The sequence below is a fragment of the Serratia sp. CY52157 genome, from assembly GCF_052168495.1.
Classification (GTDB): Bacteria; Pseudomonadota; Gammaproteobacteria; order Enterobacterales; family Enterobacteriaceae; genus Serratia; species Serratia ureilytica.
Genome location: NZ_JBJNMO010000003.1, coordinates 344156 through 459498, shown reverse-complemented (window position 1 = coordinate 459498; position 115343 = coordinate 344156). Strand labels below are relative to the sequence as shown.

Below are 115343 nucleotides of genomic sequence, written 5' to 3'. Positions count from 1 at the left end.
CCATGTCACCGTGGTAATCCAGGTGATCGCGGCTCAGGTTGGTGAAGACCGCGGCAGCGAACGGCAGCGCCGCCACCCGGTGTTGCACCAAACCGTGGGATGAGACTTCCATCGCGGCGAAGGTCGCGCCCTGTTCCGCCAAGTCGTTTAATACGTGTTGAACATCCACCGCAGAACCGGTGGTATTCTCGGTCGGGCAGACCTGGCCCAGCAGACCGTTGCCGACGGTGCCCATCACCGCGCTGGTTTCGCCCAGCAGTTGGCTCCACTGCGCCAACAACTGCGTGGTGGTGGTTTTGCCGTTGGTGCCGGTCACGCCGACCAGGCGCAGACGCTCGCCCGGCTGATGGTAAAAACGCCCGGCCAGCGCGGAAAGGCGCTGGTTCAGTTGACTCAGGTAGATCACCGGCACGCCGTGCATCTCAACGATGGCGCCGTCTTCGGCCTGACCGTCAGCTTCGGCGATCACGGCGGCGACGCCCTGCGCGATGGCCTGCGGAATATAGCGGCGTCCATCCGTTTGATGGCCGACCACGGCGACAAACAGATCCCCGGCAGCCGCCACACGGCTGTCTAATGTCATTTCCCGCAGCGCGCGCCCGGGCGCCGTCGGCACCCATGGGGCGAGTAAGTCGCGCAAATTACGATCTGCCACCTGAACCCTCTTTCTTGTTAATCACTAATTCGCTTTTGTCACCGGTGGGCAACGCGTCAGGCTCGACGTTCATGGTCCGCAATACGCCGCCCATGATGGCGCCGAACACCGGCGCGGAGATTGCGCCACCATAGTATTTCCCACCCTGCGGGTCGTTGATGACGACCACCAGGGCAAAACGGGGGTTACTTGCCGGCGCGACGCCGGCGGTATAAGCGATGTATCGGTTGACGTATTTGCCGTCCGGGCCCACTTTTTTCGCGGTACCGGTTTTGATGGCGATACGGTATCCCTTGATGGCGGCTTTCACGCCGCCGCCGCCCGGCAAGGCCACGCTTTCCATCATGTGCACCACGGTGCGCACCAGAGGTTCAGGGAAAACGCGTTCGCCGGCGACCGGAGGGTCAACCTTGGTGATCGACAATGGGCGATACACGCCCAGACTGCCGATCGTTGCATAGACTCGCGCCAACTGTAACGGAGTTACCATCAGCCCGTAGCCGAAAGAGAAGGTGGCCCTCTCTATGTCAGACCACCGTTGTTTTTTTGGGTATATGCCACTGCTTTCTCCGACCAGCCCCAAATTGGTCGCTTTTCCCAGCCCAAAACGAGAGTAAGTATCTACTAACGCTGAGGACGGCATCGCTAACGCCAGCTTTGAAACACCGACGTTACTCGACTTCTGCAAGATCCCGGTCAATGACAGCTCCGAGTACCGCGCCACGTCTTTGATCTCGTGGCCCTGAATGCGGTACGGGATGGTGTTCAGCACGCTGTTTTCTCTCACCACGCCGTTTTGCAGCGCGGTCATCACCACCATTGGCTTCACGGTTGAACCGGGTTCAAAAATATCGGTGATAGCGCGGTTACGCATGGTTTCTTTCGGCGTACCGGCCATGTTGTTCGGGTTGTAAGACGGGCTGTTGGCCATCGCCAGCACTTCGCCGGTGTTCACGTCGATCAGCACCGCAGTGCCCGATTCGGCCTTGTTGAACGCCACGGCGTTGTTCAGCTCGCGATACACCAGCGCCTGCAGGCGCTCATCGACGCTCAGCACCAGGTTATGCGCCGCCTGGCTATCGACGGAGGAGATATCTTCAATCACTCGGCCGAAGCGGTCCTTGCGCACCGTTCTCTCGCCCGGTTGCCCGGTCAGCCAGCGATCGAAGCTCTTCTCGACGCCTTCGATGCCTTGCCCGTCGATGTTGGTCACGCCGATGATGTGCGACGTCACCTGCCCCGCCGGGTAGTAACGGCGCGACTCCTGCCGCAGGTAGATCCCCGGCAGCTTGAGTTTGTGGATGTAGTCGCCGATCGCCGGGTTAACCTGGCGCGCCAGATAAACGAAGCGCCCTTTCGGGTTGGCGTTGATGCGGTTGGAAAGCTGGTCCAGCGGGATGTTGAGCGCATCGGAAAGCGCTTTCCAACGGCTGTCCAGCGTGATGCCGCCGCGTTCGTTCAGCTCTTTCGGATCGGCCCACACCGCATTCACCGGCACGCTGACCGCCAACGGACGGCCGGCGCGATCGCTGATCATGCCGCGCGCGGTCGGCACTTCCTGCACGCGCAGCGAACGCATGTCGCCTTCTTTCACCAGACGATCGGGGTTGATGACCTGCAGGTACGCGACGCGCAGCATCAGGCCAACCATCGCCAGCAAAATGCAGCCGCACAGCAACGCAAAACGCCAGCTGACAAAGCTGGCCTGATCTTCCTGGCGTCTCAACTTACCGGGGCGCGCTGCTTTCATGCGTTTCCTTTCTACTCCGTGTCATTATTCCGGTTAAACCATTCATTGTTTAACGATGATATTTTCCTGCGATGGATCAACGTGTTGCATCTGCAGTTTTTCTGTCGCGATACGTTCAACCCGGCTATGATCGCCGAGGGCGTTCTCTTCTAAAATCAGGTTGCGCCACTCGATATCCAGCGCATCGCGCTCCAGAACCAGCTGCTCGCGTTCGGCGGTCAGCAGGCGGGTGCGGTGCGCGGTGGTCACCACGAAAATCGCGGAGACCAGTGACGCAATCAGTAAAATCATGGGGATCTTGGCGTTGCGCAGCAGATCGCCGCCAATCACCCCGACCAGGCCGTGACGTTCGTTGCCAATCACGCGGGCATCCTCTCAGCAATGCGCAGCACCGAGCTGCGCGCACGCGGGTTGTCCGCCACTTCCGCTTCCGACGGCATCATTTTGCCCAGCGCTTTCAGCGTTCGCCCGCCCATGCCGCGCAGTTGCTCCTCGGTCAACGGAATGCCCGCCGGCACCTGGGCGCCGCGGCTGTGGTGTCGCATAAAGCGTTTGACGATGCGGTCTTCCAGCGAATGGAAGCTGATGATCGACAAACGGCCCTGCGGGGCCAGCACTTCCAGCGCGCCGTCGAGCGCACGCTCGATCTCTTCCAGCTCGCTGTTGATATAAATGCGGATCGCCTGGAAGCTGCGCGTCGCCGGATGCTTGTGCTTTTCACGGAACGGGCTGGCATCGGCGATCAGATCCGCCAGCTCTTTGGTGCGCGTCATCGGCTCCACGCGGTTTCTTTCGACGATGGCGCGCGCGATGCGCTTGGCGAAACGCTCTTCGCCGAAGGTTTTCAGCACCCAGGCGATGTCGTCCGCTTCGGCCTTCATCAGCCACTCTGCGGCAGACAGGCCGGTGGACGGATCCATGCGCATGTCCAGCGGGCCGTCGCGCATAAAGGAGAACCCGCGCTCCGCGTCGTCAAGCTGCGGCGAGGAAACGCCCAGATCGAGCAGAACGCCGTCGATCTTGCCCACCAGCTCGCGCTCCCGCACATAGTGCGACAACTCGGAAAATGGGCCGTGTACGATGGTAAAACGAGGATCTTCAATAGATTTGGCGGCTGCAATCGCCTGAGGGTCACGGTCAATTGCCAGCAACCGCCCTTCCGGCCCCAGTTGGGACAGAATCAGACGAGAATGGCCACCGCGACCAAAAGTACCGTCGATATATATGCCGTTGCTGCGGATATTGAGGCCGTTGACGGCTTCGTCCAGCAGGACGGTGGTGTGTTTATAGTTTTCCAACATGCTTATAGCGACAAGTCCTGTAGCCGCTCAGACAACGGTTCCTGAGTCGACTGTTCAGCGTCAATATCATCCTTGACTTGTTGATACCAGGTCTGTTCATCCCACAGTTCAAACTTGTTGAACTGACCGACCAGCATCACTTCTTTCGTGAGCCCGGCGTGTTGCCGCAGCGTACTGGCTAACAGCAAACGACCGGCACTATCCATCTGACACTCACTGGCATGTCCCAACAGCAGGCGCTGAACGCGGCGCTCGGCGGGATTCATGCTCGACAGACGTGATAATTTTTGTTCAATAATTTCCCATTCGGGCAAAGGATAAAGCAGCAGGCAGGGCTGATGGAGGTCAATGGTACAGACCATTTGGCCTTGCGATTCCTCGTTGAGCAATTCCCGATATCGGGTAGGTACGGCGAGCCGCCCTTTGCTGTCGAGGTTGACCATCGTCGCTCCACGGAACATTCCTGAGCTACCCCTTAGTGACCGTTTTCACCACTTTACCCCACAAATTCCCACACAATGGAGTTTACGGAGGGTATGAAAACCTTGTCAAGCCAGAGCGCCAGCGCTTTGGCAATATTTCTCTGGTCATTTTGGGAGCTGACTCGCGAAAGAAACTCTGATTATTCGACGATTAAAAATTAACACCATGATAAACGGAGAGAATTTTCTAAGCGGAAAGAATCTGATTAAAAACCTGACGAACTGGCGATTAATTAACTCATTACTTCCTTCTGCAAGCCATGTCTCATTTTTCAGCTCGGCAATCTCAGGGCTGTAACCGCTGCCGCCCCGCGCGCGCCAAGGCTCGGCGCCTGACGAGTCGACCGCAGAATAAGGCCATAACTCCTTGAGTTAATAACGCTCAATCGTTATTCACCGTGAAACTGCGCGCTATTTTACTTCAATTTGCACCGCCGTGATGAGAGCACGGCGAAAATAAATGGCTCGGATATTACGAGCAGAAGTAATTTCGATTTAAATCAATTTGGTAAGATTATTCCCAAAACACCTGTTTACAATTATGGTTTCATTTTCTTACACCTTTATTTCCACAATTTTTGCCGGAAAAATCCCCCTGCGGACACAAAAAATCGCAACAGCATGTTTTTAATAGGTTTATTTAAAAACACCGATTTTAATCTCTCCATCCCTTCCTGCTCCCCGGCCCTGCGGGACAAAAACCGAACAAATGTTAAAAATAAAAATATAAACCTAGTTAAAAAACACAAACCAGATCAGTAAACTATATAAAAAGCAAAAAACCAGAATTAACAACCACAAATTATAAAATTAACAGAACATTAACACAAAAGGAGAGGTACATGCTTTCGCCCGCCGCACACTGGCGCAGCGCCGCTGCCGATACGTTTGCACTGGTGGTGTACTGCTTTATCGCCGGTATGGCGATTGAAGTGTTGATCTCCGGCATGAGCTTCCAGCAATCCCTCTCTTCACGCCTGTTGTCGATCCCGGTCAACATTCTGATCGCCTGGCCTTATGGCCGCTATCGCGATCTGTTTATCCGCACGGCGCGCCGTTGCCCGCACGGCCAGTTCCTACTGCGCAATCTCGCCGATCTGCTGGCCTATGTCAGCTTCCAGTCGCCGGTTTATGCTGCAATTTTATGGAGCGTGGGCGCCGACGGCCAACAAATGCTGGCGGCGGTAACCAGCAATGCGCTGGTCTCCATGGCGATGGGCGTGGTGTATGGTTACTTCCTGGAATACTGCCGGCGGCTGTTTCGGGTGGCAGGTTACGTCTAAAGGAGCCCGCCAACGCGGGCCCCTGTCAGGCAAACTACTTGCGGCTCAGGCTGCCGCGGCGGAACAGATTGCGGCGAATGCGCGTCAGCCCCGGCTTGGGTTTACGCGGTTCGTCCAGGCTGGCCAGCACCAGTTCCAGCACGCGCTCGGCCACGTCGCGATGGCGCTGCGCTACCGCCAATACCGGGCACTCAAGGAAATCCAACAGTTCATGATCGCCGAAGGTGGCGATCGCCAGATCGGTCGGCAAGCGGCCGCGTTGCTTCAGCGTCACGTCCATCACGCCCTGCAATAAAGAGAACGACGTGGTAAACAGCGCCTGCGGCATCGGGTGCGTTTTCAACCATTCGGCAAACAGCGCGCCGGCGGCTTCGCGTTCGTAGCTGTTGGCGTACAGGTAATCGACGTGGCGGGGATCCTCTTGCCAGGCCTGGCGGAAGCCCTGCTCACGCAGGAAGCTGACCGAAAGCTCCGGCAAGGCGCCCAGGTACAGCACCGACTCCGCCGGGAAGGTGCGCAGCTCCTGCGCCAACGCAAAAGCGTCTTCCTGGTCGGCGCCCACAACGCTGATGAAATGCTCGCGATCCAGCGCGCGGTCCAGCGCGATGATCGGCAGCGGATCGTTGGCCCAGCGTTGATAGAAAGGATGCTCCGGCGGCAAGGCGGTGGAGACGATGATGGCGTCCACCTGACGCTGCAGCAGGTGCTCAATGCAGCGCATTTCGTTGTCCGGCTGATCTTCGGAACAGGCGATCAGCAATTGGTAACCCCGCTGGCGCGCCTGGCGCTCCAGGTAGTTGGCGATGCGGGTATAGCTGGTATTTTCCAGATCCGGGATCACCAGGCCGATAGAACGGGTGCGCCCGGCGCGCAGCCCCGCCGCGACGGCATTCGGGTGATAGTTATGCTCCCTGACCACGGCCATCACTTTCTCGACGGTTTTATCGCTGACACGATACTGCTTCGCCTTGCCGTTGATGACATAACTGGCCGTCGTGCGCGAAACGCCCGCGAGACGCGCGATTTCATCCAGTTTCACATTAACCCCTTAATGACGCTGAAAATAGAAGTGAAGGCTGTGCTCGGATTAACCATGGCATCCCGTGCGGTTATTCAATCCAGCCTCTGCGATCTAACAGCAGAAAACACTACCTAGCAACCGCTTTTGCCGAAAGGTGCCGGCAATCGGGCAAAAAAGGCCGAAAAACAAAGGGCGCAGCCACGCCGCGCCCCCAATTATTCGCCGCCAGACCGCGCTCAGCGCATGATTTTGTCGCCGCGCGACACGCCGACCACGCCGGAACGCGCCACTTCCACAATCTCCGCCACTTCACGCACCGCGCTCAGGAAGGCGTCCAGTTTGTCGCTGGTGCCGGCCAGCTGCACTGTATACAGCGTCGCCGTCACATCGACGATCTGGCCGCGGAAAATATCGGCGCAGCGTTTCACCTCTTCACGGCCGTAGCCGCTGGCCTGCAGCTTCACCAGCATGATCTCGCGTTCAACGTGAGCGCCCTGCACCAGCTCGCTGACGCGCAACACGTCCACCAGCTTGTGCAACTGCTTCTCAATCTGCTCCAGCACTTTCTCGTCGCCGACGGTCTGGATAGTCATGCGCGACAGCGTCGGATCGTCGGTCGGCGCCACCGTCAGGCTCTCGATATTGTAACCGCGCTGGGAGAACAACCCCACCACGCGCGACAGGGCGCCGGATTCGTTTTCCAGCAAGACAGATAAAATACGGCGCATGATCAGGTCCTCTCCGTTTTGCTAAGCCACATTTCGTCCATGCTTCCGCCGCGGATCTGCATCGGGTAGACATGTTCGGTTTCATCGACGGTCACGTCGACGAACACCAGCCGCTCTTTTTCCGCCAGCGCCTGCGCCAGCTTGCTTTCCAGCTCATCCGGCGTGCGGATGGCGATGCCGACATGGCCGTAAGCCTCGGCCAGCTTGACGAAGTCCGGCAGTGAATCCATGTAAGACTGCGAATGACGGCCGGAATAAATCATGTCCTGCCACTGCTTGACCATGCCCAAATAGCGGTTGTTGAGGTTCACCACCACCACCGGCAGGTTATATTGCAGCGCGGTGGACAGCTCCTGAATATTCATCTGAATGCTGCCGTCGCCGGTCACGCACACCACGGTTTCCTCCGGCAGCGCCAGCTTGACGCCCAATGCCGCCGGCAGGCCGAAGCCCATGGTGCCGAGGCCGCCGGAGTTGATCCAACGGCGCGGTTTGTCGAACGGATAATAGAGCGCGGCGAACATTTGGTGCTGGCCGACGTCCGAGGTCACATAGGCATCGCCTTTGGTCAGGCGATGCAGGGTTTCAATCACCGCCTGCGGCTTGATGGTGCCGCTGTTTTTGTCGTAGCCCAGGCAGTCGCGGGCGCGCCACTGCTCGATAGACTGCCACCAATCGCGCAGCGCATCGTGATCCTGCGCTTTCTCGTCCTGCGCCAGCAGCTCCAGCATCTGCACCAGCACCTGCCTGGCATCGCCGACGATCGGGATATCGGCGTCCACCGTTTTGGAGATCGAGGTCGGATCGATATCGATGTGCAGCACGGTGGCATCCGGACAGTATTTGGCCAGATTGTTGGTCGTACGATCGTCGAAACGCACGCCGACGGCGAAGATCACGTCGGCATGGTGCATGGTTTTATTGGCTTCATAGGTGCCGTGCATGCCGAGCATGCCAACGCTCTGGCGGTGGGTACCGGGGAAGGCCCCCAACCCCATCAGGCTGCTGGTCACCGGCAGGTTCAACTGCTCCGCCAACGCCAACAGTTCGGCTTCGCAGCCAGCGTTGATCGCGCCGCCGCCGACGTACATCACCGGCTTTTTGGCCGCCAGAATGGTTTGCAGCGCGCGTTTGATTTGCCCGCGGTGGCCCTGCACCGTCGGGTTGTAAGAACGCATGCTCACGTCCTGCGGATAGGCATAAGGCATCCGCACCGCCGGGCCGACGATGTCTTTCGGCAGATCGATCACCACCGGGCCGGGGCGGCCGCTGGAGGCCAGGTAAAAGGCCTTCTTCAACACTGCCGGGATGTCTTCGGTGCGTTTTACCAGGAAGCTGTGTTTCACCACCGGCCGAGAAATTCCCACCATATCGCACTCCTGGAAGGCGTCGTAGCCGATCAGCGAGCTGGGCACCTGCCCCGACAGGACGACCATCGGGATCGAGTCCATATAAGCAGTAGCGATACCGGTAATGGCGTTGGTGGCGCCGGGGCCGGAGGTCACCAGCACCACGCCCACTTCGCCGGTGGCGCGCGCGTAACCGTCGGCCATGTGCACCGCACCTTGCTCGTGGCGCACCAGAATATGATCGATCCCTCCGACCGTATGCAGGGCGTCGTAGATATCGAGCACCGCCCCGCCGGGGTAGCCGAATACATGTTTAACGCCCTGATCGATCAACGATCGGACGACCATCTCGGCTCCTGACAACATCTCCATGGGTTTGCCTCCAGGCTTGCTTATTCTTCTCTGGCGCCGGAACGTAGCGCCTGCTGCGGGGCAATGCCCCTAAATTTTTATGGGTTGTCGCTATCGAATTAACATAACGTCAGAATATGGGGCAGGCAAACGGCAAAATGGCTTAACGACGGCGGGGTTATTGCCAAGCGGCTGGAGATCGCGACTTTATAAAAACAATGCGCTAGCCCCAGGGGCGTCAGGCTAGGCATTGTTTCGAACAGAGGGGAAATTACAGAACTAAATCAGGCGAAGAATATGCCGTTTTTTTCGCCGAACGCGCGGTCCGGCGGCGGCCTCAGCCCTATTCCTGATACATGGAGTCGATTTCACGCTGATAGCGCTGCAGGATCACTTTGCGGCGCAGCTTCAGCGTTGGCGTCAGCTCCCCCAACTCCATGGAAAAGGCCGCCGGCAGCAGCGTGAACTTCTTCACCTGCTCGAAGCGCGCCAGCTCCTTTTGCATCTCGCGCAGACGCTTTTCGAACATCTCGAGGATTTCACCGTTGCGCAGCAGCTCCAGGCGATCCTGATACTTCAGGTTGACTGACTTCGCGTACTCTTCCAGCGACTCAAAGCACGGCACGATCAGCGCGGAAACGAACTTGCGCGCATCGGCGATGATCGCCACCTGCTCGATAAAGCGGTCCTGCGCCAGCGTGCCTTCCAGCATCTGCGGCGCGATGTATTTGCCGCCGGAGGTTTTCATCAAATCCTTAAGGCGCTCGGTGATGAACAGATTGCCCTCTTCATCGATCGCCCCGGCATCGCCGGTTTTCAGCCAGCCGTCTGTGGTAAAGGTCGCGGCGGTTTCCAACGGTTTGTTGAAATAGCCGCGCATCACGATCGGCCCGCGCACCTGGATTTCATTTTCTTCACCGATGCGCACCTCGACCTCCGGCAGCGGTTTGCCGATAGAGCCGAAGCGGAAATGCCCTTCTTCCCAGCAGGACACGGTCGCACAGGTTTCGGTCATGCCATAGCCGTACTTGATATTGACGCCCATCGCCTGGAAAAACAGGATCACATTGTCATCCAGCTTAGCGCCCGCCGCCGGCAGGAAGCGCACCCGGCCGCCGAGGATGCCGCGCAGCTTGCTCAATACCAGCTTGTCGGCCCAGCGATGAGAGAGTTCGAACAGTTTACCCAACGGTTTGCCGGCCCGCTCCTGAAGGAACTTGCGCTCCCCGCAGACGATCGCCCAGTGGAACAGCGCGCGGCGCAGCCAAGGCGCGCGCGCCACTTTTTCATGCACCGCGCTGAAAATCTTCTCGTAGAAACGCGGTACCGCGCACATCAGCGTCGGGCGAACCTGCCCCATCGCTTCCCGCACCCAGTCGGTGTTCGGCAGGAAGACGTTCTGCGCGCCGGAATGCATGACAAAGAAGCTCCAGGCACGCTCGAACACATGCGACAGCGGCAGGAAACTGAGCGACACATCCTCTTCGCCGACCGTCAGTCTCTCATCATGCAGGTAGAGCTGCGCCGCCAGGTTGCGGTAATCCAGCATCACCCCTTTGGGCTCGCCGGTGGTGCCCGAGGTATAGATCAGGGTGAAGAGGTCCTGCAGGTCGCACTCTTCAATGCGCTGCCGACGTTGAGCGATAAAAGCCGTCGGATCGGCGGCATGCTCGAAGGCGCTCAGGTGTCGCGCTATCTCGCAGCCGCGCAGGTCGGCATCTTGGTCAAACACGATAATATGGCGCAGCTGTGGGCAAACGCCGCGCAGCGCGATGGCCGCGTCCAACTGCGCCTGTTCGCCGACGAACAGTATGCGAATGTCGGCGTCGTTGATGACGAAGGCCGCCTGCGCCGGCGTATTGGTGGAATAGAGCGGCACGCTGACGCCGCGCAGGTGGAGAATCGCGAGATCGGCCAGCGACCAGGCCATGCCGTTATTGGCGAAAATGCCGATGCGCTCTTGCACTTCGGCCCCCAGGGCCAACAGCCCGGCGGCAATGCGATCGATGCGAACGGCGGCCTCTTCCCAGGTCAGTTGAAACTCGCCGTTGGGCGACCATTGGCGAAAAGCTGTGCGATCGGCTCGGTGGGTGATTTGATGCTGTATACGATGGATCAAATGGTATTGCAGCAGATTAGTGATCATAGTGCTCTAAGCCTGAAATGAATCATACAGTTAAGCCTGAACGACGCCTTACGGCCCTCATCTCAGCTTACACGTGTTTACTTTTTTCCGCGCAGTCTACCTACTCTCAGGCAGGGGGAAAAGCGATTTCAGCGTAGAAGTGTGAGCCAAAACTCAGGCCGGCTTTCGCGCTTTCATGGGTTGGACAGAACGGGAAGGAAAAGGTTTGCTGGCGGCAATAAAACGCGGCCCATCCGGGCCGCCGCATCGAGTTAGTTAAAAATACCAGTCGTAAAGTAAAAATCAGAATATTAATTTATATTAATTATTTTTGGTAAACGAACCAACTCACCCTGAAAATAAGTTATTTAATCGCCGCAAAACCAAGAAACATCTTAATAAAAACCCAGATAGTTCTTAGTTTTTATCATGAGAAAAAAACGCTCAGTTGAATATTATCTTTATATATCCCCATTTTTTATCGCTTTACTTTGGGTTACCCGCCTCAATCAGGACGGACTTCATCCACTGGTGCCCTTTATCCCGTTCGGAGGATTCATGCCAGGAAAGATAGCAGGTCGCTTTATTGTGATTGGCGCACAAAGGAACCGCCTTTATTTTCAACGCCTCCGTCTGTTGCCGCACCAACCAGGCGGGCGCAATCGCCACCATTTCCGTTTGCGACACCATATTCAACACGCTGTATAGATCCGTGCACTGTTGTGTCACGGCGCGCAGCATCGGCTCCTCTAAATAGAAAGGTTTACTGAACGATCCAAAACTTTCCAGGGAAACCGCCGCATGCTGTTCGGCCAACATGTGTTCCGGCGTCACCTCCTCCCCTATTCGCGGGTGCGCCTGCGCAACCGCCAGCACTAATTCGTCGTCGAACATCGCCAGGCTGCGAAACTCCGCCGACTCGAAACGGCTGTAGCCGATGACAAATTCGACGTCCTGATAACGCAATTGATGTTCAATATTATTGTTAATGTATGACTTTATTTGCAGGTTAAGCTGCGGCGCTATCTGTTTGACGTGATTGATTATCCCGGCGCCCAGACGCAAATCGAGCGGGCTGCACAGGGACAGGGAGAACGCTCGCGTGCTGGTCAGCGGCTCAAACTCAGATCCCGGCAACTCATTTTGCACCAGCTGCAGCGCTTGCCGCACCGGCCCGAACAGCTGCCTGGCCCGCATGGTGGGCTGGATCCCGCGCCCGCAGCGCACGAACAGCTCGTCGTTGAACATCACCTTCAGACGCGCTACCGCGTTGCTCACCGCCGGCTGCGACATCCCTAACGAATTAGCAGCTCGCGTAATATTTTGCATTTGCATCACGGCGTCAAACACCGTCAGCAAATTAAGATCGACGCTGCGCAAATGGATGTCCGCCGGCTCTTTGACCATGGCGATTTCTGAATCATATTCAGCCATATTTCACTCCACTAAATCCTGTGTAGATAATCTAATCCTTATGCTCGACAAACAATGAAACGCCGCATTGTCTTATCTTTGCACGACAAATCCTGCCATTACCGTCATCAGCCGATAAAAAACCTCGTGTTATCGACACGATTTAAGTCGTATATGGAATGCATATCAGTCACTTCTACCGTCAGCAGGAAGAATGCCACCTGGGTGGTACTAATAATTAGGTATTAACAATGATTAATACAATTAAACAACGTAACCCCACTGTATGAGACAAACTATAAAAACACATCATAAGCAATCAAACCATCTAAAAACATCAATCGCTTTGTGTAAAATCGCATTATTTTGTTATATTATGACTAAAACAATCAATTAATCATATGAATTCAATTTAAATCATTCGCATTAAAAATGTTATTTTGTTTCCTCCCGTGATTAATCCTCCTTATTTTTTCATCACAAATCTTAACCCAACAAAATCCAGAAGCAATTAGCGCAGTATATATTCGATTCGTTTATGCTAAGCAGCGCGCAAACTGCTCCCATTTTTTCTCTATAGCGCTGCATTTTTACCGAATGATCCTCTGTTTGGATGCATAGCCGGTGCATTGTCCCCGCATTCAATCAGGTGTTGACATCGCCAGGCCAATCACGTATCAAATTAGGCAGACACCCAATTTAAGAGAAGCTGAACCATTATGATCCGTACTCACCGTCTACTAGGCCTACTACTCAACGCATCTTGTTTGCGCGGTATGCCTGTGGACGAAGTTCGGAGCTGACTCAGCCGATCACCCATAAGAAACCCGCGCTACTGCGCGGGTTTTTTTTTGCCCGCTTAGCGTGAAATCAACACGATAAGGAATGCACCGATGAGCCAACAAGTCATTATTTTCGATACCACGCTGCGTGATGGCGAACAGGCATTGCAGGCCAGCCTGAGCGTAAAAGAGAAGATTCAGATTGCGCTGGCGCTGGAAAGAATGGGCGTTGACGTGATGGAAGTCGGCTTCCCGGTCTCTTCGCCGGGCGATTTCGAATCGGTGCAAACCATCGCTCGCCAGATCAAGAACAGTCGCGTCTGCGGCCTGGCCCGCTGCGTGGACAAAGACATCGACGTGGCCGCCGAAGCGTTGCGCGTCGCTGAAGCGTTCCGTATCCACGTGTTCCTGGCCACCTCCACCCTGCACATCGAATCGAAGCTGAAGCGCTCGTTCGACGAAGTGTTGGAGATGGCAGTACGCTCGGTCAAACGCGCCCGCAACTATACCGACGACGTGGAATTCTCCTGCGAAGACGCCGGCCGCACGCCGATCGACAATCTGTGCCGCGTGGTCGAAGCCGCCATCAACGCCGGCGCCACCACCATCAATATTCCGGACACCGTCGGCTACACCACGCCAAACCAGTTCGGCGGCATCATCACCACCTTGTATGACCGCGTGCCGAACATCGACAAAGCCATCATCTCCGTACACTGCCACGACGATTTGGGCATGGCAGTCGGCAACTCCATTGCCGCGGTCCAGGCCGGCGCCCGTCAGGTGGAAGGCACCCTGAACGGCATCGGTGAGCGCGCCGGCAACTGTTCGCTGGAAGAGGTGATCATGGCGATTAAGGTGCGCCAGGACATCATGAACGTGCACACCAACATCAATCATCAGGAAATCTTCCGCACCAGCCAGATCGTCAGCCAGCTGTGCAACATGCCGATCCCGGCCAACAAGGCGATCGTCGGCGCCAACGCCTTCGCCCACTCCTCCGGCATTCACCAGGACGGCGTGCTGAAGAACCGCGAAAACTACGAAATCATGACCCCGCAGTCGATCGGCCTGAAAGACGTGCAGTTGAACCTGACTTCCCGCTCCGGCCGCGCGGCGGTGAAACACCGCATGGAAGAGATGGGCTACCAGGAGCAGGACTACAACCTGGATACCCTGTACGCCGCCTTCCTGAAGCTGGCCGACAAAAAAGGCCAGGTGTTCGACTATGACCTGGAGGCGCTGGCCTTCATCAACAAACAACAGGAAGAACCGGAACACTTCAGCCTGGGTTACTTCAGCGTGCAGTCCGGCAGCAGCATCATGGCCACCGCCTCGGTGAAACTGATCTGCGGCGGCGAAGAGAAAGCCGAAGCCGCCACCGGCAACGGCCCGGTCGATGCGGTCTATCAGGCGATCAATCGCATCACCGATTACCCGATCGAACTGGTGAAGTACCAGTTGACCGCCAAAGGCCATGGGCGCGATGCGCTGGGCCAGGTGGATATCGTCGTCTCTTATAACGGCCGTCGTTTCCATGGCGTGGGTCTGGCGACCGACATCGTCGAATCCTCCGCCAAGGCGATGGTGCACGTGTTGAACAATATTTGGCGCTCACAGCAGGTAGAAAAAGAAAAACAGCGTCTGCAGCAAAACAAACATCAAAATAATCAGGAAACGGTGTGAACATGACGAAGACTTATCACATTGCCGTCTTGCCCGGAGACGGTATCGGCCCGGAAGTAATGGCTCAGGCGCGCAAAGTGTTGGACGCGGTGCGTCAACGCTTTGACATTCGCATCACCACCGCCGAGTACGACGTCGGCGGCATCGCCATCGATCGCCACGGCAGCCCGTTGCCGGCGGCGACCGTCGCCGGCTGCGAGCAGGCCGACGCCATCCTGTTCGGTTCGGTGGGCGGCCCGAAATGGGAACACCTGCCGCCGGCCGAGCAGCCGGAACGCGGCGCGCTGTTGCCACTGCGCAAGCACTTCAAACTGTTCAGCAACCTGCGCCCGGCCCGCCTGTATCAAGGGTTGGAGGCGTTCTGCCCGCTGCGCGCCGATATCGCCGCCCGCGGCTTCGACATTCTGTGCGTGCGCGAACTGACCGGCGGCATCTATTTCGGCCAGCCGAAGGGCCGCGAAGGCCAGGGCATGCAGGAGCGCGCCTTCGACACCGAGGTGTATCACCGTTTCGAGATTGAACGCATCGCGCGCATCGCCTTCGAATCCGCCAGCAAGCGCCGCCACAAGGTGACGTCGATCGACAAGGCCAACGTGCTGCAAAGCTCCATCTTGTGGCGTGAAGTGGTCAATCAGGTCGCCAAGGATTACCCGGAGGTGTCGCTGTCGCACATGTATATCGACAACGCCACCATGCAGCTGATCAAGGATCCGTCCCAGTTCGACGTGCTGCTGTGTTCCAACCTGTTCGGCGACATCCTGTCCGACGAGTGCGCGATGATTACCGGCTCGATGGGCATGCTGCCGTCCGCCAGCCTGAACGAGCAAGGCTTCGGCCTGTACGAACCTGCGGGCGGTTCCGCGCCGGATATCGCCGGCAAAGGCATCGCCAACCCGATTGCGCAGATCCTGTCCGCCACCCTGCTGCTGCGTTACAGCCTGGGCGCCGATGAAGCGGCCGACGCCGTGGAGCGCGCCATCAACCAGGCGTTGGAACAGGGCTACCGCACCGCCGATCTGGCCGGTGACGGCAAAGCCGTCAGCACCGATGAAATGGGCGACATCATCGCTCGCTTTGTAGCTCAGGGGGCATAACATGGCCAAGACCTTATACCAGAAATTGTATGACGCCCACGTGGTGCACGAAGCGCCGAACGAGACGCCGTTGCTGTATATCGACCGTCACCTGGTGCACGAAGTCACGTCGCCGCAGGCGTTCGACGGCCTGCGCGCCATGGGCCGGAAGGTGCGCCAGCCCGGCAAAACCTTCGCCACCATGGATCACAACGTGTCGACCCAGACCAAAGACATCAACGCCAGCGGCGAGATGGCTCGCATCCAGATGCAGGAGCTGATCAAGAACTGCGCGGAATTCGGCGTTTCGCTGTATGACCTGAACCACCCGTTCCAGGGCATCGTGCACGTGATCGGGCCGGAGCAAGGCATGACGCTGCCGGGCATGACCATCGTCTGCGGCGATTCACACACCGCGACCCACGGCGCCTTCGGCTCGCTGGCGTTCGGCATCGGCACCTCCGAAGTGGAGCACGTGCTGGCGACCCAGACCCTGAAGCAGGGCCGAGCCAAAACCATGAAGATTGAGGTCACCGGCGATGCCGCCGAGGGCATTACCGCCAAAGACATCGTGCTGGCGGTGATCGGCAAAACCGGCAGCGCCGGCGGCACCGGCCACGTGGTGGAGTTCTGCGGCAAGGCGATCGAGGCATTGAGCATGGAAGGCCGCATGACCCTGTGCAACATGGCGATCGAAATGGGCGCCAAAGCAGGGTTGGTCGCGCCGGACGACACTACCTTCGCCTACCTGAAGGGGCGTCAGTTCGCGCCGACCGGTGAAAACTGGGAGCAGGCGGTCGCTTACTGGCGCACGCTGAAGTCCGACGCTGACGCCCAGTTCGATACCGTGGTGACGCTGCACGCCGAAGAGATCGCGCCGCAGGTCACCTGGGGCACCAACCCTGGCCAGGTGATCGCCGTCAATCAGGCGATCCCGGCGCCGGAATCGTTTAACGATCCGGTTGAGCGCGCCTCCGCCGAGAAAGCGCTGGCCTACATGGATTTGAAGCCGGGCATCAAATTGACCGAAGTGCCGATCGACAAAGTGTTCATCGGTTCCTGCACCAACTCGCGCATCGAAGATCTGCGCGCGGCGGCGGCGATCGCCAAGGGGCGCAAGGTCGCCAACGGCGTGCAGGCCATCGTGGTGCCGGGCTCCGGCCCGGTGAAGGCCCAGGCGGAAGCCGAAGGGTTGGACAAAATCTTTATTGAAGCCGGTTTCGAATGGCGCTTGCCGGGTTGCTCGATGTGCCTGGCGATGAACAACGACCGTCTGAATCCGGGCGAGCGCTGCGCGTCCACCAGCAACCGTAACTTCGAAGGGCGCCAGGGCCGCGGTGGGCGCACCCACCTGGTCAGCCCGGCAATGGCCGCCGCGGCCGCCGTCGCCGGTCACTTCGCTGACATCCGTGATATTCACTAAGGGGCTAACGTGGCTAAATTTACTCAACATACCGGCTTAGTGGTGCCTTTGGATGCGGCCAACGTCGACACCGACGCCATTATTCCCAAACAGTTCTTACAGAAGGTGACCCGTACCGGTTTCGGCCAGCACCTGTTCAACGACTGGCGCTTCCTCGACGATGCCGGCCAGCAACCCAACCCGGAGTTCGTGCTGAACAAACCGCGCTATAAAGGCGCCAGCATCCTGTTGGCGCGGGAGAACTTCGGTTGCGGCTCCTCGCGCGAACACGCCCCTTGGGCGCTGACCGACTACGGTTTCAAAGTGGTGATCGCGCCGAGCTTCGCCGATATCTTCTACGGCAACTCGTTTAACAACCAGCTGTTGCCGGTCACGCTGAGCGAGCAGCAGGTGGATGAGCTGTTCAAACTGGTTGACGCCAATGAGGGTACGGAGTTCGTGGTGGATCTGGAGAACCAGACGGTCAACGCCGGTGGCAAAAGCTATCCGTTCGAAATAGACAGCTTCCGCCGCCACTGCATGATCAACGGGCTGGACAGCATCGGCCTGACGCTGCAGCATGAAGCGGACATCTCCCGCTACGAAGCGCAGCAGCCGGCGTTTCTGAATTAATCCCCTTCACCCGCCGCCCGGCGGGTGAATTTTTTCCTCACCAGTACCCCAGCAGCTTCCACCATGCGCCGCCGATCACTATCCAGATCAGCAAGTTAACCACGCTCATCACCCATCCCGCTTTCCACCACTCCCCCAACGTCACATAGCCGGAGCCAAAGATGATCGGCGCGGTGCCGGTCCCGTAATGCGTCAACGACATCATCAGCGAAGAAGAGAACGCCAGGATCAGGCCCAGCAGCGCCGGCGGCGCGCCGAGCGCGATGCCGGCAGCGAAGAAGGCGGCGAACATCGCCGTTACATGCGCGGTGGTGCTGGCGAAGAAATAGTGAGAATACAGATAAATGATGGTCAGCAAGATCGTGCCGCCCACCCAACTCATGCCCATATGGTCGATGCCGTTGCCGACGGTCTGCGACAGCCAGCCGATCAGCCCCAGCTTGCCGAGGAAACTGGCCATCATCACCAGCGCCGAGAACCACACGACGGTATCCCAGGCCCCTTTATGCTTCAGCACATCCTCCCAGCTCAACACCCCGGTAGCCAGCAGCACCGCCAGGCCGATCAGCGCCGCGGTGGTAGGATTGACCGCCAGCGCCGGGCCGAAAATCATCGCCGGAATGCCGGCCCACAGCACCAACAGCAGCGCGAACACCCCGAGAGTAATTTTCTCCGGCAGCGTCACCGGCCCCAGCGACTGCAGCTTTTCGCAGGCGAAACGCGGCGCGTCCGGGGTGCTTTTCACCTCCGGCGGGTACAGCAGATAAATGACCAGCGGCATCACGATCAGCGAACACAGCCCCGGCACCAGGGCAGCGATCGCCCACATCGACCAAGACAGTTCGAAGCTGCCGTGGGTGCCTTTGGCGATCAGGCTGACAATCAGCGGGTTAGGCGCCGTGGCGGTGATAAACATCGCCGAGGTGACCGGGTTAATGTTGTAGTTCACCAGCGACAGATAGCGGCCGATCTTGCCGGAGGTATTGAGCTCGGGTTTGGAACCAAAGCTGTCGGCGATCGATTTCATGATCGGGTGAATGATGCCGCCGCCGCGCGCAGTGTTGCTCGGCGTCACCGGCGCCAGGGTGGTTTCCGCCAACGTCAATGCGTAGGCGATGCCGAGCGTTTTTTTACCGAACAGCGAGATAAAGTAGTAGCCGATGCGCGCGCCCAGCCCGGTTTTGCTCAGGCTGAGGGAGATCATGATAGAAAAGCCGATCAGCCAGATCAGCTGGTTGGAAAAACCGCTGAGCGCGTCGTCCAGCGCGGCGCCCGGCTTGCCGGGATTGGTGACGCCGGTCACCGCCACCAGGGCGATGGCAATCACCGAGACTGCGCCGATCGGCATCGCCTTGCCGATGATGGCGATGATAGTGCCGATAAACAGCGCCAGCAGCTGCCAGGCGTTGGGCGCAACGCCCTCCGGCACGGGAATGAGGAACCAGATGATCAGCGTGGCGGCAAGGGCGCACAGGGAAGGAAGCGGTTTGAGCGGTGTGAGTTTATCCATAACGTTCCCACTGTTCTAAACAACAAGGCGGCATCTCAATAGCGAGACGGGCGTGGACGCAACGATCGCGCTCCATATGCCTTCAGCTTGGGCGTCCGCTTCAGCCTTCTCAATGACTTGCATCAAGAATGCCGTCGTTTGACCTCACACTTCACGCACTTTGGCGCTCATCCAGAGCGCCGCCAGCGCCAGCAGCGCCGCCATCCAATACACCGAGCCATGACCGAGGTTCTCCACCAGCGCGCCCTGCAGCACCCCGGCCAGGATCACCCCGGTCGAGATGCTGTTGGTGAACAGCGTGGTGGCGGCTCCCGGTCGGCCCGGCATCAAATCTTGAAAATAGAGCATGCCGATACCGGCGACGATGCCGATAAACACCGCGTTGAGCAGTTGCAACGCGATCAGGGTCGGCTTGGTCGCCAGCACCGTCAGCCCGAGGTAAAACAGCACGCCCGCCGCCACCGCCAGCAGCATCATGTTGCGCTTGCCGAAACGTTTGACGTAGTAACCGGCCAGCAGCATCGCCGGGATCTCCAGCCCGGCGGCGGTGCCCATCAGCACCCCGGCCAGCCCCTCAGGCAGGCCGAGATCGGCGGTAATATACAGCGGCATGTCGATGATATACATGGTGTTGCAGGTCCACATCAGCATCGAGGCGATAAACAGCAGACGCACGTCGCGATTGCGCCAGGCGCTGGCGGGCGCAATCGGCGCGGATGCGCCGTCCCGCAGCCCGTCGCCGTCCGCCGCGCGCGGCACCGAAGGCAGCATGAACCCGACCAGCAGCACGCAGATGGCGAAGGTGGCGGCGGCGATCAGGAACATCACGGTAAAGCCGTAATTCAGCGCCAGCGCAAACGACAGCGGCGGGCCTATCACCCACGCCAGCGAAAGCTGGGCGCGCATCACCGAACTGAACATCACCACTTCACGCGCCTCGCTGTCGGCGTATTCCCGCGCCAGCGCGAAGATCTGCGGCATGGCGGTGTTGGCAACGGCGGACATCAACACCCCGGCGGTGATCAGCGTCAGGTAGTCGCGGTTGAAAGCGAACAGCAGGCAGTTGCCGACCGCCATCAGGCAGCACAGCAGGATCAGCCTGCGCCGATCGCCGCGGGTGTCGGAACGTTTGGCCAGCAGGAAGCTGACGACGATGCCGGCCACCGCGTTGGCGGTGTAAAACAACCCGACCCACAGCGGCCGCACCTTAACTTCGGTGGTCAGAAACAGGCTGAGCGTCGGCGTCAGCAACGCGCCGGCGATGCCGGAGAGAAAAGCGATCAGCAGGAAGGCGGCAAAGATGGGGTTGATGCGCAGTGATAACCGTCTCAGGCGTTCCATATTCTCTTCCCTGATCCCAAAGCAGAAGCAAAAACCTTAGGTCACGGCGAGGAAAATGCAAGTCCATCGCCCTAACCGCAAATAAAAAAACCAGTGGGGCGACCCACTGGCTGGTGAAACAGCACCATTACTCAGAAACTTTTATGCCGCAGCGCCTTACAGGTGCTCGCGATACTGCTTGTCGCTCATCTCTTTGATATCCCATTGCGTCAGGTGCGCCAATATTGCCAGCCGCGCCTGCTCGGGCACCACGCTCAGCCAGTCGGCGTGCTGCCGACGCACCGCGCTGAAATAGCGCTGATAGAACGATTTGGATAAGAAAGCTTTCATGATTGCGCCCTCCCCTTTCATCGATGAAAATTATCGGCGTAATATAGGGAAAGAAAAATTGACGAGTTGAGACAGGAGTGTTCCTCTTTTATGTCCACGTCCAGATTGCAGCAGCAGTTCATCCGTCTGTGGCAACGCTGCCACGGTGAAACCACCGACACCACGCTGCAGGCACTGGCGGAGGCGCTGAGCTGCTCGCGGCGCCACGTGCGCTCCCTGTTGAGCGCCATGCAGCGGGAGGGCTGGCTCACCTGGCAGGCGGAGTCGGGACGCGGCAAGCGTTCGCGGCTAACCTTTCATTACACCGGCCTGGCGCTGCAGCAACAGCGGGCCGAGGAGCTGCTGGAGCAGGATCGCATCGATCAGTTGGTGCAGCTGGTGGGCGACAAAAACGTGGTGCGCCAAATGCTGCTGTCGCAGCTGGGGCGCAGCTTCCGTCAGGGGAAACATATCCTGCGGGTGCTCTACTATCGGCAGTTGTACAACCTGCTGCCCGGCTCGGCGCTGCGGCGTTCCGAGACCCATTTGGCGCGTCAGATCTTCAACGGCCTGACGCGCATAAATGAGGAAAACGGGGAACTCGAATCCGATCTGTCCCACCATTGGCAGGCGCTGACGCCGCTGCACTGGCGGTTTTACCTGCGCCCGGCGATCCATTTTCATCATGGCCGCGAGCTGGAGATGGCGGACGTCATCAGCTCGCTTTCGCGTCTGACCTCACAACCGCTGTTCTCGCATATCGAAAGCGTCACCTCGCCGACGCCGTTCGTTGTCGACGTGCATCTGCACAGCCCCGACCACTGGCTGCCCTGGCTGCTGGGCAGCGTGCACGCCATGATCCTGCCGCGCGAGTGGCGCGATCTGCCGGACTTCACCCGCCATCCGATCGGCACCGGCCCCTACCGCGTGGTGCGCAACCTTCCCAGCCAGATGAAGATCCACGCCTTCGACGACTATTTCGGCTACCGGGCGCTGATCGATGAGGTCAACATCTGGGTGCTGCCGGAGTTCTCCGAAGAACTGGTGCACTCCGGCGTACAGCTGCAGGGCGATGAAACCGGCAACAGCGAGCTGGAAAGCCGGCTGGAAGAAGGCTGCTACTTCCTGCTGTTCGATCAGCGCTCTCCCTTGGCGGCCGATCCCGCCATGCGCAGCTGGCTGTGCGAATTGATCAACCCCATTTCGCTGCTGAGCCACGCCGGGCCGCTCTACCAGCGCTATTGGTCGCCGGCGTACGGCCTGCTGCCGCGCTGGCACCACAACCGCGCGCTGGCGCAGCAGCCCAAACCGGCGGGGCTGACCGAACTGACGCTGACTCACTTCAATGAGCATTCGGAGTTCCACGCCATCCGCCAGGCGATCGAGCCGCTGCTGGCGCAGCACGGCATCCGCCTGATCGTGCAAAGCGTGGATTACGCGACCTGGCACCAGGGCGACGCGCGCAGCGATCTGTGGCTCGGCAGCGCCAACTTCTATCTGCCGCTGGAGTTTTCGCTGTTCGCCACGCTGTACGAGCTGCCGCTGATGCAGCATTGCATGAGCGAGGACCTGGCGCAGGATGCGGCGCTGTGGCGCGCCAACCGTCTGCCGCTGGCAGAGTTCTGCCAGCGCCTGGTCAGCAATCACCAACTGCATCCGCTGTTCCACCACTGGCTGCAGCTGCACGGCCAGCGCAGCATGCGCGGCGTGCGAATGAACACCCTCGGCTGGTTCGACTTCAAGTCAGCCTGGTTTGCCCCGCCGGAGGCATAAGCGCCTTTCGCCCAAGTCGGTTAATCTTTACAATAGCGCCGTCTCAACGGGGTGCGGAGAGTCGGGCCGCGTGATAAGCCCGATTTTCCGCTGAGAGCACACCCGTCGAACCTGATCCGGTCAATACCGGCGGAGGGATTTGAGCCCAGCGAACCGGCGACGCCGCCTCGCCCCCTCAGATGCCCTTGCCCCCTTATTTTTCAGGAGTGCAACGTGGTCAAAAAATATCTGCCCTGCTTATTGCTGCTGTGCGCCGCACCGGTGTTCGCCAAGCCGACGCTGACGGTTTACACCTACGATTCCTTCGCCGCCGACTGGGGCCCAGGCCCGGCGGTGAAAAAAGCCTTCGAAGCCGAGTGCGACTGTGAGCTGAAGTTCGTGGCGCTGGAAGACGGCGTCTCACTGCTGAACCGCCTGCGCATGGAAGGCAAGAACAGCGCCGCCGACGTGGTGCTGGGGCTGGACAACAACCTGCTGCAGGCGGCGCAGCAAACCGGCCTGTTCGCGCCGAGCGGCGTGGACACCGCCAAACTGACGGTGCCGGGCGGCTGGCAGGACGCGACCTTCGTGCCTTACGACTACGGGTATTTCGCCTTCGTCTACGACAAGGAAAAACTGAAGAACCCGCCGAAAAGCCTGCAGGAGCTGGTCAGCAGCGATCGTGACTGGAAGGTGATCTACGAAGATCCGCGCACCAGCACGCCGGGCCTCGGCCTGCTGCTGTGGATGCAAAAAGTGTATGGCGACAAGGCGCCGGCCGCCTGGCAGCAGTTGGCGAAAAAGACCGTGACCGTCACCAAAGGCTGGAGCGAAGCCTACGGCCTGTTCCTGAAAGGCGAAGGCGATCTGGTGCTCAGCTACACCACCTCCCCCGCCTATCATCTGATCGCCGAGAAAAAAGACCGCTACGCCGCCGCCACGTTCAGCGAAGGCCACTACCTGCAGGTGGAAGTGGCCGGCAAACTGAAGGCCGCCAAACAGCCTGAGCTGGCGGAGCGTTTCATGCAGTTCATGGTGACGCCGGCATTCCAGAACACCATCCCGACCGGCAACTGGATGTACCCGGTGATCAACACCCCGCTGCCCGTCGGCTTTGAACAGATGAACGTGCCGCATACCGCGCTGCAATACAGCGCCGAAGAGGTGGCCACACAACGCGGCGGCTGGATCCGGGCATGGCAAACCGCCGTCAGCCGCTGATCCCCCGCTGGCTCTGGCCGGGGCTGCTGGCCGCCGGCATGATCCTGCTGCTCGCCGTGCTGGCGATGGGCTCGCTGTGGCGTCACGCGCCGGACAGCGACTGGCGCGGCCTGTGGCAGGACAGCTACCTGTGGCACGTGGTGCGCTTCACTTTCCTGCAGGCGCTGCTGTCGGCGCTGATTTCGGTGCTGCCCGCCATTCTGCTGGCGCGCGCGCTCTATCGCCGCCGTTTCCCCGGCCGGCAGCTGCTGCTGCGGCTGTGCGCCATGACGCTGGTGCTGCCGGTGCTGGTGGCGGTGTTCGGCCTGCTCAGCGTCTATGGGCGCCAGGGCTGGCTGGCGACGCTGTGCGGCTGGCTGGGCGTCGAGTATGATTTCTCGCCCTACGGGCTGCAGGGCATTCTGCTGGCGCACCTGTTCTTTAACCTGCCGCTGGCCACCCGCCTGTTGTTGCAGGCGCTGGAGAACATTCCGGTGGAACAGCGCCAGCTGGCCGCCCAGCTGGGCATGAACGGCTGGCAGCAGTTCCGCTTCGTCGAATGGCCGGCGCTGCGCCGCCAAATCCTGCCGAGCGGCGCGCTGATCTTCATGCTGTGCTTCGCCAGCTTCGCCACCGTGCTGTCACTGGGCGGCGGGCCGCAGGCCACCACCATCGAGCTGGCGATCTACCAGGCGCTGAGTTACGACTACGATCTGGGCCGCGCCGCCCTGCTGGCGCTGATCCAACTGGGCTGTTGTCTGGGGCTGGTGCTGATCAGCCAACGCCTGAGCCAGGCATTGCCGGTAGGACATACCCACGCCCAGCGCTGGCGCAACCCGGAAGACAGCCTGTGGCGGCGCATCAGCGATTTTCTGCTGATCGCCGCCGCGCTGTTGCTGCTGCTGCCGCCTCTGCTGGCGGTGATCGCCGACGGCGCCAATCAGGCTATCGTCAGCGTGCTGCGCCAGCCGGTGCTGTGGCAGGCGCTGTTCACGTCGCTGCGCATCGCCCTTGGCGCCGGAGCGCTGTGCGTGGCGCTCACGATGATGCTGCTGTGGAGCAGCCGCGAGCTGAAACTGCGGCAGCAGCTGCGCGGCGGCCAAGCGCTGGAGCTGAGCGGCATGGTGATCCTGGCGATGCCGGGCATCGTGCTGGCCACCGGGTTCTTCCTGCTGCTGAACGATACGATCGGGTTGCCGCAGTCGCCCTATGCGCTGGTGATCCTCACCAATGCGCTGATGGCGGTGCCCTATGCGCTGAAGGTATTGGAGAACCCGATGCGCGACCTCGCCGAACGTTACAACCCGCTGTGCCTGTCGCTGGATATCCGCGGCTGGCGACGGCTGCGGCTGATTGAACTGCGCGCCCTGCGCCGCCCGCTGGCGCAGGCGCTGGCCTTCGCCAGCGTGCTGTCGATCGGCGATTTCGGCGTGGTCGCCTTGTTTGGCAACGAGCATTTCCGTACCCTGCCTTTTTACCTGTATCAGCAGATTGGCGCCTACCGCAGCCAGGACGGAGCGGTGACCGCGCTGCTGTTGCTGCTGCTGTGCTTCCTGCTGTTTACCCTGATTGAACGCTTACCGGGCCGCCATGCTGACGCTTGAAAAACTGACCTATCTGTATGAACACCTGCCGATGCGCTTTGATCTGCGCATCCAGCCGGGCGAGCGCGTCGCGGTGCTCGGCCCCAGCGGCGCCGGTAAAAGCACCCTGCTGAGCCTGATCGCCGGTTTTCTGCCGGCGGCCAGCGGCCGGCTGCTGCTGAACGGCGAAGACCACACCGCCACGCCGCCGGCCAAACGGCCGGTGTCGATGCTGTTTCAGGAAAACAACCTGTTCGCTCACCTGACGGTGGCGCAGAACATCGGGTTGGGGTTGGATCCCGGTCTGCGCTTGACTGCGCAGCAGCGTCAACAGCGAGAACACATCGCCCGTCAGGTCGGCCTGGAAGAACACCTGGATCGCCTGCCGTCGCAGCTTTCCGGCGGCCAGCGTCAGCGCGCCGCGCTGGCGCGCTGTTTGATTCGCCGGCGGCCGATCCTGCTGCTCGACGAACCCTTCTCGGCGCTCGATCCGGCGCTGCGCAACGAGATGCTGCAGCTGCTGCAGACGGTGTGCGAACAGCGCGACCTGACGCTGCTGATGGTGTCGCACAACCTCGACGACGCCGCGCGCATCGCGCCGCGCACGCTGCTGGTGGTCGACGGCCGCATCTACTACGACGGCCCGACGCAGGCCCTGCTGGACGGCAGCGCCCCCGAAGCGCACGTGCTGGGCATTTCGGGTAAAGCGTGATCTGACGCGCGTTTTTTATGCTGCGCCAATAAACCTGTTGTGCGAATTTTGCGCCTGTGTTTTTATAAAAACCTGACTTTTTTTACTGATGATAAGGTTCCCTGTGATCGCATCCTCGCTGACTTCGACCCTACTAGTTACCGCGCTACCAGCCGCGGTGGTCGTCGTGCGTGTGGTGGTGGTCGTCGGCAATGCGCCGTAGGGTCCGAATCAACGCATCGATTCCCAAACCCCGCCGGCGCAAACCGGGCGGGGTTTCTTGTTTTAGCACCCTGCCCAGAAAAGCTCACCGGCCTTGAGAAAGGACAGGAACATGGCAACTTCGGGCACGCCTCAACCGGGCACCAGTTTCACCGGCGCACAATTGATCGTTCATCTGCTGGAGCGTCAGGGCATCACCACCGTCGCCGGCATCCCTGGCGGCGCCGCGCTGCCGCTGTATGACGCGCTGAGCCAAAGCACCCGCATTCACCACGTGCTGGCGCGCCACGAACAGGGCGCGGGCTTTATGGCGCAAGGCATGGCGCGCGCCAACGGCAAAGCGGCGGTGTGCATCGCCTCCAGCGGGCCGGGCGCCACCAACCTGGTCACCGCCATCGCCGACGCCAAGCTCGACTCCATTCCGCTGGTGTGCATCACCGGGCAGGTGCCTTCCTCGATGATCGGCACCGACGCCTTCCAGGAAGTGGACACCTACGGCATTTCCATCCCGATCACCAAGCACAACCATCTGGTGCGCGATATCCGCGAGCTGCCGCAGGTGATTGGCGACGCGTTCCGCATCGCCGAGTCCGGCCGTCCCGGCCCGGTCTGGATCGATGTGCCGAAAGACGTACAGACCGCCACCATCACCCTGGAAGAGCTGCCGCCGATCGCCGTGCCGGACGCCGCCCCGAGCTTCGATCCGGCGCTGGTTTCGCAGGCCGCCGCGATGATCAATCAGGCGAAACGCCCCATCCTCTACCTGGGCGGCGGCATCATCTGCGCCGACGCTCACCGGCAGGCGCTGGAGCTGGCCGAGCGCGCCGGTCTGCCCACCACCATGACGCTGATGGCGCTGGGCGCGATGCCGGTGGAACACCCGCTGTCGCTGGGCATGCTGGGCATGCACGCCGCGCGCAGCACCAACTTCATTCTGCAGGAGGCCGATCTGCTGATCGTGCTGGGCGCGCGCTTCGACGATCGGGCAATCGGCAAAACCGAGCAGTTCTGCCCTAACGCCGCCATCATTCACGTGGATATCGACCGCGCCGAGCTGGGCAAGGTCAAACAGGCCAACGTGGCGATCCATGCCGACGTCGGCCAGGTGCTGCAACAGCTGCTGCCGCAGATCGACACGCAGCCGCGCAGCGCGTGGCTGAACACCGTCAACGATCTGAAGCGCGAATTCCCGTTCAACATGCCGAACGCCGACGATCCGCTGAGCCATTACGGCCTGGTGCTGGCCGCCGCGCGCTGCGTGGACGACAGCGCCATCATCACCACCGACGTGGGTCAGCATCAGATGTGGGTAGCGCAGGCCTATCCGCTGAGCCGGCCGCGCCAGTGGCTGACGTCGGGCGGCCTGGGCACCATGGGCTTCGGTCTGCCGGCGGCGATCGGCGCGGCGTTGGCGGAGCCCGAACGTAAAGTGCTGTGCTTCTCCGGCGATGGCAGCCTGATGATGAACATTCAGGAAATGGCCACCGCGGTCGAGCACGATCTGGACGTGAAAATCATTTTGATGAACAACCAGGCGCTGGGGCTGGTGCACCAGCAGCAAACCCTGTTCTACCAACAGCGCATCTTCGCCGCCGCCTATCCGAAGCGTACCGACTTCCTGAAGATCGCCGCCGGATTCGGGCTGGATACCTGCGATCTGAACGCCGCGGAAGATCCGCAGGCCGCGCTGGCTGAGGCGATCCAGCGCCCGGGCCCCTGCCTGATCCACGCGCTGATCGATATCAATGAAAAAGTGTTCCCGATGGTGCCGCCGGGCGCCGCCAACATCGACATGATTGGAGAATAAGCCATGCTGCAACCACAAGATAAACCACAGGTGATCCTGGAGCTGGCGGTGCGCAACCATCCCGGCGTGATGTCGCACGTTTGCGGGCTGTTCGCCCGCCGCGCGTTCAACGTCGAAGGCATTCTGTGTCTGCCGTTGAAAGACGGCCAACAGAGCCGCATTTGGCTATTGGTCGCCGACGATCAGCGGCTGGAACAAATGATAAGCCAGGTGGAAAAGCTGGAAGACGTGCTGCGGGTGAAGCGCCACAGCGAAGACGTGCGGGTATTTGAACAGCTGGAAGCGTTCTTCCAGTAAGGCGAACGGGGGCTAATGCCCCCGCAATCATTGCCCGGACAGCACCTGCCACAACAGATGCCGGTACACCGGCATCAGCGGCTGTTGGCTCAGCAAATAGCCGACCGCCAACGCCGCCAGCCAACTCAATCCGCACACCACGCGCAGCCGCAGCGGCGTCAGCCAACGGCTCAGCCGATCGGCGCTGCGCTTGCCCTCGCGCCACCAGCGCCAGCTTAGCCACACCGCCAGCCAGACCAACAGCGCCGCCGCGAGCAACAGCCACTTGAACGTCGCGCTGTTGGCGTCGGCGGGGATATCGATCGCCACCCCCGCCAGAATGCCGGGGAAGAAATAGACCGGCGGCCAGGTCAGGCAACCGATGATGTTCGGCAACGCGAACTTGTACGGCGGCAAATCGAGCATGCCGGCCACCATCGGCACCAGCGGGCGCGTCGGGCCAACGAAGCGACCGATCAAAATGGTCGCCATGCTGTGCTGGTGCAAGGCATGTTCGGTTTTGTCGAGCAGCGCTTTGTTCTTCTTCAGAAACGACCAGCGATGCAAAGGCCCCTTAAAGGCGCGGCCGACGAAATAGGAGATCCAATCGCCGAGCAGGCAGCCGACGATGCCCGCCGCCCAGGCGTAGTAAAAATCCACCTTGCCGCTGCCGATCAGCGCGCCGATGCTGGCCATCATCACCGTACCGGGCAACAGCAGCCCCACCAGCGCCAACGACTCCAGAAAAGCGACCAGCAGAACGACCATCAGAGTGAAAGCCAGTGACTGGGTGATCAAATCTTGTAAATAGGCTTCCATTACACCTCTGTGGATTATTCGGGCCAAACGGGGCCGAGGATTTTCCAGCGCCGCCGCTGGCGAGTCAATCGATGAATTGTATGCGTATTTGGCAACGCCGCACGGCGATGGACAATCACTGTATAAAAACCCATACTATAATTTATCTATATTAGCGCCAAAACCGACATCACGCTGAACGTCGCACACGTCGCCCGGCGGAAAACGAAGGGGTTATGACAGCACTGCAACAGGGGTTCCTGCTCACTCGCCACTGGCGCGACACGCCCGCCGGCACCGAGGTCGAATTTTGGCTGGCGACCGACGCAGGCCCGCGTCAGCTGCGTCTGCCGCCGCAAACCTCGGTGGCGTTTATCCCCGCCGAACAAAGGCAGCGCGCGGAACTGCTGCTGCGAGAAGAGCGGCAAGTCGAACTGAAACCGCTGGCGCTGACGGATTTTCATCACCGCCCGATGCTGGGGCTGTACTGCCGCCAGCACCGTCAGCTCATCAAGCTGGAAAAACTGCTGCGGGAAGGCGGCGTTGCGGTCTACGAGGCCGACATTCGCCCGCCCGAGCGCTACCTGATGGAACGCTTCATCACCGCGCCGGTATGGTTCAACGGCCAGGGCGACGGCAATGGGCCGTTGCTCAGCGGCCAAATGAAGCCGGCGCCGGAGTACCGCCCAACGCTAAAACTGGTGTCGCTGGATATCGAAACCACCGCCCACGGCGAGCTTTACTCCATCGCGCTGGAAGGCTGCGGCCAGCGGCAGGTCTACATGCTGGGGCCGGCCAACGGCGGCGATGAGCCGCTGGATTTCGATCTGGAATACTGCGCCAGCCGCCCTCAGTTGCTGGAACGGCTGAACGCGTGGCTGGAGCGTCACGATCCCGACGCCATCATCGGCTGGAACCTGGTGCAGTTCGATCTGCGGGTGCTGCAAAAGCACGCCGAGCGCTACCAAATCCCGCTGCGGCTGGGGCGCGGCGGCAACCTGCTGGAGTGGCGCGAGCATGGCTTCAAACAGAATCACTTTTTCGCCGCCGCCGCCGGCCGCCTGATCATCGACGGCATCGAGGCGCTGAAATCCGCCACCTGGAATTTTCCCTCCTTCAGCCTGGAATACGTTTCGCAGGAACTGCTGGGCGAAGGCAAGGCGATCGACAACCCTTATCAGCGCATGGCGGAGATCGACCGGCGCTTCGCCGAAGACAAGCCGGCACTGGCCCGCTACAACCTGAAAGACTGCGAGCTGGTGACGCGGATTTTCGCCAAGGCCGACCTGCTCAACTTCCTGCTGGAGCGCGCCACCGTCACCGGGCTGGCGGCCGATCGCAGCGGCGGATCGGTGGCGGCCTTCAGTCACCTCTATATGCCGCGCATGCATCGCCTGGGCTTTGTCGCCCCCAACCTCGGCGAACAGCCGGAGGAACACAGCCCCGGCGGCTTTGTGATGGATTCCCGGCCCGGCCTGTACGACTCGGTGCTGGTGCTGGACTATAAAAGTCTGTACCCGTCGATCATCCGCACCTTCTTGATCGATCCGGTCGGGTTGGTGGAAGGCATGCGCCACCCAAACGACGCCGACTCGGTGCCCGGCTTTCGCAACGCCCGCTTCTCGCGCAGCAAACACTGCCTGCCGGCGATCGTCGAGCAGATCTGGCAAGGGCGCGAGGCCGCCAAACGCCAGCACAACAAGCCGCTGTCACAGGCGCTGAAGATCATCATGAACGCGCTTTACGGCGTGCTGGGATCGAGCGGCTGCCGCTTCTTCGATCCGCGGCTGGCGTCGTCAATCACCCTGCGCGGCCACGAGATCATGCGCCAAACCCGCGAGCTGATCGAAGCCGAAGGCTATCAGGTGATTTACGGTGACACCGACTCCACCTTCGTCTGGCTGAAACAGCCGCATGACGAGCAACAGGCGGCGCAGATCGGCCGGGCGCTGGTGCAACGGGTCAACGCCTGGTGGCAGCAGCATCTGCAGCAGCAGTTCGGGCTGGAGAACGCGCTGGAGCTGGAGTTCGAAACCCACTATTCCCGCTTCCTGATGCCGACCATTCGCGGCGCCGAGCAGGGCAGCAAGAAACGCTACGCCGGCCTGATCGCGCGCGCCGACGGCCAGGAAGAGATGGTGTACAAAGGCCTGGAAACGGTGCGCACCGACTGGACGCCGCTGGCGCAGCAGTTCCAGCAGCAGCTCTATCAGCGCATCTTCAAACAACAGCCCTACCAGGACTATGTGCGTGACTACGTCGGCAAAACCCTGAACGGCGACTTCGACGATCAATTGGTGTACCGCAAACGGCTGCGCAGAAAGCTCGACGACTATCAGCGCAACGTGCCGCCGCACGCCCGCGCCGCGCGCATCGCCGACGACTACAACCGCAGTCAGGGGCGGCCGCTGCAGTATCAGAACGGCGGCTGGATCAGCTACGTGATGACCGTCGCCGGGCCGGAACCGCTGGAAACCCGCCATTCGCCCATCGATTATCAGCACTACCTCGAACGTCAGCTGCAACCGGTGGCAGACGCTATACTCCCTTTCTTGCACGACGACTTCACCACGCTGGTCACCGGGCAGATGGGGCTGTTTTGAGATTGCGCCAGGTTAAGAAAAATCATCCGGTTTTGCAGGTGACGAACGCGCCGCCTTCCATTACCATAGCGCCCTTCCCAAAACTGAACCACGCTTAGCCCTGCCGTCTCGCGACGTCTGCATGGCGTGAACGGCTATTGCCCGTCAAATTTAAAACAAACCGGGATTAACCGATGTTCAGTACAGGTGCCGCGGCCCTTCCCGCCCGGTAACAAGACTTACTTACAAAGAATCGAGCCGACAATATATGCCTTTTACTCTTGGTCAACGCTGGATCAGCGACACGGAAAGCGAATTAGGACTGGGCACCGTCGTGGCGCTGGATGCGCGCATGATTACCCTGCTTTTCCCCGCCACCGGTGAAAACCGCCTCTATGCCAGAAACGATTCGCCGATCACCCGCGTGATGTTCAACCCGGGCGATACCGTCAGCAGCCACGAGGGATGGCAGCTGCAGGTGGAAGAGGTGAAAGAGGAAAACGGTCTGTTGACCTATATCGGCACCCGCCTGGACACCCAGGAAAGCGGCGTGGCGATGCGCGAAGTGCTGCTGGACAGCAAACTGACCTTCAGCAAGCCGCAGGATCGCCTGTTCGCCGGCCAAATCGACCGCATGGATCGTTTCGCGCTGCGTTTTCGCGCCCGCAAATACCAGAGCGAGCAGTATCGCCTGCCGTTCGCCGGCCTGCGCGGCATGCGCGCCAGCCTGATCCCGCACCAGCTGCACATCGCTCATGAAGTCGGCCAGCGCCATGCGCCGCGCGTTCTGCTGGCGGACGAAGTCGGCCTCGGCAAAACCATCGAAGCCGGCATGATCATCCACCAGCAACTTCTGGCGGGCCGCGCCGAACGCGTGCTGATCGTGGTGCCGGAAACGCTGCAGCACCAGTGGCTGGTGGAGATGATGCGCCGCTTCAACCTCTACTTCTCGCTGTTCGACGACAGCCGCTACGCCGAAGCCAAGCTCGACAGCAGCAACCCGTTCGAGACCGAACAGCTGGTGATCTGCTCGCTGGACTTCGTGCGCCGCAACAAGCAGCGCCTGGAAGAGCTGGCGGACGCCCAGTGGGATCTGCTGGTGGTCGATGAAGCGCACCACCTGGCCTGGAGCGAAGAAGCGCCGAGCCGCGAATATCAGGTGATCGAACAGCTGGCCGAGCATATCCCCGGCGTGCTGCTGCTGACCGCCACCCCGGAACAGCTGGGCCAACAGAGCCACTTTGCGCGCCTGCGCCTGCTCGATCCGAACCGTTTCCACGACTACGGCGAGTTCGTCGCCGAACAGCAGAAATACCGTCCGGTGGCCGACGCCGTCACCCTGCTGCTGAGCGGTGAACGCCTGGCCGACGACAAGCTGAACCTGCTGGGCGAGCTGATCGACGAGCAGGACATCGAACCGCTGCTCAAAGCGGCCAACAGCGAAGGCGACAACGCCGAGCAGGCGCGCCAGGAGCTGGTGGCCATGCTGATGGATCGTCACGGCACCAGCCGCGTGCTGTTCCGCAACACCCGCAACGGCGTGAAGGGCTTCCCGCACCGCAACCTGCACCAGATCAAGCTGCCGTTGCCGACCCAGTATCAGACCGCGATCAAAGTGTCCGGCATCATGGGCGCCAAGAAATCCGTCGAAGCGCGCGCGCGCGACATGCTGTATCCGGAGCAGATCTACCAGGAATTCGAAGGCGAAAACGCCACCTGGTGGAACTTCGACCCGCGCGTCGAATGGTTGCTGGATTACCTGCTGGCCAACCGCAACGAAAAAGTGCTGGTGATCTGCGCTAAAGCCGATACCGCGTTGCAGCTGGAGCAGGTGCTGCGCGAGCGTGAAGCGATCCGCGCCGCGGTGTTCCACGAAGGGCTGTCGATCATCGAGCGCGACCGCGCCGCCGCCTACTTCGCCTCCGAAGAGGAAGGCGCGCAGGTACTGCTGTGTTCCGAGATCGGTTCCGAAGGCCGCAACTTCCAGTTCGCCAGCCAACTGGTGATGTTCGATCTGCCGTTCAACCCGGATCTGCTGGAACAGCGTATCGGCCGTCTGGACCGTATCGGCCAGATGCACGATATCCAAATCATGGTGCCTTACCTGGAGCACACCGCACAGGCGGTGCTGGGCCGCTGGTTCCACGAAGGGCTCGACGCCTTCGAACACACCTGCCCGACCGGCCGCACCATCTACGACAGCTGCTACGAGCAGTTGATCGGCTATCTGGCCGCGCCGACCGAGCAGGAGGGCCTGGACGAATTCATCCACGCCTGCCGCCAACAGCATGATCAGTTGAAAGCGCAGCTGGAACAAGGCCGCGACCGCCTGCTGGAGATGCACTCCAACGGCGGCGACAAAGCCCAGGCGCTGGCCGCCGCCATCGCCGAGCAAGATAACGACGTTAACCTGGTGGGCTTCGCGCTCAACCTGTTCGACATCGTCGGCATCAATCAGGAAGATCGCAGCGACAACCTGATCGTGCTCACGCCGTCCGACCATATGCTGGTGCCGGACTTCCCGGGCCTGCCGCAGGACGGCTGCACCGTCACCTTCGATCGCGATCAGGCACTGTCGCGCGAAGACGCGCAGTTCGTCAGCTGGGAACACCCGATCATCCGCAACGGTCTGGATCTTATCCTGTCCGGCGATACCGGCAGTTGTGCGGTGTCCCTGTTGAAAAACAAAGCGTTGCCGGTCGGCACCTTGCTGGTTGAGCTGGTGTACGTGGTGGAAGCCCAGGCGCCGAAGCATCTGCAGCTGACCCGCTTCCTGCCGCCGACGCCGATCCGCATGCTGATGGACCGCAAGGGCACCAACCTGGCGGCGCAGGTCGAGTTCGAAAGCTTCAACCGCCAGTTGAACGCGGTCAACCGCCACACCTCCAGCAAGCTGGTCAACGCCGTGCAGCAAGACGTGCACGCCATGCTGCAGCAGGCGGAAAGCCTGGTGGAAGCGCAGGCACGCACGCTTATCGAGCAGGCGAAGCAAGAGGCGGACGACAAGCTGAGCACCGAGCTGGCGCGTCTGGAAGCGCTGAAGGCGGTCAACCCGAACATCCGCGACGACGAAGTCGAGACGCTGGAGTTCAACCGCCGTCAGGTGCTGGCCAACCTCAATGAAGCCGGCTGGCGTCTCGACGCCATTCGTCTGGTGGTGGTCACCCACCAGTAACCGGCGCGACGCGGGGAGGTGGTTGCCTCCCCGTTCGGCCCTTTTCGCGGAGCCAAGATGGAACCCTACAATCCCCCGCAGGACCCGCTGCACATCCTGTATCAGGATGAACACATCATGGTGGTCAACAAGCCCAGCGGCTTGCTGTCGGTGCCCGGCCGCGCGCCGGAAAACAAAGACAGCCTGATGACCCGCATTCAGGCCGATCATCCGGCCGCCGAATCGGTGCACCGGCTGGATATGGCCACCAGCGGGGTGATCGTGGTGGCGCTCAACAAGGCCGCCGAGCGTGAGCTGAAGCGTCAGTTCCGCGAACGCGAACCGAAGAAATCCTATATCGCCCGCGTTTGGGGGCATATGGCGCATGACGAAGGGTTGGTGGATTTGCCGCTGATCTGCGACTGGCCGAACCGGCCGCTGCAAAAGGTGTGTTTTGACACCGGCAAAGCGGCGCAGACGGAATATCTGGTGCTGTCGCGCGACGCCGACGGCAGCACCCGCGTGAAGCTGACGCCGATCACCGGCCGCTCGCATCAGCTGCGGGTGCACATGCTGGCGCTGGGACACCCGATCCTCGGTGACGGTTTCTACGCCCCACCGGAGGCCAAAGAGATGGCGCCGCGGCTGCAGCTGCATGCGCAAGAGCTGCGCATCACCCACCCCGCCTTCCAGACGCCGATGCACTTTCGCGCCGAGCCGGATTTCTGAACCCCATGTTAAACGGGCCCGGCATGCCGGGCCCGCTTTCATCGCTTATTTAAAACCTTTCTCGCGTTTGATCAGGTCGTACGCAGCCTGGATCTCCTGCGCTTTCTGCTTGGCCATTTCCATCATCTCCGGCGGTAAGCCTTTCGCCACCAGCTTATCCGGATGGTGTTCGCTCATCAGCTTGCGGTAGGCGCGTTTGATGGTGGCGGCATCGTCGCTGCTGCGCACGCCGAGCACCTTGCACGCATCGTCGAGCGTCGGGCCGCGCTGAGCCTGCTGATAACCGCCCTGCGAATACCCGCCCTGCTGACCGCCGCCGAACTGACGCCCGCCCTCCATCATGCTGAGGAACTGATCGAACTGCGCGCGCGAAATGCCCAGCTCTTCGGCGATGACATACAGCACCTGACGTTCGTTCGGGTGCAGCGAGCCGTCGGCGAACGCCGCCTGAATCTGAATTTCCAGAAACATCCGAATCAGATCGAAGCGGCCGAAACAGATGCTGCGGAACTGCTGCAGCGTCTCACGCAGCGGGAACTGGCTCTGTTTGCCCTCGCGGAACGCCTGCTGCGCCGCAGTGCGGGCTTCGCCGTGCAGCTGCAGGCGATCCATGAACAGGCTGGCGATCTGGATATCCGCCTCGGTGACGCGTCCTTTGGATTTGGTCAGGTGGCCCATAACCTGAAAAGTGGTGCGGAAAAACAGCGTTTGCCGCGTTTGCTGGTCGGTGAAAAACCCCCGGCTGCGCTTGTTGCTGCGCGCCGTATCGATCATATGACCGATAATCAGCCCCAGAACTACACCCCAGAATCCCGCGCCAGACCAGATGGCGACGATGACGCCGAGCAGTTTTCCCCAATACTGCATATACTCCTCAATTATCATGCCGAAAGCCGCCCGCTCTCCTCCGTTTCAGGAAAGGGCGCAGGCGATTTTTCCTAGAATTTGGATTATCATACCTGTCATTTATCTTTGCGCCTAACGACGACGCAAGTAAACGGCTGGATTTAGCACTAGCGCAACGCAGATGAGTAATATAGTCTCTGACCGTTTGCCGGACACGACGCCTCTGATGACGGAACACCAAAACCGCGTATGAAAAAAAGTTTCCCAACACTGCTGGCCACGATGATTTGGACGGCACTCTACAGTCAGCATGCGCTGGCTGATCTGGCCGAGCAATGCATGCTTGGCGTTCCTGTTTACGACAAGCCTTTGGTCAGCGGCGATCCGAACAGCCAGCCGGTGACCATCAATGCCGATGACTCGCGCGCCGACTACCCAAAAAGCGCCCTGTTCAGCGGCAACGTGCATATCGAGCAGGGCAACAGCACCCTGACCGCCAAAGAAGTTGAGCTGAATCAGACGCAAAACCCCGGCCAGACGGAACCGGTGCGTACCGTCACCGCCACCGGCGACGTGCACTACAGCGACAATCAGATCAAACTGAAAGGCCCGAAGGCCTGGTCTAACCTGAATACCAAAGATACCGACGTCTATGAAGGCGACTACCAGATGGTAGGCCGTCAGGGACGCGGCGACGCCGACAAGATGAAAATGCGCGGCGCCAACCGTTACACCATCCTGGAAAACGGCACCTTTACCTCCTGTCTGCCGGGCGATGACAGCTGGAGCGTGGTCGGTTCCGAAGTGATCCACGATCGCGAAGAGCAGGTGGCGGAAATATGGAACGCCCGCTTCCGCATCGGCGGCGTGCCGGTGTTCTACAGCCCGTACCTGCAGCTGCCGGTCGGCGACAAGCGCCGTTCCGGCTTCCTGATCCCGAACGCCAAGTACGGCAGCAACAACGGCTTCGAGTTCATGTTGCCGTACTACTGGAACATCGCGCCGAACTACGACGCCACCATTACCCCGCACTATATGTCCAAGCGCGGCCTGCAGTGGCAGACCGAGTTCCGTTATCTGGTGCAGCCGGGCCTCGGCCTGATGGAGTTCGACTGGTTGCCGGACGACAAGGAATACGGCAAAGATCATGACGACAACAAACGCTGGCTGTTCTACTGGAACCACAACGGCGTTATGGATCAGGTGTGGCGCTTCAACGTCGATTACACCAAGGTCAGCGATTCCAAGTACTTCACCGATCTGGACTCCAAATACGGCTCCACCACCGACGGCTACGCCACGCAGAAATTCAGCCTCGGCTACGCCAACGAAAACTGGAACGCCACGCTGAGCTCCAAGCAGTTCCAGATTTACGACGATACCGATCGCTCACAGTCGGACTCGTATAAAGTCCAGCCGCAGTTGGATCTGAATTACTACAAGAACGACCTCGGTCCGTTCGACTTCCATATTTACGGCCAGGCGGCCAAGTTCACCAGCGTCAACCCATACAGCCCGGACGCCACCCGTCTGCATATGGAACCGACGCTGAGTCTGCCGCTCACCAACGGCTGGGCCAGCCTGAACACCGAAGCCAAGGTGATGGCGACCCATTACCAGCAGGATATTCCTGACGGTTTCGCCGCCAACTACCAGAGCCGCAAAAACGCTGCCGCGCCGGAGCTCGATGATTCGGTCAACCGCGTACTGCCGCAGTTCAAAGTCGACGGCAAGCTGGTGTTCGAGCGGCCGATGATCTGGGCCGAAGGCGCCACCCAGACGCTGGAGCCGCGCGTGCAGTACCTGTACGTGCCGTACCGCGACCAGAGCAACATCTACACCTACGACACCACGCTGCTGCAGACCGACTACTCCGGCCTGTTCCGCGATCGCACCTACAGCGGCCTGGATCGCATCGCTTCGCAGAACCGCGTGTCTACCGGTTTGACCACGCGCATTTATGATGACGCGCTGGTTGAACGTTTTAACGCTTCCGTGGGTCAAATCTACTACTTCAGCCGTTCGCGCACCGGCGATCGGGTAACCGGGTACGACAACAACGACGATACCGGCAGCGTGGCCTGGGCCGGCGATACCTATTGGAAAATCGACGATCGTTGGGGCCTGCGCGGCGGCCTGCAGTACGACACCCGCCTGAACAGCGTCTCGCTGGGCAACGGCGTGGTGGAATACCGCCAGGATGCCGAGCGCGTAGTGCAGCTGAACTACCGTTACGCCACGCCGGAATATATCCAGACGGCGTTGAACACCAAAACGGTTCCGGCCTTCCAGGACGGCATCTCGCAGGTGGGCATCACCGGCAGTTGGCCGATCGCCGATCGTTGGGCGGTGGTCGGGGCGTACTACTACGACACCCGCGCCAAACAATCCGCCGATCAGCTGGTGGGGCTGAAGTACAACACCTGCTGCTGGGCGGTGACGCTGGGCTATGAGCGCAAGATCACCGACTGGAACAACAGCAACAATACCAGCGTTTACGACAACAGAGTTTCGTTCAACGTCGAACTGCGCGGCCTGAGCAGCGATCATAGTCTCGGCTCCGCAGAAATGCTGCGCTCCGGCATTCTGCCGTATCAGCGCGCATTCTGACGCTTTGCAACACTTTGAAAACGAGAACTTTCACCCGCATTTGCGGATTACATAATGGGAAATGTATGAAGAACTGGAGAACGCTTATTCTCGGATTGGTGGTTTGCGCCAATGCCGCGTTCGCAGCACCCCAAGAAGTGGATAAAGTCGCCGCCGTCGTGGATAACGGCGTGGTACTCGAAAGCGACGTCAACGGACTGTTGCAGTCGGTGAAGCTCAACGCCCAGCAGGCCGGTCAGCAACTGCCGGACGACAAGACGCTGCGCCATCAGATCATCGAACGTCTGATCATGGATAACATCCAGCTGCAGATGGCCAAGAAAATGGGCATCACCGTCTCCGACGCCGATCTGGACAAAGCGATCGCCAACATCGCCGCGCAGAACCGCATGAGCGTCGATCAGCTGCGCAGCCGCCTGTCGTACGAAGGGCTGAACTACAACACCTACCGCGCGCAGATCCGCAAAGAGATGCTGATCTCCGAAGTGCGCAACAACGAAGTGCGCCGCCGCGTCACCATCCTGCCGCAGGAAGTGGACGCGCTGGCCAAACAGGTGGGCGCGCAGAACGGCAGCGACACCGAAATGAACATCAGCCACATCCTGATCCCGCTGCCGGAGAACCCGTCGCAGCAGCAGGTCGACAAAGCCGAAGAGCTGGCCAAACGCCTGGTGGGCGAGATCAACAGCGGCGCCGACTTCGGCAAGCTGGCGATCACTTACTCCGCCGACTCTCAGGCGCTGAAAGGCGGCAACATGGGCTGGGGCAAGCTGCAAGAGATCCCGACCCTGTTCGCTGAACGCCTGGTCAGCGCCAAGAAAGGCGACGTCGTCGGCCCAATCCGTTCCGGTGTCGGCTTCCATATCCTGAAAGTCAACGACATCCGCGGCGCCAGCCAGTCGGTGTCGGTCACCGAAGTGCATGCCCGTCACATCCTGCTGAAACCTTCGGTGGTGCTGACCGACGACCAGGCGCGCGCCAAACTGCAATCCGTGGCGGAAGCGATCAAGAGCGGTCGCGCCAAGTTTGCCGACGAAGCCAAACAGCTGTCGCAAGATCCGGGTTCTGCGATGCAGGGCGGCGATCTGGGCTGGGCTTCTCCGGACATCTACGATCCCGCCTTCCGCGATGCGTTGCTCAAGCTGAGCAAAGGTGAGATCAGCGCGCCGGTGCACTCTTCCTTCGGTTGGCACCTGATTCAGCTGCTGGATACCCGTCAGGTGGATAAGACAGACGCCGCGCAGAAAGATCGCGCTTACCGCATGCTGTTCAACCGTAAGTTCGCCGAAGAGGCGCAGACCTGGATGCAGGAACAGCGCGCCCAGGCTTACGTGAAGATCCTCGATGGCAGCGATGCGCAGCAATAAACGCGTCGTCATTACCCCCGGCGAACCCGCCGGGGTGGGGCCGGATTTGGTAGCCGCCCTGGCGCAACAGGATTGGCCTGTTGAGCTGGTGGTGTGCGCCGATCCGGCCCTGTTGCTTGAACGCGCCCAATGTTTGGGCCTGCCGCTGACGCTGCGCGACTACCAGCCGCAGCAGCCGGCCGAGGCGCAACGCGCCGGCACACTGACCGTGCTGCCGGTGTCGCTCGCTCAGCCGGTCACCGCCGGTGAACTGAACGTCGGCAACAGTGCCTACGTGGTGGAAACCCTGGCGCGCGCCTGTGACGGCTGCCTGAACGGCGAGTTTGCCGCCTTGATCACCGGCCCGGTGAACAAGGGCGTGATCAACGACGCCGGCGTGCCGTTTATCGGCCATACCGAATTCTTTGCCGATCGCAGCCGCTGCGATCGCGTGGTGATGATGCTCGCGACCGAAGAGCTGCGCGTGGCGCTGGCGACCACCCACCTGCCGCTGCTGGCGGTGCCGGGCGCCATCACGCAGCAGAGCCTGTTCGAAGTCATTCGCATCCTCGACCACGATCTGAAAACCAAATTTGGCATCGCCCAGCCGCACATTTACGTCTGCGGTCTGAATCCCCACGCCGGGGAAGGCGGCCATATGGGGCGCGAAGAGATAGACACCATCATCCCGGCGCTCGACGCGCTGCGCGCTGACGGTATCCATCTTGTCGGCCCGCTGCCGGCGGACACCCTGTTCCAGCCCAAATATCTGCAAGATGCCGATGCGGTGCTGGCGATGTATCACGATCAGGGGCTGCCGGTGCTAAAATACCAAGGGTTCGGCCGCGCGGTGAATATCACCCTCGGTTTGCCTTTCATACGCACCTCGGTCGACCACGGTACCGCTCTGGAACTGGCCGGCACCGGCACCGCCGATGTCGGCAGTTTCCAAACGGCCCTGAATCTCGCCATTAAAATGATAATTAATTGTAATGAATAACAGAGTCCACCAAGGGCACTTTGCCCGCAAACGCTTTGGACAAAACTTTTTAACCGATCAGTTTGTCATCGATAGCATTGTCTCCGCCATTCACCCGCAGCCGGGCGAAGCGGTGGTCGAGATCGGCCCCGGCCTCGGCGCCTTGACCGAACCGGTCGGCGCGCGCATGGACCGCATGACGGTGATCGAACTGGACCGCGATCTGGCCACTCGGCTGGAGAATCACCCGCAGCTGAAAGACAAGCTGACCATCCGCCAGCAGGACGCCATGACGGTGAATTTCGCCGAACTGGCCGAGGAGGCTGGCCAACCGCTGCGCGTATTTGGTAACCTGCCGTACAATATTTCGACGCCGCTGATGTTCCACCTTTTCAGCTATACTCAGGCAATCCGCGACATGCACTTTATGTTGCAGAAAGAGGTGGTCAACCGTCTGGTGGCCGGCCCGAACAGCAAGGCCTACGGGCGTTTGACCGTGATGGCGCAGTACTACTGCAACGTCATCCCGGTGCTGGAAGTGCCGCCGACCGCGTTCGCGCCGCCGCCGAAGGTCGATTCCGCCGTGGTGCGCCTGGTCCCGCACACCGAGCTGCCGAACCCGGTGGGCGACGTGCGCATGCTGAGCCGCATCACCACGCAGGCGTTCAACCAGCGGCGGAAAACCATCCGCAATAGCCTGGGCGATCTGTTCACGCCGGAGCAGCTGACGGAGCTGGGCGTCGATCCTTCGCTCAGAGCAGAGAATATTTCTGTGGCGCAGTACTGCAAGCTGGCGAACTGGCTGTCAGCCAATCCGGCGCCGCAGCAATAAGGAGTTGTTGTCATGATTGATTCGCCCCGCGTGTGTATTCAGGTTCAGAGCATCTATGTGGAATCACAGTCGATCCCTGAAGAAGAGCGTTACGTCTTCGCCTATACCATTACCATCCGCAATCTGGGGCGGACCAACGTGCAACTGCTGGGCCGTTACTGGCTGATCACCAACAGCAACGGCCGCCAAACCGAAGTCCAGGGCGAAGGCGTGATCGGCGAACAGCCCGTCATTCCGCCCGGTGGAGAGTTTCAGTACACCAGCGGCGCCATTCTGGAAACGCCGCTGGGCACCATGGAAGGCCATTACGAAATGGTTGACCATCAGGGTCAGCCGTTCCGCACCGCTATTCCCGTGTTCCGCTTAGCCATTCCAACGCTGATCCATTAATTATGTCGACATACCTTATCGGCGACGTTCACGGCTGTTTCGATGAACTGAAGTCGCTGCTGGCTCAGGTTGCGTTCGATCCCGAGCGCGATCAACTGTGGCTGACCGGCGATCTGGTGGCGCGCGGCCCCGCCTCGCTGGACGTGCTGCGCTATGTGCGCTCGCTCGGCCCGGCGGTGCGCATGGTGCTGGGCAACCACGATCTGCACCTGCTGGCGGTTTACGCCGGCATCAGCCGCAACAAACCCAAAGATCGCATCACGCCGCTGCTGGAAGCGCCGGACGCCGACGAGCTGATCAACTGGCTGCGCCGCCAACCGGTGCTGCAGGTGGATGATGAGCAAAAACTGGTGATGGCCCACGCCGGCATCACCCCGCAGTGGGACATCGACACCGCGAAAATGTGCGCGCGCGAAGTGGAGGCGGTATTGAGCAGCGACAGCTATCCGCTGTTCCTCGACGCCATGTACGGCGACATGCCGAACAACTGGGCGCCGGAGCTGAGCGGCCTGGCGCGCCTGCGTTTCAGCACCAATGCGCTAACGCGCATGCGCTACTGCTTCCCCAACGGCCAGCTCGACATGATCTGCAAAGATGCGCCGGGCAGCGCGCCGGCGCCGCTGAAACCGTGGTTCGAGCTGCCGCGCCTAGTGGACCCGGAATACACCATCATCTTCGGCCACTGGGCCTCGCTGGAAGGCAAGGGTACGCCGGAGGGCGTGATCGGGCTGGATACCGGCTGCTGCTGGGGCGGCGATCTGACGATGCTGCGCTGGGAAGACCGCCGTTACTTCACGCAGCCCGCCAATCGCGGCGAAGCGCCTGACCACGCCGGCAGATTAGCCGCATCCTGAAACGATAAAGGCGGCCCGGTGGCCGCCTTTGTTCTGTATTGCCGCCTTACGCCCCAATCACTCCGCCATCTTCACGCGTGATCATCAACACCGATGAACGCGGGCGCGGGCTGTTGTTCGGGAAGTGCGAATCGCCTTCTTCTCCGGGATGCTGTACGTTGACGAACATCGTCTTGTAGTCCGGGGTGAAGGTGATGCCGGTCAGTTCGCAGGACTTCGGCCCCACCATGAAACGGCGGATCTCGCCGCTGACCGGATCGCCCACCAGCATCTGGTTGTTGCCCTGCCCGACGTAATCGCCCTTGTTGCTGTACTTGCCGTCGGTGAGGATCCACAGACGGCCGGCGCGATCGAAGCCCAGCCCGTCCGGGCTGTTGAAGGTGTTTTCCGCCGTGATGTTCGGCGTGCCGCGGTTGACGCCTTCGGGGTGGGCAATCGGGTTGCCGCATAGCGCATAGATGTCCCAGGCGAAGACGTCGGCGGTGGCGTCGCCGCCCTCGTCCCAGCGAATGATTTGGCCGTAGATATTGTTCGGTCGCGGGTTGGCGGCGTTCAACGGCATCCCTTCCTCGCCGCGCTTGCTGTTGTTGGTCAGCGTGCAGTACGCGCGCCCGTCATGCGGGTTCACCGCGATCCACTCCGGGCGATCCATTTTGGTGGCGCCGACCTGCTGCGCCGCCTTGCGGGCGAAGATCAGCACTTCGGCCTCATCGCGGAAACCGTTCTCCGGCGTCAGGCCGTTCTTGCCGAACTCAAGCGCAATCCAGCGCCCTTTGCCCTTCAGCGGCGTGCCGGCTTCATCGCCGTCGAACTGCGCCACGTACAGCGTCCCCTCATCCAGCAGCGTACGATTGTTGGCCGGATTGGCGGCGTCGACCACGCCTTTGGAGACGTACTTATAGATATGTTCGCCGCGCTCGTCGTCGCCCATATACACCACCAGACGGCCGTCTTTGGCCACGGTCACCGCCGCGTTTTCATGTTTGAAACGGCCGAGCGCGGTGTGCTTGATGGGCGTCGAGGTCGGATTCAACGGATCGATCTCGACAATCCAGCCGTGACGGTTGAATTCGTTGGGATTCTTCGCCACATCAAAACGCTCGTCATAGTCCGGCCAGTTGCGTTCCGGTTCGCTGGCCTTCAGCGTGTAGCGCTTCTGTTCCGGCGTGGTGCGATAATCGGCCTGACGGGTGCCGAAATAGGTGTCGAAGTTTTCCTCGCAGGTCAGGTAGGTACCCCACGGCGTCTTGCCGTTGGCGCAGTTGCCGAAGGTGCCCAGCACCTTGCGGCCGCTCGGATCGGCGGCGGTCTGCAACAGCGGATGTCCGGCGGCCGGACCGCTGAATTGCATCTCGCTGTTGGCGGTGATGCGGCGGTTATAGCGCGACGGGCGCTCCACCTCCCAGCGCTGGCCGTCGCCGACCCGCTTGACCGCGACAATGGAGACGCCGTGCGCCGCCTGCGATTTGCGCACCTCTTCCAGGCTGGTGGCCTTGGCGCCGCCGTGGGCGAACAGGTACTGCTCGTTAACGTATTCGTTATTGATGGCCATCACGCCGTGATTGTCATCGATAGGGAAAAAGCTCATGCCATCGTTGTTGTCGCCAAACTGTTTTTCCTGATCGGCGGCGCTGTTGTTGCCCTGCGGATCGAAGGCCGGCGCGCCGTCCACCAGCGGCTCGCCCCAGGAGATCAGCACCTCGGCGCGATAGCCTGGCGCTATCGTCACTTCATCGGCGGTAGACGCGGCGATGCCCCGGAAGCCCAGCAGCGTGTTCGGCGGCAGATCCTCGGCTAACGCCTCGGCGGAGACCGACCAGATGCCGCCGCCGAGAAAACCGGCCAGGCCGACGGCGCCGGCGCTGCCGAGCAGCAGCTTGCGGCGAGTGGGATCGATCAGGCGGTCGGCGTCTAATTGCTCAATTTGCTTGGTCATAACGTGGTTACCTTTTTAGTTATGGCGCCGCGGTCAAGATTCACCAGAGTTGCCGTGGCGCTCGGAGTTGGGCTTCATACTAATCAGGTAATGTGACGGAAAGGTTACGAATGACCGGCGCAAAAAGACCGGGGGCGCAATTGCTTGCGCCCCCGGGGATGACTGGCTAACGCGCTAAGATCAGCGGCGCTGCAGGATTTCGAAGCAGTAGCTGTGCGAGTTCAGATCGTCGGCGTCGTGGAATTCGCTGAACGTGGTTTCCCACTCGTCCGGCTCGTAATCCGGGAAGTGAGTATCGCCGCCGACTTCGGCGTCGATGTGCGTCAGGTACAGGCGATCGGCGCGCGGCAGCAACTGGGTATAGATGCGCCCACCGCCGATCACCATCACTTCTTCCACCTCACCCGCGGCGGCCAGCGCCTCATCCAGCGAGGTCACCCAGGTCACCCCGGCGGCATTGCCCGGGCGGCTGCTCAAAACGATATTGTGACGGCCCGGCAGCGGGCGGCCGATGGACTCGAAGGTCTTGCGGCCCATAATAACCGGCTTATTCAACGTGTTGCGTTTAAACCACGCAAGGTCCGCCGGCAGGTGCCACGGCATGGCGTTTTCCATGCCAATAACGCGATCCGCCGCCAAGGCAGCGATCAGGCTGATAATCATTGTTTAACCCTGTGTAGGCAGCAAAATTGGTGACACTATACGTAAAGGCCTGAGTGCCGTCGATAGGCTAATCAAGCAAGATGAATATATAAGATAGCTCTTATCAGCATATCTAATAACCAACGTTCTTTTGCCGGGGAATTTCACACGCCGGGGCGTTTGCGGTACAACCACAGACCCGGTAACGACAGGCCGATCGACAACGCGCCGACGATGAAACTGGCCTTGAGGAAGTTGGTGATCATGGTCTCCATCAAAGCCTCGCTGTAGCCCAGATGCGAGATCTCCACCACAGTTATCATCGCGGTATAGGCGGAAATGCCGGGGAACATCGGGATCACCGCCGCCACGGTGAACACCTTCGGATGCGCCAACAGCCAGCGCGACCAATAGATACCGATGATGCCGATCAGGATCGCCGCCAGCAGCGACGCCCACTCGATGTTCATGCCCACGTGCATCATCAGCATGCGCGAGCCGCGCCCGATTGCCCCGAGCAACGCGCAATAGCGCAGCGCACGCAGCGGCACGTTGAACACCATGGCGAAGCCCAGCGCCGGCACCGCCGCCAACAGCATCTCCTGCAACAATGCCCACAGCAGACTCATGACCACCCCCGCAGATCCCACAGCGACATCGCCATCACCACGCCGATACAGGTCGCCAACGTCAACAGGCTGGCCATCGCCCAGCGCGCCAGCCCGGTGTTGACGTGCCCCTTGAACATGTCGGCCACCGCGTTGATCAGCGGGAAGCCCGGTACCAGCAGCAGCACGCTGGCGGCCATCGCCACGCTCGAGGTCTCTTTAAACACCGGCAGGCGCAGCAGCAGCCCGGATATCGACGTAGCGACAAACGCCGTCAGGCAAAAATTGATCAGCGGATTCATATGGCGGGCGGTGAGGATCTGGCGCACCAGCATCGCCGCGCCGCTGGCGATAAAGGTCACCAGGAAGGCGTCGCCGCCGCCACCGTTGAGCATGCTGAAACACCCGCAGGACAACCCCACCATCAGCACCACCAGCCAGCGCGGATAGCGCAGCGGCCGGATCTTTTCGAAGCGCCGCGCCACGTCGTGCGTATCCGCCAGGTGATGCTCGGCGAGGATCACGATATGCTGCACTTCCGTCACCACCTGCATATTGATGCCGCGATCGACATTCTTGCGGGTCGTGGTCAGGCAGGCGCCGTGGCTGAGGGTGGTCAACACCACCGCATTGGCGGAGATTGAACTTTCCACGCTGTCCATCCCCAGCGCCAACCCCAGGCGAGTGGACAACTGCTCCACCACCGTGCTCTCGGCGCCGTGCTGCAACAGCAGCAGCGCGCATTGAATGCACAAGCGGGTGATTTCACGCTGTTGCCGGTGCGGTTCCGGCCTGTCTGTGGCGGTAGTCTGCTGCATGGTGCTCCGTCGCTGGCGATAGATGAATTATTATCATAGAGCCTAACAATACCTCATTAGGTTGATGCGCATCAGAGGAAGCGGCGTTATTATCGCCAACATGCTGCCTTTTGCGCGAGATGCCTCCCATGCTTGAAACTTCACTGTTCGTCGCCGGCATTGCCGCCCTCGGCATGCTTTCCCCCGGCCCGGATTTTTTCCTGGTGATCAAAAACGCCGCCCGCTACCCGCGTCTGGCCGCCATGATGACCGCTTTCGGCGTGATCTGCGGCGTCGCCACCCACATGTCCTACTGCGTCGCCGGGCTGGCGGTGGTGATCACCACTACGCCGTGGCTGTTCAACCTGCTGAAATACGCCGGGGCGGTCTATCTGGTGTGGATCGGCATCCAGGCGCTGCTGTCGCGCGGCGGCGGCAAAATGAACGTCAGCAATCTGCCGCAGCAACAGGTCAGCCTGAAGAGCGCCTTTGCGCAAGGCTACCTGTGCAACCTGCTGAACCCGAAAGCCACCCTGTTCTTCCTGGCGGTCTTCACCCAGGTGTTGCAGATCGATTCCGGTCTGGGTGACAAGCTGTGGTACGCGGGGATTATTCTCGGCCTGTCGGTCATCTGGTGGCCGCTGCTGGTGTTTTTGATCCAGAGCGGGCCGGTGCGCCGCGGGCTGGAAAAGGCGCAGAAGATCGTCGACAAATTGCTGGGCGGCATGTTGATCGCCTTAGGCATCAAGGTCGCGCTGAGCTAAGCAAAAAAGGGGCGCCATCACGGCGCCCCTCCCCTTATCCTTTGGCTTCAACCACTTCGTCTTCCGGCGCCTTGCCGTCGATACTGCCGCGCCAGCCGGTCTGCTGCACCCGCGCCAGCCGATTCTGATCCTGCTCGATGGCCGCGCTGAGCATCTCCTTGGCCCGCTGCAGGCTGGCGATACGGAATTCAGTATCCTGGTAATTATCCAGCGTATCTTCCAGCATCTTCAGGTTATAGCGACGGAAAGTGTCCGCTTTCTCGCGCGCCTCATAGGCGTCCAGCCCCAGCAGCTCCAGCGTTTCACGGCCGACGCGCAGCGAGCTTTCGAAGGTTTCGCGCTCCGGTTTTTCCACCCCCAGCTGCCGCAACTGATACCAATGATCGACGTCGCGCGCCCGTGCCACCACTTTCAGATGCGGGAAGTGCTGCCTGGCCAGCTCGGTTAATGCCAGGCTGTCCTCCACATCGTCGATGGCGTTGATCAGCACCTTGGCGTGAGCGGCGCCGGCCGCCTCCAGCAGATCGGCGCGCGTGGCGTCGCCGTAGAACACCTTGGTGTCAAATTTACGCAGCGTTTCGATATGGTCCGGATCGTGATCCAATACCACGGTGTGCACGCCGTTGGCCAACAGTAAACGACCGGCGATCTGGCCGAAACGGCCGAAGCCGGCGATGATCACGCTGGCGTTCTCGTCATCAATGACATCAGCCGGGCGATCCTCTTTCGGCACATTTTTCTCCAGCTGCGCGGCGATCACCAACAGCAGCGGGGTGGCCGCCATCGACAGCGCCACCGCCAGCGTCAGCGACTTGGCCCATTCAACCGGCAAGACGCCGGCCAGCTGCGCGGCGCTGAAGATCACGAAGGCGAACTCACTGCCCTGCCCCAGCAGAATGGCGAACAGGCCGCGCTGGCGCTTCGGCACCCCGAGCAGCGGGCCGATCAGCCACAGCAACGCCGCCTTGATCAGCATAAAGCCCAGCAGCAACGAGGCGATCAGCAACGGATGATGGAACAGCGTGCCGAAGTCGATCGACATGCCGACGCCGATGAAAAACAGCCCCAGCAGCAACCCTTTGAACGGCTGAATATCGCTCTCCAGCGCGTGGCGGTATTCCGAGCTCGCCAACAGCACCCCGGCGAGGAACGCCCCCATCGCCATCGACAACCCGGCCATCTCCAGCAGGATGCCAAAGCCGAACACCAGGAACAGCGCCACGGCGCTGAACACCTCGCGCATGCCCGAACGGGCGACGAAGTGCAGCAGCGGGCGGGTGACGTAGCGGCCAAGCAGCACCACCATCGTCAACGCGCCCACCACTTTGGCCGCCGACAGTACGAAAGCGCCCAGCGTCGTGGTGGCGCCGCTGCTGGCCAGCAGCGGGATCATCGCCACCAGCGGGATCGCCGCGATATCCTGGAACAGCAGCACCGCAAACGCGCTGCGGCCGATCGGCGACGGCGTCAAATTGCGTTCGCTCATCGCCTGCATGGCGATGGCGGTGGATGAGAGCGCCAGCGTCAAACCGATCAGCAGCGCCACCTTCCAGTTGAGGCCGAGGAAGTAGCAGAAGGCGCTCAGCGCCAGGCCGCAGCCCACCATCTGAATGCTGCCGCCGCCGAACACCGAGGCGCGCAGCGTCCACAGCCGCTTGGGATCCAGCTCCAGGCCGATGATAAACAGCATCAGTACCACGCCGATCTCGGCGAAGGTCAGGATAGACTCGGCATCCGACACCAGCTTCAGCCCCCAGGGACCGATAATGCAGCCGGCGATCAGGTAACCGAGCACCGAACCCAGCCCCAGGCGCACCGCAATCGGCACGAACAGCGCGGCGGAACCGAGATAGATCAGCCCCTCGATCATCATGTGGTGGTTATCCATGGCTGGCCTCCCGGGTTTCCGCTTCGGCATGTTCCATCAGATAGTCGACCAACCGCTGCCGGTAGGCTTCGCCGGCGGCGATCAGCGCCGGTTCGTTGCAGGTAAAGGTGTTGTGCAGGGCGAAGTACGGCTGCCAGTTCATGCCGCAATAAATCGCCGTGGCCTGCAGCGGCTGCGCCAGCGCGGCGAAGTTGGGAAAATCGCCCAGTTCGAAATGGTGCTCGTCACCACCGCTGGTCACCGCCCACAGGCAGTCTTTGCCCACCAGCGCGTTGCCGTCGTGGCCATAGGCCCAGCCGTGCTCCAGCACTTTGTCGATCCACAGCTTCAACAGCGGTGGGAAGCTGTACCACTGCATCGGATGCTGCAGCACCACCATGTCGGCGCGCTCCAGCGCCTGTTGCTCGGCGTTGATATCGATATTGAAATCGGGGTACAGCTCATACAGCGAGCGCACCTCCACCTCGGGAAGATCCCTCACCGCCTGCAGCAGGCGGTGATTGGCATGCGAATGCCGGGGATACGGGTGAGCATAAATTATCAGAATCATTGTTATCGTCGTTCCTTCGTTCCTTGCCAATACACCAAGCATATACCAATCACACAGAGTGACAGTTTGCCCACTGATTGATAGCGGAAATTTTTAACGCCAGCCTACAAATTCACTGAATAAAAAAGGGCGCTGCATCTGCAGCGCCCTGGCGTAGCGTTCGCGCGCGGTTACTTACCAATACGCGCGTGCATTTCCTGCACCGATGTCACCTGCTCGGTCGGATCCGCTTTCAGCGCCATCGCGGTGGCGAAGCCGCCGTTCAGCGTAGTGTCGTAGTGCACCTTGTACTGCAGGGCGCTGCGGCGAATCAGCTTGGAGTCCTCAATCGCCTGACGGCCTGCCGTGGTGTTGACGATGTAGGTGTACTCGCCGTTCTTGATACGGTCCTGAATGTGCGGACGCCCTTCGTGCACCTTGTTGACCAGGCGCGGGTTGATGCCCGCTTCGCCCAGCACCACCGCGGTGCCGTGGGTCGCGTCCAGCTCGAAGCCCTGCTTCAGCAGGCTGGCGGCCAAATCGACCACGCGAGCCTTGTCGCCTTCGCGCACCGACAGCAGCGCGCGGCCCTGTTTCTTCATGCCCGAGTTGCTGCCCAGCATCGCTTTGGAGAAAGCTTCCGCGAAGGTGCGGCCCACGCCCATCACTTCCCCGGTAGAGCGCATTTCCGGCCCCAAAATCGGGTCGACGCCCGGGAATTTGTTGAACGGCAGCACCACTTCTTTCACCGAGTAGTACGGCGGGATGATCTCTTCGGTCACGCCCTGTTCAACCAGCGTTTTGCCCGCCATCACGCGCGCGGCCACTTTGGCCAGCGGCACGCCGGTCGCTTTGGACACGAACGGCACGGTACGCGCGGCGCGCGGGTTGACTTCAATCAGATAAACTTCGTTGTCCTTCACCGCGAACTGCACGTTCATCAGGCCGCGCACCTGCAGCTCGAACGCCAGTTTCTCCACCTGGCGACGCATCACGTCCTGAATTTCCTGGCTCAGGGTGTACGCCGGCAGCGAACACGCGGAGTCGCCGGAGTGCACGCCCGCCTGCTCGATGTGCTCCATGATGCCGCCAATCAGCACGCGCTCGCCGTCGCAGATAGCATCGACGTCCACTTCCACCGCATCGTCCAGGAAGCGATCCAGCAACACCGGCGCATCGTTGGACACGCTGACCGCGGTCTGGAAGTAGCGGCGCAGGTCGGTTTCGTCATAGACGATTTCCATCGCCCGGCCGCCCAGCACGTAGGAAGGACGCACCACCAGCGGATAACCGATGCCCGCCGCCTTCTCGACCGCCTGCTCGATGGCAGTGACGGTGGCGTTGGCCGGCTGCTTCAGGCCCAAGCGGTTGACCGCCTGCTGGAAGCGTTCGCGGTCTTCGGCACGGTCGATGGCGTCCGGGCTGGTGCCGATGATCGGCACGCCTGCGGCTTCCAACTCGCGCGCCAGCTTCAGCGGGGTCTGGCCGCCGTACTGCACGATAACGCCTTTCGGTTTCTCGATGCGCACGATTTCCAGCACGTCTTCCAGGGTCACCGGCTCAAAGTACAGGCGGTCCGAGGTGTCGTAGTCGGTGGAGACGGTTTCCGGGTTGCAGTTGACCATGATGGTCTCGTAGCCATCTTCACGCAGCGCCAGCGAAGCGTGCACGCAGCAGTAGTCGAACTCGATGCCCTGGCCGATACGGTTCGGCCCGCCGCCCAGCACCATCACTTTCGGCCGGTCGTTGGTCGGGTTGGACTCGCACTCTTCTTCATAGGTGGAGTACATGTAGGCGGTGTCGGTAGCGAATTCCGCCGCGCAGGTATCCACGCGCTTGTACACCGGGTGCAGGCCGTGGCTGTGGCGCAGCTTGCGAATTTCGCTCTCGGCGACGCCGGCCAGCTTGGCCAGACGCGCATCGGCGAAGCCCTTGCGCTTCAACGTGCGCAGGAAGTCTTTGTCCAGGCCGTTGATGCCCGCTTCTGCCACCTGCTCTTCCAGGCGCACCAGCTCTTCAATCTGCACCAGGAACCAGCGATCGACGTTGGTCAGGTTGAAGACGCCGTCGACCGACAGACCGGCGCGGAAGGCGTCGGCGATGTACCAGATGCGGTCGGAACCGGCGTCTTTCAGCTCGCGGCGGATTTTGGTCAGCGCTTCCGGATCGTCCAGGCTCACTTTCGGATCGAAGCCGGTGGCGCCCACTTCCAGACCGCGCAGCGCTTTCTGCAGCGACTCCTGCTGAGTGCGGCCGATGGCCATCACTTCGCCGACCGACTTCATCTGGGTAGTCAGGCGATCGTTGGCGCCGGCGAACTTCTCGAAGTTGAAGCGCGGGATCTTGGTCACGACGTAGTCGATGGACGGCTCGAACGACGCCGGGGTGCGGCCGCCGGTGATGTCGTTCATCAGCTCATCGAGGGTATAGCCCACCGCCAGTTTGGCGGCGATCTTGGCGATCGGGAAGCCGGTGGCTTTCGACGCCAGCGCCGAAGAGCGAGACACGCGCGGGTTCATCTCGATGACGATCAGGCGGCCGGTTTTCGGGTTAACCGAGAACTGCACGTTGGAGCCGCCGGTTTCAACGCCGATCTCACGCAGCACCGCCATCGAGGCGTTGCGCATGATTTGGTATTCCTTGTCGGTCAGGGTCTGGGCCGGCGCAACGGTGATCGAGTCGCCGGTGTGGATGCCCATGGCGTCGAAGTTTTCGATGGAGCAAACGATGATGCAGTTGTCGTTCTTATCACGCACCACTTCCATCTCGTACTCTTTCCAACCGATCAGCGATTCGTCGATCAGGAGCTCGTTGGTCGGCGACAGGTCCAGACCGCGTTCGCAGATCTCTTCGAACTCTTCGCGGTTGTAGGCGATGCCGCCGCCGGTGCCGCCCATGGTAAAGGAAGGACGGATGATGCACGGGAAGCCGACGTCAGCGGCTACCGCCAGCGCTTCTTCCATGGTGTGCGCGATGCCGGAACGCGCGGTATCCAAACCGATTTTCTTCATCGCCACGTCGAAACGGCGGCGGTCTTCGGCCTTGTCGATGGCATCGGCAGTTGCGCCGATCATGGTGACGCCGAACTCGGCCAGCACGCCCTGACGCTCCAGCTCCAGCGCGCAGTTCAGCGCCGTCTGGCCACCCATGGTCGGCAGAACCGCATCCGGACGCTCTTTTTCGATGATCTTGCGCACCACTTCCCAGTGGATCGGCTCAATGTAGGTCGCATCGGCCATTTCCGGGTCGGTCATGATGGTCGCCGGGTTGGAGTTGACCAGAATGACGCGGTAGCCCTCTTCGCGCAGCGCTTTACACGCCTGGGCGCCCGAGTAGTCGAACTCACACGCCTGGCCGATAACAATCGGGCCAGCGCCGAGGATCAGGATGCTTTTTATGTCTGTACGTTTTGGCATTTTTTACTGCTCCTGATTATTTGGCGTTAGAACGGTAAGTCTCAATCAGTTCGATAAAGTGATCGAACAGCGGCGCGGCGTCGTGCGGGCCTGGGCTGGCTTCCGGGTGCCCCTGGAAGCTGAACGCCGCCTTGTCGGTGCGGTGAATGCCCTGCACCGTGTGGTCGAACAGCGATTTGTGCGTCACGCGCAGATTCGCCGGCAGGTCGTTTTCATCGACGGCGAAGCCGTGGTTCTGCGCGGTGATCATCACCGTGTTGTTGTCCAGATCCTTCACCGGGTGGTTGCCGCCGTGGTGGCCGAGCTTCATCTTCATGGTTTTCGCCCCGCTGGCCAGCGCCAGCAGCTGGTGACCCAGACAGATGCCGAACACCGGAATGTCGGTTTCCAGGAACTGCTTGATGGCGGCGATGGCGTAGTCGCACGGCTCCGGGTCGCCCGGGCCGTTGGACAGGAAGATGCCGTCCGGATTCATTTTCAGCACCTCGTCGGCCGGGGTCTGCGCCGGCACCACGGTCAGGCGGCAACCGCGATCCACCAGCATGCGCAGGATGTTGCGCTTGGCGCCGTAGTCGTAAGCCACCACGTGGAACGGCAGTTCCGCGGCGGTTTTGGCTTCCGGCAGGTCGCCTTCAAGCGTCCAGCTGCCTTGCTGCCAGCTGTAGGCCTCTTGAGTGGTGACCTCTTTCGCCAAATCCATGCCCTTCAACCCCGGGAAACCTTGCGCCTTGGCCAGAGCCAGCGCGGCATCCGGCGAATCGGCGGCGACGATGCAGCCGTTCTGGGCGCCTTTTTCGCGCAGCAGGCGAGTCAACTTACGGGTATCGATATCGGCGATCGCCACGATGTTGTGACGCTTGAGGTAGTCGGACAGGCTTTCTTCACTGCGGTAGTTGCTGGCGATCAGCGGGAGGTCACGAATGACGAGGCCTTGGGCGTGTACTGCGGAGGATTCTTCGTCGGAAGCATTGGTGCCGACATTGCCGATATGAGGATAAGTAAGAGTAACGATCTGGCGGGAATAGGAAGGATCAGTGAGGATTTCTTGATAACCGGTCATCGACGTATTGAAGACCACTTCCCCCACTGCCGTTCCCTCTGCCCCGATGGCCCGACCGTGGAATTGGGTTCCGTCTTCCAGAACCAATAGCGCTGACTTTATCAAAACATCCTCCGAGGAATAATCAATCACAATATTTGCATATTAATTCAGATATCGCGATCTAAATCAATGCAAAAACCGTCCGCGAGGCCAATTTTTGGCAAATTGGGCGCATTTTAATGATGAGTGTTCCGCTTGTCTACCCAAACCGCCATTTTTTGTTTTATTTTTGCAGTTCTCGATGCCCAAGCGGCTTGAGCTGCCATAAAAACACAGAAAACCGGGGCTGGAAAACGGTTGCGGGGAGGAATGACGGAAAACGGCGTCGGAATGGACCCAAAAAGATGCTAAAAAAGCCGACGGTGGAAAAAAAGCAGATAATTAGCAAGGTAAACACAAACAAATACCAGCCTTGACAATGAAACAACATCAAAACGATATTTATCATGTTAAAAAAAAGGACAATAAAATTATTGCCCTATTATCATAGCATTATGATCAACACAACCACATCACGATGGTATTCAGTTTAGTTATATCCGGTCCAAACTCAGCACGTCACGCATATCAAACAGACCTTTATCCCGACTCCGCAGCCAGGAAGCCGCGCGCACCGCGCCGCTGGCGAAAGTCATGCGGCTGGAGGCCTTGTGGGTGATTTCCACCCGCTCGCCGATGTCGGCGAACATCGCGGTGTGCTCGCCGACGATGTCGCCGGCGCGAATGGTGGCGAAGCCGATGCTCTTCGGATCGCGCTCGCCGGTATGGCCTTCGCGCGCATAGACCGCGCAGCTTTTCAGATCGCGCCCCAGCGCGCCGGCGATCGCTTCGCCCATGGCCAACGCCGTGCCCGACGGCGCATCCACTTTGTGCCGGTGGTGCGCCTCAACGATTTCGATATCGGTATAGTCGCCCATGACCTGCGCGGCCTTCTCCAGCAGTTTCAGCACCAGATTGACGCCGACGCTGAAGTTGGCGGCGAACACGATGCCGATATGCTGCGCCGCATCGCGGATCGCCTGTTTGCCGGCGTCATCGAAGCCGGTGGTGCCGATCACCATCGCCTTATGGTGCGCCACGCAAAATTCCAGGTAGCCCAGGGTGCTTTCAGGACGGGTGAAGTCGATCAAAATATCGAACTCGCTCGCCACTTTATCCAGACTGTCACTCACCTTGACGCCCAGCGCGCCGATGCCCGCCAGCTCGCCGGCATCAACGCCGACCAGGCTCGATCCCGGGCGCGACAGCGCCGCCCCCAACACCACGCCTTCCGCCTGCTGCACCGCCTGGATCAATTGACGGCCCATCCGGCCGCCGGCGCCCGCAATCGCAATGCGGATTTGTGAATCTTTCATGCTTGCTCTCTTCTTGATGTAACGCGTATCCCATTAACCTAGCGATTCAGGGTAACTGCCCCGCTGCGGCGCCGCCAGAGGATTCATTTCATAATTAGAAAATTATGATATTGCGCTTCTTTCATCAGCGTCGCTGTCGTGAGATTAACATTCAACCGATTTGGCGACCTGCGACGATTGTACATAATCATGCAGTTTTCATTGCAAGAAAATGCAGAAAAAAGGCGCCGAAAACGGCGCCTGAGGAACGGAGTGCGGCGGGGTCAAGCGGTAATGGCGGCCACTTCGTTGGCTATCGCCGTCAGCGCATCGTGGCGAGCATAGTCCTCCTGCACCAGCGCCGCGCGCTGGCGATAGATCGGCTGTTGCAGAATGCGCGTCGCTGCCGCCAGTATTTGTTCCGCGCTTGGCGTGCTGGTATGCAGGCTGATGCCGCAACCGGCGGCCACCACGCGCGCGGCCGCCTCCAGCTTGTCCTCGCCGGTGCCGGCGACAATCAGCGGCACGCCGCTGTCCAGCGCATAGTTGATCGAGCCGTAACCGCCGTTGGTGATCAAGAGCGCCGCCTGTGGCAACCAGTGTTCGAAGGAGATGAACGCCCGCACTCGGGCGTTGTCCGGCAACGCGTCCATCAGCCCTTCGGTCGCCCGCCCGCCGGTGGTGGCCAACACCCGCACCGGCAGATGCGCCAGCGCCTGCAGCGTCGGCACGATCAGCTGATGCAGATCGACATTGGCCAGCGTGCCCTGAGACACGATCACCAGCGGCCGACGATCGTCCTCCTCCCACAGCGCCTCTTCCGCGGCCGGTTGACCACCGCTGCGCAGCGGCCCGACGAAGCGCACGCCGCTCGGCAGGTCGTCGCGCTCATATTCCAGCGCCGTGGTGGCCAACTGCAGGAAACGCTCGCAGCCGCCGATCAGCGCATCGGTAAACGGGCGATTCAGCGGCCGCCCGCCCGCTTGCACCAGCGCGGCATCAAAGCTTTGCTGCACCTCATCAAGCAACACCCGCGTCGCTTCATCCACCAATTGCTCGCGGGTCAGCGCACGCGGCAGCAGCGCCGGCGGGATGCGCGGGCCATAGAAAATGGCGTCGCGCGAAGAATACGACAGCGGCGTGACGCCGATCCCGAAGACCGGCGGCCGTTCGGCGGACTGCAGCAGCGGCAGCACGCCGTAGAAGCAGTTCTCCACCATCAGCAGATCGGTCTTTTCGGCGGCGATGGCCGCACGCAGCTGACGATCCAACAGTGGGATCGGCGCGGCGAAGAAATCTTTCAGCGCCAGCGCCATCTGCGCATTGCCCGGCGGCAGCGCGGCGCGCTCGGGGAAATGCGCCTCCAGGTGGCGATAGTCGAAGTCCACCTGCGCGTCGAACGGCACGAAGCTCGCCCCAGCCGCTTCGGCGCGTTCGCGGAACAGCGCGCCGGTCATCACCCGCACCTGATGCCCTTGGGCGATCAGGTGGCGAGCGATGGCTAACATCGGGTAGACGTGCCCCGGAGTGGCGACCGCCGCCATCAGTATCCTTGCCATAATGCTCCTTTTAAGCTTCTGCGTTGGCCGGCTTCAGCGCCAGATTGGCGCACACCGGATTGCTTTGAATATGCACGCGCTGCAAATGACGCGCGGAACGGGCGGTAAAGCCCTCGCGGCCGTGCAGCAGCGAGAAGTTATCCGCGACCACCACGTCACCCTGTTGCCACTGGTGGGCATAATAGTGACGCGGATCGTACAGGTGCTGCTGCAGAGTACGGTGGAACTGTTCCTGCTGCTGCGCCGGCACGCCGTGATATTCCAGCGCGTGCTGGTTGAGGAATTTTTTTCCCTCCGTCGGCGGTTCATTGTAGCGCATGATCAATCCTCTGCCGTTCGGGTGCTGCACCACCAGCGGCGAACAGACTTCGCCGCCGTAATGCACCACCTGCTTGATGCGGTAGGTGATAGACACCGACAGCCACTGCTCCAGCAACGCTTCGTCCGCATTGGCCAGCAAGCGCGTGGTGTCGACGAAGGTGGTACATCCGCCTTCGTCCGGCGACGGCGCCGCCACGCAGTGGAATAACTGGAACTCGGGTATGGTCGGCTTATACATGCCATCCCAATGCAGCGGGACGTAGCTGCTGTCGAAGATATGATCCTTGGCGTCCGGATGTTCCTTCACGTCCAGCACCGCACCGAACGGCCACATCATGATCTCGCCCCACTGTTCGGCATAGCGAGTCAGGACTTCCGGCTCGCTGAAACCGGAGTCGAATCCGCGCAGCACCAGCAAGTGGTGCTCCTGCGCCAGCGCTCGCAGCGCCGCCACCGGCAGCTCGCTGACCTTTTGCCCCGGATGCTGCGGCGTCAGGATCGCGCCGAACGGGGTGTTCGGTTGAATGTGGCAATTAAGCGGTTGGTTGTTCATGGTGATTCTCCTTGCATCGAATGTGCTGCTCACACGGCAACGTGCCGTCAAAAAGGCGCCCGTCAGGATTTCGGGCGCAAAAGCATGCAGCGGCCTCAGGCCATCTGCGGTTGTTCGATCAGGTAATGGCTCGGCGTGCCGCGGATCTCAACCAACTCGCCGTCCAGGCTCTGCGCGTCTTTACGCTTCATCAGCACGAACTGGCCGTTCACGTTGGCCGCCACGCCATGCCACGGCGTCAGCCAGTCGTCTTTGGTCGGCATCATGTGGATGCCTATCTTCAGGCTGTCGGCCGGCTGCGGGTGAATCGACAGGCGGATCGCCGCCGGGAAATGCTGGGCCAACAGGTTGCCCCAGGCCCAGCTGCGCTGGATAACGCCGCAGGCGCGCCGTTTGGCGTCTTTTTGCAGCGCGGCGTTGGAACCGCTGTAGCCCGGCAGGAGGCTGTCTTCATACAAGAAGCGCGTGATGGCGCGATACAGCATTAATCCCTGCTCGTCCTGCATCAGCTGACGCTTGATCGCCTCTTCCGATTCGGCATAACCGTCCACCAACAGCCGACGCAGCAGATCGTAGTCATCGGTATGCTCCGCCAGGCCTTTGACATCGCCGAGGTTGAACACGCTCAGGTGGGTTGCGCCCACTTCATGCAGCAGGCTTTCAATCTCACGTTGATAATGGTTGATCGCTTCGTCGCTGACGCGGATCAGATCGCCGAACACGTGGCCGTCGGAACAGATAACGATATGCGCGCCCGGCGGGTAATAGAGTTGAATGCGCTGGCACAGCGAGTTGAGGAAGATCAGCGACAGCCGCTCCGCCATGTCCGGCACCGCGCCTATCACCTTATTGGCGTTGGGTGACTTGGTCGGAAAAGCCGGCAGCACGAATTCGATGCGCTGGTCGTTTTCAATGAATGCCCGAATGCGCGGCAATTGCACCTGAGTGACCTGCCGCTCCTCTTCAGCCAGAGAAGCATCGTCGGCGATGAGGCGACGTCGATATTGCAATAATTCACGTAGGATTTTTAATGCTATCTCTTCTTTTTTCTGTGCGCTATCCACAATGAGCTCCTGTTGCGATGTGGCGCGGGTGTATTATTGGCAAGCGCAATAAGATTTATCAAAAAGAGATAAAGCGCATGCAAAATAATAATCAGCCCGGCGTTTATATGCTTCAGGCAATATAGGAAAGATGGTGCTATATTATTAGCCCGTATAACTCACAATCTAGGTTAAGTTGTGCTTAACAAACTATGAGCAATATTTTAAAACGCATGGCCATTTTCTCAAAAGTGGTCGATTGTGGCGCATTCAGCATGGCGGCAAAAGAATTGGGCATGACGACATCGGCCGTCAGCCAGCATATTCGCCAGCTGGAGGAACATCTGGGTATTCAATTACTGTTGCGATCGACGCGTTCATTGAGCCTGACCGAAGCCGGATTGTGCTTTTATGAAGATTGTCTGCTGATGATCCACGCCGCCGAGCGCGGGCAACAGCGGATCGCCGCGCTGCGCGGCGAGCTGGTCGGTGAACTGCGCGTCGCCACCTCGACCGAATTCGCCACCCATTATCTGGTGCCGGCGCTGCAGAGCTTCCTCGACGAACACCCGCGCATCACGCTGCGGTTGGAAATCCACGATGAGAGAATAGACCTCATCGCGCAACGCATCGATCTGGCGATACGCGGCGGCGCGCTCGCTGACTCCAGCTACGTCTCCACGCGGCTGGCGCGCTGCCGCGAAGTGCTGTGCGCCTCCCCGGCCTACCTGGCGAACTACGGGGTGCCGGATTCGCCGCAGGCGCTGACGCAACATCACTGGGTCACCTTTACGCCGCTCGGCAATCCGCAGTTTGTTCGCCTGATCCATCGCGACGGCGGCGAGCACCGCATGCGCATGACCGGGCGACTGTTCACCAACAGCGGCATGGCGATGAAGGAGCTGGCGCTGACCGGCAAAGGGATCATTCGCAATTTCTTCGCCAACGTCGAGCGAGAGTTGCGCAGCGGCGAGCTGATTGAAATATTGCCCGACTGGCGATTACCGGAAATTAATTGCTATGCCATTATGCCGCGACGGGAGATCCAGCCATTAAAAGTCCGGCGATTGCTGGAGCATATGAAGCTCTATTTAAAGGAGAAAGGATTAAACGACCTAGAACAGATTCGACAAGAATAAAATAAGAAACATCTGCAAGACCACTATTGTAATTATTGTAATCACGTTGACGACACCAGGCCCTATTTAGATTGCAGCCTAATGATATTCTATTTAATGACTTCATTCAGCCTATATAATTAATGACGCCACCGCTATTTCAAATACTCAGAATAAATTTGGCTTTAGTTAGCAGAAAATTTGAATATGCTCAGCATTTTATTTTTAATGCCGTTGGCATTCCCAAAAAAAACGGGAAGCCTAAGCTCCCCGTTGTCATTCGCTCACGCCCCTCAGTCAATCTGCCGGACGTCCACGCGCAGCTCTTTCGGCACTTCGAACACGATGTTCTCTTCACGCCCGCTGATTTCATGCACGTCGACGCCGCCCAGCGCTTTCAGGCGAGAGATCACCTCCTGCACCAGCACGTCCGGCGCCGAAGCGCCGGCGGTGACGCCGATGTTGCGCGCTTCGCTCAGCCAACTTTCCTGAATATCCGCCGCCGAATCGATCAGATAAGCCGGTTTGCCCACGCGCTGCGCCAGTTCGGCCAGACGGTTAGAGTTGGAAGAGTTCTTCGACCCCACCACCAGCACCACGTCCGCATCGCCGGCCAGGTTACGCACCGCTTCCTGACGGTTGGTGGTGGCGTAGCAAATGTCATCCTTGCGCGGACCGATAATGCTCGGGAAGCGCTGACGCAGCGCATCGATCACGTCCGAGGTATCATCAACCGACAGCGTGGTCTGCGTCATGAAGCACAGGTTGTTTTCGTCTTTCACCTGCAGCTTCCACACGTCTTCCGGCGATTCGACCAGGTACATGCCGCCCTGCGGGTTGCTGTACTGGCCCATGGTGCCTTCCACCTCCGGGTGCCCGGCATGGCCGATCAGAATCGCTTCGGTGCCGCGGCGGCTGGCGCGCGCCACTTCCATATGCACCTTGGTCACCAGCGGACAGGTGGCGTCGAACAGCATGGTCAGATCGCGCGCCTTGGCTTCGGCGCGCACGGCTTGAGACACGCCGTGCGCCGAGAAGATCAGGATAGAGCCGTCCGGCACTTCGGCGATCTCTTCGATAAACACGGCGCCACGCTCACGCAGGCTGTCGACCACGTAGCGGTTGTGCACCACTTCATGCCGTACATAGATCGGCGCGCCATACAGCTCCAGCGCGCGTTCCACGATGCTGATCGCACGATCAACCCCGGCGCAGAAGCCGCGCGGGTTAGCCAGCAATATTTGCATGCGTCTCCTCCTGCTGCGGATCGATCTCCAGCACTTCGATGTCGAAGGTCACCGGATGGCCCGCCAGCGGATGGTTGAAATCGACGGTGATCGAATCTTCCGCCACCGCGCGCACCACGCCCGGCATTTCACTGCCGTCAATCGCGGTAAACAGCATGATAGTGCCCACGTCCGGCACGCCGGTTTCCGCGAAGTCGCGGCGCGAGAAGAACTGGACCAGATCCGGGTTCTCCGCGCCGAACGCCGCTTCCGGCTGCAGGGTAAAGGCGCGCTTGTCGCCCGCGCGCAGGCCGAGCAGCTGCTCTTCCAGCGGCGCCGACAGGCTGCCGTCACCCAGGCGGAACAGCGCCGGTTTGCCGCTGCTGCGGGTGGATTCGGCGGTCGAACCGTCTTCCAGTTTCAGCGTAAAGTGAACCAGCACCGCGCTGTCACTGATAACCTGAGCCGTCATATTACTCACCTTTGCTCTTTGCGCCTTTGTTCGCCGGCGACAGGAAACCTTCCAGCACGATCATCGCCGCGCCCACGCAGATAAAGCTGTCCGCCAGATTGAAGGTCGGGTAGTGCCAGTCACCGACGTAAAAGTCGATGAAATCGACCACGAAACCGTGCCACAGGCGATCGAACAGGTTGCCCAACGCCCCGCCGATGATAAAGGCGTAGGCGATGTTGTTCAGCTTCTGCTGCGCCGCGCTGCGGTACATCATCACCAGCAGCACCGCGACGATGGCGATGGCGATGCCGGCGAAGAACCAGCGTTGCCAACCACCGTGATCGGCCAGGAAGCTGAACGCGGCGCCGTAGTTGCGCGCGTAAAACAGGTTGAACGACGGGATCAACGGCTGGGACTGGCCCAGCGTAAAGTTAGCGAGGATCCACTGTTTGCTGCCGAAATCCAGCGCCAGCACCGCCACTACAACCCACAGCCAACGCAGGCCGGTCGAACAAATTGGTTTACTCATCAGGCGCAAGTTCTCAGGCAAAGTTACGCTTCTCGCCGTCACCGGCGACGTTGCTCACACAGCGGCCGCAGATGTCTGCATGCTCCGCTACCAGGCCGATATCGGTGGTGTAATGCCAGCAGCGCGGGCACTTCTCACCTGGCGCCGTGCTGAAGGCGATCTTCAGCCCTTTCAGCAGCTCGGAGGCCTGCGCGTCGGCCGGCGCCTCCGCCAATGGCGCAACGCTTGCCGCAGAGGTCAGCAGCACAAAGCGCAGCTCATCCTGCAGGCTGTTCAGACGCGCCGCCAACTCGCTGTCGGCATACAGCGTCACCGCCGCTTCCAGCGAACCGCCGAGGCGTTTGTCCGCACGCGCCTGCTCCAGCACCTTGTTCACTTCGCCGCGCACTTTCAGCAGCTCAGCCCAGAAAGCGTCGTTCATCGGCTCGCCTTCCGCCAGCCCGAACAGGCCGTCGTACCACTCTTCGGTGAACACGTACTGCGCGCGTTTGCCCGGCATGAAGCCCCAGATCTCGTCTGCGGTGAACGACATGATCGGCGCCATCCAGCGCACCAGCGCTTCGACGATGTGATACAGCGCGGTCTGGCAGCTGCGGCGGGCGACGCTGTCGCTCTTGGCGGTGTACTGACGATCCTTGATGATATCCAGGTAGAAGGAGCCCATCTCGACCGAACAGAACTGCATCAGGCGCTGCACCACTTCGTGGAAATCGTAGTTGGCATAAGCCTGCTCGATATCCTGCTGCGCCGCCAGCGCGCGGCCGACCGCCCAGCGATCCAGCACCACCATGTCTTCCGGCGCCACGCAATCGGTGCTTGGCTCGAACCCGTTCAGGTTGGCCAGCAGGAAGCGCGCGGTGTTGCGGATGCGGCGGTAAGAGTCAGCGGAACGCTTGAGGATCTCGTCGGACACCGCGATCTCGCCGGTGTAATCGGTCGACGCCACCCACAGACGCAGAATGTCGCCGCCCAGCTTGTTCATCACGTCCTGCGGGCTGACGGTGTTGCCGATCGACTTGGACATCTTGCGGCCCTGGCCGTCGACGGTGAAGCCGTGGGTCAGCACTTCCTTGTATGGCGCCTTGCCCTTCATCGCGGTGGAAATCATCAGCGATGACATGAACCAGCCGCGGTGTTGGTCGGAGCCTTCCAGATACATGTCGGCGCCGTGGCCGTTGAATTCAGGACGCACGTCGACAACGGAGGCGTGGGTAGAACCGGAATCGAACCACACGTCCAGCGTATCCGGCACTTTCACGTAGTCGGCGGCTTCCGCGCCGAGGATGTCGGCCGCGTCCAGATCCCACCAGGCCTGAATGCCGTCTTGCTCGACGCGCTTGGCCACTTCTTCCATCAGCTCAACGGTGCGCGGGTGCAGCTGCTCGGTCTCTTTGTGCACGAACAGCGACATCGGTACGCCCCAGGTGCGCTGACGCGAGATGCACCAGTCCGGGCGGTTGGCCACCATCATTTCGATGCGCGCCTGGCCCCAATCCGGGATCCACTGCACGCCCTTGATCTCTTCCAGAGACTGCTGACGCAGGCCTTTCTGATCCATGCTGATGAACCATTGCGGCGTGGCGCGGAAGATGATTGGCGTCTTGTGGCGCCAGCAGCACGGATAGCTGTGCAGGAACTTCTCGACGTGCAGCAGCGCGCCTTTCTCGCGCAGCAGATCGACGATCAGATCGTTGGCCTTGAAGACGAACTTGCCGTCCAGCAGCGGGTAGGTGCCGGTCAGGTAGCAGCCGTTCGGCCCTACCGGGTTGGCCACTTCCAGGCCGTATTTCTGGCCGATCACGAAGTCGTCCGGGCCGTGACCCGGCGCTGTGTGCACCGCACCGGTACCGGCGTCCAGGGTCACATGCTCGCCGAGGATTGCCGGCACGTCGAAGTCCATGAACGGGTGTTTGAAGCGCAGCAGCTCCAGATCGGCGCCTTTGCAGCTGCCCAGCACCGTCCACTCGGTGATGCCGGCGCGTTTCATCACGCTTTCCACCAGTTCGGCCGCCAGGATCAGGCACTGGCCGTCAACCTGCACCAGTTGATAGGTGAAGTCCGGGTGCAGAGAGATCGCGCGGTTAGCCGGCAAGGTCCACGGCGTGGTGGTCCAGATAACCAGCGAGATGGCGCCGTTGAAGTGGCTCACGCCGAACTTGGCCGCCACGGCAGCCGCGTCGGCCGCATGGAAGGACACGTCGATCGACGGCGAAGTCTTGTCGTAATACTCCACTTCCGCTTCCGCCAGCGACGAGCCGCAGTCGGTGCACCAGTGAACCGGCTTGGCGCCTTTCAGCAGGTGGCCGTTGCTGATGATCTTGCCCAGCGCGCGGATGATGTTGGCTTCGGTTTTGAAGTCCATGGTCAGGTATGGACGATCCCAGTCGCCCAGCACGCCCAGACGGATGAAGTCCTTCTTCTGACCTTCAACCTGCTCGGCCGCGTATTCGCGGCACTTCTGGCGGAACTCGGCCGCCGTCAGCTTCTCGCCCGGTTTGCCGTACAGCTGCTCAACCTTCAGTTCGATAGGCAGGCCGTGGCAATCCCAACCCGGCACATAAGGCGAGTCGAAGCCGGCCATCCCTTTCGACTTGATGATAATGTCTTTGAGAATCTTGTTAACCGAGTGACCAATGTGAATGCTGCCGTTCGCATACGGAGGGCCGTCATGCAAAATGAAGGTTTTTTTGCCCTTTTTGGCAGTACGAATAATCCCGTACAGATCCTGTTCATACCAACGTTGCAGCATGCCAGGCTCGCGCTTGGCGAGATCGCCGCGCATCGGGAACCCTGTTTCCGGCAAGTTCAGGGTATTCTTGTAGTCACTCATGAGATTCTCGTTTCCGTTTTCGGCTATTTACCCGTCACACTTCAAGCTGCATCTTTGTCGGCCGCCCTTTCTCACCCGAATCACTTGCCTGTGCAAGCTCATCGGGGTTCGCGCGGTTGCCGCCGCGATGCAACTCGAATTGTTTAGGGTAAACGATTAAACCAGTGTTTTTAACCCGAAGAACTTCCGGGCCGTCACCACATCATTGGCGATTTGCTGCTTCAGGGCATCGAGCGAAGCAAACCGTTGTTCATTGCGTAATTTTGCGCGGAGCACCACCTCAATATGGCGCCCGTAAAGATCCATTGTGACATCCAGCAGATGCACTTCCAGCTGCTGGCGCACGCCGGCGACGGTCGGGCGCGTGCCGATGTTGGCCACGCCCGGCAGCGGCTTCGGCCCCAGGCCGTACACCTCCACCGCATACACCCCTTTCACCGGCGCCACCAAGCGCTTGAGCGGCAGGTTGGCGGTCGGGAAGCCGATGGTGCGGCCCAGCTCATCGCCGTGCACCACGCGCCCGGAGATGCTGTACGGGTGGCCCAACAGGGTCTCCGCCAGCGGCAGATCGTCCTCGCTCAGCGCAGTGCGGATCGCCGTACTGCTGATGCGCCGGTCGCCTTCGCGGAAGGTCGGGGTGCTGACCACGTCGAAGCCGTACTCTTTTCCGGCCTGCTGCAATAGCGGAAAATCGCCCTGACGCCCGGCGCCAAAGCGAAAATCATCCCCCACCATCAGGAATTTGACGCCGAGCTTCTCCACCAGCAGCTCGGCGACGAACGCCTGCGCGGTGTTGGCGGCAAAACGCGGATCGAACTTGACGCACAGCAGGTAATCAACGCCCGCCTGCGCCAGATAGTTGGCCTTATCGCGCAGGCGCGTCAAACGGGCCGGCGCCTTGTCTGCGGCGAACATCTCCAGCGGCTGCGGCTCAAAGATCATGACCATCACCGGCAGCCCGAGGCGTTGCCCTTGTTGCTTCAACTGCTCCAGCAGCGCCTGATGACCGCGGTGTACGCCGTCAAAGTTGCCGATGGTGAGCACGCAACCATGGTGGCGCGCCCGGATATTGTGAATGCCGCGAATTAGCTCCATAGCTGGCTCAAAACAGTGGAAATCGGCGGATTATACCTTGTACAGCCGGTAAGGTTAACCCGCGATTGGTGCCTTTATGTAATAGACATACCATACCGGAGATAATCTGCGCATGAAACGGCTTCACCGCAGTTTATCCCGCGCCGCCGGGCCGATTCTCGACCGCGGCCAACGGCTTGCGCCCGCCGCGGCAAATCATTGGCGAATTTTCTCGCGAAACACTGTATTCCCAAGAGCGAAGCTGGTAAAATCCTGCGCCATCACAACGTAGCGAGTGCCGCCTGTACAAACGGCGCTTATTTGCACAAATCCATTGACAAACGAAGGCTAAAAGGGCATATTCCTCGGCCTTTGAATTGTCCTCAATAGAATATATTTGGGAGTTGGACCTTGGCTAATATCAAATCAGCTAAGAAACGCGCCGTACAGTCTGAGAAACGCCGCAAGCATAACGCAAGCCGTCGCTCAATGGTGCGTACCTTCATCAAGAAGGTAGACGCAGCTATCGCAGCTGGCGACAAAGAAGCAGCACAAAATGCATTCCTGGTAATGCAGCCACTGGTGGACCGTCAGGCAGCTAAAGGCCTGATCCACAAAAACAAAGCAGCGCGTCATAAGTCAAACCTGACTGCACGCATCAACGCAATGCAATAAGCATTTCGTTATCTGCTTGATAAAAAAACCGGCTCAGGCCGGTTTTTTTACGCCCTGCGTTCAGTTAACCGCTAGCAGGAAAACAGCGCCGAGAAGTCTTTGTTGCACACCCGCTGCACCGCCGGATGCTGGATCATGCGCTCGGCGAAGATGATGTAATACTCCTCCTGCACGCTGTCGATGCGCCCAATCTCCACCACGTTGTCATCGTTGTAGGTATCCTGCGCATACAGCGTCGGCGCCACGAAAATCGCGTTGTGGTACATGCCGAAGGCCTTCATCAGCGCCGCATCGTCGAACTCGCCCAGGATCTCCACCTGAATGCCCTGCGTATTGAACCAGTTAAGCAGCTTGCGCCCCAGCATCGAGCGGCGGCCGGGGATCAGCAACTTACGCTGCTCCAGGCAGGCCGGGAACGGCAACTCCGGCGCCGGCTGGCGGCAGAAGAAGCTGATGCCGCACTCGCCCAGCTTCAGCGAGAACAGCCCTTCCTGCTGGCTGGAGTCCACCGGGCAATCCGACAGGATCATATCCAGCTTGTGCTGGCTGAGCTGCTCCAGCAGCATCTCGTGCGTCGATTCAAAACAACGCAGGTGGATCTGCTCGTTGTCCACCACCACCGCCGTTTCCAATACCTGGCTGACCAGCCGCTTCGACAGCGCATCCGCCACGCCGACGTCGAACAGCAGGTTGGACTCTTTGCGGTAGTTGACGATATCCAGCATTTCCTGGCTGAGCATGAACATCTTGTCGGCATAGCGGAACACCAGCTGCCCCAGCTCCGAAGGCACCAACCCGCGCCCCTGGCGCTTGAACAGCTTGCCGTCCAACCGCTCTTCCAGCGCTTTGATCTGGCCGGTGATGGTCTGCGGCGTCAGAAACAACGCTTCAGCGGCGCCGACCACGGAACCGGCCTTGCAGACCTGCCAGAAATAGTAAAGGTGATTAAAGTTGATATGCGACATCCTCACGAGCGGCTCTCCTTAACAACGTTTCGCAGCGGCAAACGGTGTGCCGTGACGAGCGACAAACTTCCTTTCCCTGCTTCAGACAACGTATAGCCCCATTAGTCCCAACGAAGAACGGCCGAAGCTGCACATATTTTATACCGCACAGCTCCGACCAGCCATTTTATTGTGCGCCCCTGCCGGGCACCGACAGGATTAACGCACGCGCGGCAACGCCAGACGCAGTAATCCGTACCCCGCCACCGCCGCGGCGGTGGAGCCCAACAGGATCCCCAGACGGGAATAGGTGCTGAGCGCCGCATCGGCCTCGCCGAACGCCAGCGAGGCGATGAAAATCGACATGGTGAAACCAATACCACAGAGCACCGAAACGGCAAACACCTGCTTGAAGCCGATCCCCTCAGGCAAGCGGGCGATGCCCATTTTCACCGCCAGCAGGCTGAAGAGGAAAATCCCCAGCGGCTTGCCGATAAACAGACCGGCCGCAATCCCGACCGGCAGCAGCGAGGTCAATCCCTCCAGCGATACGCCCTGCAGAGAGACCCCGGCGTTGGCGAAAGCGAACAGCGGCAGGATCATGAACGCCACCCACGGGTGCAGCTCATGCTCCAACGTCTCCGACGGCGATGGCCCCTTCTTGACGTTCAGCGGGATCATAAAGCCGACGATCACCCCGGCCAGCGTCGCGTGCACCCCGGACTTGAGGATCGCCACCCACAACACCAGGCCGACCATCATATACAGCGAAGTTTTGCCCACGCCGCGCCAGTTCATCACCGCCAGCAGCACCGTCGCCGCGGCCGCCACCCCCAGCGCGATCATCGACACTTCGTGGGTGTAAAACAGCGCGATGATGATGATCACGCCCAGGTCGTCGATGATCGCCAGCGCCAACAGGAACACTTTCAGGCTGGTCGGCACGCGGTTGCCCAGCAAGGCCATGACGCCCAGCGCGAAGGCGATATCGGTCGCGGCCGGGATCGCCCAACCCTGGCGAGTGACTTCATCCGCGCCGTTGAACAACAGGTAAATCAGCGCCGGCGCCAGCATGCCGCCCAGTGCGGCGATCGCCGGAAACACCGCCTTGTCACGCCCGGACAGTGAGCCTTGCATCAGCTCGCGCTTGACCTCGAGCCCCACCACCAGGAAGAAGATGGCCATCAGCCCGTCGTTGATCCACAGCAGCAGCGGCTTGGCGATCTCCAGCGAAGCTACCTTCACCATCACCGGCAGGTTAAGGAATGCCTGGTAGATCCCCTGCGCCGGGCTGTTGGCCATGATCAGGGCGACGATCGCCGCCGCGATCAGGATGATGCCGCCCGCGGCTTCCTGACGTAAAAATTGACGAATGATGTTGGTCACAATACGTCTCTCCAAATCTGAGCAAGGCGTAGCGCCCTGCGAAGCACAGTCATGAAGTGAGTATAGAGGGCGTTTTAGTTCGAAAAAATAAGTTTATAAATGCTAAACAACTCGAAAAAACCGATTAAAAGCACGAATAAGTCACATTTATATAAGGGATTAGCGGTTTGGCGCGCAAATAAAAACCCCGGGACAGAAGCCCGGGGTTCGCGCATAAGCTAACAGAAACAGAAGGTTAGCGAGTCAGATCGTCAAAGAACTTTTTCACCCCGTCGAAGAAGCTCTTCGAACGCGGGCTGTTCTTGTCGCCGGACGGGCCGCCCAGGCTCTCTTCCAGCTCACGCAACAGCTGCTTCTGCTTGTCGTTCAGATTGACCGGGGTTTCCACCACCACGCGGCACAGCAGGTCGCCCTGGCTGCCGCCGCGCACCGATTTCACGCCCTTGCCGCGCATGCGGAACAGCTTGCCGGTTTGGGTCTCCGAAGGCACCTTCAGTTTCACCCGGCCATCCAGCGTCGGCACTTCAATCTCGCCGCCCAGCGCCGCCATGGCAAAGTTGATCGGCACTTCGCAGTACAGGTTGTTGCCTTCACGCTCGAAGATCGGGTGCGCCTTCACCTGCACCTGAACGTACAGATCGCCCGCCGGTGCGCCGTGCTCGCCGGCTTCGCCTTCACCCGCCAGGCGGATGCGATCGCCGGTATCCACGCCGGCCGGAATTTTCACCGACAGCGTTTTGGATTTTTCTACCCGGCCGTGGCCATGGCATTTGTTGCACGGATCTTTGATGATCTGACCGCGGCCATGGCAATGCGGACACGCCTGCTGCACGGTGAAGAAGCCCTGACGCATCTGCACCTGGCCCTGACCATGACAGGTTGGGCAGGTGACCGGCGAACTGCCCGGCTTGGCGCCGCTGCCGTGGCAGACGTCGCACTCTTCCAGCGTCGGGATGCGGATCTCTTTGGTGACGCCACGTACCGCTTCCTCGAGGGTCAGCTCCATGTTATAGCGCAGATCGGAACCGCGGCTGGCGCGCTGACGGCGGCCTCCGCCGAAGATGTCGCCAAACACGTCGCCAAAGATATCGCTGAAGTCGGCGCCGCCGCCAAAGCCGCCGCCGCCCATGCCGCCCTGTTCAAAGGCCGCGTGCCCGTACTGATCGTAAGCCGCGCGTTTCTGGTCGTCGGTCAGGACTTCGTAAGCTTCTTTAACTTCTTTAAACTTGGTTTCGGCGTCTTGCTCCTGGTTGCGGTCAGGATGGTATTTCATCGCCAGGCGTTTGTACGCCTTTTTGATCTCACGTTCATCCGCCGTCTTGCTGACGCCGAGAATCTCGTAATAGTCTTTCTTCGCCATTCTTTCGCTTACCCTTAACATGCGTGCACGGGCGCAGAGTTGCCTCGACGCCCGTGCTGGTTTCCGGGAGCGGCATCTCGGCCGCCCCGTGCCCGCTTAAGGGCGATTATTTTTTGTCTTTAACTTCTTCGAACTCGGCGTCAACCACGTCGTCTTCTTTCTGCGCCGCGTTGTCCGCGCCGGCGTCAGCACCCTGCTGAGCCTGCTGCGCCTGAGCCATTTCCAGCAGCTTGCCGGAAACCTGCACCAACGCCTGGGTCTTCGCTTCGATCTCGGCTTTGTCTTCGCCTTTCACTGCCGCTTCCAGATCTTTCAGCGCCGCTTCGATTGCCGTCTTGTCTTCCGCCGGCAGTTTGTCGCCCGCTTCTTCCAGCTGTTTGCGCGTGCCGTGGATCAGGTGATCCGCCTGGTTGCGAGTCTGTACCAGCTCTTCGAACTTGCGGTCAGCTTCAGCGTTCAACTCGGCGTCGCGCACCATTTTCTGGATTTCGTCCTCGTTCAGGCCAGAAGACGCCTTGATGGTGATCTTCTGCTCACGACCGGTGTTCTTGTCTTTGGCAGACACGTGCAGGATGCCGTCGGCATCGATGTCGAAGGTGACTTCGATCTGCGCCATGCCGCGCGGTGCCGCCTGGATGCCGTCCAGGTTGAACTGGCCCAGAGATTTGTTATCGCTGGCGCGCTTACGCTCACCCTGCAGCACGTGGATGGTGACCGCAGACTGGTTGTCTTCCGCAGTAGAGAACACCTGGCTGTGCTTGGTCGGGATCGTGGTGTTTTTGGTGATCAGCGGCGTCATCACGCTGCCCATGGTTTCGATACCCAGCGACAGCGGGGTAACGTCCAGCAGCAGAACGTCTTTCACATCACCGGCCAACACGCCGCCCTGTACCGCAGCGCCCACGGCAACCGCTTCGTCCGGGTTCACGTCTTTACGCGGCTCTTTACCGAAGAAGTCTGCGACTTTCTTCTGCACCATTGGCATACGGGTCTGGCCGCCCACCAGGATCACGTCCTGGATGTCGGAAACCGACAGGCCTGCGTCTTTCAGCGCCACTTTCAGCGGCTCGATGGAGCGCGCCACCAAATCTTCAACCAGCGACTCGAGTTTGGCGCGAGTCACTTTGATGTTCATGTGTTTTGGACCGGTCGCGTCTGCCGTGATGTACGGCAGGTTAACGTCGGTCTGCTGAGCGGAAGACAGTTCAATCTTCGCTTTCTCGGCGGCTTCTTTCAGACGCTGCATCGCCAGCGGATCGTTGCGCAGATCGATGCCCTGATCTTTCTTGAACTCTTCCACCAGGTAGTTGATCAGACGGCTGTCGAAGTCTTCGCCGCCCAGGTGGGTGTCACCGTTGGTCGCCAGCACTTCGAAGGTTTTTTCGCCGTCAACATCGTCGATTTCGATGATGGAGATATCGAAGGTACCGCCTCCCAGGTCATAAACCGCGATGGTGCGGTTGCCAACTTCTTTGTCCAGGCCGTAGGCCAGGGCCGCCGCGGTCGGTTCGTTGATGATGCGCTTGACTTCCAGACCCGCGATGCGGCCGGCGTCTTTAGTCGCCTGACGCTGGGCGTCGTTGAAGTAAGCCGGTACGGTGATAACCGCTTCAGTTACCGGTTCGCCCAGGTAATCTTCCGCCGTTTTCTTCATTTTCTTCAGCACTTCCGCAGAGATCTGCGGCGGAGCCATTTTCTGGCCTTTCACTTCCAGCCAGGCGTCGCCGTTGTCGGCTTCGATGATTTTGTAAGGCATGATCGCTTTGTCGCGCTGCGCTTCTTCATCCTGGAAGCGGCGGCCGATCAGGCGCTTGATGGCGAACAGGGTGTTTTCAGGGTTGGTCACTGCCTGACGCTTAGCCGGCTGGCCAACCAGAGTTTCACCGTCCTGGGTATATGCGATAATAGAAGGAGTGGTGCGGTCGCCCTCGGCGTTTTCCAGCACGCGTGCCTTGGCACCATCCATAATTGCTACGCAAGAGTTGGTAGTACCCAGGTCGATACCAATAATTTTGCCCATCTAAACGTCTCCACTAAAAAATTCATAAGTCAGTCAGGTTGCTAACCTATATGCGGGCGATTTTTTGCTTTTCAACTGCCCGATATCTCAGTGCGACCCGCGGTTAGCAGCTGCGGTTGCAAATAAGATGGGGCCATCCAGCTCGGCATCAAGGGGCAAGGCAAAAAAAATTTCTTTTTTTATCGTCATTCAGATCATTGTTTCCGGCTGCGGGGATCATTATGATGCGCGCGCTCTGATGGAAAACTTCGATTTTTTGGCCATTCAGACCATTTATGATTTTACTTCGCTGTTTCCGTTAATTTTCTGTTATCGCAGAGGACTTATGCACACCAACAAGTTGGCGAATCCCGGCCCTCTCGGCCTGATGGGCTTCGGGATGACCACCGTCTTGCTGAACCTGCACAACGCGGGCTTTTTCCCACTGAACTCCGCCATCATCAGCATGGGGATTTTCTTCGGTGGCCTGGCCCAGATCCTGGCCGGCCTGCTGGAGTACAAGAAGGGCAACACCTTCGGCATGACCGCATTCACCGCCTACGGCAGCTTCTGGCTGAGCCTGGTCGGCCTGCTGCTGCTGCCGCGTTTGGGCCTGGCGGAAGCCACCGAGGCGCACGTGCTGGGCATCTACCTGGCGCTGTGGGGCGTCTTCACCCTGTTCATGTTCTTCGGCACCCTCGGCGCCAACCGCGTGCTGCAGTTCGTGTTCGCCAGCCTGACGCTGCTGTTCGCCCTGCTGGCCGTCGGCAACATCACCGGCAACCACGCGTTGCTGACCTTCGCCGGTTATGAGGGCATCATCTGCGGCGCCAGCGCCATCTACCTGGCGATGGCCGAAGTGCTCAACGAGCAATACGGCCGCACCGTGCTGCCGATTGGCGAACCGGCCTCGGCCCGCGTCGCGGCATCGCCGGTCACGGCGTAATCGCCCGCCCCTGACGAAAAAGCCCTGCAATGCAGGGCTTTTTTTTAGCTGTAGGAACCGGCTCGCCGCTCGCCGGCTTCGCTGTTCAGGTCGCGATGCAGGTAGACACCGAGCAGCAGCCCGATAAGCGACAGCGCCAGCACATAGTAAGCGGGCGCTAACGGGGTTAATTTCATGATCAGCGTCACAAAAATAGGGGTTAAACCGCCAAAAATAGCGTACGAGACGTTATATGAGAACGAGATGCCGGTAAACCGCACTTCCGCCGGGAAAGCCCGCACCATCACGTACGGCACGGCCCCCACCACGCCTACGCTGAAACCCACCAGCGCATAGCAGGCGAACAGCATTTCCGGGCGTACGCCCACCGTCTGATAGAACAGCCAGCTGCAGCCGGCCAGCAGCAAACTGCCGACCACCAGCGTTTTGCTGGCGCCGAAGCGATCGGCCGACAAACCGGCGACGATGCAGCCGGCGATCAGCATGATGGTGGCGATGCTGTTGGCCTGCAGCGTCAGAGCCGGCGCAATGCCGAACTGTTTTTGCAGATAGGTCGGGGTCATCAGGATCACCACCACGATACCGGCGGAGAGCAGCCAGGTCAGCAGCATCGACACCGCCACTTCCCGTTTGTGGTTGAGCACCACCGATTTCAGCGGCAGCTCCTCGGCCAGCGCTTTGCGCGCCTGCATCTCGATGAAGATCGGCGTTTCCTGCAGCCAGCGGCGCAGGTACATCGCCACCAGGCCGAACATGCCGCCCAGCAGGAATGGAATGCGCCAGCCGCCGCCGGCAATGCTCTGCGGGCTAAGCGTGGTGTTGATCACCGTCGCCACCACCGATCCCAGCAGGATGCCCACCGTCAGCCCGGCGGTCAGCGTGCCGCAGGCGAAACCGATGCGCCGGCGCGGCACGTGTTCGGCGACGAAGACCCAGGCGCCCGGCACCTCACCGCCGATCGCCGCCCCCTGCAGCACGCGCATCAGCAGCAGCAACAGCGGCGCGGCGATGCCGATGCTGGCGTAGGTCGGCAGCAGGCCCATCGCCAGCGTCGGCAACGCCATCAGCAGAATGCTCAGGGTAAACATCTTTTTGCGGCCGACCAGATCGCCGAAGTGCGCCATCACGATGCCGCCCAGCGGGCGGGCCAGATAGCCGGCGGCGAAAATGCCGAAGGTTTGCACCAGCCGCAGCCATTCCGGCATGTCCGCCGGGAAGAACAGATCGCCGACCACGGCGGCGAAGAATACGAAGATGATGAAGTCGTAAAACTCCAACGCGCCGCCCAACGCGGCCAACGTCAGCGTTTTGTAGTCTTGCCGGTTCAGCCGGCGATTAGTGTCGTGAGGCATAGGGCACCGTCGGTAAAGGCTGTAAAAATAAAAGCCGCAGGCTTTCTGTAAAAGAATCCTTACTATAGCGGCAAATTATTTTCACACCAAACGGGCTGAAGCCGATCTCGCAGATTGCTGAAATTTAGAGGTTTATCTCGCGACGCGCGCTCTTTGGCCGAAATGCTGCTACCACTGCGGCATGCGTTTCGACATAAGGCCCGTCGAGCAACTGAATGCAATAAGGCACGCTGGCGAAGATGCCGTGCACCACCGCATTGCCCTGCTCGTCCTTCACCCCTTCCAGCGTTTCCTTGATCGACTTTGGCTGGCCGGGCAGATTGATGATCAGCGCCTGCTTGCGGATCGCCCCCACCTGGCGAGAAAGAATTGCCGTTGGCACATAGTGTAGGCTGATCTGACGCATTTGCTCGCCGAAACCGGGCATCACGCGATCGGCGATCGCCAGCGTGGCGTCGGGGGTGACGTCGCGACGCGCCGGCCCGGTGCCGCCGGTGGTCAGCACCAGATGGCAGCCCATTTCGTCCACCAGCTCACACAGCGTTTGTTCAATTTGCGTCTGCTCATCGGGGATCAGCCGGGTTTCCAGCTTGAACGGCGTCGCCAGCGCGCCGGCCAGCCACTCCTCCAGCGCCGGAATGCCTTTATCCTGGTAAACGCCGCCGGAAGCGCGGTCAGAAACGGAAACCAAACCAATACGTAAAATATCCATGCGTAACCTCTACAGCCTGATGGGGTCCGAACGGGTTCGTCTCCCGTTCTGTTGTCATTGCCGAGAGTATAAGGGCTTCCCCCGCCGGCGGGAGCGTCGGGCATAAAAAAAGGTGGCCTGAGCCACCTTTTTACTGCGCGATCTGCGGGAATTACAGCAGGTCGGCGATCATTTTTTCCAGTTTGCCCTGGTCTACGGCGAACTTGCGGATGCCGTCGGTCAGTTTCTCGACCGCCATCGGATCCTGGTTGTGCTGCCAGTAGAACTCAGGTTCGGTCAGTGCGGCAGGACGCGCCTTCACTTCACCGGTGTAAGACAGTTTGCGCTCCAGCGCGCCTTCGCTCTCCGCCAGCTCTTTCAGCAGCGCAGGGGCGATGGTCAGGCGGTCGCAGCCGGCCAGCTCGATGATTTCGCCGACGTTGCGGAAGCTGGCGCCCATCACCACGGTGTTGTAACCGTGTTGTTTGTAGTACTGGTAAATCTCGGTCACGGAGATCACGCCCGGATCTTCGTGCGGCGCGAACTCTTTCTTGTCGCCGTTGGCTTTGTACCAATCGAGGATACGGCCGACGAACGGCGAAATCAGGTAAACGCCGGCTTCGGCGCAGGCGCGAGCCTGAGCGAAGGAGAACAGCAGCGTCAGGTTACAGTTGATGCCTTCTTTCTCCAACTGCTCCGCCGCGCGGATGCCCTGCCAGGTCGAGGCCAGTTTGATCAGAATGCGATCGTTGCTGATGCCGGCTTCGTTGTACAGCTTGATCAGGCGCTTGGCCTTGGCCACGCTGGCGACGGTGTCGTAAGACAGACGCGCGTCAACCTCGGTGGAGATGCGGCCCGGAACCAGTTTGAGGATCTCCAGACCGATGTTGACCGCCAGCTTGTCGGCGGCGTCGGCGATCTGCTGCTCGCGATCGCTGCTCTGGCCGCGCGCCCAGGCGATGGCTTCGTCAATCAGTTTGCGGTATTCAGGAATTTGGGCTGCATTGAGGATCAGCGAAGGGTTGGTTGTGGCGTCCTGCGGTTGATACAGCTTCATTGCCGCGATATCACCCGTATCTGCAACCACTGTAGTCAGCTGGCGCAGGGAAGTTAATTTGTCGGTCATGTTGGCATTATCTCATCGTTTGTGCATGAACTTTTGGCATTGTTCAACCATGCCCTGCCCTGATAATAACATGCGCCAAGCCCGGCGCAAGGCTGGAAAACCGCGGCGCGCAAGCATCTGTTTTATCCTTGGGCGAGCAACCGTTTACGCCGATATCTTTCGCCATTACCGAGCGGATGGAAAGGCAATAACGTGCTATCGCCCGAATAAATTATGTTAAATTCGAAAAAATTGATGCAATTCGTCCGCCAATCTGCGAAAAATCTTAATCGCCTGACGCCGGACCGATTCCAGCTAAGCTCTTGTAAAAAATAGGCCAATATTTCTCACCTGCGGTGGATGCTGCCAGGTGCGCATGACATTTCGATAAGGAGGAGGGATCCCTTGACGGACCTGATGAATTTTATAAACAACATTTTGTGGGGGTCGGTGCTGATTTATCTGCTGCTCGGCACCGGCATTTACTTCACGCTGCGCACCCGTTTTATCCAGCTCCGCCACTTCAGCCACATGTTCTCGGTGTTGAAAAACAGCAATAAAAGCGACAGCGCCGGCATCTCCTCTTTCCAGGCGCTGTGCACCACGCTGGCGGCGCGCGTCGGCACCGGCAACCTGACCGGCGTCGCCATCGCCCTGACCGCCGGCGGCCCCGGCGCCATCTTCTGGATGTGGGTGGTGGCGTTTATCGGCATGGCCACGTCATTTGTGGAAAGCTCGCTGGCTCAGCTCTACAAAACCAAAGACGACAACGGCAACTACCGCGGCGGCCCGGCCTATTACATGGAAAAGGGACTCGGCATGCGCTGGATGGGCGTGCTGTTCTCCATTTTCCTGATCATCGCTTTCGGCCTGGTGTTCAACGCCGTACAGGCCAACTCCATCGCGCAGGCCTCCGCCGTCGCCTTCCATTTACAGCCGCTGCACGTCGGTATTGGCCTGGTGCTGCTGAGCGGCGTGGTGATCTTCGGCGGCATCCGCTCCATCGCCAAAGTGGCCGAGCTGGTGGTGCCGCTGATGGCCGGAGCCTACCTGCTGCTGGCTCTCTGGGTGATTGGCCATAACATCGAGCACATGCCGGCGATCCTGACGCTGATCTTCAAAAGCGCCTTCGGCCTGCAGGAAGCCGCGGCCGGCGCCGTCGGTTACGGTATCTCCCAGGCGATGACCCAGGGCGTGCAGCGCGGCCTGTTCTCCAATGAAGCCGGCATGGGATCGGCGCCCAACGCGGCGGCGTCCGCCTCGCCTTATCCGCCGCATCCCGCTTCACAGGGCTACGTGCAGATGCTCGGGGTATTTATCGACACCATCGTCATCTGCAGCGCCACCGCGGCGATCATCCTCTCTTCCGGCATTCTCGATCAGCCGACCGACAGCATCAGCGGCATCGATCTGACCCAGCGCGCGCTGTCGACCGCCGTCGGCAGTTGGGGGACTCCGTTCGTCGCCATCGCCATCTTCTTCTTCGCCTTTACGTCGATCATCGCCAACTACGCCTATGCCGAGAGCAACCTGGTGTTCCTCGAGCACAACCACCCAGGCGGCCTGTTAATTTTCCGCTGCGTGGCGCTGGGCATGGTGATGTTCGGCGCGCTGGCGGAGCTGCCGCTGGTGTGGAAAATGGCGGATACCTCCATGGCGCTGATGGCGATCACCAACCTGACGGCTATCTTGCTGCTGTCGCGGGTCGCGCTGAAGCTGGCCGACGACTACCATCGCCAGCGCCGCCTGGGCAAGCTGCCGACCTTCGACGCCAACCGTTACCCGGAGCTGAAATCGCAACTGGAGCCGGGCGTGTGGGACGACAAGCAGCCGCCGCGCTGAGTATTCCGGGGCGCGTGCGATACGCGCCCCGCCTATTGGACCGATAGCCCCTTTTTCCCGCGCTTTTTGCTACAGTATGCGCACTTGGATAAACAGGATCTGGCCATGCTCGTTATTATTTCACCTGCAAAAACGCTCGATTACGACAGCCCGCTGGCGACAAAACGCTTCACGCAGCCCGAACTGCTGAACAAGTCTAAGCAGCTTATCAACATTTGCCGCGAGCTGACGCCGGCGCAAATCGCCAGCCTGATGAGCATCAGCGACAAGCTGGCCGGGCTGAACGCCGCACGCTTTAGCGAATGGCAACCGACATTTACCCCGGACAACGCCCGTCAGGCGCTGCTGGCGTTCAAGGGCGACGTCTATACCGGCCTGCAGGCGCAGGACTTCAACGAAGCCGATTTCGACTTCGCCCAGCAGCATCTGCGCATGCTGTCCGGCCTGTATGGCGTACTGCGCCCGCTCGATCTGATGATGCCGTACCGGCTGGAGATGGGCATCAAGCTGGAAAACCCGAAGGGCAAAGATCTGTACAGCTTCTGGGGCGATCAGATCACCAAAAAGCTCAACGAAGCGCTGGAGCAACAGGGCGACGACGTGGTGGTCAACCTGGCGTCAGACGAGTATTTCAAAGCGGTGAAGCCGGCCAAGCTGCACGGCTCGCTGATCAAACCGGTGTTCCTCGACGAGAAGAACGGCAAGTTCAAGGTCATCAGCTTCTACGCCAAGAAAGCGCGCGGGTTGATGAGCCGCTTTATCATCAAAAACCGCCTGACGCGCAGCGAGCAGCTGGCGGACTTCAACCTGGAAGGCTACGCCTTCGACGAAGCCGCCTCGCAAGGCAATGAACTGGTGTTCAAACGCCCGGAGCAGGCATAAAAAAAAGCCGTCGCAAGACGGCTTTTCGCATTTTAGCCTGCCGAACTTCAGGCAGGCAGCCCCATCAGGAACTTGCGCAGTTCGCCGAAGTTGGCCGGCAGCGTGTGCGACAGCAGCGGCAGCTCAGCCCGCAGCGCCAGCGCTTTCGGCAACGGCAGTTCCTGGCCGAGTATCGCTTCCACACTCTCTTTAAACTTGGCCGGATGCGCGGTGCCGAGGAACAGGCCGAACTCCCCTTCCTGCAATTGGTCACGCAGCGCACGGTAGGCAATGGCCGCGTGCGGTTCGGAGATATAGCCCAGCTCGGCCAGCTCACGCATCGTGTCTTTGGTGGTCTCGTCGCTGACCGCCGCGTGACCCAGCTCTTTCAACTGCCAGACCTTGCGACGGAACAGCTCTTCCACGCGCGGCCAGTTGTTCGGCTGGCTGACGTCCATGGCGTTGGACAGCGTCGCGACCGTAGCGTGCGGCTGCCACTGGCCGCTGGTCAGGAAGCGCGGCACGGTGTCGTTGGCGTTGGTGGCGGCGATGAAGCGCTTCACCGGCAGGCCCAGCGATTTGGCCAGCAGCCCGGCGGTCAGATCGCCGAAGTTGCCGCTCGGCACCGAAATCACCAGTTGATTGCGCGCTTCCTGCGGCAGCTGCGCCACCGCTTCGAAGTAGTAGCAAATCTGCGCCAGCAAACGGCTGATGTTGATCGAGTTGGCCGAGTTCAGGTGCAGCGCGTCTTTCAATTCCTGATCGTCGAACGCCTGCTTCACCAGCGCCTGACAAGCATCGAAGTCGCCGTCGATCGCCACGGTGTGAATGTTGCCGCCTAGGGTGCAGAACAGCTTTTCCTGCAGCGGGCTGATTTTGCCCTGCGGATACAGGATCACCACCCGCACATTTTTCAGGCCGTAGAAGGCGTGCGCCACGGCGGCGCCGGTGTCGCCGGAGGTGGCGGTCAGAATGGTCACCGGCTGCTCGCCGGCCACTTCCGCCAGCATCTGCGCCATAAAGCGGCCGCCGAAGTCTTTGAACGCCAGCGTCGGGCCGTGGAACAGCTCCAGGCAGGAGACGTCATCGGTCACTTTCGCCACCGGCGCTGGGAACTCAAAGGCGGCCTGCACGCGTTTCTTCAGCGCCGCTTCCGGCACCTCTTCGCCGATAAAGGCCGACAGAATGCGGCTGCTGCGGGTGACAAAATCCTGCTCCAGCAGGTGGTCGATTTCGGTCAGTTCGAACTCCGGCAGCTCCAGCGGGAAGAACAGCCCCTGTTGCTTGCCCAAGCCTTGTTTGATCGCCTGCGCGAAGCTGACCTGCTCGTTGTGATCCTTAAGGTTGTACAGTTTCATGCGTTATCCCAGTAGTCGAGCGCCTGCGGTATCCAGACGGCAAATATGAACAAAACCTTCGTCGTTTTGCAGATAGTGTTGTTGCAGCCAGGCGGCCATGCGTTGCGCGGTGGCGCCGTCATTGCAGACGGCGAACAGCGTCGGGCCAGAGCCGGAGATGCCGCAGGCCAACGCGCCGATCTCCTGCGCCGCCTTGCGCGCTTCGGCGAAGCCCGGTAGCAGCCGGGTGCGGTACGGTTCGGCGATCACGTCCTGCATCAATTTGGCGGCCAGCTGCGGCTGCCGGGTATGGCAGGCGTGAATAAAGCCGGCCAGATAGCGGCCATGGCTGATGCAATCCTGACGACGGTATTGCGCGGGTAAAATGGCGCGCGCTTCGGCGGTGGACACTTTGATGCCCGGATAGGCCATAACCCACAGCCAATCGTCAAAGCACGGCACCTCCTGGCTGATAATGCCTTCTTCTTCCAGCATCAGCTGCAGGCCGCCCAGATAGCAAGGCGCCACGTTGTCGTAATGCACGCTGCCGGAAATGCGCCCTTCCAGCTCGCCCATCAGGCTGAGCAGCGTCGTCTTATCCAACGGACGATCGCAGAATTCGTTCATCGCCATCAGCCCGGCGACCACCGAACAGGCGCTGGAACCCAGCCCCGATCCGATCGGCATGTTCTTTTCCAAACGCATCGCCACCGGCACTTCGCGGCCGATCTCCTGGCAGAAGCGCTCCCAGCATTGATAAACGATGTTCTCTTTCGGCTCGGCCGGCAGCTTGCTGACGAAGCGCCCGGCATTCTGCAAACTGAACGTCTCGGCGGCTTCGACGCTGACGCAGTCGCCCAGCAGCGTGCCGTCGATCGGCGAAACCGCCGCGCCCAGCACGTCGAAACCGACGCTGACGTTGCCGATCGAGGCCGGTGCATACACCTTAACCATATTAAACTCCCAACTTCCATGACAGTGTGCGCAGCAGATCGGCGAATACGCCCGCTGCGGTCACATCGTTACCGGCGCCGTAGCCGCGCAGCACCAGCGGCAGCGGCTGATAGTAGCGGCTGTAGAAGGCCAGCGCGTTCTCGCCGTTCTTCACTTTATACAACGGATCGTTGCCGTCCACCGCCTCAATGCGCACCTTGCAGCGCCCTTCGTCGATCAGGCCGACATAGCGCAGCACCTTGCCTTGCTCGGCGGCGTTGGCCACGTTGCGCGCGAACTCTTTATCCAGCTCCGGCAACCGCGCCAGGAAGGTGTCCACGTCGCCCGACGCGTCGAAGGACGGCGGCAGCACCGGCTCGACCTCGATATCGCTCAGTTCCAGTTTATAACCGGCCTCGCGCGCCAGGATCAGCAGCTTGCGCGCCACGTCCATCCCGGACAGATCGTCGCGGGGATCCGGCTCGGTGTAGCCGTTGGCCCGAGCCTGCAGGGTCGCCGCCGACAGCGACAGCCCTTCGTCCAGCTTGCCGAAGATAAAGGACAGCGAGCCGGACAGGATGCCGGAGAAACGTACCAGCTCATCGCCGGCGTTCAACAGGTTTTGCAGGTTCTCAATCACCGGCAGACCGGCGCCGACGTTGGTGTCGTACAGGAACTTGCGGTGCGAACCGGCGGCGGCCGCGCGCAGTTGCTGATAATAGTTCATCGACGAGGTGTTGGCCTTTTTGTTCGGCGTCACCACATGGAAGCCGTCCGCCAGGAAGTCCACGTACTGATCGGCCACCGCCTGACTGGAGGTACAGTCGACGATCACCGGGTTCAGCAGGTGATATTCCTTCACCAGCCGGATCAGACGACCGAGATTGAACGGCTCCTGCGCGCCGGCCAGCGCGTCGCGCCAGCTGTCCAGCGCGATGCCGTGCACATTGGTCAGCATCACGCGCGAGTTGGCGATGCCGCACACCCGCAGATCGATATGTTTTTGCTTCAGCCACGGCTGCTGGCGATAGATCTGCTCGATCAGCGCCCCGCCGACGCCGCCGACGCCGATGACGAACACTTCGATCACCTGATCGGTGTTGAACAGCATCTGGTGGCTGACGCGCACGCCGGTGGTGGCGGAATCATTGCTGACCACCACCGAAATGGAACGTTCGGAAGACCCTTGGGCGATGGCGACGATATTGATGTTGGCGCGCGCCAGCGCGGAGAAGAAGCGTGCGGAAATGCCGCGCAGGGTGCGCATGCCGTCGCCGACCACCGAGATGATCGCCAGGCGTTCCATCACGTCCAGCGGATCCAGCACGCCGTCTTTCAGCTCCAGATAGAACTCCTCTTCCAGCGCGCGACGAGCACGCTGCAGTTCACCCTGCGGCACACAGAAGCTGATGCTGTATTCGGAAGAGGATTGGGTGATCAGCACCACCGAAATGCCGGCGCGCGACATCACGGCGAACACCCGTGCGGCCATGCCGACCATGCCTTTCATGCCCGGGCCGGAGACGTTGATCATCGCCATGTTGTTCAGGTTGGTGATGCCCTTCACCGGCATATCGGCATCGGTGCTGTCTTTGCCGATCAGCGTGCCGGGGGCCTGCGGGTTGGAGGTGTTTTTAATCAGGCAAGGGATTTGGAACTGGGCAATCGGAGTGATGGTGCGGGGGTGTAACACTTTGGCGCCGAAATAGGAAAGCTCCATCGCTTCCTGGTACGACATCGATTTCAGTAACCTGGCGTCCGGCACGGTGCGCGGATCGCAGGTATAAACGCCGTCGACGTCGGTCCAGATCTCGCAACAGTCGGCGCGCAGGCAGGCGGCCAGCACCGCGGCGGAATAGTCGGAGCCGTTGCGGCCCAGCACCACCAGCTCGCCCTTGTCATTACCGGCGGTGAAACCGGCCATCAGCACGATGTGATCGGCCGGGATCGCCGCGGCGGCGATGCGCAGCGTAGACTCGGCGATGTCCACGGTGGACTCCAGGTAGTGGCCCTGCGCCAGCAGTTTCTCCACCGGGTTAATCACCGTGACCGGATAGCCTTTGGCGCGAAACACCCCTTCCATGATAGCGATGGAGAGCTTTTCGCCACGGCAGATGATCGCCGCGTTCACGCTGTCCGGGCACTGCCCCAGCAGCGAGACGCCATGCAGCACCTGTTTGAGCTGCGCGAATTCCTGATCGACCACGCCTTTCAAACGATCGTATTCAAAGCCCGGCAGCGCCTGCGCCAGCCCGCTCAGCAGGTCGGCAAAGATCCGCTCGGCGTCGCTCATATTCGGCAGAATGTCCTGGCCCGCCACCGTTTTGTCGATCATCGCCACCAGATGGTTGGTGATCTTTGCGGGGGCGGACAAGACCGTGGCTACCTGTCCCTGACGCGCGTTACTCTCCATGATGTCGGCGACGCGCAGAAAACGTTCCGCATTCGCTACCGAGGTTCCGCCAAATTTCAGCACTCGCATTTGTGATCTCTCCGAATTTAAGCCGAAAAAAAAGCCCGCACTGATTAGGTGCGGGCTTTTTTCTGTGTTTCCTGTGCGCGTCAGCCCGCCCCGTTACCTGTGGTATCGGTGGTGGTAATAATTGTGGTAGTCAGGCTGATATTGCGCATGTTGTCTGTCTGTCTCATGAAATACTCTGTCCCCTCTATTGGTTAAAGCAATCGCTATCCCAAGTCAAACGATTTCTTTTTTTTGCTTATTTTCCGTTCAGCGGCGGTAATGCGCGATGCAACAGGTGAAAAGCAAAATGACAGAACAAAAAAACAACCTAAAGCCGGTTTAATAGTGGATCACACTGAGTAACCGCCTGCTGGAGCCGCTATCACTTGGCGAGTTTTTTTTCGATGTCGTGCAGCAGCGTATGCAGCATCGCCGTATCTCGCTGCGGCAACGCACCGAGGCGCTGGTGCAGCCAGTCGCGCAATTTTTGGTCATCGCCGACCTCCAGGGCATCCAACAAAGCATCGGCGCGGCGGCGCAACGCCCTGAGTTGCCCTTCAGGCGCCGCAGCCTCCTGCGGCGCGGCGTTGACGCCCATCAGGCTCGCCAACTGGTAGCAGTACACCATCACCGCCTGGCCCAGATTGAGCGACGGATAGTCCGCCTGCATCGGCACGCCGGTCAGCAAATCCGCCAGCGCCAGCTCTTCGTTGGTCAGGCCGGAATCCTCGCGGCCGAATACCAGCGCGGCCTGGCCGACCCACTGCTTACGCTCACTCAGCTGTTCCAGCAGCTCAGGCGGCGTGCAGTAGTAGTGAAAACGCGCGCGACTGCGGGCGGTGGTGGCGACGGTGAAATCCACATCCGCCAGCGCCTGTTCCAGCGTGGCGAACGTTTGCACGCCGTCGAGGATCTCGCCGGCCCCATGCGCCACCCAGCGCGCCGCCGGCTGCAGATGCGCCTCGCTGTCGACAATGCGCAACGAAGCGAAACCCATGGTTTTCATCGCGCGCGCCGCCGCGCCGACGTTTTCCGGCCGCGCCGGAGCCACTAGAACAATATGAAGCTGCATCACTCTTCCACCGAAGGCGGGCCTGCATTTTTGACGATAGCGCAGCGCCCGCATGTATTTACAATTGCGTAACAATAAACGCGTTAATAGCAACAAACAAGATTAAACGGCTCGTTGAGCTAATAAACCTGTCGTAATAGTCATTATTCATGCTTATGTTTTACTGCATTTATTTATCAATGAGTTAAAAAAACGCGATGATCAATAAGCGAATAATTGTATCCTATCAGGCCGGATAATGCTGAATCGTTCACAGAATTTGAGGTTCTGTGACTTAAACTGGCATTTCTGTAAGTGTTTTTCACAAATCTGTTAACGTGCTACAATTGAATTTGATATATGTCAACAAAGCGTAGTTTTGTTGGGTGATGAATTCGGCACGCGCTGTTATATTGCTGTTAATGGGGTTAGGATATGCGCCGTTTTGGCACCCAAGGGGTTGTAGGGAACGGCATCCCCACCAGGCTAGCGATCTTGTTGACATGAGATGGAAAGTGCATCAAGAACGAGTTTACGTACTTTAGTCATTTGCTGAGAGGGAACGTGGCGCTATCTCTGCCCTCCTCTAAGAAAACAGAGACTTCTGTACTTCCTATTTTCTATTTTGTTGGCAATTTTAGGTAGCAAATATGCAGACCCCGCACATTCTGATTGTCGAAGACGAGTTAGTCACTCGTAACACCCTGAAGAGCATTTTCGAGGCGGAAGGCTACATTGTTCATGAAGCCAATGATGGTGCAGAGATGCACAATATCCTGTCTGAAAATGATATCAATCTGGTCATCATGGACATCAATCTGCCAGGCAAAAACGGCCTGCTGTTGGCGCGCGAACTGCGTGAACAGGCCAGCGTCGCCTTGATGTTCCTGACCGGCCGCGATAACGAGGTGGATAAAATCCTCGGCCTGGAAATCGGCGCCGACGATTACATCACCAAACCGTTCAACCCGCGTGAGCTGACCATCCGCGCGCGCAACCTGCTGTCGCGCACCATGAATCTGGGCAGCCTCGGCGAAGAGCGCCGCCTGGTCGAGAGCTACAAGTTCAACGGGTGGGAGCTGGACATCAACAGCCGCTCTTTGATCAGCCCGGCCGGCGAACAGTACAAGCTGCCGCGCAGCGAATTCCGCGCCATGCTGCACTTCTGCGAAAACCCGGGCAAGATCCAGTCCCGCGGCGAACTGCTGAAGAAGATGACCGGCCGCGAGCTGAAGCCGCATGACCGCACCGTGGACGTCACCATCCGTCGCATTCGCAAGCACTTCGAATCGACGCCGGACACGCCGGAAATCATCGCCACCATCCACGGCGAAGGCTACCGCTTCTGCGGCGATCTGGAAGAGTAATTCCAGCCTGCCGTCATGAAAACGGGGTTCAGCATGCTGAACCCCGTTTTTTTATTTTGCCTCAGCCCACGGCATGATCGGCACCGCGCTCAGCGCATTCTTCGGCGAGCCGTCGATCACCTTGTCGGAGTAGCTCAGGTAGATCAGCGAATTGCGTTTGGCATCGTAGAAGCGCACCACCTGCAGCTTCTTGAACACCAGCGACGTGCGTTTCTGGAACACCACATCGCCTTCCGCCTTGCCGTTTTTGATCTTGTCACTCAGCTCGATAGGCCCGACCTGCTGGCAGGAAATGGCCGCGTCGGCGGTATCTTCCGCCAGGCCCAGCCCGCCTTTGATGCCGCCGGTTTTGGCGCGGCTGATATAACAAGTTACATTTTTAACATCCGGATCGTCGAACGCTTCGACCACGATTTTGTGGTCCGGCCCCAACAATTTAAACACCGTATCAACGGAACCCACTTGCTCCGCCTGTGCGCTTCCCACGGTTGCGCAAACCAAACCGAATAAAAATATCCAGCTTTTTTTCATTTACTTAACTCCGATATAACCTTGCCGCGAAAATGGGCTCGGCGATCACCATTATTTATGTCTAAGCTCACGGAATTGGGTTTTTACGGGTCCGCACCGTCCGTTTTAGCACAGAGCGTGACAAAAATCTTTGAGAGTCGCGGAGGAAAAAAATTGCTATGATGCGGCGTCGTTATTTCTTTGCGCCCACTACGGTGTACCCCAATCCAACTCTGGCGCGGCATGCGCAGCAGAGGCAAAGAGTGCAACCCATAATGGCTCATGGATCGGTCTGATAGCGCAGCACCAGCGTGACGAATCAACAGTTCGGGTTCCTACCCCCAAGCTTTACGAGGAAGTTCTATGGATCAAGCCGGTATCATTCGTGATCTGCTTAGCTGGCTGGAAAGCCATTTGGACCAACCCTTGTCGCTGGATAACGTGGCGGCCAAGGCTGGCTACTCCAAATGGCACCTGCAACGGATGTTCAAAGATATTACCGGTAATGCCATCGGTGCTTACATCCGGGCAAGAAGGCTGTCCAAGGCCGCCGTCGCGCTGCGCCTGACCAGCCGGCCGATTTTGGATATCGCTCTGCAATATCGCTTCGACTCGCAGCAGACCTTCACGCGCGCCTTCAAGAAACAGTTTGCGCAAACGCCGGCGCTGTACCGCCGCGCCGAAGACTGGAACGCGTTCGGCATCTGCCCGCCGATCCGTCTGGGGGCCTTCACTCTGCCGCAGCCCGAGTTCCTCTCGTTGCCGGATAAGCATCTGGTCGGCCTGACCCAAAGCTACTCCTGCACGCTGGAACAGATCACCACCGTGCGCACCGAGCTGCGCTCGCAGTTCTGGCGCCAGTTCCTCGGCGAAGTCGAAACCTTGCCGCCGGTGCTGTACGGGTTGCACCACTCGCGTCCGAGCCAGGAGAAGGACGACGAACAGGAAGTGCTGTACACCACGGCGCTGGAACCGGATCAGGTGCCTGATAAAGTGCAGGAAGTTCAACCGCTGGTGCTGCCGGGCGGCGAATTTGCAATGTTCAGCTATGAAGGGCCCATCGGAGGCCTGCAGGACTTTATCCTGACGGTCTACGGCACTTGCCTGCCGGAGCTCAAACTGACGCGCCGCAAAGGGCACGACATCGAGCGCTTCTACCCGAAAGGCGAGCGCCGTCCGCATCAGGCGCCTACCGAGATCAAGTGCGATTACCTGATCCCGATTCGACGTTAACGCTGCAGTTCGTCCAACGCGGGCATGTCCAGATGCGTGACATCGCCCGCCGTTTCGACGATCCAGCCGGAAGCCAGCCACGGGCTCTGCTGGTGATCGACGCGCGACAGTGAGCAGTTGCGCAAGCGCAGGCGGCGTTCCGCATAGGCCGGCAGCCCGAGCACCGTACTGATCAAACACCCCAACGCGATGCCATGGCTGACGAGCAACGGCTTGCTGCCCTCCGGCAGCATCAGGCAGCTCTCCAGCGCGGCGCGCATGCGCTCGCCCAGCTCCTCCATGGATTCGCCTTGAGGGATACGGCCGTCAGGAGTACCATCGACCATCTGTTTGCGCCACTGTTCTTCCTGCGGCGTCAAACTGTCGATCAGGCGTTCTTCCAGAACCCCCATGTGCAGCTCACGCAAACGCGGATCGCCAATCACTTCGCAGCCACAGGCTTCGGCGATGATCTGCGCGGTGCGGCGCGTGCGCCCCAGGTCGCTGGTAATGATATGCGTAATGCCTTCTTTGCTGACGCGCCTGGCGACCAGACGGGCCTGGTGTTCCCCCATGGCGGTTAACGGGCTGTCGGACTGACCCTGGATGCGGCGAGCCGCATTCCATTCCGTTTCGCCGTGGCGAACGAGGTATACCTGTAACATTTTTGTTTTCCGTTATACTGCGTGAAATTTGCGTTTATCCCCGGCCCGGCGGCGCTTTTGCCGCTGCCCGGCGTATCGGCCAGAAGGATATCAAACCCGTTATGTACCATGTTGTCGCTGCAACTACCAACCCGGCAAAGATCAAGGCTATTCAATTGGCCTTCGATGACGTCTTCGGCGCAGGCCAATACCGCATTGAACCCGTCGACGTCGCCAGCGGCGTTTCGCTGCAGCCGATAGGCAATCACGAAACGCGCACAGGTGCGCGTCAACGCGTGATGGAAGCGCGCCAGGTCAGGCCCGAGGCCGATTTTTGGGTCGGCGTGGAAGCCGGGATTGAAGAGAATATGACCTTCGCCTGGATGACCATCGAGAACCCGTCCATCCGCGGCGAATCCCGCTCGGCGAGCCTGATGCTGCCGGAAGTCATCTTACAAGGTATTCGCGAAGGCCGCGAATTGGGCAGCGAAATGGCGACGATCACCGGCAACGCCGAGGTGAAGCGCCAGGGCGGCGCCATCGGCGTCTTCACCGACGGCCGGCTGAGCCGCACCAGCGTTTATCATCAGGCGCTGCTGCTGGCGCTGGTGCCGTTCCACAACGCCATCTATCAGCAATAACGCAGAGTCTGCTAGGGCACGTCATGCAGCAGCTGCTGCTCAAGCCACTGTTTCAGCGCGGGTGAAGCCGCTTTCAGGCTGTTAGAACCGCGGGTGATGGTGGCGATCCCCGCGCCCAGTTCATTTTTCAGCTCGCGCTGGCTCATCTCGCCGCGCATCAGTTCCTGAATGATCCGCACCCGGGTGCCCAGCGCGGTGCGCTCGTCCGGCGTCAGCATCAATTGCAACAGCGGTTGATGCAGCTCTTGCGCAAACGAATTCTGCAGCAGCGCGACGAAGCGCAGCCAATCCTCATTGCCTTGTTCTGAAAGAGCGGGGTCGTTTAACGATAATTGCGTCATGGCAGCCACCATACTATTTAACTAGTACAGCAGCATACCATAGGGCCGTCAAAATCAATAACGTCTCTGCCACTCGGCGTCGGTCAGCACCTTGGCCGGCCGGTGCGTCAGATAGCGGTAAAACGCATCGTAAGCCAGCACGTTCTTGACGTAGCCGCGGGTTTCCGAGAACGGAATGCTTTCGATGAACGCTACCGGATCGATCCGCCCCGCGCTGTTGCCCAGCCAGGTGTTCACTCGCGACGGGCCGGCGTTATAAGCGGCGCTCGACAGAATGCGGTTGCGGCCGAACTGCTGATAGACCGACTCCAGATAGCTGGTGCCGATGGTGATGTTGGTCTGCGGATCGAACAATTGGCTCGGCCCGACATAGCCGGGAATGTTGTACATCTGCACCGTATGCTGCGCGGTGCGCGGCATGACCTGCATCAGGCCGGAGGCGCCGACCGGCGACTGCGCCTTCGGATTCCAGGCGCTCTCCTGACGCGCGATCGCCATCGCATAGCTGCTGGTGATCCCCTTGTCATCGGTGGCGCGGCGGAACTCCTGCGGCCAGGCGACCGGGAAACGCTCTTCCAGATGATCCCACAGCTTGCCGACGATGGTCGCCTGCACGCTCAGATCGGCCCATTTTTGCTCAAAGGCGTAACGCGCCAGCGCCTCTTGTTCAGGCCGGCTGCGGCTGGCGACATAGGAACCCCACTCGCTGCGGGCCAGGTTGTCCATATTCCAGTACATCAGCTCGCGCACTCGGGCCACTTCCGGCCCGTCGGTCAGCGACGCGCGCGGCTTGGCCGCCACCGCCACCATCACCGGATAGGTTGCGTTCAGCTTCTGCGCCGCCACCATCGGATAGAAGCCGCGTTCGGTCATCAGGTTGCGCAACATCTCCTCGCCTTCGGCGCGTTTGCCTTCGTCCATCAGCTGACTGGCGCGCCAGTAGCGCCACTCATCCTTGTTGCGCGACTCTTCCGGCAAGCGAGCCAGCCAGGTCGCGACGCCCTGCCGATCGCCGTTGCCCAGCGCCATGCGCACCCGACGCTCCAGCAGCGAAGGCGAACGGCTGCGCAGAATCACCTGATCGCGCCACTGCGCCTGTTCCAGGGTGGCGTCGCTGCCCATCAGGCGCCAGGCCACCGCCTCTTCCAGCCCCAGCCGCTCCTCGTCGCTCATTTTCTGCAGCCGCGCGAGCGTCGGGATCATCGCCCGCGCGTTTTCCACATCCTGCCGCGCCAGGCGCTCAAAGGCGATGCCGGTGGCGGCACGGGTAAAGTCGGTCGGCCCTACGCTGCGGGCGAAGGCTTCCACGGTGGTCGGATCGTTTTGCAAGCGCACCAGAGCGTTGCCCATGGTTTGATAGTCGGCCGGCAGTTGGCTGTAGAGGTTGCTGACCAGCGAGCTGTTGCCCTCTTTCAGCGCCAGCTTCATGCGCGCCAGAATATCGAGCGGCGTTTGCTTGCCTGCGCCGCGCCAGACGCTGAACAGCCGATCGCAGGCGCCCGGCAGCGTTTTGCCGTTCAGCCACAGCTCGTCGGCGCCGCTCCAGGCCGCCTGCTGGTCGCCGGTAGCCCATTTGGCGTAGTAATAGTTGCAGCGTGCCGCCACCGGTTTGGGCGGCTGTGGGCTGAAGGCCAGCAGGGTGCGCCAATCTTCGCGCCGCGCCAGTTCATTGACGAAGCGCGGCGCCAGCGATTTCGCCGGCGGCAGCGTCGGGTTGCGTTTGATAAAGTCGTTCACTTCGGAGAACCCCGCCTGACTCAGATCCTGAGTCAGCTCGCGGTATTCCAGATAAGGATAAAGCGGGTAATCGCGCAGCGTCGGCATCAGCTGCGCCACCACGTCCATCTGATTGCCGTCCCACGCCTGCTTGATCTGCTGGTAGCGCTGACGTTGCGCATCCAGAGAATCCGCCAGCGCCGCGCCGGAAAACGCCGTCAGGCACAGCCCCATCGCCAACAGCCGTCGCTTGTCCACCTTGACCATCCTCGCTCTTTCCTCACTGATTGTGCCGCGGGAGCCGCCCAGCTCCCCGGTAACCGCCGCGCCACGGCGCCGCAGAACAAAATAAAACCGGGCGCACGGCCCGGACGCAGATATCTACCATAGACAGCGCAATCGCTCATCCATTCAATACTGTAGAAGAAGAAGTGTATCGCCATGATCGGAGCCAGGTAAAAAACGTTTACTTTGGCTGACAAATCAGGGCGGCGGGATATTATCGCCGGCCGGATTTTTATTAGCCGCAACGGCGTTTATTGGAAAAGTAAAATACTTTCTAATTATTAGTTATCACATTATTGCATTTAAGAGATAGCGCCGACGTTGCGCAAATCGCCTGACAGCTGGCCAAACGCGCCAACTTTGCAGAAAAGCGGTGGCAAACCCGAGAGGGCATTTTTATACTATCAAAAATAAGTAGGATAATTCCGAGAAAACAGCACATAAAGCGCCCAACGAAGACATCTTATAATACAATCCGCGCCAATTATGGGTAGATAGTGTTCATTAGGCAGTGCGACTGACAGCTTTCAGCAAAACGATTGTCCCTTCAAGCGGGCCGGATTTTTACTTGTCGGGCCACGGCCTGCGGGCGGTGGATCAGGCCGGAATGGCGGGTGAAGATGGCGAGTAATACCGCGATAACGATGCGTTGCGCAAAAAGCCCCGTGCCGGGCTTCCTTGCCGCACGCCTGAATATCGGCCGCCTGTTGCTGATCGTTTTGTTGGCGCTGCTGACGTTGCCCGGGCCTGCGCGCGCCGCCGATGATCCCTATCAACAGCGCACGCACGCCGTGACGACCGTGGTGGTAGGCATCATCAGCTACGCCCGCTGGTCACGTGAACCCAATCCGATCCGGTTGTGCGTGACCGCACCCACCCAGTATGCCGAGGGGCTGTTCGATCCGATCCTGCTCAGCGCGCCGCGTCCGATTAAAACCGAACGCGTGCCGTTCGACAGCCCGACGCTGAGTACCGGCTGCGATGTCATCTATTTAGGGAACATCAACGCCGCGCAGAGACAAAATTTCATGCAGCGCATTTCCGGCAACTCCATTCTCAGCATCAGCGAGAACGATAGCGAATGCTCCGCCGGCAGCGCATTTTGCCTGCAGATCAACGGCGACCAGGCCGGCTTCAAGGTCAACCTGGACGCCCTGGCGCGCAGCGGCGTGCGCGTTCACCCCAACGTGCTGCAGCTGGCGCGCAAACAGGCGCCGCCGCTATGAGGCTGTTGCGTAGAAACCGTTCCGGCAATGCGCGCCCGACGTTGGGCCGGGTGCTGCAGCGGGTGCATCTTGGGCTGGCGTTGATCGCCGTCGGCACCGCCGGCATCTTTCTGACGCTGGTGGCGCTGTTCGCGCTGCGCGCCTATGCCAACCACAACCTGCACCTGATCGCGCGCTCCATCAGCTATACGGTTGAAGCGGCAGTGGTGTTTGGCGATCGCCCCTACATTCGCGAGGCGATGGTGCTGATCGCCGCCAAAGAAGAGGTGTCGGAGGCCAAAATTCTGAACAACGCCGGTGACGTGCTGGTCAGTTGGCATCGTCCCAAAGATGGTCCGCTGCACGGCATGGAGCAGGTTATCGCCCACTGGGCGCTGCCCGAGCCGGTCATCCTGCCTATCTCCCACGAGGGCAAACAGGTCGGCCAGGTCTGGCTGAGCGGCAACGGCGGCAGCCTGTTGCGTTTCCTGTTGCGCGGGCTGGTCGGCATGATCGCCTGCATGGTGCTCAGTACCCTGTGTGCCCTGGTGTTGTCGCGCCGCATGCTGGTCGGCATCGTCAGTTCGTTGGACGACATCGCCAACGTGGCGCATGCGGTGCGGCGAGATCGCACCTTCGGCCTGCGGGTGCCCTCGGCGCCGATCGCCGAGCTGCATGAGCTCAGCAATGATTTCAATGGCTTGCTCGATGAACTGGAGGCCTGGCAGGCCCATCTAAAGCAGGAAAACGACTCGCTGGCCCACCGGGCGACGCACGACAGCCTGACCGGCTTGCCGAACCGCGCCTTCTTCGAAGGCCGGCTGAGCCGCGCCCTGGGCGATATTGCGCCGCCGGCGAAATTGGCGGTGCTGTTTATCGACGGCGATCGCTTCAAGGAAGTGAACGACAGTTACGGTCACGCCGCGGGCGATGCGGTGCTGACCACCATTGCCGGACGCATTCGCGCGCAGCTGCGCGAATCCGATCTGGTCGCACGCCTGGGAGGAGATGAATTCGCCGTGCTGCTGGCGCCGGTGCACAGCACGGAAGATGTCTTGCAGATCGCCGACAACATCATCGATTGCATGACGCAACCGGTTATTTTACCGAACGACGAGACAATCATTACCTCTCTGAGTATCGGCATTGCGCTGTACCCTGATCACGCGTCGACGCCTCAGGGTCTTTTGCACGAAGCTGACGATGCGATGTATCAAGCAAAGCATCGTTATAACGGAGGCTGGCGGCTGGCTATACATAAATAAGAGCCCCGGCTATAACACTTGAACTAGGGATTTTGACTATGATACAGCAACTGTTTAAAGGTCGTTTTTCACTGCTGACGATGGCGTTCGTCGCCCTGCTGGCGCTCGCCGGTTGCCAGAGCAAGCCGCAAGGCCTGACGCCCGAGCAGGTTGCGCTGCTGCAATCGCAGGGCTTCAAACTGACCGACAACGGTTGGGAATTCGGCCTGTCGGATAAAGTGCTGTTCGGCAACAACATCGGCAAGCTGAACCCGGAAAGCACCGAGACGGTGCAGAAGATGGGCCGCGCGCTGCTGAGCGTCGGTATCACCAAGTTCCGTCTGGACGGCCATACCGACAACTACGGCGAAGACAGCTATAACGATCAGCTCTCCCTGCGCCGCGCCGATGCGGTCGCCGATCTGCTGGCCAGCGTCGGTATTCCGCGCGCCAACATCGAAACCCGCGGCATGGGCAAGCGCGATCCCGTCGCCGACAACCGCACCTCCAGCGGCCGCGCGGAAAACCGCCGCGTCGCGATCGTCGTCACGCCATAAGCCACCAATATGCGCCTTTATCGGCGCATAAACGGTTATACTTAGCGATCGCTGAGCGATGTCTGGGATCCAAGATCGAAACGGGCTACACTCATGCCGCCAGACATCCTATAAATACTGATATAGAGAGGCTTAGAGCAACGTGGCTCAATACGTCTATACCATGCACCGCGTCGGCAAAGTGGTACCGCCGAAGCGTCATATTTTGAAAAACATCTCCCTGAGCTTCTTCCCTGGGGCAAAAATCGGCGTACTGGGCCTGAACGGCGCCGGTAAGTCCACCCTGCTGCGCATCATGGCCGGCATCGATACCGATATCGAAGGGGAAGCGCGCCCGCAGCCGGGCATCAAGATCGGTTATCTGCCGCAGGAGCCGCAGCTTAACCTCGAACACACCGTGCGTGAGTCGGTGGAAGAAGCGCTGGCGGAAGTGGTCGGCGCGCTGAAACGCCTGGACGAAGTGTACGCGCTGTACGCGGAAGAAGGCGCAGACTTCGACAAGCTGGCCGCCGAACAGGGCCGCCTGGAAGAGATCATTCAGGCGCACGACGGTCACAACCTCAACGCGCAGCTGGAACGCGCCGCCGATGCGCTGCGCCTGCCGGATTGGGACGCCAAAATCGCCCATCTGTCCGGGGGTGAACGCCGCCGCGTCGCGCTGTGCCGCCTGCTGCTCGAAAAGCCGGACATGCTGCTGCTGGACGAACCGACCAACCACCTGGACGCCGAGTCCGTGGCCTGGCTGGAACGCTTCCTGCACGACTTCGAAGGCACCGTCGTGGCGATCACCCACGACCGCTACTTCCTGGATAACGTGGCCGGCTGGATCCTCGAACTGGACCGCGGCGAAGGCATTCCGTGGGAAGGCAACTACTCGTCCTGGCTGGAGCAGAAAGACGCGCGTCTGGCGCAGGAAGCGTCCGCCGAAGCCGCTCGTCGCAAGTCGATCGAGAAAGAGCTGGAGTGGGTGCGCCAGGGCGCCAAAGGCCGCCAGTCCAAAGGCAAGGCCCGTCTGGCCCGCTTTGAAGAGCTGAACAACACCGAATACCAAAAACGTAACGAAACCAACGAACTGTTCATTCCACCTGGCGCGCGCCTGGGCGATAAAGTGGTCGAAGTCAGCAACCTGCGCAAGTCTTACGGCGACCGCCTGCTGATCGACGACCTGTCGTTCTCGGTGCCGAAAGGGGCGATCGTCGGCATCATCGGCCCGAACGGCGCGGGTAAATCCACGCTGTTCCGCATGATGTCCGGTCAGGAGCAACCTGATTCCGGCAGCATCGTGCTGGGCGATACCGTCAAGCTGGCGTCCGTCGATCAGTTCCGCGACAGCATGGACGGTTCGAAAACCGTGTGGGAAGAGGTCTCCGGCGGGCAGGACATCATGCGCATCGGCAACACCGAGATGCCGAGCCGCGCCTATGTCGGCCGCTTCAACTTCAAGGGCGTCGATCAGGGCAAACGCGTGGGCGAGCTGTCCGGCGGTGAGCGTGGCCGTCTGCACCTGGCCAAGCTGCTGCAGGTTGGCGGCAACGTGCTGCTGCTCGATGAACCGACCAACGACCTGGATATCGAAACCCTGCGCGCGCTGGAAAACGCCCTGCTGGAATTCCCTGGCTGCGCCATGGTGATCTCGCACGACCGTTGGTTCCTCGACCGTATCGCCACCCACATCCTGGACTACCAGGACGAGGGCAAGGTGGAATTCTTCGAAGGCAACTTCACCGAGTACGAAGAGTACAAGAAGCGTACGCTGGGCGCCGATGCGCTCGAGCCGCACCGCATCAAGTACAAAAAGATCGCCAAGTAATCCCCAAGGCGCCGCATGCGGCGCCTTTTTTTATGCCCGCGCCCGGCGATAATCGCGCGGTGAGCACGCCATCACGCGCTTGAAAGCATGGCTGAACGCGCTGTCGGAATCGTACCCCAAACGTTGCGCGATGATGGATACCGGTTCAACGCCGGTACGCAGCGCCCGCGCAGCCAGCAACATGCGCCAACGCGACACATACTCAAGCGGCGCCATTCCCGCCTTCTGCTTGAAGCGCAGCGCCAACGTCGAACGGGAAACGCTCGCCGCATCGGCCAATGACGCCACCGTCCAGCGACGGGCTGGATCGGCGTGTACTGCCTGCATCGCGGCGCCGATGCGCGGATCGAACAAGGCGGGCAGCCAGCCGGAGGCCGCGCCCTCCTCCCCCGTCAGGTAAATCCGCAGCGCCTGGGTCAACATGATTTGCCCCAGGTGATGCGTCATCAGCGCGCTACCCGGCGAAGGCTTTAACAGCTCGTCCGCCAGCCGCTGCAACGCCCATTGCAACACGGCGGCCTCTTCGGTGCCGCCTCGGATCACCATCAACGCCGGTAAACTCCCCAACAACCGCTCCACTTCCTCACCGAAGGTAAAACTCCCGCCGATAAACAGGCAATCCTCCGCCTCACCGCAGCTCGCCACACCATTTTTCGCCTGCAGATAAAGTACGTCAGCATCGAGCGCTGGCAGCGACAGATCGCTGCCGACAGTGACCGGCAGGCTGCGGGTCAGCAGCAAGCAGTCGCCGGCCGCCAGCCGCAGCGGTTCGGCCAACCCTTCCGCCGCCAGCCAACAGCCGCCGCGCACCACCGCGTTGAATTTCCCGCTCTGCGGCGCAGGAAAATGAACGGCCCAGTCGCCGCCGGCCTTCAGGCCGCCGAAAAACGCATTCTGGCTGTTCAATGGCGCAAGCACTTCCGATAACGGATCCATACCCTCTCCCCCTAAGCCCCTTTCATGAGCATAGCCCGCGCCATGCTCCAGCCAAAGGTTTTAGGACGATGGCGACAGAAATTAGGCGTCGGCGTCATCTGCCAGCCCTACTCCCGCGTCAGCTCGCGCGCGTAGTCGTCAAACGCCGGGTGCTGCAATACCACATCGATGAAACAGGCCAGCGCCGGGGAATTCAGCTTGCGGCTCGGGTAAACCAGATACAGTTCATTCCCTTCTGCGCGCCAGGCCGGCAACACCTCCACCAACAGCTTCTGCGCCACCACCTCGCGGCTGAGAAACGCCGGCAGCAGCGTGATCCCCGCACCGGCGATAGCGCATTCGCGCGCATACAGCAGATTGTCGGTGGTGTGCGCCAGCGGCAGCTGCCAGCGGTAATAATCGTCGCCGCAGCGCAGGTTCCAGGCCGTCCAGGCGCGGTGGGCAATGCAGCGATGTTGCTGCAGCTGCTGCGGGTGCTCGATCGGCGAGTGCTGCGCCAGATAGGACGGCGCAGCCAGCAGATAGCGCGGCGCATACCCGAGGCGGCGGCCGATCAGCGAAGAATCCTGCGGCTTGCCGGTGCGCAGCGCGGCGTCGAAGCCTTCCTGCACCAGATCCACCATGGCGTCGGATACCGACACCTCCAGCGATACGTCCGGGTACTGGTGCTGAAAATCCGCCGCCAGCCGCGCCACCAGGGTTGCCCCCAACCCGGCCGGCGTCGAGATGCGCAGGCGGCCGCTCGGGTTGTCGCGCAGCCGCTGCAGTGCCAGATCGGCCCGCTCGGCGGCGGACATCATCGCCTGGCAATGTTCCAGATAGCGCTCGCCGGCGAAGGTCAGGTTCAGCTGGCGCGTGGTGCGGTTGAGCAAACGCAACCCCAGCGTTTGTTCGAGCTGGCTGATGCGCTGACTGACGCTGGACTTCGGCAACCCGACACGCTGCGCGGCGGCGGTGAAACTGCCGCACTCCGCCACCAGCGCGAACAGCGCCATGTCCTGCAGCTGTTTGAACTCCATTGTTCACCCCTGACGAACACTCAGTTAGATATTGTCCATCTTATCACCCCACTGTTGCGGGTCTACACTGGGGACATCATTTGAAAGGAGCACAATCATGTCGATAAAAGCCATTGCCGTAGACCCGCAGAACCCCGCCGGTTTCATCGAAATCTCACCGGAGATGCCGGTGCCCGGCCAGTACGATCTGCTGGTGGAAGTGAAAGCGGCCTCGGTCAACCCGGTGGATACCAAAGTACACGCCGGTCTGCAGAAAAGCGGCCTGCAGCAGCCGCGCGTCCTCGGCTGGGACGCCAGCGGCATCGTGCTGGACGTGGGCAGCGGCGTCAGCGGCTTCAAGCCCGGCGATGAAGTGTGGTACGCCGGCGACATCACCCGGCCCGGCAGCAACAGCAGCCACCAACTGATCGACTCGCGCATCGCCGCGCACAAACCGCGCAGCCTGAACTGGGCGGAGTCCGCCGCCATGCCGCTCACCGCCCTCACCGCCTGGGAGGCGCTGTTCGAGCACCTGAACATTCAGGATGCGCCCGAGCACAAGACGCTGCTGATCATCGGCGGCGCCGGCGGGGTCGGCTCGCTGGCCATTCCGCTGGCCGCGCTGCGCAGCAAGGTGAAAGTGATCGCCACCGCGTCCAGGCCGGAATCCGCCGCCTGGTGCCGCGAGCGGGGCGCCGACCTGGTGGTGGACTACCGCGATTTGAAGGGCAACCTGGCGCAACACGGCATCGAGCAGGTGGATTACATCCTCTGTCTGAACGATACCGACGGCCACTGGCCGGCGATGGCCGAACTGATCGCGCCGCTCGGCCATATCTGCACCATCGTCGAGAACGCGCAGCCGTTGGATCAAAACGCGCTGAAGCTGAAAAGCGCCGCGCTGCACTGGGAATTCATGTTCACCCGCAGCATGTTCACCACCCCGGACATCGCGCAGCAAGGCCGGATCCTGCAGCAGGTGGCGCAACTGCTGGACGACGGCAAGCTGAGCACCACGCTGAGCGAAACCCTGCACGGGCTGTCGGTAGACACGCTGACCGCCGCGCACCAACAGCTGCTCGGCGGCCATATGCAAGGCAAGCTGGTTATCGCTTACTGAGTTCGCATCGCGGCGGCGTTCTGCGCCGCCGTTACTGCGGGCGAACGAAGCCGACGCACAGCACCTGCTCGTCGCTCTGCGGATCGGCGCGGAACGTCAGCGTCTGCTGCCAGTCGAGGCGCATCTTCGGCCAGTGGGCCAGTTCGCCGCCGAAGTCGCTGTGCGCGCAGTCTTCACCCAACCGACCGAACAAGGCGACGCCATGCTGCGCAATCTGCGGATAGCTGATGTTGACGTTGTAGATGTTCGGCCGCGTATGATTGGACCAGCGCGTAATGGTCTGCGGCCGGGAACCGGCATACACCGTCATCCACTGCGACAGGTATTCGCCGCCGACATAACGCAGACTGACGCCATACCGCTCCTGCCACAGCTGCTCCACTCCGGCGCTGAACGCCTTGATGCCCACCATTTTCTGACCGGCATTGCGCACGTTGCCCAGCATCACCGCGGCATACCCCAGATAGACCGCCAGCGCCGCGCACATCAGCCCAATAGTCGCCGCCCGCAGCGAACGCACCGGCGGCTGACGCACGCAGCCGACCAGCAGCGCGGGTGCCAGCATGAAGAACGGCTGCAGCCACTCGGTCAAGCGGCCGCCGACGTTGAAGGAGAACCAAAAGGTGATGATGCCGAGCGGCAGCAGGTAGATCCACAGCAGCACCCGCATCGGCAACGCTTTCGGCCAGGCCAGCACCGCCCCGCTGCGGCGTAGGATCCACCACAGCACCAGCGACGGATAGAACACCAGCAGCAGCGACTGCAGCATGTCGAGATTGAGCTGCATCTTGATCTGCGAATCCACCCACTTAAAGGCGGCGAAGTCGTGGTTCCACAGCCAGAATACGTTCGGCAACACCAGCGCCAGCCAGATCGCCACCGCCAGATAGAACTGCGGTTGGCGATAGCAGCGACGGATCTGCGGCACGAACAGCGTCGACAGCGCCGCGAAATAGACGAAGGCGAAGGTCGAATACTTCGCCATCATCGCCAGACCGGCGGCCAACGCGAAGGCCGGCCACCAGTTGGCCGAACGGGAAATCGCCATGTGGAAGAACAGCGCCATCCACGGCCACAGCATCACCAACAGGTAGTTGTCGTTGTAGGGAATGATGTCGAAATTGATGATGCCGGACAGGTTGAGCGTCAGCAGCGCCATCCAGGCCAGCGAAGTGCTGCCGCTCAGGCGTCGCGCCAGCAGCCAGACGCCCAACATGCCGATGGCGATGGCGATGAAGTGCCCGCCGTACCAGTAAACGTTCAGCGGCAGCCACGACAGCCAGATCGCCGGCTGCATCGCCGCACCGACCAACCAAGGATTTTTCGGTGAGCCCCACTCGCCGTTGAGGCCCCAATTGAGCGCCTCGACGGCGTCGTAAGGCAGGGTAGGATCGAGATGAACGGTCAGCAGCGTCCAGGCTGCGGCATAGCAGATCAACCAGAGAGCGAGTAAGCGATAAGACATGTCTTCTTCTGAGCGTTATTGTAAAGAAAACCTTAACGTAGTCGCTACCGAATGAACCATGTTTAAACAGGCCTTTAAATGTGCGTCCGTGCGGCCGTTTCTGCCGCGCGATCGCACATTACGCTAATTTTTCTCAGCCTGCGGCGTGGCGCTGGGCGGGCGCATTCGCCAGCCGACCGGCGTCCGCCGCCAGCAGCTGTTGCACCAGCTCGACACAGCGCAGGAAGCGCTCTTCGTAATCGCTGGACTCAACGTGCACGTACTCGATGTTGTTGGCGCGCAGCATCTCCTCCAGCAGGCGCTGGAACGCCAGGCGATCGGCGGTGCTGCCAAGACTGCGCAGGCCGTCCGCCACCCACGGCGTGTTGTTTTCCAGCAGGATCACCAGATCGAAGCGGTATTCGTCGATCAGCGCCTGCACGAAGGGATGCTCACGCCCTTCGTACTTTTTGCAAAACGCCTGGGTGGTGACGAAATCGGTATCGATAAACGCCACCTTGTTGGCGTACTTGACCGCGAAATCTACGTATTGCGCCTGCCCGAGGGCAATTTTGTCGTAGTCGGAGTACTGCAACGCCATCTCGTCGCCGCCCAGGTGCGAGAACACGTAATCGCGGCCATATTCCCAGGCGCTGGTGGTGTTGAAGATGTTGGCCAGCTTGTTGACCAGCGTCGATTTGCCGCTCGACTCGCCGCCGAGGATCGCCACGGTGCGCACGAAGAACGGTTTCACCTCGGTCGGGATGTAATCCCAATAACGGAACGGATCCTGACGGATCTGATTGCCGCTGATGTTCATGAACGACCGTTCGGGATCGACCAAAATGGTTTCGATGCCCAGATGCTCGCGGTAGCGCGGTGCATCCTGCGCTTCGCTGGAATAGATGAAGCTCGGCACGATGCCTTTCTGTTCCATAAAGGCCTTCATGCCGTCGCTCCACACGTTCCAGCCGTGCGGGTACGGTTCGATGCCCTGCTCGTCGAACGAGTGGATATGGATGTTTTTCTGGTACTTGAAGGTCTGCAGCAGCCAGCGCAGGCGATCGCTGACCGTCGGCTGTTGCGACATCGAACTGTTCTCGAACAGCTCACGGTCGCGCGGCTCGTCGTGGCACAAGATAACGTGCAGCTCATCCACCTGGCTGCAGGCGCGCTGGATCAGATAGATGTGGCCGGTATGCAGCGGGTAAAATTTACCAAACACCACGCCGACTTTGACCTCTTTGCGCGGGAACTCCAGCCCGAGAAAACGGTGCAGCGCCTCGAGCTTTTGCGCGCTCGGGCTTTTGATCTTGTCGTTCAACAGCTGGCTGAGATAGCCTTTGGTCATGCCGCTGGCATCCGCCACCTGCTGCAACGTGCAGCCCTTTTGCTTGATGGACGTCTTCAGGTAATCAAATTGCGGCATGGCCACCTCCGTTTAGTATGCTAAACAAAATAGCATATCTTTCTCGCCGTCGGCGACATTAATAAAACCCTTCCAGCACGTCCAGCGCGTCCGCCAGCTTCTTGACCCCGAACACCTGCATATTGGCCGGCGGCTTTTTCGGCATATTGCCGTGCGGCACGATGGCGCGTTTGAAACCGTGCTTGGCCGCTTCGGCGATCCGCTCCTGGCCGCTCGGCACCGGACGGATCTCACCCGCCAACCCCACTTCGCCGAACACCACCAAATCGTTCGGCAGCGGCCGATCGCGCAGGCTTGAGACCAGCGACATCAGCAGCGCCAGATCGGCGCTGGTCTCGCTGACCTTCACCCCGCCGACCACGTTGACGAACACGTCCTGATCCGACATCTGCAGCCCGCCGTGCCGGTGCAGCACCGCCAGCAGGATCGCCAACCGGTTCTGCTCCAGGCCCACCGCCACGCGGCGCGGGTTGGACATCATCGAATGATCCACCAGCGCCTGGATCTCCACCAGCAGCGGCCGGGTGCCTTCCCACACCACCATCACAGAACTGCCGGAGGTAACTTCGTCGCCGCGGCTGAGGAAGATAGCCGAAGGGTTGCTCACTTCGCGCAGCCCCTGTTCGGTCATGGCGAACACCCCCAGCTCGTTGACCGCGCCGAAGCGGTTCTTGTGGCTGCGCAGGGTGCGAAAGCGGGAATCGGCGTCGCCGTCCAGCAGCACCGAACAGTCGATGCAGTGTTCCAGCACTTTCGGCCCGGCCAGCGAGCCGTCTTTGGTGACGTGGCCGACCATCACGATCGCCACGCCGCGCGTCTTGGCGAAGCGCGTCAGGTAGGCGGCGGTTTCCCGCACCTGCGCCACGCTGCCCGGCGAAGACTGAATGTCCGCCATGTGCATCACCTGAATCGAGTCGATCACCATCAGCTTCGGCTGTTCCTGCTCGGCGATCAGGCAGATCTGCTCGATGCTGGTTTCCGACAGCATGTTCAGGCCGCCGGTCGGCAGCCCCAGACGGTGGGCGCGCATCGCCACCTGCTGCAGCGATTCCTCGCCGGTGACGTACAGGGTTTTCATCTGTTCGGACAGTTTGCACAGCACCTGCAGCAACAGGGTGCTCTTGCCGGCGCCGGGGTTGCCGCCGATCAGAATGGCGCTGCCGGGCACCACACCGCCGCCCAGCACGCGATCGAACTCGAGAAAGCCGGTAGTGAAGCGCGGCAGCGCCTCAAGGCTGATTTCCGACAGCTTCTGCACTTTGCTGACGCCGGCGTCGCCGGCATAGCCGCTGAGGCGATCGTTGCGCGCCGCAGCGGGCGACGCGGCCAAACGCACTTCCGTGATGGTGTTCCAGGCATGGCAGGCGCTGCACTGCCCCTGCCAACGCGGATAGTCCGCCCCGCACTCATTGCACACAAATGCCCGTTTTGCCGCTTTTGCCACGTCTTACCTCAATCTTTCGTTATCGCACTTCGTGTTTCAGGCTGCCGGTGAGAATACACAGCACGCCCATCAAATCCGCATGCCGGATCGCCACCTGCGCTTTTTCATACACTTTCGGTTTGGCGTGGTAGGCGATGCCCAGCCCCGCCGCCTGCATCATTTTCAAGTCGTTGGCGCCGTCGCCGATGGCCACGGTTTGCGCCAACGGGATCTCCAGCTTCTCCGCCAGCCGCAGCAGCGTATCGGCTTTGAACTGCGCGTCCACCACCGGCCCCAGCACTTCGCCGGTCAGTTTGCCGTCGCGGATCTCCAGCTCGTTGGCCGCCGCCGCCACCAGCCGCAGCCGGTTGCGCAGGTATTCGGCGTAGTAGGTGAAACCGCCGGAGGCGATCGCCACATGCCAGCCCATCGCCTGCAGCTTGCCCACCAGGCTGGTCAGCCCCGGCATCAGCGGCAGCTCGTCGCGCACCTGCTTAAGGATGTTGGCGTCGGCCCCTTTCAGCGTACCGACGCGCTGGCGCAGGCTGGCGGTAAAGTCCAGCTCGCCGCGCATCGCGCGTTCGGTCACTTCCGCCACCTGCTCGCCGACGCCCGCCAGCTTGGCGATCTCATCGATGCACTCGATCTCGATCGCCGTTGAATCCATGTCCATCACCAGCAGCCCCGGCGTGCGCAGGTGCGGGATTTTGCCGAGCGGCGCCACATCCAGCCCGCTCTCCGCCGCCAGCAGCTTGGCGCGCGGCGTCAAGGTGCCCGCCAGCCGCACCACCTGATAGTCGTCCACGCCCCAGGCGGTGACGATCACCATCGCCGCGCCCAGCTTGCGTTGGAATTGGGTAATGCGCGCCTTGTCCAGCGCCCTGCCATATAACAGCCACCCGGTATTGCCCGCCCGGTAGTCCAGCGGCATCACTTCGTCGCCGCTGAGCGAAAGGGGAAGACCCGGCCATTGAGAGATCTCCGCCGGAAGATCGCAATAGGTCAGACTGTTTGACATCATTGACTCCTGAATGGACAAAAACGCTGCATGATAAAACGACGCATCAAGCTATCCTATCGCCAGCGGTTCTGGCAACATAAAGTGTCCCCGATGCCCAAGGAACCTGCATGGCTCGCGCTAAACTGAAATTTCGCCTGCACCGCACCGCTATTATCCTGATTTGCCTGGCTTTGCTGGTGCTGCTGATGCAGGGCGCCTCTTATTTTAGCCTGAGTCACCAAATGGCGCGATCCGAGCAGGTGGAAGAGCTGGCGCAAACGCTGACCAAACAGGTCGCCTACAGCCTGGCGCCGCTGCTGGACGACGACGGCAACAATCCGCGCATCGACGCCATCCTCAAGCAGCTCACCGATCACAGCCGCATTCTCGACGTCAGCGTGTATCAATTGGACGGCACGCTGGTCTCCCACGCCGGGGAACAGATAAGTATACGCGATCGCCTGTCGCTCGACGGCAAACGCGCCGGCAGCTACTTCAACCACCAGTTGGTCGAATCCATTCAGGGCAAAGACGGCCCGATCGGCTTTATCCGCATCACCCTCGACACCCACGTGCTGGCGACCGAATCCAAACAGGTGGACAACACCACCAACCTGCTGCGCCTGATGATCCTGCTGGCGCTGGCGATCGGCATCATTCTGGCGCGTACCCTGCTGCAACACCGCCGCAGCCGCTGGCAGCAGTCGCCCTACCTGTTGACCGCCAACACACCACTGGAAGAAGGCAATACGGTGGAAGACGATGAAGACGATGCGCCGGAGAAAAAACAGGAAGCGCCTAAGCAGGGGTAATTCAGGCCAGGCGTTGAATGCGTTCGTGCCGTTTTCTTGTCCTTTCGCTGAATAGATTGTCCGTAACAACGGGATCCACATCCAATTGAAAGGTAAAGCGTTAGCCAAAAACGGCCATGCGGAGTGAATAGATTGACGGGCGGGCGCCATGACGACGCCCGCCGCGGTATTACGCTTTGTCGCCCAGCAGCACGGATTCCAGCGCGATAACGATCATTTCGTTAAAGGTGGTCTGGCGTTCCGCCGCCGTGGTCGCTTCGTGACGCAGGATGTGGTCGGACACGGTGCAGATGGTCAGCGCCTTACAGCCGAACTCTTCGTACAGCTCCGCCGCCACGCCGTAGATGCCGGCCGCTTCCATTTCCACGCCCAGGATGCCGTACTTCTTCATCACCTGGAACATATCCGGATCCGGGGTGTAGAACAGATCGGCGGAGAAGATATTGCCCACGCGCGCCGGGATGCCCTGCGCCGCCGCCGCGTCGACCGCGTTGCGCACCATGTCGAAGTCGGCGATCGCCGCGTAGTCGTTGTCCTTGAAGCGCAGACGGTTCACCTTGGAGTCGGTGCACGCGCCCATGCCGATCACCACGTCGCGCAGTTTGATATCGTCACGCACCGCGCCGCAGGACCCCACGCGAATGATCTTCTTCACGCCGAATTCGGCGATCAGCTCGCGCGCGTAGATGGAGCAGGACGGAATGCCCATGCCGTGGCCCATTACGGAGATGCGGCGGCCTTTGTAGGTGCCGGTGAAGCCCAACATGCCGCGCACGTTGTTCACTTCCACCGCGCCTTCCAGGAAGGTTTCGGCGATGTATTTTGCGCGCAGCGGGTCGCCCGGCATCAGTACTACGTCAGCGAAATCACCCATCTCAGCATTAATGTGCGGCGTAGCCATAATTTTCTTCCTTTAGAAATCTTATTTAATAAAAACGTCAAACATCCAAGCCTTGAATTTCGAGTTGCAGCCAGGCAGCTGGCGGGTGAATCCCCAGGAGCTTACTTGAGTAAGCGACTGGGGTTCACGCGTGAAGCTAACAACGCTGCGGCTTGAAAGACAGGGCTTAGAACAGGGTCTTACCGTAATCCATCGGCGACAGGCCAAAGTAACTGGCGACGGTCTGGCCGATGTCGGCGAAGGTCTCGCGGTGGCCCAGTGAACCCGGTTTCACTTTCGGGCCGTAAACCAGCACCGGGATGTGCTCGCGGGTGTGGTCGGTGCCGCTCCAGGTCGGATCGCAGCCGTGGTCGGCGGTGAAGATGATGATGTCTTCGTCTTTCACCAGCTTCAGCAGTTCCGGCAGGCGGCGGTCGAACAGCTCCAGCGCGGCGGCGTAGCCCGCCACGTCGCGACGGTGACCGTAGGAGGAGTCGAAGTCCACGAAGTTGGTGAACACGATGGTGTTGTCGCCGGCCTTTTCCATTTCGATCAGGGTCGCGTCGAACAGCGCGTCGATGCCGGTCGCCTTCACCTTCTTGGTGATGCCGACGTTGGCATAGATGTCGGCGATTTTACCGATCGACACCACTTCGCCGCCCTTCTCGTCCACCAGCTTTTTCAGCACGGTCGGCGCCGGCGGCTCTACCGCCAGATCGTGGCGATTGCCGGTGCGCTGGAAGTGGCCCGGCTTGTCGCCGACGAACGGACGCGCGATCACGCGACCGATGTTGTAACCGCCTTCGGTCAGCTCTTCACGCGCGATTTCGCACAGCTCATACAGGCGCTCCAGGCCGAAGGTCTCTTCGTGACAGGCGATCTGGAATACCGAGTCGGCGGAGGTGTAGAAAATCGGCTTGCCGGTTTTCATATGCTCTTCACCCAACTGATCGAGGATCACGGTGCCGGATGAGTGGCAGTTGCCCAGGTAGCCCGGCAGATTGGCGCGCTCCACCAGCTTATCCAGCAGCGCCTGCGGGAAGCTGTTGTGCTCGTCCTTGAAGTAGCCCCAGTCGAACAGCACCGGCACGCCGGCGATTTCCCAGTGGCCAGACGGCGTGTCTTTACCGGAAGAGAGCTCGCTGGCGTAGCCGTAGGCGCCGATGATGTCGGCGTTGCGATCCAGCCCCTGCGGGAAGTTGCCGGTCGACTCTTCCGCCGCTTTGCCGAGGCCCAGACGGCTCAGGTTAGGCAGCGTCAGCGGGCCCTGACGGCCAACGTTGGCCTCACCGCGCGCGCAAACCTCGGCGATGTGGCCCAGGGTGTCGGAACCCTGATCGCCAAAACGTTCGGCGTCTTCGCTGGCGCCGATGCCGAAGGAGTCCAATACCATAATAAATGTGCGTTTCATCTGTGCTCTCCTGCGTGTTCTCACGCTATTGCGACCGCAAAACTGCAATCGCCCTTATTCTCTAAATTTATACCCAATGGATTTCAAGTTGTAGCTAGGCGGCTAGCGCGTGTATCCCAGGAGCTTACTCAAGTAAGTGACTGGGGTGCACGCGTGCAGCCAACAACGCTACGGCTTGAAAGACGAGGGTCATCACGCTTGAGTGATGCGCTTATACACCACCGGCGTCGCTTCCGGCGCCTTATCGCTCAGCGTCATTGCGCTGCGCACCGCATCGGCCGCCTGCTGCCAGCTCTCTTCATCGTTGGCGTGGATCATCGCCAGCGGCTGCTGGGAATCCGCCGTATCGCCCAGGCGCGCCATCTCGGTCAGGCCGACGCTGTAATCGATGGCGTCGCTCGCCCGACGGCGGCCGCCGCCCAACGACACCACCGCCATGCCCAGCGCACGGGTATCCATGGCGCTGATGATGCCCGGCTTTTCAGCATACACCGGCTTGCTCAGCGTTGCCGCCGGCAGATAGCTATCGTAGCGTTCGACGAAGTCTATCGGACCCTGCTGCGCCGCCACCATGCGGCCAAACACCTCCGCCGCCTTGCCGTTATCCAGCACCGCCTGCAGCTTGGCGCGCGCGTCGGCCTCATCTTGCGCCAGGCCGCCGGACAACAGCATCTCTACGCTCAGCGCCAGCGTCACTTCCAGCAGGCGCGGGTTGCGGTATTCGCCGGTCAGGAAGCGCACCGCTTCGCGCACTTCCACCGCGTTGCCGGCGCTGGAAGCCAGCACCTGATTCATGTCGGTCAGCAGCGCGGTGGTCTTGCAGCCCGCGCCGTTGGCCACGCCGACGATCGCCTGCGCCAAATCTTGCGACAGGGCATAGGTCGGCATAAAGGCGCCGGAGCCGACCTTCACGTCCATCACCAGCGCATCCAACCCTTCCGCCAGCTTCTTGGCCAGAATGGAGGCGGTGATCAGCGGGATAGAATCCACGGTGGCGGTGATATCGCGGGTGGCGTAAAAACGCTTGTCCGCCGGCGCCAGCGAGCTGGTCTGGCCGATGATCGCCACGCCGACGTCCTGAATGATTTTGCGGAAGGCGTTATCGTCCGGGAAAATATTGAAGCCCGGAATGGCTTCCAGTTTGTCCAGCGTGCCGCCGGTATGCCCCAGGCCGCGGCCGGAGATCATCGGCACATAGCCGCCGCAGGCCGCCACCATCGGGCCCAGCATCAGCGAAGTCACGTCGCCCACGCCGCCGGTCGAGTGCTTGTCGACGATCGGGCCGTTCAGCGCCAAACTCTTCCAGTCCAGCACGGTGCCGGAATCGCGCATCGCCATGGTGAGCGCCACGCGCTCCGGCATGCTCATGTCATGGAAATAAATGGTCATCGCCAGCGCGGCGATCTGCCCTTCCGACACCACATTGTCGCGAATGCCGTTGATGAAAAAGCGGATTTCCGCTTCGCTTAACGGCTGGCCGTCGCGTTTTTTACGAATAATTTCTTGAGCCAGGAACAAGGCATCCCCCTGTGTCGCCGAGAGTCGGTGCAGACGGGCGCGCCTGGCGCCCGCCAACGATATCGATCAGTAGCCGCCGCCGGCGGTCTGGGTTTGGTGGCCCAGCGCGGCCAGCAAGCTGGCCAGCAGGCTGGAAGCGCCAAAGCGGAAATGCCGCGCGTCGGCCCACCCTTCGCCCAGAATACGATCGGCAAGTTGCAGATAATGCAGCGCGTCTTCCGCGGTGCGCACGCCGCCGGCCGGCTTGAAGCCCACCGTCTTCGCCACACCCATATCGCGGATCACTGACATCATCAGCTCGGCGCTCTCCAGGGTGGCGTTGACCGGCACCTTGCCGGTGGAGGTCTTGATAAAGTCGGCGCCGGCCTTGATGGCGATCTCGGACGCCTTGCGGATCAGATCGGCCTGCTTCAGCTCACCGGTTTCGATGATCACTTTCAGCAGCACGTTGGCCGCCTGGCAAGCCTGTTTGCACTGTTTCACCAGCTCGAAACCGACCTGTTCGTTGCCGGCGATCAGCGCGCGGTAAGGGAACACCACGTCCACTTCATCCGCCCCATAGGCGATGGCCGCGCGGGTTTCCGCCAGCGCGATGTCGATATCGTCGTTGCCATGCGGGAAGTTGGTCACGGTGGCGATACGGATGTCCGGCGTGCCTTGCTCGCGCAGCGCCTTACGCGCCACCGGGATAAAACGCGGGTAGATGCAGATGGCCGCCGTGTGGCCGGCCGGGCTGTTGGCCTGACGACAGAGGGCGATCACTTTCTCGTCGGTGTCATCATCGTTCAGCGTGGTTAAATCCATCAAGTTCAGCGCACGTTGCGCTGCTGCGGTTAATTCGGTCATAAAACTCTCCAACTGAGTACCTGGGTGTTGGCGAGCGGACTTGGTTCCATGAAGATAGCGCAGGGGAACGGCGTTCCCGCGGCGGCAACTGAGATCCTTCTCACCGCACATGGCCACCCGCCTTGCGGCCGGCCAGTAATAGCTATTTGAACACGAATGCCGGGGGCGATTCGCGTTCATCGTCACACTATATGAAATAGCACTGTAACAGACCGGAATTATATGTGAAGAACATCACAAAATAACGCGATATCGTTCACAAATTCGCTAAAGAAGCGGCTGAAGATCGCGGATGCGGCAAGCACCCGCGTTGCTTAGAGTATAGGCGGAGTCCCGCGATCGGTCGCGCCGACGCGGGCTCAGCGAGGGCTTACAGCGCCAGGAAGAAGCCGGCGATGGTGGCACTCATCAGGTTGGACAGCGTGCCCGCCGCCACGGCCTTCAGACCGAAACGCGCGATGTCATGGCGGCGGTTGGGCGCCATGCTGCCCAAACCGCCCAGCAGGATCGCCACCGAGGAGAGGTTGGCGAAACCGCACAGCGCAAAGGAGATGATCGCCTTGGTGTGCGTTGACAGCACCTGCAGGCCTTCCGCCGCCACCACATCGTCCGGGCGCAGATAGGCGCCGAAGTTCATATAGGCGACAAACTCGTTGACGATGATCTTCTGGCCGATAAACGAACCGGCGGTCATCGCTTCACTCCACGGCACGCCAATCAGGAAGGCGATCGGCGAGAACACCCAGCCGAGGATCAGCTCGAGCGACAGCTGCGGGTAATCGAACCAGCCGCCGATGCCGCCGAGAATGCCGTTGAGCAAGGCGATCAGCGCGATAAACGCCAGCAGCATCGCGCCGACGTTCAGCGCCAGCTGCATGCCGGAAGCCGCGCCGGAAGCCGCCGCATCGATCACGTTGGCAGGACGATCCTCTTCGGCGATCAGTTTCATCGCATCGTCTTTATCGTGGGTCTGCTCGGTTTCAGGCACCATCAGCTTGGCGAACAGCAGCCCGCCCGGCGCGGCCATGAAGGACGCGGCGATCAGGTATTCCAGCGGCACGCCCATCTGCGCGTATCCCGCCAGCACCGAACCGGCCACCGAAGCCAGGCCGCCGCACATCACGGCGAACAGTTCTGACTGGCTCATGGTGGCGATATACGGACGCACCACCAGCGGCGCTTCGGTCTGGCCGACGAAAATGTTGGCGGTCGCCGACAGCGATTCGGTGCGCGAGGTGCCCAGCAGCTTGTGCAGGCCGCCGCCCAGCACGCGGATCACCAACTGCATGATGCCGAGGTAGTACAGCACCGCAATCAGCGAGGAGAAGAACACGATCACCGGCAGGACGCGCAGCGCGAACACGAAGCCGCCGCCGCCGAACACCTCGAACATCTTGTCGGACACCAGCCCGCCGAAGATGAACGAAATGCCCTGATTGCCGTAAGCGATAACGTTTGCCACGCCGTTAGACATACTGCCGAGGATGCTGCGGCCCAGCGGCACGTACAGCACCAGCGCGCCGATACCGACCTGAATGATGAACGCCCACACCACGGTGCGCAGTTTGATGGCCCGACGGTTGCTGGAGAGCAGCACCGCAATGGCGATCAGCACCGCCATCCCGACCAGACTCATGATGAGTTGCATGCAAAGTTTCCCTGTTGCAAAAAATAAAATACATCCCTGCTCATGAAGAGAGGTCTGCTATTGGAGAGTTTCGGGGGGGATTATACTGAGCGAGGTCACCCTCGCACCGATTTATGTCACAAATGTATACAACGAGACGCAAATGAAAATCTTATAACGTGACACAAGTCACGTTATGCAGACCTCAATTCGGCATGGCGAACAGCGCTTGGGTATTGCGTTGCAGGTGGGCGGCTATCACGTCGGCCGGTTCCGGCCGCAGTTCGCACAGCGCGTGAAACACCTCGGCGGCGCGCTCGGGGCGGTTCGGCTGCCCCTGATAGCCGGCCAGCGGCATGTCCGGCGCATCGGTCTCCAGCAGCAGCGCCTCAAGCGGCAGCTGCGCCATCACGGCGCGCGTTTTCTGCGCCCGCTCATAGGTGATGGTGCCGCCCACGCCGATGTAATAGCCGAGGCGGATAAACGCCTGCGCCTGCGACAGGCTACCGGCAAAGCCGTGCACCACGCCGCGGCGCGGCATCTGCATGCGCCGCAGCGCGGCGGCCAGCTGGTCGTGGGTGCGGCGCGAATGCAGGATCACCGGCAGGTCATGCTGTTTCGCCAGCTTCAGTTGGGCCAGCAGCACGCTTTGCTGCCGCTCGAACTGTGGGTTATCCATATACAGATCGAGCCCGATCTCCCCCACCGCCACCAGCTTGTGCGGCCGTTCGGCCAGCAGCGCCGCCAACTGTTCCAACTGCGGCTCATGATGCTGCGCGATATACAGCGGGTGCAGCCCCAGTGCGGCGAACAGCGGCGCATGCTCCTGCGCCAGCCGCAACACCCGCGCGAAGCGATCGGCGGTGACGGTCGGGACGATGATGCGCTTTACGCCGGCGCTTGCCGCCCGCGCCAGGCTCTCGGCCTCATGCCCGGTAAAGGGCGGGAAATCGAAATGGCAGTGGGTGTCGGTAAAGGCGTAACTCACAGCGCCCCCCCTTCACCCGGCGGCAGATCGCCCGGCAGGATGATTTTCGGCGCCGCCACCGCGGCCTCCGGCTGCGCCGCCCGCTCGGTGGGCATGGCGATGTCGGTCACGATCGGCGAAGGCATTCTGACGTTCTCCGGCTGGATCAGGCGGCGCGACAACGCTTTTCGCACCTTCATGCCGTCGGGCTCCTGCTGCGCCATCCACTGGCCGACGGTGGCCAGGAAGTAGCGGCCGCAGCGGCGCCCCAGGTGATAATCCTGATTGAGCGCCCCCAATCGGCTGCCCAGCGCATTGCTGGCCAGCGGCTTCGGCGGGAAGATCTCGAAGATGCGCAGCTTGCCCGGCGGCTTTTCGATAAAGCGCTGGATGCGGTGATAGCTTTGCTCGTGATGCTGCAGGATGCGCACCATCTGCTGCAGGCTGCTGTCGCTCAGCCAATGCTCCATGCGCTTCATCCACTGCGGGGTGTAGTACATTTGCGAAGGCACGGTGCGGATCACCACGATGGTGTCGGCGCCGCGGCGATAGGCCTCTTCCACCGGGATCGCATCGCTGATGCCGCCGTCCTGATAGCTGACGCCGTCCAATTCCACGCCCTGACGGTAGAAGCCGGGAATGGCGCTGGACGCCTTGATGGCCGGCAGCCAGCGTTCGCGCTGCGCCGGCAGATAGGTCGGCTCGAAATCGTCGCTGCGGCAGGCGCACAGCAGGAATTCGCGCCCGTCGGTAAAATGCTGTTCCGCCACGTCCATCGCCAGCGGCATCTGCGCCGCCGCCGTATCAACCAGCCAATCGAGATCGATCAGATGCCCGCCGCGCACGAAGCGCAGCGGATTGAAGAACTGTGCCGAAGTGGTGTAACGGG

Annotated in this window: 97 protein-coding genes, 1 riboswitch and 1 other annotated feature (2 of these 99 running past the window's edge); of the genes, 36 read left to right on the top strand and 61 right to left on the bottom strand. The window is 60.5% G+C overall.

What is annotated here, in order from left to right:
* The 5 genes in view from murE to mraZ are tightly spaced (at most 42 nt apart) and all read right to left on the bottom strand, a layout consistent with a single transcriptional unit that may run on beyond the window.
* Nucleotides 1–655, bottom strand: partial view of a UDP-N-acetylmuramoyl-L-alanyl-D-glutamate--2,6-diaminopimelate ligase gene (gene murE / locus ACJ8IP_RS15985; protein ID WP_033651673.1) — the 5' end (the start) only. The gene continues 833 nt to the left of window position 1, outside the view; only the first 655 of its 1488 coding nucleotides appear in the window; it begins with the start codon at nt 653–655; its stop codon lies off the left edge, out of view.
* Entirely contained in the window at nt 642–2405 is a 1764-nt protein-coding gene (locus ACJ8IP_RS15980; RefSeq protein WP_004932790.1) for a peptidoglycan glycosyltransferase FtsI, read from the bottom strand. The genes murE and ACJ8IP_RS15980 overlap by 14 nt, the downstream gene beginning before the upstream one ends.
* Before the next feature lie 42 nt (nt 2406–2447).
* Nucleotides 2448–2768 carry a cell division protein FtsL gene (gene ftsL, locus ACJ8IP_RS15975; RefSeq protein ID WP_033651674.1) on the bottom strand — a complete coding sequence of 107 codons (321 nt, stop codon included), beginning with the start codon at nt 2766–2768 and terminating at the stop codon, nt 2448–2450.
* On the bottom strand, nt 2765–3706 hold the full coding sequence (gene rsmH, locus ACJ8IP_RS15970; protein WP_004932794.1) for a 16S rRNA (cytosine(1402)-N(4))-methyltransferase RsmH: 942 nt from the start codon (nt 3704–3706) through the stop codon (nt 2765–2767). The genes ftsL and rsmH overlap by 4 nt, the downstream gene beginning before the upstream one ends.
* A gap of 2 nt (nt 3707–3708) precedes the next feature.
* A complete protein-coding gene (mraZ, locus tag ACJ8IP_RS15965) occupies nt 3709–4167 on the bottom strand; it encodes a division/cell wall cluster transcriptional repressor MraZ (protein ID WP_004932796.1) in 459 nt (152 codons plus the stop codon).
* A gap of 863 nt (nt 4168–5030) precedes the next feature.
* Between mraZ and ACJ8IP_RS15960 the strand changes: the two genes are divergently transcribed.
* Nucleotides 5031–5471, top strand: a complete 441-nt coding sequence (locus tag ACJ8IP_RS15960) for an L-alanine exporter AlaE (protein WP_033651675.1) — start codon at nt 5031–5033, stop codon at nt 5469–5471.
* Nucleotides 5472–5505: 34 nt separating this feature from the next.
* Here ACJ8IP_RS15960 and cra read toward each other — a convergent pair whose 3' ends face one another.
* The 5 genes from cra to leuO all read right to left on the bottom strand — a co-directional run bounded on the left by cra (nt 5506) and on the right by leuO (nt 12479).
* A complete protein-coding gene (cra, locus tag ACJ8IP_RS15955) occupies nt 5506–6510 on the bottom strand; it encodes a catabolite repressor/activator (RefSeq protein ID WP_004932801.1) in 1005 nt (334 codons plus the stop codon).
* A gap of 218 nt (nt 6511–6728) precedes the next feature.
* Complete coding sequence (gene ilvN / locus ACJ8IP_RS15950) at nt 6729–7220, bottom strand: acetolactate synthase small subunit (RefSeq protein WP_004932806.1); 492 nt, start codon at nt 7218–7220, stop codon at nt 6729–6731.
* A gap of 2 nt (nt 7221–7222) precedes the next feature.
* Nucleotides 7223–8941 (bottom strand): acetolactate synthase 3 large subunit, encoded by a 1719-nt coding sequence (gene ilvI, locus ACJ8IP_RS15945; protein ID WP_046898121.1) that lies wholly within the window; start codon nt 8939–8941, stop codon nt 7223–7225.
* Between the two features lie 322 nt (nt 8942–9263).
* Complete coding sequence (locus ACJ8IP_RS15940; RefSeq protein ID WP_164106938.1) at nt 9264–11066, bottom strand: AMP-dependent synthetase/ligase; 1803 nt, start codon at nt 11064–11066, stop codon at nt 9264–9266.
* Between the two features lie 465 nt (nt 11067–11531).
* Nucleotides 11532–12479, bottom strand: coding sequence for a transcriptional regulator LeuO (gene leuO / locus ACJ8IP_RS15935; RefSeq protein WP_033641849.1), 948 nt, complete (start codon nt 12477–12479; stop codon nt 11532–11534).
* 872 nt (nt 12480–13351) lie between these two features.
* Between leuO and leuA the strand changes: the two genes are divergently transcribed.
* From leuA to leuD, 4 genes are read left to right on the top strand one after another with little or no spacing between them, the layout of a single operon-like run.
* Nucleotides 13352–14926: a 2-isopropylmalate synthase gene (leuA, locus tag ACJ8IP_RS15930; RefSeq protein ID WP_033641848.1), complete on the top strand. Its 1575-nt coding sequence runs from the start codon at nt 13352–13354 to the stop codon at nt 14924–14926.
* 2 nt (nt 14927–14928) lie between these two features.
* Nucleotides 14929–16020: a 3-isopropylmalate dehydrogenase gene (gene leuB / locus ACJ8IP_RS15925; RefSeq protein WP_164106939.1), complete on the top strand. Its 1092-nt coding sequence runs from the start codon at nt 14929–14931 to the stop codon at nt 16018–16020.
* A 1-nt stretch (nt 16021) separates the two neighbouring features.
* Nucleotides 16022–17422 (top strand): 3-isopropylmalate dehydratase large subunit, encoded by a 1401-nt coding sequence (gene leuC / locus ACJ8IP_RS15920; protein ID WP_072626728.1) that lies wholly within the window; start codon nt 16022–16024, stop codon nt 17420–17422.
* Nucleotides 17423–17431: 9 nt separating this feature from the next.
* Nucleotides 17432–18034 (top strand): 3-isopropylmalate dehydratase small subunit, encoded by a 603-nt coding sequence (gene leuD / locus ACJ8IP_RS15915; protein WP_025159634.1) that lies wholly within the window; start codon nt 17432–17434, stop codon nt 18032–18034.
* Nucleotides 18035–18071: 37 nt separating this feature from the next.
* On the opposite strand, the gene ACJ8IP_RS15910 is transcribed toward leuD, so the two are convergent.
* The 3 genes from ACJ8IP_RS15910 to sgrT all read right to left on the bottom strand — a co-directional run bounded on the left by ACJ8IP_RS15910 (nt 18072) and on the right by sgrT (nt 21215).
* On the bottom strand, nt 18072–19544 hold the full coding sequence (locus ACJ8IP_RS15910; RefSeq protein WP_164106941.1) for a DASS family sodium-coupled anion symporter: 1473 nt from the start codon (nt 19542–19544) through the stop codon (nt 18072–18074).
* Between the two features lie 144 nt (nt 19545–19688).
* Nucleotides 19689–20885: a sugar efflux transporter gene (locus ACJ8IP_RS15905; protein ID WP_033641845.1), complete on the bottom strand. Its 1197-nt coding sequence runs from the start codon at nt 20883–20885 to the stop codon at nt 19689–19691.
* Nucleotides 20886–21041: 156 nt separating this feature from the next.
* Nucleotides 21042–21215 (bottom strand): glucose uptake inhibitor SgrT, encoded by a 174-nt coding sequence (gene sgrT / locus ACJ8IP_RS15900; RefSeq protein WP_071883530.1) that lies wholly within the window; start codon nt 21213–21215, stop codon nt 21042–21044.
* Nucleotides 21216–21305: 90 nt separating this feature from the next.
* Between sgrT and sgrR the strand changes: the two genes are divergently transcribed.
* The 7 genes from sgrR to ilvN (ACJ8IP_RS15865) all read left to right on the top strand — a co-directional run bounded on the left by sgrR (nt 21306) and on the right by ilvN (ACJ8IP_RS15865) (nt 28746).
* Nucleotides 21306–22967 carry an HTH-type transcriptional regulator SgrR gene (sgrR, locus tag ACJ8IP_RS15895; protein WP_047025197.1) on the top strand — a complete coding sequence of 554 codons (1662 nt, stop codon included), beginning with the start codon at nt 21306–21308 and terminating at the stop codon, nt 22965–22967.
* Between the two features lie 37 nt (nt 22968–23004).
* Nucleotides 23005–23123, top strand: a riboswitch (TPP riboswitch).
* 57 nt (nt 23124–23180) lie between these two features.
* Nucleotides 23181–24167 (top strand): thiamine ABC transporter substrate binding subunit, encoded by a 987-nt coding sequence (gene thiB / locus ACJ8IP_RS15890; protein ID WP_042783680.1) that lies wholly within the window; start codon nt 23181–23183, stop codon nt 24165–24167.
* Nucleotides 24143–25750: a thiamine/thiamine pyrophosphate ABC transporter permease ThiP gene (gene thiP, locus ACJ8IP_RS15885; protein ID WP_442524450.1), complete on the top strand. Its 1608-nt coding sequence runs from the start codon at nt 24143–24145 to the stop codon at nt 25748–25750. The genes thiB and thiP overlap by 25 nt, the downstream gene beginning before the upstream one ends.
* A complete protein-coding gene (thiQ, locus tag ACJ8IP_RS15880) occupies nt 25737–26441 on the top strand; it encodes a thiamine ABC transporter ATP-binding protein ThiQ (RefSeq protein WP_089194280.1) in 705 nt (234 codons plus the stop codon). The genes thiP and thiQ overlap by 14 nt, the downstream gene beginning before the upstream one ends.
* Before the next feature lie 88 nt (nt 26442–26529).
* Complete coding sequence (gene ivbL, locus ACJ8IP_RS15875) at nt 26530–26643, top strand: ilvB operon leader peptide IvbL (protein WP_154747116.1); 114 nt, start codon at nt 26530–26532, stop codon at nt 26641–26643.
* Between the two features lie 111 nt (nt 26644–26754).
* Nucleotides 26755–28449 carry an acetolactate synthase large subunit gene (gene ilvB, locus ACJ8IP_RS15870; RefSeq protein WP_033641840.1) on the top strand — a complete coding sequence of 565 codons (1695 nt, stop codon included), beginning with the start codon at nt 26755–26757 and terminating at the stop codon, nt 28447–28449.
* A 3-nt stretch (nt 28450–28452) separates the two neighbouring features.
* Nucleotides 28453–28746 (top strand): acetolactate synthase small subunit, encoded by a 294-nt coding sequence (gene ilvN, locus ACJ8IP_RS15865; protein ID WP_033641839.1) that lies wholly within the window; start codon nt 28453–28455, stop codon nt 28744–28746.
* Between the two features lie 27 nt (nt 28747–28773).
* Here the strand turns inward: ilvN (ACJ8IP_RS15865) and ACJ8IP_RS15860 are convergent, their stop codons facing one another.
* Complete coding sequence (locus ACJ8IP_RS15860) at nt 28774–29544, bottom strand: DedA family protein (protein WP_099785577.1); 771 nt, start codon at nt 29542–29544, stop codon at nt 28774–28776.
* Between the two features lie 215 nt (nt 29545–29759).
* Between ACJ8IP_RS15860 and ACJ8IP_RS15855 the strand changes: the two genes are divergently transcribed.
* The 3 genes from ACJ8IP_RS15855 to rluA all read left to right on the top strand — a co-directional run bounded on the left by ACJ8IP_RS15855 (nt 29760) and on the right by rluA (nt 35988).
* Nucleotides 29760–32126 (top strand): DNA polymerase II, encoded by a 2367-nt coding sequence (locus ACJ8IP_RS15855; protein WP_164106943.1) that lies wholly within the window; start codon nt 29760–29762, stop codon nt 32124–32126.
* A 247-nt stretch (nt 32127–32373) separates the two neighbouring features.
* Nucleotides 32374–35280 carry an RNA polymerase-associated protein RapA gene (gene rapA, locus ACJ8IP_RS15850; protein WP_442524449.1) on the top strand — a complete coding sequence of 969 codons (2907 nt, stop codon included), beginning with the start codon at nt 32374–32376 and terminating at the stop codon, nt 35278–35280.
* Between the two features lie 57 nt (nt 35281–35337).
* Nucleotides 35338–35988 carry a bifunctional tRNA pseudouridine(32) synthase/23S rRNA pseudouridine(746) synthase RluA gene (gene rluA, locus ACJ8IP_RS15845; RefSeq protein WP_072626719.1) on the top strand — a complete coding sequence of 217 codons (651 nt, stop codon included), beginning with the start codon at nt 35338–35340 and terminating at the stop codon, nt 35986–35988.
* A 45-nt stretch (nt 35989–36033) separates the two neighbouring features.
* Here the strand turns inward: rluA and djlA are convergent, their stop codons facing one another.
* Nucleotides 36034–36855, bottom strand: coding sequence for a co-chaperone DjlA (gene djlA / locus ACJ8IP_RS15840; protein WP_025301546.1), 822 nt, complete (start codon nt 36853–36855; stop codon nt 36034–36036).
* A gap of 228 nt (nt 36856–37083) precedes the next feature.
* On the opposite strand from djlA, the gene lptD reads away from it, so the two are divergent.
* From lptD to apaH, 6 genes are all read left to right on the top strand, one after another.
* Nucleotides 37084–39444 (top strand): LPS assembly protein LptD, encoded by a 2361-nt coding sequence (lptD, locus tag ACJ8IP_RS15835; protein ID WP_021505352.1) that lies wholly within the window; start codon nt 37084–37086, stop codon nt 39442–39444.
* Between the two features lie 65 nt (nt 39445–39509).
* Entirely contained in the window at nt 39510–40811 is a 1302-nt protein-coding gene (surA, locus tag ACJ8IP_RS15830; RefSeq protein ID WP_033641834.1) for a peptidylprolyl isomerase SurA, read from the top strand.
* Nucleotides 40789–41790, top strand: coding sequence for a 4-hydroxythreonine-4-phosphate dehydrogenase PdxA (gene pdxA / locus ACJ8IP_RS15825; protein WP_370530061.1), 1002 nt, complete (start codon nt 40789–40791; stop codon nt 41788–41790). Before surA ends, pdxA begins: the two co-directional genes overlap by 23 nt.
* Nucleotides 41783–42601 carry a 16S rRNA (adenine(1518)-N(6)/adenine(1519)-N(6))-dimethyltransferase RsmA gene (gene rsmA / locus ACJ8IP_RS15820; protein WP_033641833.1) on the top strand — a complete coding sequence of 273 codons (819 nt, stop codon included), beginning with the start codon at nt 41783–41785 and terminating at the stop codon, nt 42599–42601. Before pdxA ends, rsmA begins: the two co-directional genes overlap by 8 nt.
* A 12-nt stretch (nt 42602–42613) precedes the next feature.
* Nucleotides 42614–42991 (top strand): Co2+/Mg2+ efflux protein ApaG, encoded by a 378-nt coding sequence (gene apaG, locus ACJ8IP_RS15815; protein WP_015376624.1) that lies wholly within the window; start codon nt 42614–42616, stop codon nt 42989–42991.
* Nucleotides 42992–42993: 2 nt separating this feature from the next.
* Nucleotides 42994–43845: a bis(5'-nucleosyl)-tetraphosphatase (symmetrical) ApaH gene (gene apaH, locus ACJ8IP_RS15810; protein WP_033641832.1), complete on the top strand. Its 852-nt coding sequence runs from the start codon at nt 42994–42996 to the stop codon at nt 43843–43845.
* Nucleotides 43846–43891: 46 nt separating this feature from the next.
* Here apaH and ACJ8IP_RS15805 read toward each other — a convergent pair whose 3' ends face one another.
* From ACJ8IP_RS15805 to ACJ8IP_RS15790, 4 genes are all read right to left on the bottom strand, one after another.
* On the bottom strand, nt 43892–45781 hold the full coding sequence (locus ACJ8IP_RS15805) for a PhoX family protein (RefSeq protein WP_042783673.1): 1890 nt from the start codon (nt 45779–45781) through the stop codon (nt 43892–43894).
* A gap of 180 nt (nt 45782–45961) precedes the next feature.
* A complete protein-coding gene (gene folA / locus ACJ8IP_RS15800) occupies nt 45962–46444 on the bottom strand; it encodes a type 3 dihydrofolate reductase (RefSeq protein WP_033637073.1) in 483 nt (160 codons plus the stop codon).
* 143 nt (nt 46445–46587) lie between these two features.
* Nucleotides 46588–47052: a threonine/serine exporter gene (locus ACJ8IP_RS15795; RefSeq protein WP_033651687.1), complete on the bottom strand. Its 465-nt coding sequence runs from the start codon at nt 47050–47052 to the stop codon at nt 46588–46590.
* The gene (locus ACJ8IP_RS15790) at nt 47049–47849 is read right to left on the bottom strand and encodes a threonine/serine ThrE exporter family protein (RefSeq protein WP_033641829.1); all 801 of its coding nucleotides are present in this window, start codon (nt 47847–47849) and stop codon (nt 47049–47051) included. Before ACJ8IP_RS15790 ends, ACJ8IP_RS15795 begins: the two co-directional genes overlap by 4 nt.
* Before the next feature lie 128 nt (nt 47850–47977).
* On the opposite strand from ACJ8IP_RS15790, the gene ACJ8IP_RS15785 reads away from it, so the two are divergent.
* Entirely contained in the window at nt 47978–48592 is a 615-nt protein-coding gene (locus ACJ8IP_RS15785; protein WP_089191171.1) for a LysE family translocator, read from the top strand.
* Nucleotides 48593–48626: 34 nt separating this feature from the next.
* Here the strand turns inward: ACJ8IP_RS15785 and kefC are convergent, their stop codons facing one another.
* From kefC to pvcA, 8 genes are all read right to left on the bottom strand, one after another.
* A complete protein-coding gene (gene kefC, locus ACJ8IP_RS15780) occupies nt 48627–50480 on the bottom strand; it encodes a glutathione-regulated potassium-efflux system protein KefC (protein WP_042783671.1) in 1854 nt (617 codons plus the stop codon).
* Nucleotides 50473–51030: a glutathione-regulated potassium-efflux system oxidoreductase KefF gene (gene kefF / locus ACJ8IP_RS15775; RefSeq protein ID WP_033641826.1), complete on the bottom strand. Its 558-nt coding sequence runs from the start codon at nt 51028–51030 to the stop codon at nt 50473–50475. Before kefF ends, kefC begins: the two co-directional genes overlap by 8 nt.
* A gap of 170 nt (nt 51031–51200) precedes the next feature.
* Nucleotides 51201–54425, bottom strand: coding sequence for a carbamoyl-phosphate synthase large subunit (gene carB, locus ACJ8IP_RS15770; RefSeq protein ID WP_025301533.1), 3225 nt, complete (start codon nt 54423–54425; stop codon nt 51201–51203).
* A 16-nt stretch (nt 54426–54441) separates the two neighbouring features.
* Nucleotides 54442–55590: a glutamine-hydrolyzing carbamoyl-phosphate synthase small subunit gene (gene carA, locus ACJ8IP_RS15765; protein ID WP_071883584.1), complete on the bottom strand. Its 1149-nt coding sequence runs from the start codon at nt 55588–55590 to the stop codon at nt 54442–54444.
* 470 nt (nt 55591–56060) lie between these two features.
* Complete coding sequence (gene dapB / locus ACJ8IP_RS15760; RefSeq protein ID WP_042783670.1) at nt 56061–56882, bottom strand: 4-hydroxy-tetrahydrodipicolinate reductase; 822 nt, start codon at nt 56880–56882, stop codon at nt 56061–56063.
* Nucleotides 56883–57145: 263 nt separating this feature from the next.
* Nucleotides 57146–58405 (bottom strand): glycosyltransferase, encoded by a 1260-nt coding sequence (locus ACJ8IP_RS15755; RefSeq protein WP_442524457.1) that lies wholly within the window; start codon nt 58403–58405, stop codon nt 57146–57148.
* 25 nt (nt 58406–58430) lie between these two features.
* A complete protein-coding gene (locus ACJ8IP_RS15750) occupies nt 58431–59294 on the bottom strand; it encodes a TauD/TfdA dioxygenase family protein (RefSeq protein WP_033651693.1) in 864 nt (287 codons plus the stop codon).
* 95 nt (nt 59295–59389) lie between these two features.
* Complete coding sequence (pvcA, locus tag ACJ8IP_RS15745) at nt 59390–60358, bottom strand: L-tyrosine isonitrile synthase (protein ID WP_004932937.1); 969 nt, start codon at nt 60356–60358, stop codon at nt 59390–59392.
* A 191-nt stretch (nt 60359–60549) separates the two neighbouring features.
* Between pvcA and ACJ8IP_RS15740 the strand changes: the two genes are divergently transcribed.
* A complete protein-coding gene (locus tag ACJ8IP_RS15740; protein WP_033641820.1) occupies nt 60550–61476 on the top strand; it encodes a LysR family transcriptional regulator in 927 nt (308 codons plus the stop codon).
* A 272-nt stretch (nt 61477–61748) separates the two neighbouring features.
* Here the strand turns inward: ACJ8IP_RS15740 and ispH are convergent, their stop codons facing one another.
* The 5 genes from ispH to ribF all read right to left on the bottom strand — a co-directional run bounded on the left by ispH (nt 61749) and on the right by ribF (nt 67589).
* Nucleotides 61749–62702, bottom strand: a complete 954-nt coding sequence (ispH, locus tag ACJ8IP_RS15735) for a 4-hydroxy-3-methylbut-2-enyl diphosphate reductase (RefSeq protein WP_033641819.1) — start codon at nt 62700–62702, stop codon at nt 61749–61751.
* Nucleotides 62683–63153, bottom strand: coding sequence for an FKBP-type peptidyl-prolyl cis-trans isomerase (gene fkpB / locus ACJ8IP_RS15730; protein ID WP_016929135.1), 471 nt, complete (start codon nt 63151–63153; stop codon nt 62683–62685). Before fkpB ends, ispH begins: the two co-directional genes overlap by 20 nt.
* Before the next feature lies 1 nt (nt 63154).
* Nucleotides 63155–63664, bottom strand: a complete 510-nt coding sequence (gene lspA, locus ACJ8IP_RS15725) for a signal peptidase II (RefSeq protein ID WP_025301524.1) — start codon at nt 63662–63664, stop codon at nt 63155–63157.
* A 13-nt stretch (nt 63665–63677) separates the two neighbouring features.
* Entirely contained in the window at nt 63678–66494 is a 2817-nt protein-coding gene (ileS, locus tag ACJ8IP_RS15720; protein WP_033641818.1) for an isoleucine--tRNA ligase, read from the bottom strand.
* Nucleotides 66495–66650: 156 nt separating this feature from the next.
* Nucleotides 66651–67589: a bifunctional riboflavin kinase/FAD synthetase gene (gene ribF, locus ACJ8IP_RS15715; protein WP_033641228.1), complete on the bottom strand. Its 939-nt coding sequence runs from the start codon at nt 67587–67589 to the stop codon at nt 66651–66653.
* A gap of 390 nt (nt 67590–67979) precedes the next feature.
* Here ribF and rpsT point away from each other — a divergent pair, with 390 nt between their 5' ends.
* The gene (gene rpsT, locus ACJ8IP_RS15710; protein WP_004932960.1) at nt 67980–68243 is read left to right on the top strand and encodes a 30S ribosomal protein S20; all 264 of its coding nucleotides are present in this window, start codon (nt 67980–67982) and stop codon (nt 68241–68243) included.
* A gap of 71 nt (nt 68244–68314) precedes the next feature.
* On the opposite strand, the gene nhaR is transcribed toward rpsT, so the two are convergent.
* The 4 genes from nhaR to dnaK all read right to left on the bottom strand — a co-directional run bounded on the left by nhaR (nt 68315) and on the right by dnaK (nt 73953).
* Nucleotides 68315–69214: a transcriptional activator NhaR gene (nhaR, locus tag ACJ8IP_RS15705; RefSeq protein WP_004932962.1), complete on the bottom strand. Its 900-nt coding sequence runs from the start codon at nt 69212–69214 to the stop codon at nt 68315–68317.
* A 192-nt stretch (nt 69215–69406) separates the two neighbouring features.
* The gene (gene nhaA, locus ACJ8IP_RS15700; RefSeq protein WP_033651695.1) at nt 69407–70573 is read right to left on the bottom strand and encodes a Na+/H+ antiporter NhaA; all 1167 of its coding nucleotides are present in this window, start codon (nt 70571–70573) and stop codon (nt 69407–69409) included.
* A 235-nt stretch (nt 70574–70808) separates the two neighbouring features.
* On the bottom strand, nt 70809–71933 hold the full coding sequence (dnaJ, locus tag ACJ8IP_RS15695) for a molecular chaperone DnaJ (protein WP_004932969.1): 1125 nt from the start codon (nt 71931–71933) through the stop codon (nt 70809–70811).
* Between the two features lie 106 nt (nt 71934–72039).
* The gene (dnaK, locus tag ACJ8IP_RS15690) at nt 72040–73953 is read right to left on the bottom strand and encodes a molecular chaperone DnaK (RefSeq protein ID WP_033641815.1); all 1914 of its coding nucleotides are present in this window, start codon (nt 73951–73953) and stop codon (nt 72040–72042) included.
* Between the two features lie 325 nt (nt 73954–74278).
* On the opposite strand from dnaK, the gene satP reads away from it, so the two are divergent.
* Entirely contained in the window at nt 74279–74878 is a 600-nt protein-coding gene (gene satP, locus ACJ8IP_RS15685; RefSeq protein WP_033644189.1) for an acetate uptake transporter, read from the top strand.
* A gap of 44 nt (nt 74879–74922) precedes the next feature.
* Here satP and ACJ8IP_RS15680 read toward each other — a convergent pair whose 3' ends face one another.
* From ACJ8IP_RS15680 to tal, 3 genes are all read right to left on the bottom strand, one after another.
* Nucleotides 74923–76230, bottom strand: a complete 1308-nt coding sequence (locus ACJ8IP_RS15680) for an MFS transporter (protein ID WP_033641814.1) — start codon at nt 76228–76230, stop codon at nt 74923–74925.
* Nucleotides 76231–76354: 124 nt separating this feature from the next.
* Complete coding sequence (gene mog, locus ACJ8IP_RS15675; RefSeq protein ID WP_015376607.1) at nt 76355–76942, bottom strand: molybdopterin adenylyltransferase; 588 nt, start codon at nt 76940–76942, stop codon at nt 76355–76357.
* Between the two features lie 151 nt (nt 76943–77093).
* Entirely contained in the window at nt 77094–78047 is a 954-nt protein-coding gene (gene tal / locus ACJ8IP_RS15670; protein ID WP_004932982.1) for a transaldolase, read from the bottom strand.
* 384 nt (nt 78048–78431) lie between these two features.
* Between tal and ACJ8IP_RS15665 the strand changes: the two genes are divergently transcribed.
* Together ACJ8IP_RS15665 and yaaA are read left to right on the top strand one after the other, a co-directional pair.
* A complete protein-coding gene (locus ACJ8IP_RS15665; RefSeq protein ID WP_004932985.1) occupies nt 78432–79868 on the top strand; it encodes an alanine/glycine:cation symporter family protein in 1437 nt (478 codons plus the stop codon).
* A 105-nt stretch (nt 79869–79973) separates the two neighbouring features.
* Nucleotides 79974–80750, top strand: a complete 777-nt coding sequence (gene yaaA / locus ACJ8IP_RS15660) for a peroxide stress protein YaaA (RefSeq protein ID WP_033641813.1) — start codon at nt 79974–79976, stop codon at nt 80748–80750.
* Nucleotides 80751–80797: 47 nt separating this feature from the next.
* Here the strand turns inward: yaaA and thrC are convergent, their stop codons facing one another.
* From thrC to ACJ8IP_RS15635, 5 genes are all read right to left on the bottom strand, one after another.
* Nucleotides 80798–82087: a threonine synthase gene (thrC, locus tag ACJ8IP_RS15655; protein WP_033641812.1), complete on the bottom strand. Its 1290-nt coding sequence runs from the start codon at nt 82085–82087 to the stop codon at nt 80798–80800.
* A 3-nt stretch (nt 82088–82090) separates the two neighbouring features.
* Complete coding sequence (thrB, locus tag ACJ8IP_RS15650; protein ID WP_042783664.1) at nt 82091–83020, bottom strand: homoserine kinase; 930 nt, start codon at nt 83018–83020, stop codon at nt 82091–82093.
* Between the two features lies 1 nt (nt 83021).
* Nucleotides 83022–85481, bottom strand: coding sequence for a bifunctional aspartate kinase/homoserine dehydrogenase I (gene thrA, locus ACJ8IP_RS15645; RefSeq protein ID WP_033641811.1), 2460 nt, complete (start codon nt 85479–85481; stop codon nt 83022–83024).
* Between the two features lie 24 nt (nt 85482–85505).
* Nucleotides 85506–85623: a sequence feature (Thr leader region), on the bottom strand.
* Nucleotides 85562–85630, bottom strand: coding sequence for a thr operon leader peptide (thrL, locus tag ACJ8IP_RS15640; protein WP_099785730.1), 69 nt, complete (start codon nt 85628–85630; stop codon nt 85562–85564). Its footprint overlaps the feature before it by 62 nt.
* 212 nt (nt 85631–85842) lie before the next feature.
* Complete coding sequence (locus ACJ8IP_RS15635) at nt 85843–86532, bottom strand: tRNA/rRNA methyltransferase (RefSeq protein ID WP_033641810.1); 690 nt, start codon at nt 86530–86532, stop codon at nt 85843–85845.
* Between the two features lie 629 nt (nt 86533–87161).
* Here ACJ8IP_RS15635 and arcA point away from each other — a divergent pair.
* A complete protein-coding gene (arcA, locus tag ACJ8IP_RS15630; protein WP_004933003.1) occupies nt 87162–87878 on the top strand; it encodes a two-component system response regulator ArcA in 717 nt (238 codons plus the stop codon).
* Between the two features lie 51 nt (nt 87879–87929).
* Here arcA and creA read toward each other — a convergent pair whose 3' ends face one another.
* Nucleotides 87930–88409 carry a protein CreA gene (creA, locus tag ACJ8IP_RS15625; RefSeq protein WP_033641809.1) on the bottom strand — a complete coding sequence of 160 codons (480 nt, stop codon included), beginning with the start codon at nt 88407–88409 and terminating at the stop codon, nt 87930–87932.
* 342 nt (nt 88410–88751) lie between these two features.
* Between creA and robA the strand changes: the two genes are divergently transcribed.
* On the top strand, nt 88752–89621 hold the full coding sequence (gene robA, locus ACJ8IP_RS15620) for an MDR efflux pump AcrAB transcriptional activator RobA (protein WP_033641808.1): 870 nt from the start codon (nt 88752–88754) through the stop codon (nt 89619–89621).
* Here robA and gpmB read toward each other — a convergent pair.
* Nucleotides 89618–90265, bottom strand: coding sequence for a 2,3-diphosphoglycerate-dependent phosphoglycerate mutase GpmB (gpmB, locus tag ACJ8IP_RS15615; RefSeq protein WP_025305227.1), 648 nt, complete (start codon nt 90263–90265; stop codon nt 89618–89620). The genes robA and gpmB overlap by 4 nt on opposite strands.
* Nucleotides 90266–90366: 101 nt before the next feature.
* On the opposite strand from gpmB, the gene yjjX reads away from it, so the two are divergent.
* A complete protein-coding gene (gene yjjX / locus ACJ8IP_RS15610; protein WP_033641807.1) occupies nt 90367–90885 on the top strand; it encodes an inosine/xanthosine triphosphatase in 519 nt (172 codons plus the stop codon).
* Between the two features lie 11 nt (nt 90886–90896).
* Here yjjX and trpR read toward each other — a convergent pair whose 3' ends face one another.
* Entirely contained in the window at nt 90897–91226 is a 330-nt protein-coding gene (trpR, locus tag ACJ8IP_RS15605) for a trp operon repressor (RefSeq protein WP_072626703.1), read from the bottom strand.
* Between the two features lie 54 nt (nt 91227–91280).
* Nucleotides 91281–93209 (bottom strand): murein transglycosylase, encoded by a 1929-nt coding sequence (sltY, locus tag ACJ8IP_RS15600; protein ID WP_046898094.1) that lies wholly within the window; start codon nt 93207–93209, stop codon nt 91281–91283.
* 632 nt (nt 93210–93841) lie between these two features.
* Between sltY and ACJ8IP_RS15595 the strand changes: the two genes are divergently transcribed.
* From ACJ8IP_RS15595 to ettA, 4 genes are all read left to right on the top strand, one after another.
* Complete coding sequence (locus ACJ8IP_RS15595; protein ID WP_033651698.1) at nt 93842–94453, top strand: YfiR family protein; 612 nt, start codon at nt 93842–93844, stop codon at nt 94451–94453.
* Complete coding sequence (locus ACJ8IP_RS15590) at nt 94450–95697, top strand: diguanylate cyclase domain-containing protein (protein ID WP_033651699.1); 1248 nt, start codon at nt 94450–94452, stop codon at nt 95695–95697. Before ACJ8IP_RS15595 ends, ACJ8IP_RS15590 begins: the two co-directional genes overlap by 4 nt.
* A 38-nt stretch (nt 95698–95735) precedes the next feature.
* Nucleotides 95736–96233 (top strand): OmpA family protein, encoded by a 498-nt coding sequence (locus ACJ8IP_RS15585; RefSeq protein ID WP_033641803.1) that lies wholly within the window; start codon nt 95736–95738, stop codon nt 96231–96233.
* 142 nt (nt 96234–96375) lie between these two features.
* Complete coding sequence (gene ettA, locus ACJ8IP_RS15580) at nt 96376–98043, top strand: energy-dependent translational throttle protein EttA (RefSeq protein ID WP_025159620.1); 1668 nt, start codon at nt 96376–96378, stop codon at nt 98041–98043.
* A 30-nt stretch (nt 98044–98073) separates the two neighbouring features.
* Here ettA and ACJ8IP_RS15575 read toward each other — a convergent pair whose 3' ends face one another.
* Together ACJ8IP_RS15575 and ACJ8IP_RS15570 are read right to left on the bottom strand one after the other, a co-directional pair.
* Entirely contained in the window at nt 98074–98979 is a 906-nt protein-coding gene (locus tag ACJ8IP_RS15575; RefSeq protein ID WP_060659968.1) for an AraC family transcriptional regulator, read from the bottom strand.
* Between the two features lie 107 nt (nt 98980–99086).
* Nucleotides 99087–99998 carry a LysR family transcriptional regulator gene (locus ACJ8IP_RS15570; RefSeq protein WP_164106949.1) on the bottom strand — a complete coding sequence of 304 codons (912 nt, stop codon included), beginning with the start codon at nt 99996–99998 and terminating at the stop codon, nt 99087–99089.
* A gap of 97 nt (nt 99999–100095) precedes the next feature.
* Here ACJ8IP_RS15570 and ACJ8IP_RS15565 point away from each other — a divergent pair, with 97 nt between their 5' ends.
* The gene (locus ACJ8IP_RS15565) at nt 100096–101097 is read left to right on the top strand and encodes a zinc-binding alcohol dehydrogenase family protein (protein ID WP_072626700.1); all 1002 of its coding nucleotides are present in this window, start codon (nt 100096–100098) and stop codon (nt 101095–101097) included.
* A 31-nt stretch (nt 101098–101128) separates the two neighbouring features.
* Here the strand turns inward: ACJ8IP_RS15565 and ACJ8IP_RS15560 are convergent, their stop codons facing one another.
* From ACJ8IP_RS15560 to serB, 4 genes are all read right to left on the bottom strand, one after another.
* Entirely contained in the window at nt 101129–102562 is a 1434-nt protein-coding gene (locus ACJ8IP_RS15560; protein WP_033641799.1) for a glycosyltransferase family 39 protein, read from the bottom strand.
* 133 nt (nt 102563–102695) lie between these two features.
* A complete protein-coding gene (gene nadR / locus ACJ8IP_RS15555; protein ID WP_033641798.1) occupies nt 102696–103970 on the bottom strand; it encodes a multifunctional transcriptional regulator/nicotinamide-nucleotide adenylyltransferase/ribosylnicotinamide kinase NadR in 1275 nt (424 codons plus the stop codon).
* A gap of 58 nt (nt 103971–104028) precedes the next feature.
* Nucleotides 104029–105414: a DNA repair protein RadA gene (gene radA, locus ACJ8IP_RS15550; protein ID WP_004933048.1), complete on the bottom strand. Its 1386-nt coding sequence runs from the start codon at nt 105412–105414 to the stop codon at nt 104029–104031.
* 19 nt (nt 105415–105433) lie between these two features.
* Complete coding sequence (gene serB, locus ACJ8IP_RS15545; protein ID WP_042783658.1) at nt 105434–106411, bottom strand: phosphoserine phosphatase; 978 nt, start codon at nt 106409–106411, stop codon at nt 105434–105436.
* Between the two features lie 110 nt (nt 106412–106521).
* Between serB and ACJ8IP_RS15540 the strand changes: the two genes are divergently transcribed.
* Nucleotides 106522–107205, top strand: a complete 684-nt coding sequence (locus ACJ8IP_RS15540; RefSeq protein WP_033641796.1) for a YtjB family periplasmic protein — start codon at nt 106522–106524, stop codon at nt 107203–107205.
* A 169-nt stretch (nt 107206–107374) separates the two neighbouring features.
* Here ACJ8IP_RS15540 and deoD read toward each other — a convergent pair whose 3' ends face one another.
* The 7 genes from deoD to ACJ8IP_RS15505 all read right to left on the bottom strand — a co-directional run.
* Nucleotides 107375–108106, bottom strand: a complete 732-nt coding sequence (deoD, locus tag ACJ8IP_RS15535) for a purine-nucleoside phosphorylase (RefSeq protein WP_004933059.1) — start codon at nt 108104–108106, stop codon at nt 107375–107377.
* Nucleotides 108107–108272: 166 nt separating this feature from the next.
* Nucleotides 108273–109496, bottom strand: a complete 1224-nt coding sequence (gene deoB, locus ACJ8IP_RS15530; protein WP_042783657.1) for a phosphopentomutase — start codon at nt 109494–109496, stop codon at nt 108273–108275.
* Nucleotides 109497–109688: 192 nt separating this feature from the next.
* A complete protein-coding gene (deoA, locus tag ACJ8IP_RS15525; RefSeq protein ID WP_033641794.1) occupies nt 109689–111014 on the bottom strand; it encodes a thymidine phosphorylase in 1326 nt (441 codons plus the stop codon).
* 66 nt (nt 111015–111080) lie between these two features.
* Complete coding sequence (gene deoC, locus ACJ8IP_RS15520; protein ID WP_033641793.1) at nt 111081–111860, bottom strand: deoxyribose-phosphate aldolase; 780 nt, start codon at nt 111858–111860, stop codon at nt 111081–111083.
* Between the two features lie 370 nt (nt 111861–112230).
* Nucleotides 112231–113508, bottom strand: a complete 1278-nt coding sequence (locus ACJ8IP_RS15515) for a NupC/NupG family nucleoside CNT transporter (RefSeq protein WP_004933076.1) — start codon at nt 113506–113508, stop codon at nt 112231–112233.
* 184 nt (nt 113509–113692) lie between these two features.
* Complete coding sequence (locus ACJ8IP_RS15510) at nt 113693–114475, bottom strand: TatD family hydrolase (RefSeq protein ID WP_164106950.1); 783 nt, start codon at nt 114473–114475, stop codon at nt 113693–113695.
* Nucleotides 114472–115343, bottom strand: the 3' portion of a protein-coding gene (locus ACJ8IP_RS15505; protein WP_033651706.1) for a patatin-like phospholipase family protein. 247 nt of this gene lie beyond the right edge of the window; only the last 872 of its 1119 coding nucleotides appear in the window; its start codon lies beyond the right edge, outside the window; the stop codon is at nt 114472–114474. Before ACJ8IP_RS15505 ends, ACJ8IP_RS15510 begins: the two co-directional genes overlap by 4 nt.

Excerpts from the sequence above, each read along its gene's own strand:
- ACJ8IP_RS15980 (WP_004932790.1), bottom strand. The coding sequence starts at position 2,405 with ATGAAAGCAGCGCGCCCCGGTAAGTTGAGACGCCAGGAAGATCAGGCC.
- rsmH (WP_004932794.1), bottom strand. The coding sequence starts at position 3,706 with ATGTTGGAAAACTATAAACACACCACCGTCCTGCTGGACGAAGCCGTC.
- mraZ (WP_004932796.1), bottom strand. The coding sequence starts at position 4,167 with ATGTTCCGTGGAGCGACGATGGTCAACCTCGACAGCAAAGGGCGGCTC.
- ACJ8IP_RS15960 (WP_033651675.1), top strand. The coding sequence starts at position 5,031 with ATGCTTTCGCCCGCCGCACACTGGCGCAGCGCCGCTGCCGATACGTTT.
- ilvN (WP_004932806.1), bottom strand. The coding sequence starts at position 7,220 with ATGCGCCGTATTTTATCTGTCTTGCTGGAAAACGAATCCGGCGCCCTG.
- ilvI (WP_046898121.1), bottom strand. The coding sequence starts at position 8,941 with ATGGAGATGTTGTCAGGAGCCGAGATGGTCGTCCGATCGTTGATCGAT.
- ACJ8IP_RS15940 (WP_164106938.1), bottom strand. The coding sequence starts at position 11,066 with ATGATCACTAATCTGCTGCAATACCATTTGATCCATCGTATACAGCAT.
- leuO (WP_033641849.1), bottom strand. The coding sequence starts at position 12,479 with ATGGCTGAATATGATTCAGAAATCGCCATGGTCAAAGAGCCGGCGGAC.
- leuA (WP_033641848.1), top strand. The coding sequence starts at position 13,352 with ATGAGCCAACAAGTCATTATTTTCGATACCACGCTGCGTGATGGCGAA.
- leuB (WP_164106939.1), top strand. The coding sequence starts at position 14,929 with ATGACGAAGACTTATCACATTGCCGTCTTGCCCGGAGACGGTATCGGC.
- leuC (WP_072626728.1), top strand. The coding sequence starts at position 16,022 with ATGGCCAAGACCTTATACCAGAAATTGTATGACGCCCACGTGGTGCAC.
- ACJ8IP_RS15910 (WP_164106941.1), bottom strand. The coding sequence starts at position 19,544 with ATGGATAAACTCACACCGCTCAAACCGCTTCCTTCCCTGTGCGCCCTT.
- ACJ8IP_RS15905 (WP_033641845.1), bottom strand. The coding sequence starts at position 20,885 with ATGGAACGCCTGAGACGGTTATCACTGCGCATCAACCCCATCTTTGCC.
- sgrT (WP_071883530.1), bottom strand. The coding sequence starts at position 21,215 with ATGAAAGCTTTCTTATCCAAATCGTTCTATCAGCGCTATTTCAGCGCG.
- sgrR (WP_047025197.1), top strand. The coding sequence starts at position 21,306 with ATGTCCACGTCCAGATTGCAGCAGCAGTTCATCCGTCTGTGGCAACGC.
- thiP (WP_442524450.1), top strand. The coding sequence starts at position 24,143 with ATGGCAAACCGCCGTCAGCCGCTGATCCCCCGCTGGCTCTGGCCGGGG.
- thiQ (WP_089194280.1), top strand. The coding sequence starts at position 25,737 with ATGCTGACGCTTGAAAAACTGACCTATCTGTATGAACACCTGCCGATG.
- ivbL (WP_154747116.1), top strand. The coding sequence starts at position 26,530 with ATGATAAGGTTCCCTGTGATCGCATCCTCGCTGACTTCGACCCTACTA.
- ilvB (WP_033641840.1), top strand. The coding sequence starts at position 26,755 with ATGGCAACTTCGGGCACGCCTCAACCGGGCACCAGTTTCACCGGCGCA.
- ilvN (WP_033641839.1), top strand. The coding sequence starts at position 28,453 with ATGCTGCAACCACAAGATAAACCACAGGTGATCCTGGAGCTGGCGGTG.
- ACJ8IP_RS15860 (WP_099785577.1), bottom strand. The coding sequence starts at position 29,544 with ATGGAAGCCTATTTACAAGATTTGATCACCCAGTCACTGGCTTTCACT.
- ACJ8IP_RS15855 (WP_164106943.1), top strand. The coding sequence starts at position 29,760 with ATGACAGCACTGCAACAGGGGTTCCTGCTCACTCGCCACTGGCGCGAC.
- rapA (WP_442524449.1), top strand. The coding sequence starts at position 32,374 with ATGCCTTTTACTCTTGGTCAACGCTGGATCAGCGACACGGAAAGCGAA.
- rluA (WP_072626719.1), top strand. The coding sequence starts at position 35,338 with ATGGAACCCTACAATCCCCCGCAGGACCCGCTGCACATCCTGTATCAG.
- djlA (WP_025301546.1), bottom strand. The coding sequence starts at position 36,855 with ATGCAGTATTGGGGAAAACTGCTCGGCGTCATCGTCGCCATCTGGTCT.
- lptD (WP_021505352.1), top strand. The coding sequence starts at position 37,084 with ATGAAAAAAAGTTTCCCAACACTGCTGGCCACGATGATTTGGACGGCA.
- surA (WP_033641834.1), top strand. The coding sequence starts at position 39,510 with ATGAAGAACTGGAGAACGCTTATTCTCGGATTGGTGGTTTGCGCCAAT.
- pdxA (WP_370530061.1), top strand. The coding sequence starts at position 40,789 with ATGGCAGCGATGCGCAGCAATAAACGCGTCGTCATTACCCCCGGCGAA.
- rsmA (WP_033641833.1), top strand. The coding sequence starts at position 41,783 with ATGAATAACAGAGTCCACCAAGGGCACTTTGCCCGCAAACGCTTTGGA.
- apaG (WP_015376624.1), top strand. The coding sequence starts at position 42,614 with ATGATTGATTCGCCCCGCGTGTGTATTCAGGTTCAGAGCATCTATGTG.
- apaH (WP_033641832.1), top strand. The coding sequence starts at position 42,994 with ATGTCGACATACCTTATCGGCGACGTTCACGGCTGTTTCGATGAACTG.
- ACJ8IP_RS15805 (WP_042783673.1), bottom strand. The coding sequence starts at position 45,781 with ATGACCAAGCAAATTGAGCAATTAGACGCCGACCGCCTGATCGATCCC.
- folA (WP_033637073.1), bottom strand. The coding sequence starts at position 46,444 with ATGATTATCAGCCTGATCGCTGCCTTGGCGGCGGATCGCGTTATTGGC.
- ACJ8IP_RS15795 (WP_033651687.1), bottom strand. The coding sequence starts at position 47,052 with ATGAGTCTGCTGTGGGCATTGTTGCAGGAGATGCTGTTGGCGGCGGTG.
- ACJ8IP_RS15790 (WP_033641829.1), bottom strand. The coding sequence starts at position 47,849 with ATGCAGCAGACTACCGCCACAGACAGGCCGGAACCGCACCGGCAACAG.
- ACJ8IP_RS15785 (WP_089191171.1), top strand. The coding sequence starts at position 47,978 with ATGCTTGAAACTTCACTGTTCGTCGCCGGCATTGCCGCCCTCGGCATG.
- kefC (WP_042783671.1), bottom strand. The coding sequence starts at position 50,480 with ATGGATAACCACCACATGATGATCGAGGGGCTGATCTATCTCGGTTCC.
- kefF (WP_033641826.1), bottom strand. The coding sequence starts at position 51,030 with ATGATTCTGATAATTTATGCTCACCCGTATCCCCGGCATTCGCATGCC.
- carB (WP_025301533.1), bottom strand. The coding sequence starts at position 54,425 with ATGCCAAAACGTACAGACATAAAAAGCATCCTGATCCTCGGCGCTGGC.
- dapB (WP_042783670.1), bottom strand. The coding sequence starts at position 56,882 with ATGAAAGATTCACAAATCCGCATTGCGATTGCGGGCGCCGGCGGCCGG.
- ACJ8IP_RS15755 (WP_442524457.1), bottom strand. The coding sequence starts at position 58,405 with ATGGCGGCGGTCGCCACTCCGGGGCACGTCTACCCGATGTTAGCCATC.
- ACJ8IP_RS15750 (WP_033651693.1), bottom strand. The coding sequence starts at position 59,294 with ATGAACAACCAACCGCTTAATTGCCACATTCAACCGAACACCCCGTTC.
- ACJ8IP_RS15740 (WP_033641820.1), top strand. The coding sequence starts at position 60,550 with ATGAGCAATATTTTAAAACGCATGGCCATTTTCTCAAAAGTGGTCGAT.
- ispH (WP_033641819.1), bottom strand. The coding sequence starts at position 62,702 with ATGCAAATATTGCTGGCTAACCCGCGCGGCTTCTGCGCCGGGGTTGAT.
- fkpB (WP_016929135.1), bottom strand. The coding sequence starts at position 63,153 with ATGACGGCTCAGGTTATCAGTGACAGCGCGGTGCTGGTTCACTTTACG.
- lspA (WP_025301524.1), bottom strand. The coding sequence starts at position 63,664 with ATGAGTAAACCAATTTGTTCGACCGGCCTGCGTTGGCTGTGGGTTGTA.
- ileS (WP_033641818.1), bottom strand. The coding sequence starts at position 66,494 with ATGAGTGACTACAAGAATACCCTGAACTTGCCGGAAACAGGGTTCCCG.
- ribF (WP_033641228.1), bottom strand. The coding sequence starts at position 67,589 with ATGGAGCTAATTCGCGGCATTCACAATATCCGGGCGCGCCACCATGGT.
- dnaJ (WP_004932969.1), bottom strand. The coding sequence starts at position 71,933 with ATGGCGAAGAAAGACTATTACGAGATTCTCGGCGTCAGCAAGACGGCG.
- dnaK (WP_033641815.1), bottom strand. The coding sequence starts at position 73,953 with ATGGGCAAAATTATTGGTATCGACCTGGGTACTACCAACTCTTGCGTA.
- satP (WP_033644189.1), top strand. The coding sequence starts at position 74,279 with ATGCACACCAACAAGTTGGCGAATCCCGGCCCTCTCGGCCTGATGGGC.
- ACJ8IP_RS15680 (WP_033641814.1), bottom strand. The coding sequence starts at position 76,230 with ATGCCTCACGACACTAATCGCCGGCTGAACCGGCAAGACTACAAAACG.
- mog (WP_015376607.1), bottom strand. The coding sequence starts at position 76,942 with ATGGATATTTTACGTATTGGTTTGGTTTCCGTTTCTGACCGCGCTTCC.
- tal (WP_004932982.1), bottom strand. The coding sequence starts at position 78,047 with ATGACCGACAAATTAACTTCCCTGCGCCAGCTGACTACAGTGGTTGCA.
- yaaA (WP_033641813.1), top strand. The coding sequence starts at position 79,974 with ATGCTCGTTATTATTTCACCTGCAAAAACGCTCGATTACGACAGCCCG.
- thrC (WP_033641812.1), bottom strand. The coding sequence starts at position 82,087 with ATGAAACTGTACAACCTTAAGGATCACAACGAGCAGGTCAGCTTCGCG.
- thrB (WP_042783664.1), bottom strand. The coding sequence starts at position 83,020 with ATGGTTAAGGTGTATGCACCGGCCTCGATCGGCAACGTCAGCGTCGGT.
- thrA (WP_033641811.1), bottom strand. The coding sequence starts at position 85,481 with ATGCGAGTGCTGAAATTTGGCGGAACCTCGGTAGCGAATGCGGAACGT.
- ACJ8IP_RS15635 (WP_033641810.1), bottom strand. The coding sequence starts at position 86,532 with ATGCAGCTTCATATTGTTCTAGTGGCTCCGGCGCGGCCGGAAAACGTC.
- arcA (WP_004933003.1), top strand. The coding sequence starts at position 87,162 with ATGCAGACCCCGCACATTCTGATTGTCGAAGACGAGTTAGTCACTCGT.
- creA (WP_033641809.1), bottom strand. The coding sequence starts at position 88,409 with ATGAAAAAAAGCTGGATATTTTTATTCGGTTTGGTTTGCGCAACCGTG.
- robA (WP_033641808.1), top strand. The coding sequence starts at position 88,752 with ATGGATCAAGCCGGTATCATTCGTGATCTGCTTAGCTGGCTGGAAAGC.
- gpmB (WP_025305227.1), bottom strand. The coding sequence starts at position 90,265 with ATGTTACAGGTATACCTCGTTCGCCACGGCGAAACGGAATGGAATGCG.
- yjjX (WP_033641807.1), top strand. The coding sequence starts at position 90,367 with ATGTACCATGTTGTCGCTGCAACTACCAACCCGGCAAAGATCAAGGCT.
- trpR (WP_072626703.1), bottom strand. The coding sequence starts at position 91,226 with ATGACGCAATTATCGTTAAACGACCCCGCTCTTTCAGAACAAGGCAAT.
- sltY (WP_046898094.1), bottom strand. The coding sequence starts at position 93,209 with ATGGTCAAGGTGGACAAGCGACGGCTGTTGGCGATGGGGCTGTGCCTG.
- ACJ8IP_RS15590 (WP_033651699.1), top strand. The coding sequence starts at position 94,450 with ATGAGGCTGTTGCGTAGAAACCGTTCCGGCAATGCGCGCCCGACGTTG.
- ACJ8IP_RS15585 (WP_033641803.1), top strand. The coding sequence starts at position 95,736 with ATGATACAGCAACTGTTTAAAGGTCGTTTTTCACTGCTGACGATGGCG.
- ACJ8IP_RS15575 (WP_060659968.1), bottom strand. The coding sequence starts at position 98,979 with ATGGATCCGTTATCGGAAGTGCTTGCGCCATTGAACAGCCAGAATGCG.
- ACJ8IP_RS15570 (WP_164106949.1), bottom strand. The coding sequence starts at position 99,998 with ATGGAGTTCAAACAGCTGCAGGACATGGCGCTGTTCGCGCTGGTGGCG.
- ACJ8IP_RS15565 (WP_072626700.1), top strand. The coding sequence starts at position 100,096 with ATGTCGATAAAAGCCATTGCCGTAGACCCGCAGAACCCCGCCGGTTTC.
- ACJ8IP_RS15560 (WP_033641799.1), bottom strand. The coding sequence starts at position 102,562 with ATGTCTTATCGCTTACTCGCTCTCTGGTTGATCTGCTATGCCGCAGCC.
- nadR (WP_033641798.1), bottom strand. The coding sequence starts at position 103,970 with ATGCCGCAATTTGATTACCTGAAGACGTCCATCAAGCAAAAGGGCTGC.
- serB (WP_042783658.1), bottom strand. The coding sequence starts at position 106,411 with ATGTCAAACAGTCTGACCTATTGCGATCTTCCGGCGGAGATCTCTCAA.
- ACJ8IP_RS15540 (WP_033641796.1), top strand. The coding sequence starts at position 106,522 with ATGGCTCGCGCTAAACTGAAATTTCGCCTGCACCGCACCGCTATTATC.
- deoD (WP_004933059.1), bottom strand. The coding sequence starts at position 108,106 with ATGGCTACGCCGCACATTAATGCTGAGATGGGTGATTTCGCTGACGTA.
- deoB (WP_042783657.1), bottom strand. The coding sequence starts at position 109,496 with ATGAAACGCACATTTATTATGGTATTGGACTCCTTCGGCATCGGCGCC.
- deoC (WP_033641793.1), bottom strand. The coding sequence starts at position 111,860 with ATGACCGAATTAACCGCAGCAGCGCAACGTGCGCTGAACTTGATGGAT.
- ACJ8IP_RS15515 (WP_004933076.1), bottom strand. The coding sequence starts at position 113,508 with ATGCAACTCATCATGAGTCTGGTCGGGATGGCGGTGCTGATCGCCATT.